This is a genomic window from Sorangium sp. So ce119 (assembly GCF_051524405.1).
GTDB classification, from domain to species: Bacteria; Myxococcota_A; Polyangia; order Polyangiales; family Polyangiaceae; genus Sorangium; species Sorangium cellulosum_G.
Genome location: NZ_CP150310.1, coordinates 4,155,488 through 4,270,189, shown reverse-complemented (window position 1 = coordinate 4,270,189; position 114,702 = coordinate 4,155,488). Strand labels below are relative to the sequence as shown.

Annotated in this window: 95 protein-coding genes and 2 tRNA genes (1 of these 97 running past the window's edge); 44 read left to right on the top strand and 53 right to left on the bottom strand. The window is 71.9% G+C overall.

Features of this window, described 5'->3' with window-relative positions:
* Nucleotides 1-29: 29 nt before the first annotated feature.
* The 4 genes from acpP to ribD all read left to right on the top strand — a co-directional run bounded on the left by acpP (nt 30) and on the right by ribD (nt 3,300).
* A complete protein-coding gene (gene acpP, locus WME76_RS16040; RefSeq protein WP_061612542.1) occupies nt 30-278 on the top strand; it encodes an acyl carrier protein in 249 nt (82 codons plus the stop codon).
* Nucleotides 279-407: 129 nt separating this feature from the next.
* On the top strand, nt 408-1,652 hold the full coding sequence (fabF, locus tag WME76_RS16035) for a beta-ketoacyl-ACP synthase II (protein ID WP_437960973.1): 1,245 nt from the start codon (nt 408-410) through the stop codon (nt 1,650-1,652).
* Nucleotides 1,653-1,676: 24 nt separating this feature from the next.
* Complete coding sequence (gene nrdR / locus WME76_RS16030) at nt 1,677-2,138, top strand: transcriptional regulator NrdR (protein ID WP_061615006.1); 462 nt, start codon at nt 1,677-1,679, stop codon at nt 2,136-2,138.
* 16 nt (nt 2,139-2,154) lie between these two features.
* Nucleotides 2,155-3,300, top strand: coding sequence for a bifunctional diaminohydroxyphosphoribosylaminopyrimidine deaminase/5-amino-6-(5-phosphoribosylamino)uracil reductase RibD (ribD, locus tag WME76_RS16025; protein ID WP_437960972.1), 1,146 nt, complete (start codon nt 2,155-2,157; stop codon nt 3,298-3,300).
* 110 nt (nt 3,301-3,410) lie between these two features.
* On the opposite strand, the gene def is transcribed toward ribD, so the two are convergent.
* Both def and WME76_RS16015 read right to left on the bottom strand, forming a co-directional pair.
* Nucleotides 3,411-3,923 (bottom strand): peptide deformylase, encoded by a 513-nt coding sequence (gene def / locus WME76_RS16020; RefSeq protein WP_061615004.1) that lies wholly within the window; start codon nt 3,921-3,923, stop codon nt 3,411-3,413.
* 51 nt (nt 3,924-3,974) lie between these two features.
* On the bottom strand, nt 3,975-6,104 hold the full coding sequence (locus WME76_RS16015; protein ID WP_437960971.1) for an ATPase, T2SS/T4P/T4SS family: 2,130 nt from the start codon (nt 6,102-6,104) through the stop codon (nt 3,975-3,977).
* 750 nt (nt 6,105-6,854) lie between these two features.
* Here WME76_RS16015 and WME76_RS16010 point away from each other — a divergent pair.
* Nucleotides 6,855-7,061 carry a cold-shock protein gene (locus tag WME76_RS16010; protein ID WP_061613859.1) on the top strand — a complete coding sequence of 69 codons (207 nt, stop codon included), beginning with the start codon at nt 6,855-6,857 and terminating at the stop codon, nt 7,059-7,061.
* Nucleotides 7,062-7,231: 170 nt separating this feature from the next.
* On the opposite strand, the gene WME76_RS16005 is transcribed toward WME76_RS16010, so the two are convergent.
* Both WME76_RS16005 and WME76_RS16000 read right to left on the bottom strand, forming a co-directional pair.
* Entirely contained in the window at nt 7,232-8,176 is a 945-nt protein-coding gene (locus tag WME76_RS16005) for a metallophosphoesterase family protein (RefSeq protein WP_437960970.1), read from the bottom strand.
* Between the two features lie 122 nt (nt 8,177-8,298).
* The gene (locus tag WME76_RS16000; protein WP_437960969.1) at nt 8,299-9,264 is read right to left on the bottom strand and encodes a formylglycine-generating enzyme family protein; all 966 of its coding nucleotides are present in this window, start codon (nt 9,262-9,264) and stop codon (nt 8,299-8,301) included.
* A 211-nt stretch (nt 9,265-9,475) separates the two neighbouring features.
* On the opposite strand from WME76_RS16000, the gene WME76_RS15995 reads away from it, so the two are divergent.
* From WME76_RS15995 to fxsT, 3 genes are all read left to right on the top strand, one after another.
* A complete protein-coding gene (locus WME76_RS15995; RefSeq protein ID WP_437960968.1) occupies nt 9,476-10,987 on the top strand; it encodes an SIR2 family protein in 1,512 nt (503 codons plus the stop codon).
* A gap of 26 nt (nt 10,988-11,013) precedes the next feature.
* A complete protein-coding gene (locus tag WME76_RS15990; RefSeq protein ID WP_437960967.1) occupies nt 11,014-12,090 on the top strand; it encodes an ATP/GTP-binding protein in 1,077 nt (358 codons plus the stop codon).
* A gap of 146 nt (nt 12,091-12,236) precedes the next feature.
* The gene (gene fxsT / locus WME76_RS15985) at nt 12,237-15,107 is read left to right on the top strand and encodes an FxSxx-COOH system tetratricopeptide repeat protein (protein ID WP_437960966.1); all 2,871 of its coding nucleotides are present in this window, start codon (nt 12,237-12,239) and stop codon (nt 15,105-15,107) included.
* A gap of 132 nt (nt 15,108-15,239) precedes the next feature.
* On the opposite strand, the gene WME76_RS15980 is transcribed toward fxsT, so the two are convergent.
* The 4 genes from WME76_RS15980 to WME76_RS15965 form a co-directional block, all read right to left on the bottom strand.
* Nucleotides 15,240-16,565, bottom strand: a complete 1,326-nt coding sequence (locus WME76_RS15980; RefSeq protein WP_437960965.1) for a pyruvate dehydrogenase complex dihydrolipoamide acetyltransferase — start codon at nt 16,563-16,565, stop codon at nt 15,240-15,242.
* Nucleotides 16,566-16,604: 39 nt separating this feature from the next.
* Complete coding sequence (locus tag WME76_RS15975) at nt 16,605-17,588, bottom strand: pyruvate dehydrogenase complex E1 component subunit beta (protein WP_437960964.1); 984 nt, start codon at nt 17,586-17,588, stop codon at nt 16,605-16,607.
* Complete coding sequence (pdhA, locus tag WME76_RS15970) at nt 17,585-18,562, bottom strand: pyruvate dehydrogenase (acetyl-transferring) E1 component subunit alpha (RefSeq protein ID WP_061613850.1); 978 nt, start codon at nt 18,560-18,562, stop codon at nt 17,585-17,587. Before pdhA ends, WME76_RS15975 begins: the two co-directional genes overlap by 4 nt.
* A gap of 197 nt (nt 18,563-18,759) precedes the next feature.
* Nucleotides 18,760-20,199 carry a protein kinase domain-containing protein gene (locus WME76_RS15965; RefSeq protein ID WP_437960963.1) on the bottom strand — a complete coding sequence of 480 codons (1,440 nt, stop codon included), beginning with the start codon at nt 20,197-20,199 and terminating at the stop codon, nt 18,760-18,762.
* A gap of 175 nt (nt 20,200-20,374) precedes the next feature.
* On the opposite strand from WME76_RS15965, the gene WME76_RS15960 reads away from it, so the two are divergent.
* The gene (locus WME76_RS15960; RefSeq protein WP_437960962.1) at nt 20,375-21,430 is read left to right on the top strand and encodes a hypothetical protein; all 1,056 of its coding nucleotides are present in this window, start codon (nt 20,375-20,377) and stop codon (nt 21,428-21,430) included.
* A 31-nt stretch (nt 21,431-21,461) separates the two neighbouring features.
* On the opposite strand, the gene WME76_RS15955 is transcribed toward WME76_RS15960, so the two are convergent.
* Nucleotides 21,462-22,040, bottom strand: a complete 579-nt coding sequence (locus tag WME76_RS15955) for a hypothetical protein (protein WP_437960961.1) — start codon at nt 22,038-22,040, stop codon at nt 21,462-21,464.
* 128 nt (nt 22,041-22,168) lie between these two features.
* On the opposite strand from WME76_RS15955, the gene WME76_RS15950 reads away from it, so the two are divergent.
* On the top strand, nt 22,169-23,311 hold the full coding sequence (locus WME76_RS15950; RefSeq protein WP_437960960.1) for a M48 family metalloprotease: 1,143 nt from the start codon (nt 22,169-22,171) through the stop codon (nt 23,309-23,311).
* A 115-nt stretch (nt 23,312-23,426) separates the two neighbouring features.
* A complete protein-coding gene (locus tag WME76_RS15945; RefSeq protein ID WP_437960959.1) occupies nt 23,427-23,756 on the top strand; it encodes an FKBP-type peptidyl-prolyl cis-trans isomerase in 330 nt (109 codons plus the stop codon).
* Nucleotides 23,757-23,856: 100 nt separating this feature from the next.
* On the opposite strand, the gene WME76_RS15940 is transcribed toward WME76_RS15945, so the two are convergent.
* Together WME76_RS15940 and WME76_RS15935 are read right to left on the bottom strand one after the other, a co-directional pair.
* The gene (locus tag WME76_RS15940; RefSeq protein WP_437960958.1) at nt 23,857-25,128 is read right to left on the bottom strand and encodes a Stp1/IreP family PP2C-type Ser/Thr phosphatase; all 1,272 of its coding nucleotides are present in this window, start codon (nt 25,126-25,128) and stop codon (nt 23,857-23,859) included.
* A gap of 53 nt (nt 25,129-25,181) precedes the next feature.
* The gene (locus WME76_RS15935; protein WP_437960957.1) at nt 25,182-25,994 is read right to left on the bottom strand and encodes a hypothetical protein; all 813 of its coding nucleotides are present in this window, start codon (nt 25,992-25,994) and stop codon (nt 25,182-25,184) included.
* A 355-nt stretch (nt 25,995-26,349) separates the two neighbouring features.
* On the opposite strand from WME76_RS15935, the gene WME76_RS15930 reads away from it, so the two are divergent.
* Nucleotides 26,350-27,558 carry a sigma 54-interacting transcriptional regulator gene (locus tag WME76_RS15930; RefSeq protein ID WP_437960956.1) on the top strand — a complete coding sequence of 403 codons (1,209 nt, stop codon included), beginning with the start codon at nt 26,350-26,352 and terminating at the stop codon, nt 27,556-27,558.
* A gap of 42 nt (nt 27,559-27,600) precedes the next feature.
* Here the strand turns inward: WME76_RS15930 and WME76_RS15925 are convergent, their stop codons facing one another.
* The 3 genes from WME76_RS15925 to WME76_RS15915 form a co-directional block, all read right to left on the bottom strand.
* Complete coding sequence (locus tag WME76_RS15925) at nt 27,601-28,995, bottom strand: tetratricopeptide repeat protein (RefSeq protein WP_437960955.1); 1,395 nt, start codon at nt 28,993-28,995, stop codon at nt 27,601-27,603.
* A 90-nt stretch (nt 28,996-29,085) separates the two neighbouring features.
* Nucleotides 29,086-29,637 (bottom strand): hypothetical protein, encoded by a 552-nt coding sequence (locus WME76_RS15920; RefSeq protein ID WP_437960954.1) that lies wholly within the window; start codon nt 29,635-29,637, stop codon nt 29,086-29,088.
* A 952-nt stretch (nt 29,638-30,589) separates the two neighbouring features.
* Entirely contained in the window at nt 30,590-31,006 is a 417-nt protein-coding gene (locus WME76_RS15915) for a YbjN domain-containing protein (protein ID WP_437960953.1), read from the bottom strand.
* A gap of 102 nt (nt 31,007-31,108) precedes the next feature.
* On the opposite strand from WME76_RS15915, the gene WME76_RS15910 reads away from it, so the two are divergent.
* Nucleotides 31,109-33,043 carry an N-acetylmuramoyl-L-alanine amidase gene (locus WME76_RS15910; protein ID WP_437960952.1) on the top strand — a complete coding sequence of 645 codons (1,935 nt, stop codon included), beginning with the start codon at nt 31,109-31,111 and terminating at the stop codon, nt 33,041-33,043.
* A gap of 25 nt (nt 33,044-33,068) precedes the next feature.
* On the opposite strand, the gene WME76_RS15905 is transcribed toward WME76_RS15910, so the two are convergent.
* Nucleotides 33,069-33,656 carry a response regulator gene (locus WME76_RS15905; protein WP_061609761.1) on the bottom strand — a complete coding sequence of 196 codons (588 nt, stop codon included), beginning with the start codon at nt 33,654-33,656 and terminating at the stop codon, nt 33,069-33,071.
* Nucleotides 33,657-33,672: 16 nt separating this feature from the next.
* Nucleotides 33,673-34,653: an NUDIX hydrolase gene (locus tag WME76_RS15900; protein ID WP_433937003.1), complete on the bottom strand. Its 981-nt coding sequence runs from the start codon at nt 34,651-34,653 to the stop codon at nt 33,673-33,675.
* Nucleotides 34,654-35,087: 434 nt separating this feature from the next.
* Between WME76_RS15900 and WME76_RS15895 the strand changes: the two genes are divergently transcribed.
* Entirely contained in the window at nt 35,088-35,450 is a 363-nt protein-coding gene (locus WME76_RS15895; protein ID WP_061618333.1) for a TraR/DksA family transcriptional regulator, read from the top strand.
* Nucleotides 35,451-35,579: 129 nt separating this feature from the next.
* Here the strand turns inward: WME76_RS15895 and uvrA are convergent, their stop codons facing one another.
* A complete protein-coding gene (gene uvrA, locus WME76_RS15890; RefSeq protein ID WP_437960951.1) occupies nt 35,580-38,534 on the bottom strand; it encodes an excinuclease ABC subunit UvrA in 2,955 nt (984 codons plus the stop codon).
* A gap of 234 nt (nt 38,535-38,768) precedes the next feature.
* On the opposite strand from uvrA, the gene WME76_RS15885 reads away from it, so the two are divergent.
* The 10 genes from WME76_RS15885 to WME76_RS15840 all read left to right on the top strand — a co-directional run bounded on the left by WME76_RS15885 (nt 38,769) and on the right by WME76_RS15840 (nt 48,766).
* Entirely contained in the window at nt 38,769-39,821 is a 1,053-nt protein-coding gene (locus tag WME76_RS15885; RefSeq protein ID WP_437960950.1) for a formylglycine-generating enzyme family protein, read from the top strand.
* A 1-nt stretch (nt 39,822) separates the two neighbouring features.
* A complete protein-coding gene (locus WME76_RS15880) occupies nt 39,823-40,803 on the top strand; it encodes a formylglycine-generating enzyme family protein (RefSeq protein ID WP_437960949.1) in 981 nt (326 codons plus the stop codon).
* A 253-nt stretch (nt 40,804-41,056) separates the two neighbouring features.
* A tRNA-Ile gene (locus WME76_RS15875) sits at nt 41,057-41,130 on the top strand.
* A gap of 34 nt (nt 41,131-41,164) precedes the next feature.
* Nucleotides 41,165-41,920 (top strand): zinc ribbon domain-containing protein, encoded by a 756-nt coding sequence (locus WME76_RS15870; RefSeq protein WP_437960948.1) that lies wholly within the window; start codon nt 41,165-41,167, stop codon nt 41,918-41,920.
* 12 nt (nt 41,921-41,932) lie between these two features.
* Nucleotides 41,933-43,207 carry a serine/threonine-protein kinase gene (locus tag WME76_RS15865; RefSeq protein ID WP_437960947.1) on the top strand — a complete coding sequence of 425 codons (1,275 nt, stop codon included), beginning with the start codon at nt 41,933-41,935 and terminating at the stop codon, nt 43,205-43,207.
* Between the two features lie 347 nt (nt 43,208-43,554).
* A complete protein-coding gene (locus tag WME76_RS15860) occupies nt 43,555-43,881 on the top strand; it encodes a hypothetical protein (protein ID WP_437291598.1) in 327 nt (108 codons plus the stop codon).
* Nucleotides 43,882-43,905: 24 nt separating this feature from the next.
* A complete protein-coding gene (locus WME76_RS15855; RefSeq protein ID WP_437960946.1) occupies nt 43,906-46,308 on the top strand; it encodes a PrkA family serine protein kinase in 2,403 nt (800 codons plus the stop codon).
* 8 nt (nt 46,309-46,316) lie between these two features.
* Nucleotides 46,317-47,138: a TatD family hydrolase gene (locus WME76_RS15850; RefSeq protein ID WP_437960945.1), complete on the top strand. Its 822-nt coding sequence runs from the start codon at nt 46,317-46,319 to the stop codon at nt 47,136-47,138.
* A 67-nt stretch (nt 47,139-47,205) separates the two neighbouring features.
* The gene (locus WME76_RS15845; protein ID WP_437960944.1) at nt 47,206-48,597 is read left to right on the top strand and encodes an energy transducer TonB; all 1,392 of its coding nucleotides are present in this window, start codon (nt 47,206-47,208) and stop codon (nt 48,595-48,597) included.
* Between the two features lie 92 nt (nt 48,598-48,689).
* Nucleotides 48,690-48,766 (top strand) — tRNA-Met (locus WME76_RS15840).
* A 66-nt stretch (nt 48,767-48,832) separates the two neighbouring features.
* On the opposite strand, the gene WME76_RS15835 is transcribed toward WME76_RS15840, so the two are convergent.
* Nucleotides 48,833-50,347, bottom strand: a complete 1,515-nt coding sequence (locus WME76_RS15835) for a L,D-transpeptidase (protein ID WP_437960943.1) — start codon at nt 50,345-50,347, stop codon at nt 48,833-48,835.
* Nucleotides 50,348-50,685: 338 nt separating this feature from the next.
* On the opposite strand from WME76_RS15835, the gene WME76_RS15830 reads away from it, so the two are divergent.
* Complete coding sequence (locus WME76_RS15830; protein ID WP_437960942.1) at nt 50,686-51,300, top strand: protein-tyrosine phosphatase family protein; 615 nt, start codon at nt 50,686-50,688, stop codon at nt 51,298-51,300.
* On the opposite strand, the gene murJ is transcribed toward WME76_RS15830, so the two are convergent.
* Together murJ and WME76_RS15820 are read right to left on the bottom strand one after the other, a co-directional pair.
* A complete protein-coding gene (gene murJ, locus WME76_RS15825; RefSeq protein ID WP_437960941.1) occupies nt 51,269-52,924 on the bottom strand; it encodes a murein biosynthesis integral membrane protein MurJ in 1,656 nt (551 codons plus the stop codon). The two genes, WME76_RS15830 and murJ, sit on opposite strands and share 32 nt — an antisense overlap.
* Before the next feature lie 67 nt (nt 52,925-52,991).
* The gene (locus tag WME76_RS15820) at nt 52,992-54,563 is read right to left on the bottom strand and encodes an alkaline phosphatase family protein (RefSeq protein WP_437960940.1); all 1,572 of its coding nucleotides are present in this window, start codon (nt 54,561-54,563) and stop codon (nt 52,992-52,994) included.
* A gap of 243 nt (nt 54,564-54,806) precedes the next feature.
* On the opposite strand from WME76_RS15820, the gene WME76_RS15815 reads away from it, so the two are divergent.
* A complete protein-coding gene (locus WME76_RS15815) occupies nt 54,807-55,799 on the top strand; it encodes a hypothetical protein (protein ID WP_437960939.1) in 993 nt (330 codons plus the stop codon).
* A gap of 265 nt (nt 55,800-56,064) precedes the next feature.
* Nucleotides 56,065-57,765: a sigma 54-interacting transcriptional regulator gene (locus WME76_RS15810; RefSeq protein WP_437960938.1), complete on the top strand. Its 1,701-nt coding sequence runs from the start codon at nt 56,065-56,067 to the stop codon at nt 57,763-57,765.
* Between the two features lie 56 nt (nt 57,766-57,821).
* On the opposite strand, the gene WME76_RS15805 is transcribed toward WME76_RS15810, so the two are convergent.
* The gene (locus tag WME76_RS15805; protein ID WP_437960937.1) at nt 57,822-59,336 is read right to left on the bottom strand and encodes a phytoene desaturase family protein; all 1,515 of its coding nucleotides are present in this window, start codon (nt 59,334-59,336) and stop codon (nt 57,822-57,824) included.
* Nucleotides 59,337-59,352: 16 nt separating this feature from the next.
* Nucleotides 59,353-60,249, bottom strand: coding sequence for an isoaspartyl peptidase/L-asparaginase (locus WME76_RS15800; RefSeq protein ID WP_437960936.1), 897 nt, complete (start codon nt 60,247-60,249; stop codon nt 59,353-59,355).
* A gap of 311 nt (nt 60,250-60,560) precedes the next feature.
* Between WME76_RS15800 and proS the strand changes: the two genes are divergently transcribed.
* On the top strand, nt 60,561-62,117 hold the full coding sequence (gene proS / locus WME76_RS15795) for a proline--tRNA ligase (protein WP_437960935.1): 1,557 nt from the start codon (nt 60,561-60,563) through the stop codon (nt 62,115-62,117).
* Between the two features lie 17 nt (nt 62,118-62,134).
* On the opposite strand, the gene WME76_RS15790 is transcribed toward proS, so the two are convergent.
* The 10 genes from WME76_RS15790 to WME76_RS15745 all read right to left on the bottom strand — a co-directional run bounded on the left by WME76_RS15790 (nt 62,135) and on the right by WME76_RS15745 (nt 71,323).
* Nucleotides 62,135-63,163, bottom strand: coding sequence for a hypothetical protein (locus WME76_RS15790; protein WP_437960934.1), 1,029 nt, complete (start codon nt 63,161-63,163; stop codon nt 62,135-62,137).
* Nucleotides 63,160-64,806: a serine/threonine protein kinase gene (locus tag WME76_RS15785; RefSeq protein ID WP_437960933.1), complete on the bottom strand. Its 1,647-nt coding sequence runs from the start codon at nt 64,804-64,806 to the stop codon at nt 63,160-63,162. The genes WME76_RS15790 and WME76_RS15785 overlap by 4 nt, the downstream gene beginning before the upstream one ends.
* Nucleotides 64,807-64,946: 140 nt before the next feature.
* Nucleotides 64,947-65,612, bottom strand: a complete 666-nt coding sequence (locus WME76_RS15780) for a hypothetical protein (RefSeq protein WP_437960932.1) — start codon at nt 65,610-65,612, stop codon at nt 64,947-64,949.
* A gap of 82 nt (nt 65,613-65,694) precedes the next feature.
* A complete protein-coding gene (locus WME76_RS15775; protein ID WP_437960931.1) occupies nt 65,695-66,621 on the bottom strand; it encodes a PfkB family carbohydrate kinase in 927 nt (308 codons plus the stop codon).
* Between the two features lie 165 nt (nt 66,622-66,786).
* Complete coding sequence (mtnP, locus tag WME76_RS15770) at nt 66,787-67,674, bottom strand: S-methyl-5'-thioadenosine phosphorylase (RefSeq protein ID WP_437960930.1); 888 nt, start codon at nt 67,672-67,674, stop codon at nt 66,787-66,789.
* The gene (gene gmk, locus WME76_RS15765; protein ID WP_061619274.1) at nt 67,671-68,309 is read right to left on the bottom strand and encodes a guanylate kinase; all 639 of its coding nucleotides are present in this window, start codon (nt 68,307-68,309) and stop codon (nt 67,671-67,673) included. Before gmk ends, mtnP begins: the two co-directional genes overlap by 4 nt.
* A 9-nt stretch (nt 68,310-68,318) precedes the next feature.
* Nucleotides 68,319-69,188, bottom strand: a complete 870-nt coding sequence (locus WME76_RS15760) for a YicC/YloC family endoribonuclease (protein ID WP_437960929.1) — start codon at nt 69,186-69,188, stop codon at nt 68,319-68,321.
* Nucleotides 69,189-69,213: 25 nt separating this feature from the next.
* Nucleotides 69,214-70,260, bottom strand: a complete 1,047-nt coding sequence (locus WME76_RS15755; protein ID WP_437960928.1) for an SDR family oxidoreductase — start codon at nt 70,258-70,260, stop codon at nt 69,214-69,216.
* Between the two features lie 22 nt (nt 70,261-70,282).
* Nucleotides 70,283-70,528, bottom strand: coding sequence for a hypothetical protein (locus WME76_RS15750; protein ID WP_437737963.1), 246 nt, complete (start codon nt 70,526-70,528; stop codon nt 70,283-70,285).
* Between the two features lie 282 nt (nt 70,529-70,810).
* On the bottom strand, nt 70,811-71,323 hold the full coding sequence (locus WME76_RS15745) for a DUF507 family protein (protein ID WP_061619830.1): 513 nt from the start codon (nt 71,321-71,323) through the stop codon (nt 70,811-70,813).
* A gap of 41 nt (nt 71,324-71,364) precedes the next feature.
* Between WME76_RS15745 and WME76_RS15740 the strand changes: the two genes are divergently transcribed.
* Nucleotides 71,365-72,297 (top strand): Crp/Fnr family transcriptional regulator, encoded by a 933-nt coding sequence (locus WME76_RS15740; protein WP_437960927.1) that lies wholly within the window; start codon nt 71,365-71,367, stop codon nt 72,295-72,297.
* A gap of 211 nt (nt 72,298-72,508) precedes the next feature.
* Here WME76_RS15740 and WME76_RS15735 read toward each other — a convergent pair whose 3' ends face one another.
* The 6 genes from WME76_RS15735 to WME76_RS15710 all read right to left on the bottom strand — a co-directional run bounded on the left by WME76_RS15735 (nt 72,509) and on the right by WME76_RS15710 (nt 77,866).
* A complete protein-coding gene (locus WME76_RS15735) occupies nt 72,509-73,600 on the bottom strand; it encodes a TIGR04552 family protein (RefSeq protein ID WP_437960926.1) in 1,092 nt (363 codons plus the stop codon).
* A 93-nt stretch (nt 73,601-73,693) separates the two neighbouring features.
* The gene (locus tag WME76_RS15730) at nt 73,694-73,873 is read right to left on the bottom strand and encodes a hypothetical protein (protein ID WP_061607000.1); all 180 of its coding nucleotides are present in this window, start codon (nt 73,871-73,873) and stop codon (nt 73,694-73,696) included.
* Between the two features lie 441 nt (nt 73,874-74,314).
* Entirely contained in the window at nt 74,315-74,794 is a 480-nt protein-coding gene (locus WME76_RS15725) for a hypothetical protein (protein WP_437960925.1), read from the bottom strand.
* Between the two features lie 5 nt (nt 74,795-74,799).
* Nucleotides 74,800-75,228 carry a c-type cytochrome gene (locus WME76_RS15720; RefSeq protein ID WP_437960924.1) on the bottom strand — a complete coding sequence of 143 codons (429 nt, stop codon included), beginning with the start codon at nt 75,226-75,228 and terminating at the stop codon, nt 74,800-74,802.
* A 258-nt stretch (nt 75,229-75,486) separates the two neighbouring features.
* Nucleotides 75,487-76,074: an OmpA family protein gene (locus WME76_RS15715; protein ID WP_437960923.1), complete on the bottom strand. Its 588-nt coding sequence runs from the start codon at nt 76,072-76,074 to the stop codon at nt 75,487-75,489.
* A gap of 571 nt (nt 76,075-76,645) precedes the next feature.
* Nucleotides 76,646-77,866, bottom strand: coding sequence for a hypothetical protein (locus WME76_RS15710; RefSeq protein ID WP_437960922.1), 1,221 nt, complete (start codon nt 77,864-77,866; stop codon nt 76,646-76,648).
* Between the two features lie 240 nt (nt 77,867-78,106).
* Between WME76_RS15710 and dnaE the strand changes: the two genes are divergently transcribed.
* Nucleotides 78,107-81,745 (top strand): DNA polymerase III subunit alpha, encoded by a 3,639-nt coding sequence (gene dnaE / locus WME76_RS15705; protein ID WP_437960921.1) that lies wholly within the window; start codon nt 78,107-78,109, stop codon nt 81,743-81,745.
* Here dnaE and WME76_RS15700 read toward each other — a convergent pair.
* Entirely contained in the window at nt 81,738-82,739 is a 1,002-nt protein-coding gene (locus WME76_RS15700) for an AAA family ATPase (RefSeq protein ID WP_437960920.1), read from the bottom strand. The two genes, dnaE and WME76_RS15700, sit on opposite strands and share 8 nt — an antisense overlap.
* Nucleotides 82,740-82,837: 98 nt before the next feature.
* Between WME76_RS15700 and WME76_RS15695 the strand changes: the two genes are divergently transcribed.
* Entirely contained in the window at nt 82,838-84,139 is a 1,302-nt protein-coding gene (locus tag WME76_RS15695) for a DUF4388 domain-containing protein (protein ID WP_437960919.1), read from the top strand.
* Here the strand turns inward: WME76_RS15695 and WME76_RS15690 are convergent, their stop codons facing one another.
* The 4 genes from WME76_RS15690 to WME76_RS15675 all read right to left on the bottom strand — a co-directional run bounded on the left by WME76_RS15690 (nt 84,140) and on the right by WME76_RS15675 (nt 87,173).
* Nucleotides 84,140-84,733 carry an HAD-IIIA family hydrolase gene (locus WME76_RS15690; protein WP_437960918.1) on the bottom strand — a complete coding sequence of 198 codons (594 nt, stop codon included), beginning with the start codon at nt 84,731-84,733 and terminating at the stop codon, nt 84,140-84,142.
* 25 nt (nt 84,734-84,758) lie between these two features.
* Nucleotides 84,759-85,379 (bottom strand): D-sedoheptulose-7-phosphate isomerase, encoded by a 621-nt coding sequence (locus tag WME76_RS15685; RefSeq protein WP_433936968.1) that lies wholly within the window; start codon nt 85,377-85,379, stop codon nt 84,759-84,761.
* 61 nt (nt 85,380-85,440) lie between these two features.
* The gene (locus WME76_RS15680) at nt 85,441-86,436 is read right to left on the bottom strand and encodes a GHMP family kinase ATP-binding protein (protein ID WP_437960917.1); all 996 of its coding nucleotides are present in this window, start codon (nt 86,434-86,436) and stop codon (nt 85,441-85,443) included.
* Complete coding sequence (locus WME76_RS15675) at nt 86,433-87,173, bottom strand: nucleotidyltransferase family protein (RefSeq protein ID WP_437960916.1); 741 nt, start codon at nt 87,171-87,173, stop codon at nt 86,433-86,435. The genes WME76_RS15680 and WME76_RS15675 overlap by 4 nt, the downstream gene beginning before the upstream one ends.
* A gap of 121 nt (nt 87,174-87,294) precedes the next feature.
* On the opposite strand from WME76_RS15675, the gene WME76_RS15670 reads away from it, so the two are divergent.
* The 6 genes from WME76_RS15670 to WME76_RS15645 all read left to right on the top strand — a co-directional run bounded on the left by WME76_RS15670 (nt 87,295) and on the right by WME76_RS15645 (nt 92,458).
* Entirely contained in the window at nt 87,295-87,567 is a 273-nt protein-coding gene (locus tag WME76_RS15670; RefSeq protein WP_437960915.1) for a hypothetical protein, read from the top strand.
* A gap of 305 nt (nt 87,568-87,872) precedes the next feature.
* Nucleotides 87,873-88,544 (top strand): hypothetical protein, encoded by a 672-nt coding sequence (locus tag WME76_RS15665; protein ID WP_437960914.1) that lies wholly within the window; start codon nt 87,873-87,875, stop codon nt 88,542-88,544.
* Nucleotides 88,545-89,005: 461 nt separating this feature from the next.
* On the top strand, nt 89,006-89,635 hold the full coding sequence (locus WME76_RS15660) for an ATP-binding protein (RefSeq protein WP_061619595.1): 630 nt from the start codon (nt 89,006-89,008) through the stop codon (nt 89,633-89,635).
* Nucleotides 89,632-90,198 carry a SpoIIE family protein phosphatase gene (locus WME76_RS15655; RefSeq protein WP_437960913.1) on the top strand — a complete coding sequence of 189 codons (567 nt, stop codon included), beginning with the start codon at nt 89,632-89,634 and terminating at the stop codon, nt 90,196-90,198. Before WME76_RS15660 ends, WME76_RS15655 begins: the two co-directional genes overlap by 4 nt.
* 7 nt (nt 90,199-90,205) lie before the next feature.
* Nucleotides 90,206-90,769: an STAS domain-containing protein gene (locus tag WME76_RS15650; protein ID WP_437960912.1), complete on the top strand. Its 564-nt coding sequence runs from the start codon at nt 90,206-90,208 to the stop codon at nt 90,767-90,769.
* 183 nt (nt 90,770-90,952) lie between these two features.
* Nucleotides 90,953-92,458 (top strand): HAD-IG family 5'-nucleotidase, encoded by a 1,506-nt coding sequence (locus WME76_RS15645; RefSeq protein WP_437962117.1) that lies wholly within the window; start codon nt 90,953-90,955, stop codon nt 92,456-92,458.
* Nucleotides 92,459-92,464: 6 nt separating this feature from the next.
* On the opposite strand, the gene dusB is transcribed toward WME76_RS15645, so the two are convergent.
* Entirely contained in the window at nt 92,465-93,451 is a 987-nt protein-coding gene (gene dusB, locus WME76_RS15640) for a tRNA dihydrouridine synthase DusB (protein WP_437291562.1), read from the bottom strand.
* 275 nt (nt 93,452-93,726) lie between these two features.
* Between dusB and WME76_RS15635 the strand changes: the two genes are divergently transcribed.
* Together WME76_RS15635 and WME76_RS15630 are read left to right on the top strand one after the other, a co-directional pair.
* A complete protein-coding gene (locus WME76_RS15635) occupies nt 93,727-95,382 on the top strand; it encodes a serine/threonine-protein kinase (RefSeq protein WP_437960911.1) in 1,656 nt (551 codons plus the stop codon).
* Between the two features lie 232 nt (nt 95,383-95,614).
* Entirely contained in the window at nt 95,615-96,991 is a 1,377-nt protein-coding gene (locus tag WME76_RS15630; RefSeq protein ID WP_437960910.1) for an MFS transporter, read from the top strand.
* A gap of 131 nt (nt 96,992-97,122) precedes the next feature.
* Here WME76_RS15630 and WME76_RS15625 read toward each other — a convergent pair whose 3' ends face one another.
* Nucleotides 97,123-97,647 carry a hypothetical protein gene (locus WME76_RS15625; protein WP_437960909.1) on the bottom strand — a complete coding sequence of 175 codons (525 nt, stop codon included), beginning with the start codon at nt 97,645-97,647 and terminating at the stop codon, nt 97,123-97,125.
* 552 nt (nt 97,648-98,199) lie between these two features.
* On the opposite strand from WME76_RS15625, the gene WME76_RS15620 reads away from it, so the two are divergent.
* Nucleotides 98,200-98,550: a DUF7793 family protein gene (locus WME76_RS15620; protein ID WP_437960908.1), complete on the top strand. Its 351-nt coding sequence runs from the start codon at nt 98,200-98,202 to the stop codon at nt 98,548-98,550.
* Between the two features lie 69 nt (nt 98,551-98,619).
* Here the strand turns inward: WME76_RS15620 and WME76_RS15615 are convergent, their stop codons facing one another.
* The 8 genes from WME76_RS15615 to WME76_RS15580 all read right to left on the bottom strand — a co-directional run bounded on the left by WME76_RS15615 (nt 98,620) and on the right by WME76_RS15580 (nt 107,523).
* Nucleotides 98,620-98,907, bottom strand: a complete 288-nt coding sequence (locus tag WME76_RS15615; RefSeq protein ID WP_433936953.1) for an antibiotic biosynthesis monooxygenase family protein — start codon at nt 98,905-98,907, stop codon at nt 98,620-98,622.
* Nucleotides 98,908-98,992: 85 nt separating this feature from the next.
* On the bottom strand, nt 98,993-100,057 hold the full coding sequence (gene leuB / locus WME76_RS15610; protein ID WP_437960907.1) for a 3-isopropylmalate dehydrogenase: 1,065 nt from the start codon (nt 100,055-100,057) through the stop codon (nt 98,993-98,995).
* The gene (gene cimA / locus WME76_RS15605) at nt 100,054-101,700 is read right to left on the bottom strand and encodes a citramalate synthase (protein ID WP_437960906.1); all 1,647 of its coding nucleotides are present in this window, start codon (nt 101,698-101,700) and stop codon (nt 100,054-100,056) included. The genes leuB and cimA overlap by 4 nt, the downstream gene beginning before the upstream one ends.
* 84 nt (nt 101,701-101,784) lie before the next feature.
* A complete protein-coding gene (locus WME76_RS15600; RefSeq protein ID WP_063815735.1) occupies nt 101,785-103,479 on the bottom strand; it encodes a 2-isopropylmalate synthase in 1,695 nt (564 codons plus the stop codon).
* Between the two features lie 34 nt (nt 103,480-103,513).
* Nucleotides 103,514-104,527 carry a ketol-acid reductoisomerase gene (gene ilvC / locus WME76_RS15595; protein ID WP_061617959.1) on the bottom strand — a complete coding sequence of 338 codons (1,014 nt, stop codon included), beginning with the start codon at nt 104,525-104,527 and terminating at the stop codon, nt 103,514-103,516.
* Between the two features lie 60 nt (nt 104,528-104,587).
* A complete protein-coding gene (gene ilvN / locus WME76_RS15590; protein WP_061607027.1) occupies nt 104,588-105,139 on the bottom strand; it encodes an acetolactate synthase small subunit in 552 nt (183 codons plus the stop codon).
* 137 nt (nt 105,140-105,276) lie between these two features.
* On the bottom strand, nt 105,277-106,986 hold the full coding sequence (gene ilvB, locus WME76_RS15585) for a biosynthetic-type acetolactate synthase large subunit (protein WP_433936950.1): 1,710 nt from the start codon (nt 106,984-106,986) through the stop codon (nt 105,277-105,279).
* A 102-nt stretch (nt 106,987-107,088) separates the two neighbouring features.
* Entirely contained in the window at nt 107,089-107,523 is a 435-nt protein-coding gene (locus WME76_RS15580; protein WP_437960905.1) for a hypothetical protein, read from the bottom strand.
* Nucleotides 107,524-108,358: 835 nt separating this feature from the next.
* Between WME76_RS15580 and WME76_RS15575 the strand changes: the two genes are divergently transcribed.
* From WME76_RS15575 to WME76_RS15560, 4 genes are all read left to right on the top strand, one after another.
* Entirely contained in the window at nt 108,359-109,372 is a 1,014-nt protein-coding gene (locus tag WME76_RS15575) for a hypothetical protein (RefSeq protein WP_437960904.1), read from the top strand.
* A 169-nt stretch (nt 109,373-109,541) separates the two neighbouring features.
* Complete coding sequence (locus WME76_RS15570) at nt 109,542-111,014, top strand: amidase (RefSeq protein ID WP_437960903.1); 1,473 nt, start codon at nt 109,542-109,544, stop codon at nt 111,012-111,014.
* Nucleotides 111,015-111,051: 37 nt separating this feature from the next.
* Complete coding sequence (locus WME76_RS15565; protein ID WP_437960902.1) at nt 111,052-112,251, top strand: saccharopine dehydrogenase family protein; 1,200 nt, start codon at nt 111,052-111,054, stop codon at nt 112,249-112,251.
* A 252-nt stretch (nt 112,252-112,503) separates the two neighbouring features.
* A protein-coding gene (locus tag WME76_RS15560; RefSeq protein ID WP_437960901.1) for an nSTAND1 domain-containing NTPase crosses the window boundary here: on the top strand, nt 112,504-114,702 show its 5' portion. 432 nt of this gene lie beyond the right edge of the window; 2,199 of the gene's 2,631 nt are visible here — the first part of the coding sequence; its start codon is at nt 112,504-112,506; its stop codon lies beyond the right edge, outside the window.

Sequence of the window (114,702 nt, the reverse complement as noted above, 5' to 3'; positions counted from 1 at the left end):
AGGGGGTCCGTTTTCCCGGGAGGAATACCATGGCTGAAGGTCGCGACATCACGGCCGAAGTAAAGCGGATCATCAAGGAGCAGCTCGACGTCGAGGAGTCTCACATCAAGCCTGAAGCGTCGTTCATCGACGATCTGGGCGCCGATTCGCTGGGCCTGGTGGAGCTTGTCCTGGCGTTCGAGGAGGCGTTCGAGATCGACATTCCGGACGAGGACACGGAGAAGATCCGGACTGTCCAGGATGCGATCAACTACATCGAAGGGCACACCAAGAAGTAGCGTCCTCACCGCCCTACCGGACGCGGCGTCACCATGGAGGGTTGACGGCCACGTGGGCCAGCGAAGAGCCTGCCTCTTCGTCGAAGCACGTGTTCGCACCTCCGTGGTGGCGCTAGGGCAAAAAAAGCCATGGAACGCGTTGTCATCACCGGCATCGGGCTCGTCACGCCCAACGGCATCGGGACGCAGGCCACCTGGCAATCTTTGCTGGCTGGTCAGTCCGGTATCGGACCCATCACGCTCTTCGACGCGAGCACCTTTCCGACCCGCTTCGCCGGCGAGGTGAAGGGCTTCGTCCCGGAGGAGTACATCCCCAAGAAGAAGGTGAAGGAGATGGGGCGCTTCGCCCAGCTCTCCATCGCCGCCTCGCAGATGTGCATGCAGGACGCGGGGATCGAGCTCACCGAAGAGGACCGCGATCAGTGCGGCACGTTCATCGGCGTAGGCCTGGGTGGCCTCGAGTACCTGTACCAGCACTCGATCACCCTGAACGAGAAGGGCCCCCAGAAGGTCAGCCCCTACTTCATCCCGACGGTCATCGCCAACCTCGCCGCCGGGCAGGTGGCGATGGCGCTCAACCTGCGCGGCGCGAGCTACTGCAACACGAGCGCGTGCTCGTCGAGCGCGCACTCGCTCGGCGAGGCGTTCGAGTGGATCCGCCGGGGCCGCTCCCACATCATGCTCACGGGCGGCGCGGAGGCGACGATCACCGGCCTCGGCATCGGCGGCTTCTGCGCGATGTTCGCCCTCTCGCGGCGCAACGAGGAGCCGCAGCGGGCGAGCCGTCCCTGGGACAAGGGGCGCGACGGCTTCGTCTGCGCCGAGGGAGCCGGGTCGCTGCTGCTCGAGTCGCTCTCGCACGCGAAGAAGCGCGGCGCGAAGATCTACGCGGAGGTCGTCGGGTACGGCGCCTCGTGCGACGCGTACCACATCACGAAGCCGGCGCCTGACGGCGCCGGGGCGCAGCGCGCGATGAAGATGGCGCTCGATGACGCGCGGCTCGCGCCGGACGCGATCGACTACATCAACGCGCACGGCACCTCGACGCCGCAGGGCGACATCGAGGAGACCCGGGCGATCCTCAAGACCTTCGGCGACCACGCGGCGTCGAAGCGCCTCTGGGTGAGCTCCACCAAGTCGGCGATGGGCCACCTGCTCGGCGGCGCCGGCGGGGTCGAGGCGGCGGTCTGCGCGCTCGCGCTGCGCGACGGCAAGGTGCCGCCGACGCTCAACCTGGACGATCCCGATCCCGAGTGCACGCTGGACTACGTGCCGTTCACCTCGCGCGAGCGCCGCCTGAAGCACGTGATGTCGAACTCCTTCGGCTTCGGCGGGACGAACGTCTCGCTCGTGCTCTCCCAGTTCGAAGGCTGACCGCGCGCCGCGCTGGATGGCTCGATGAAGTGCCCATTTTGCGGCCACCTCGAGGACCGGGTCATCGACTCCCGCGCCGGCGGCGCGGGCGAGGTGATCCGCAGGCGGCGCGAGTGCGCCTCGTGCGAGCGGAGGTTCACGACGTACGAGCGCGTCGAGGACATCCTGCCGACCGTCGTCAAGAAGGACGGCCGGCGCGAGCCGTTCGATCGCCAGAAGCTCGTGCGTGGGCTCCGGATCGCCTGCAACAAGCGGCCCGTTTCCACCGACCAGATCGAGACGATCGCCGACGCGATCGAGCGCGAGGCGCAGGAGTCCGAGCGGCGGGAGATCTCGTCGACCGAGCTCGGCGAGCGCGTGATGAACCACCTGCGCACCCTGGATGAGGTCGCCTATGTCCGGTTCGCAAGCGTCTATCGCTCCTTTCGAGACATCGACCAGTTCATGGTCGAGCTTGGCAAGCTTGTGAAGGCCAAGGCGCCCTAGTAGATCCGGCACTTCGATGCCAGCGAAGCTCCCCAGCCCCGATCCCGACTTCGACGCCGCGATGATGCGCCTCGCCATCGAGGAGGCGCACAAGGCGATGCCGTCGCCGAATCCCCCGGTCGGCGCGGTGGTGGTGAACACGGCGGGGGAGGTCGTCGCCGTCGCGCACCACGCGCGCGCCGGCGAGGAGCACGCGGAGGGGCTGGCCCTGGCGACCGCCGGAGACGCGGCGCGCGGCGGGACGCTCTACGTGACGCTCGAGCCCTGCAACCACGAAGGGCGCACGCCGCCGTGCGTGGACGCGGTGCTGAGCGCCGGCATCAAGCGGGTCGTCGTCGGCGCGCCCGACCCGAACCCGGCGGTGGTCGGCGGCGGGGCGCAGCGGCTCAGCGACGCCGGGCTCGCCGTCGAGATCGGCGTCGCCGGCGCCGAGGCCCGCGCGCTGATCGCGCCCTGGACCAAGTTCATCACGACGGGGATCCCCCACATCGCGCTCAAGCTCGCCCTGTCGCTCGACGGCCGTATCGCGACCCGCACCGGGGCGTCGAAGTGGGTCACCGGCCCCGAGGCGCGCGCGAAGGTGCAGGAGCTGCGCTCGCGGCACGACGCGGTGGCGATCGGCATCGGGACCGCGCTCGCCGACGACCCCCGGCTCACGCTGCGCGAGCCGGGGCTCGCGCCGGGGGGGAAGAGCCCCATCCGGCTCGTCTTCGACACGCGGCTCCGGCTGCCGCTCCACACGCGGCTGGCGCAGACGGCGCGGGAGGTGCCGACCTGGGTGCTCACGGGCGCCGACGCGCCCGAGGCGGCCGAGCAGGTGCTCGTCGACGCCGGCTGCGTCGTCCTGCGCGCGCCGACCTCCGCCGAGGGCCGGGTCGACGTGACCGCCGCGATGCGCCTCTGCGCCTCGCAGGGGATCGTCTCCATCCTCGTGGAGGGCGGCGCCGAGCTCGCCGGCAGCCTGCTCGCGTCGCGCCTGCCGGACGAGCTGCACGCCTTCGTCGCCCCGATCCTGCTCGGCCCGCGCGGTCGGCCGGGCGCGGTCGACTGGGCCGGCCCGGACACGCCGGGCGACGCGCCCCGGATCGTCGATCCGCGCTGGGAGCTCTGCGGCCGCGACGCGTACGTCAGCGGCCCGCTCGCTTTCCCCGCGCGGAGCTGACCGGCCCGCCCCGCGGAGCTGACCGGCTCGCCCCGCGGAGCTGACCGGCCCGCCCCGCGCGAAGCGGCTCGGCCCGCCCCGCGCGGAGCGGCTCGGAACGCCCGCGCGGCTCAGCTCGCCGCTTCGGCGCCGCGCTTCTGCATCTTCCGCTGGACGATGCGCTTCTTGAGCGTGCCCATCCGGTCGATCATCAGCACGCCGTCGAGGTGATCGAGCTCGTGCTGGATGGCGACGGCGAGCAGGCCGTCGGCCGCGATCTCGAACGTCGCCCCGTCTCGCCCGCGGGCGCGGACGCGGACGCGCTCGGCGCGCTTGATGTCCTCGCTGATGCCGGGGAACGACAGGCACCCTTCGGGGCCGGTCTGCTGCCCCTCCTGGCGCACGATCTCCGGGTTGATGAACACGAGGAGGTTGCTCGGCTCGTTGTCGGCGGCGACGTCAACGAGGAAGATGCGGTGTGGCTCCCCGATCTGCGTGGCCGCCAGGCCGACGCCGGGCGCGGCGTACATGGTCTCGGCCATGTCGTCGATAAGCTTCACGATCTCGGGGGTGACGTCCCCGACCGGCTGCGCCTTCTGTCGCAGGCGCGGATCGGGATAGTGGAGGATGGTGCGGATGGCCATGGCTGCTCAACAGCATAACCTCCGTTTCAAGCGTGCGCCCGTCAAGACGATCTAGCGGTTCCTCCGGAACGAGGTCGACGTGTCGACGGTGACCCCGCGCGACTGAAGATCTTCCACGATGTCCGGCACCAGCCCGGAAGGGTGGAACGTCCCCTCGAGCGCGCCACCCGCGGCCGTCCGCTCGACCACGAACGTGAAGACGTCGCGAATCGCGATCTGCCCGTTCTCGATGGCGAGCTCCGCGATGCGGAGCACCCGGTGGCGGCCGTCGCGGAGCAGCGCGATCTCGATCGCGAGGTCGAACGACGACGCCAGCCACTCGCGCGCCGTCTCCGGCGCGATCCCGGGGCGGGTCGCGGCGATGTCGGCGGGGAGGCGCGTCACCGCCTGCCGCAGCGTCGGAGCGCGCGCCGCGGCGAGCACGCCGTCCATGCCGCAGCCGATGGCGTCCACGAGCTCGGCCGCGACGTGGCCCGAGAACGAGCTCACGACGAGCCGCTCCGGCCGGATGCGCGCGGCCGACTGCACCGCCCGCGTCCGCTCGGCCGCCGTGCTGCCGAGCGCGATCGACAGCGTGTTGGGCTGGTCGAGCACGAGCTCGTCCTCGTCCTGGAGCACGACGAACCGGTCGTCGGGCTGCGCCGCGGCCGCGAGCGCGCCGAGCAGCCAGCTCGTCCCCGCGTCGCGCGTCCCCGTGACGAGGAGGTTGCCGCGCCCGAGCACGCACTGGGAGAGCAGCCCGGCCATGGCGCGCGAGATCGTCCCGTTGCGCACCAGGTCTTCCAGCGTGACGTCGGGGCGCTGCGGCTTCCGGATCACCAGCGTGGCGGCCGCGGCCGGCGGGAGCACGGCGAAGAGCCGCCGCCCCTTCGGCAGGATCCGCTCGACGAAGCGCGCGCCCTCCTCGAGCGGCTGCCCGGCCATCCTGCACAGCCGGCGGATGACCCGCTCGACCGCGCGCTCGCTGCTGAACCCGACCTCTGCGATGACGCGCCGGCGCCCGTGCATCGCGATCACGAGGTCGTGGCGGAACACCTGGATCTCGCTCACCTCGGCGTCCTCGAGCAGGCGATCGAGCGGGCCCAGCGAGAGCAGCTCCCGCTGCGCGTCGGCGAGGAGCGCCTCGGCGTCGACCTCGGGCGGGAGCTCGCCCGCCGCGCGCGTCGCCTCCGCGCTCTCGGCGACGGCGCGCTCGAACCGCTGGGCGAGCGCGGCGTCCGGCGGCGCCCCGCCGTCGAGCGGCGCGAGGTCGACCGCGTCGGCGAGTCGATCCATGAGGCGCCCGAGCGCCCTGCGGTGCGCCACCGCCTGCGCCGAGTCGCCCTGGCCGCGGTCGACCCGGTCCGAGACGGGCGGGATGGCGCGCCGGCTGGGGATGGGGACCACGCTCGGGTGGACGGCGACGTTCGCGGCGCCTTGCGGCGGCACCGCGACGGTGTTCGCGGCGCCCTGTCCCGGCAGCGGCGTCGCGGTCGGCGACGGGCGCGCCATCTGCGCGGTCGGGTTGCCGGGGTAGACGCCGCGGGCGTCGCGCGCCGCCGGTACGTTGGGCGTCGCCGGCGGGACCGGCAGCGGCGGAACGGACGCGCCGCCCGGCGATCCGGGCCCCATGGGCGGGCGGGGCGAGGGGATGCGCGGCGGACCGGGGACGGGCGCGGCCGCATCGACGGACTCGTCCGGATCGTTCTCGAGCGGGAAGTGGCTGATCACGCCCTGTCCGGTGCGCGACGGCTCGCCCTTCTCGTTGATCAGCGGCAGCGGCGCCGACCGGTGCAGCCCCTTCTCGGCCGACGGCGGCGCGCGGTCGGCCAGGTGCGCCGGATCGCCCGGGCCCATCTCCTCCGGCACGCGCGCCGGAGGCGCCGTGCTGTCCGGAGGCGCCGTGCCGGCGGCGGCCGTCTCGATCCTCAGCACGAAGTCGCCGATGTAGATCTTGTCGCCCTCGCGGACGATCGTCGCCTGGGCGATCTTCCGGCCGTTGACGTACGTGCCGTTCGTGCTCTTGAGATCGGTGACGATGAAGCGCCCGTCGCGGAACAGGAGCCGGGCGTGCCGCTTCGACACGTTGCCCTTCGGCAGCATCAGGTCGTTGCCCTGCACGCGACCGACGTTGATCTCTGTCCGGTCGAAGGTTTCGCGGCGCTCCGCGCCCCCTTTCTCGCTGATGATCACCGAGAACATCTCGTCGCCTCGCGGGGCCAGGGCGGAGGTGAGACCCGATGCCCTCGCCACGCCATACGAGCAAGCTCGAACAGACATGTCAACGAGATGCCTGCGATTCCTGCCGCCGGGCGCCGAGCGGGCGGAGCCGAGGCCCGCGTCGACCGCGCGCGAGGGGGCGGCGCGGTCGAGCGCGCGGTCGACGCGCGCCGGTCGGCCGTGGCATCGGGGCGGGCGCGACGGCATCGCGCGTCCGGAGCGCGATGACCGTTGCGTGACGTCGCAAGACCACGATGGAGAGGGCGACGCCACGCACGGCCGACGTACAAGGCTCTTCGATAAGAGCGCAAATCTTGACGGCCGCGCGAATTGCGCTTCGCAGCGAGCGCGTCATCGATGGTGCTCGCGTGCTCGCTGTCAGGAGTTGCTGTACGGCGGAGCATTCTCGTCCGGATCTGCTGCAAGGCGAGACTGCCGGTGAGCCGGCCACTGCCTCGCGCGCGCGCGGATCGAGCCATCATCGCTTGACCTTGGCGCGTCGAGCCGTTTACGTTGGCGCCCGCTCGGACCGGGGAGAATCGTCGAAGTTACCGCGCACGCACAGAAACCAGCGTCTGGGCAGCCGCCCTGCGCAAGTTAATTCGTCCTCAGAGGGGGGTTTGCTGGAACCAGCCAAGCCCGCATCGGGAAACAGGGACCGCAGCCCGCGGTCTACTCCCGACTCCCAGCCTGCGCGCCTCGGGTAGCGACGAGCTCTGAAGTGGAGGAAATATGGCAGTTGGCAAGGTAAAGTGGTTCAACGATGAGAAGGGTTGGGGCTTCATCAAGCAGGAGACTGGCCCCGATGTCTTCGTTCACTATTCGCAGATCAACGGGGAGGGTCGCCGCCGTCTGTTCGAGGACGAGACCGTTGAATTTGAGATCAAAGAAGGTCCCAAAGGTCTCCAGGCGGTCAACGTGATGCGCGCCACCGCCTGATTCGCCTCCTGACCAGCGCCCCACCGGACTGCCCGCGCAGCGCTCCGCTGCGCTCGATCCACCTTACCTCCGAGCCCGAACATCGCGCGCCCGCAAGGCGGGTTTCTGCGCGTGGCGGATGATCTGCGCGCCGCTCCGGTGGGGCGCTCGGCAGAGCGCCCCAGGCACGCTCATCGCTGGGGGACCGCGACCTCGCGAAACGTCTCTTGACCGGGGACGAAGCGGTGGGAGCTGATGCCCTTGATCGCCCCTGCATCGTCGACCTCGTAGACGTTGAACCCGGCCATCCGCTCGTCGCTGTCGTGGAGGAGCGAGGCGCTGGCGGCGCCCACGGCGTCGATGTGACCGCGCTCGGTGTGCAGCTTGCGGTGGATGCGCCGGTGCAGGTGCCCGTGCAGCAACAGGCCTCGGCTGACATGCCGGAGCAGCCGCCCCTCCGCCGCGGCGTCCCCCAGGCCTTCCAGCAGCGTCTTCGCCCGGCTCGTCGGGTTGTGGAACGGGTGGTGCTGAAGCACGATCGGCGTTCGCCGCCGCACCTCCGGGTGCGCGAGCACGCGCTCCAGCGCGCGTAGCTGGACGGCGCCGAGCCGCCCCGAGGCCACCAGCGGAGGACGGGGCCACGCGGTCGAGAGGCCGATGAACGCCACGGGGCCGCGCAGGTGCACGAAGGGGAACACCGAGCCTCCGTCATCGCGGGCGGCCCCGCCTCCGTCGTTCTTCCCCGGCGCGTCGAGGGGGAGATCCGAGCGCAGGTACGGCGCGAAGTACTGCGAGAACCGCTGCGAGCGGTGCGCGCCCTTCGTGTACGCGTCGTGGTTCCCCGGGACGATGCTCACCCGCTCGGGAGGAAGCCCGAGCTCGCCCTGCAAGAAGTCACGGACGAGGACGAACTCCCGCTCGAGCGCGAGGTTCGAGACGTCGCCCGTGATGACGACGTGGTCCACGCCGAGCCGCCGGATCTCCTTCGCCGCCGCGTGCACCGCGTGCGGCTTGTGGATGGCGCGGCGCCGGAAGCGGAGGTTGATGTAGCCCGTGAGCCGCTTGTTCAGGAGCCGGAACGGGATGGCCCCCTCGAGGGACAGGAGGTGCAGGTCAGAGAGGTGCGCGATCCTCACGGGCGCCAGTATGGGCCCTTCCCGCGCCGCGGCCAACCGCCGTGCGGGCTCATCGCGCGCTGCCCACATCACCCGCGCGACCCGCGCGCCCGTCGCCCGCCGCGCATCGCCCACGCGGCGGCTCAGGCGTCGCGCGCGCAGCGGAAGCCGCGCCACGCGCGGCGGCTGGTCGGCAGATCGTGTCCCCGCGCCGCGCCGCGCAGCCAGGGTCGACCCTGGATGTAGCTGCCGCCCCGCAGCACGCGCTCCTCCCCCATGTCGGGACCTCGCGGGTCCTTCGCGCTGCCGGCTGGATACTCGGGATGGTAGTAATCCGCGACCCACTCCTCGACGTTGCCGGAGAGATCGTCGATGCCGTCGGGGGTCCGCCCGGCGACGAGCGCGCCCACGGGAGCGAGCTCGAGGAAGCCGTCGCCGTCGTCGAGCTCGTCGAACGACAGCCGGCCGTGGTTCGCATGGAAGGGGTTGTAGACGTGGCCCCAGGGATAGCGACGACCGGCGACGCCGCGCGCCGCCCGCTCCCATTCGGCCTCGGTCGGAAGGCGACCGCCGGCCCAGGCGCAGTAGCGCTGCGCGTCGCTCCACGAGACGAGCACCACCGGGTACTCCGGTCGATCGAAGCGCCGCCCGCCGGAGGCATAGGGCGGCTCGGTGCAGAGTCCGGCCGAGACGCACCGGCGGTAGCTGGCGACGGTCACCTCGGTGCGGTCGATCCAGAAGTCCGACAGGTACACCTCGTGCGGCACGAGCTCGTTCGCGAAGCTCGCCTCGGTCTCCTCGACGCACAGCTCTCCGGCCGGCTCGAGCTTGCAGAGCGTCACCGCGTGCGCGATCTCGACCTCGCTCGAGCCCATCGTGAAGCTGCCCGCGCGCACGAGGACGGCAGGCGGGCCGGGCGCGCGCAGCGCGACGACGCTCGCGGGCGAGCGCGCGCGCTGGCCGCCGGCGCCCGCCGAGAGCGCGGCCTCCGAGGCCGCCGGGAGGCGCGGGGCGCGCCGCGCGCGGGGAGGAGGCGCAGCCACGCCGACCATGGAGACCGCGAAAAGCGAGGCCAGCGTGGCCAGCGTGAGGAGAGCCGCCGGACGCATGTCGGAGGCGTAGCATGGTCCAGGCTCGCAGACTGTTTCCGCCTCTCCCGAGCTCGTCGAGGCGCCGGAGGGCAGTCGTCTGGGACGTCGTGAGCGCGGGGGGCCGGCCGCCGGACGCTCGATCCGGCGTCGCGCGCCGCGCGTGGAGGCGGCGCGCGACGCGCCGCAAAAGTGCGCCGGGCGCCGAGGAGCGATAGACTCGAGGGGCTCGATGTCAACCCTGATGGACAACGCGAACACGACGAGCGCGGAGGTCGACGCCGCGGTGATCGAAGAGCTCCACGAGGCGTTCGAGAGCGGAGAGCTCGTGCTCTTCGTGGGGGGAGGCATCTCGGCCGCGGCCGGGCTGCCGACGTGGCGCCAGCTCGTCGACCTGCTCGTCGAGCGGGTGCGCGAGCAGGTCGGCGACGACGTCGTGACCGCCGAGGTCGCGGCGCTCGCGCGATCGCAGCGCTACAGCGAGGCGCTCGGCGCGGCGGAGCACGCGCTCGGCGCGGCGGAGTTCAACGCCTTCGTCGAGGATGCGCTGGACGACGAGGGGCTCGATCCGCCGCGCATCGCGCTCGCGATCGCGGCGCTGCGCGGCAAGCTGCGCGCGGTGCTCACGACGAACCTCAACCACCTGCTCGAGCGCGCCTTCGGCCACGAGTGGGAGACCATGTGGCGCGTCACCGACGACGTCGCGTGGCGCCGGCGCTTCATCCTCAAGCTGCACGGCACGCTGAAGGAGCCGGGGAGCTGGGTGTTCGCGCGAGAGCGCTTCCTCGCGTCGATCGCGGCCCCCGACGTGCGCAGGTCGCTCACGGCCGTGCTCTCGAACTGCCCCGTGCTCTTCATCGGCTTCGGGCGCGCCGACGGCAACTTCGACGAGATGCTGTCGGACATCCACGCGCTCTCGGGCAGCTCGCCGCCGCCCCGCTTCGTCATCGTCCCGAGCGCGAGCCTGACGCCCTACCGCCGCACGATGCTCGCGGACATGGGGTTCCTGCTCCTGTCTTACGAGACGCCGGACGGTAGCCACGACAGGGCCCTCGAGATCCTCGAGCGCATGAGCGAGCCCCGCGCGCGCGCGGCGACGACGACATCGCGCCCGTCGCGCTCGATCCTGCCGCCCCCGATCCCCGACCTGGAGCTGCCGCCGTCGTCGTCGCCGCTCGGCTTCCCGGCCTACGAGCTCCCGCCCGACTCGGCCGGCTACGACGACACGGTCACGATGCCGGGGGCGCTCGGCGCGCCGCGGCGCGATCGCGCGTCCGAGCCGCCGGCGAGCCCGATCGAGGTGTTCTTCTCGTACTCGGAGAGCAACCGCGAGCTGCGCGACAAGCTCGAGACGCACCTCGCCATCCTCAAGCGCAAGGGCGTCATCCGCGGCTGGCACGACGGCGAGATCGGCGCCGGCGAGGAGCGCGACAGGGCGCTCGCCGAGCACCTCGAGACCGCGCGGGTCATCCTCCTGCTCATCAGCGCGGATTTTCTCGCGTCGGACTTCTGTTACGACGTCGAGATGCAGAAGGCGATCGAGCGCCACGAGCGGGGTGAGGCGCGCGTCATCCCCGTCATCCTCGACGCCTGCGACTGGGAGGGCGCGCCGTTCGGCAGGCTGGCGAGCCTGCCGCGTGGCGGGCGCCCCGTGACGAGCTGGGTCAACCAGAGCGAGGCCTTCACCGACATCGCCAAGGGCATCCGAAAGCAGGTCGAGCAGCTCACCCAAAACCCCCCGTAGGCTCACCGACGCCCGGCGCCCAGCCGGTGAGCCAATCCGAGGTGCCACCGCCGCCCGGGATCTTCAGCGTCCCGGCGTGGAGCAGCCGAAACCTGGCTGCGCGCGAGGATCTGCTTGCCGAGATCGGCGCCACGCTCGCGAAGCGCGGCGTCGCGCCGCTCTGCGGGCTCGGCGGCACCGGCAAGACCAAGCTGGCGATCGAGCATGCGTACCGCAACGCCGGCGCCTACGACATCGTCTTCATGATCGACGGCCAGAGCCCCGCGACGATGGACGCCGCGTTCATCGCGCTCGCCGCCGAGATGCGGCTGCCCGATCACGAGCTCCTGGATGCGGCCCGCGCCGTCGCCGCGGTGCGCAGCAGGCTCGGCCGCCGTGGGCGCTGGCTCCTCCTGTTCGACGGCGTGCGCGATCCGATCGAGGTCGAGCCCTACCTCCCGAGCGTCTCGCACGGCGGCCACGTGATCGCGACGTCGCAGAACCCGATCTGGCGCGGGCTCACGACGGTGAACGTCCGCGGCATCGAGCGCGCCGAGTCGGTGAGCTTCCTGCTCCGGCGCACGGGCGAGACCGACGCAGAGGCGGCCGACGCGCTCGCGGAAGAGCTCGGCGATCTGCCGCTCGCGCTGGCGCAGGCCGGCGCGTACATCGAGGAGACGGGGCGCCCGCTCTCGGAGTACCTCGCGCTGTTCCGCCAGCGCCCGGCCGCGCTCCTGGAGCGGCCGGTCAGCTTCCCGGTGACGGTGGCGACCGCGTGGGAGAGCGCGCTCGCCGCCGTGTTCAGCCACCAGGCCGCGGCGGAGCTCCTCAGCCTGTGCTCGTTCCTGCCGATGGACGCGATCCCGCGACGGGCCCTGAGCGAGTACGACCCGCTCGCGCTCGACGACGCGATCGCGGTGCTGCGGCTGCACTCGCTGATCGAGGTGCGGCTGCAGACGCTCAGCGTCCACCGCCTCGTGAAGATCGTGGTCCGCAACCAGCTACGACGGGACGACCGTCGGCAATGGATGGAGGCGGCGCGCCGCATCGTCCAGGCTTCCGGCAGGTTCTTCCCCAGCACGGAAGAGGAACGCGAAGGTAGGACGGAGCCGGATTCGGGGTAGGGCACACCCCCGGAAGAAGATGGAGGTTCGACCCACATGTATCCGCCGAGAGCGTCATATACCGTCTCTTCCTGGGTCTTTCCCGACCGCGTATTCTCGTTGCGCTTCAGGTCCGTCGTGAGACCTTAAGGCCCGCGAGAGGAACTATGGTTGCCTTGGCGACGAGCCCCGCCGACGTGTTCTTCTCCTACTCCCCGAGGGACGAGGACCTGCGGCCCAAGCTCGAGACCCACCTCGACGCGCTCAAGCGGCAAGGGGTCATCCGGACGTATCAAGGCTTCGCGCTCGGCGGAGGGAAGGAGCGGCGCGAGGTGATCGCCGCGCGGCTGCGCGAGGCCCGGGTGGTGCTGCTGCTCGTGAGCGCGGACTTCCTCTCCGCCGATGGGTGGCTCACGCCGGAGATCCGGGACGCGCTCGCCCGGCACGACGCGGGCGAGTGCCGGGTCATCCCCGTCGTCCTGCGCCCCTGCGCCTGGGAGAAGACGCTGCTCGGCAGGCTGCAGCCGCTCCCGAACCGCGCGCGGCCGGTGACGAGCTACCCCAACCAGAGCGAGGCGTTCACCGAGATCGCGAAGGGGATCCGGAGCGCCGTCCGCGAGACGGAGCCGCCGACGCTGAGGCCGGTCACCCGGCGGCCGTCGAGCTCGCCCGACGCGGAGCCGCACATCAAGAAGCTGCCGCCGCGCAACCCGGGCTTCACCGGGCGCGACCGGCTCCTCGACGAGCTGCGGAGCGCGCTCACCACGGGGGGACCGGCGGCGCTCACGCAGGCGATCAGCGGCCTCGGCGGGATCGGCAAGACGCAGGTCGCCGCGGAGTACGCGCACCGGTACGCGAGCCAGTACAACGTCGTCTGGTGGGTCCGCGCCGAGGAACCGGCGACGGCGGCCGAGGACTTCGCCCGCCTCGCCGCGGCGCTCGACCTGCCGGAGCAGAACGAGGCCGACCAGCGGATCGCGATCGAGGCGGTCCGCTCCTGGCTGTCGCGCAACGACAGGTGGCTGCTCGTCTTCGACAACGTCAACGACCCGAAGGACGTGGCGCCGTACCTCCCGCACCCGCGCACCGGCCACATCCTGATCACCTCGCGGAACCCGAGCTTCCGCGGCATCGCCACGCCGCTCACCGTGCCGGCGCTCGATCGCGCCGACTCGGTGAAGTTCCTGCTCGGCCGGACCGGGCAAAGCGACGAGCGGGCCGCGGAGAAGCTCGCCGAGACGCTCGGCGATCTGCCGCTCGCGCTGGTGCAGGCGGCCGCGACCATCAAGGAGACGAGGTCGTCGATCGCGACGTACCACGCCGTCTTCGGCGACCACCAGCGCGAGCTGTTGCTCCGCGGCGTGCCGATGGATTATCCGACGCCGGTCGCCACCACCTGGGGCCTCGCGTTCCAGGAGGCGCATCGCTTCTCCCCCGTCGCCGTCGATCTCCTCAGCCTGTGCGCGTTCCTCGCGCCCGACGACATCCCGCGCGAGGGCCTCGCCGACGCCGCGCCGCACCTGCCGCCCGCGCTCGCGGAGGCGCTGAGCGATCCGCTGATGCTCGACGAGGCGGTCGCCGCGCTCCGCCGCTATTCGTTCATCGACGTCCACGAGGGCGCGCTCTCGGTGCACCGGCTCGTCCAGGCGGTGGTCCGCGATCGCCTCGCGCCCGAGGACCGGCGGATGTGGGCCGAGGCGGCGGTGCGCCTCGTGGACCACGCGTTCCCCGAGAGCAGCGACGACGTGGAGACGTGGCCGTTCTGCGCCCGCTGGCTGCCGCACGCGCTCGCCGCGGCGAGCCAGGCCGAGGCCCACGACGTCGCGAAGGAGGTGCGCGGGCGGCTGCTCGCCAGGTTCGCGGTCTACCTGCAGGGGCGAGCGGCGTTCGCGGAGGCGAAGGGATACCTGGAGCGGGCCCTCGCGCTCCACGAGGCGGTGTTCGGCCCCGACGATCCGAAGGTCGCGGCCGTGCTGCGCAGCCTCGGCAGCGTCCTCCACGACCTCGGTGATCTCGGCGGCGCGCGCGCCCACCTGGAGCGCGCGCTGGCGATCGACATCGCGAGCGTCGGCCCCGATCACCCGGACGTCGCGCGCGACGTGAACGACCTCGGCAGCGTGCTCATGGATCAGGGCGACCTGCCCGGCGCCCGCAAGCACCTGGAGCGCGCCCTCGCCATCGACGAGGCGACGTACGGCCCCGACGACCCGAGCGTCGCGATACGGCTGAACAACCTCGGCGCGCTGTTCCGCGATCTCGGCGATTTCGCGGGCGCGCGCGTGCACCTCGAGCGCGCGCTCGCGATCGACATCCGCGCCTACGGACCGGACCACCCGACGGTCGCGATCGGCCGCACGAACCTCGGACGGCTGCTCCACGACCTCGGCGACCTGAAGGGCGCGCGCGAGCAGTTCGAGGAGGCGCTCAAGATCGATGAGCACAGCTACGGCTGCTACCACCCGCGCTTCGCGCTGGCGCTGAACAACCGCGGGCGCGTGCTGCGCGATCTCGGCGACCTGGCCGGGGCGCGCGCCGACTTCGAGCGCGCGCTCGCGATCGTCGAGGACACGTACGGCCCGGATCACCCGGACGTCGCGCGGGACATCAACAACCTCGGCAGCGTGCTGCGCGATCTCGGCGACCTCGAGGGCGCGCGGGCGAACTTCGCGCGCGTGCTGAAGATCGCCGAGGCGACCTACGGCCCGGATCACCCCGCGGTGGCGATCGGCTGCAACAACCTCGGCAGCGTGCTGCAGGCGCTCGGCGAGCTGCCCGGCGCGCGCGAGCAGCTCGAGCGGGCGCTCGGCATCGCGCAGGCCACCTACGGCCCGGATCACCCGGTCGTGGCGAGCATCGTGAACAACCTCGGCCGCGTGCTGCAGGCGCTCGGTGACTTATCAGGCGCATGGCAGCAGATAGAGCGCGCCGTGGCGATCGCGACGAAGGCGCTCGGGCCGACGCACCCGTCCGTGCAGATCTTCTCGCGGAACCTGGCGCGCCTCGGCGACGCGCTCGGCGGCGGCGCCGAGGCGACCTGAGCGCCCGCTGGGCGAGCGCGCGCCGCTCGCGCTCCAGGCGGTTCCGCGACGCGCGGCGCGCGAGGGAGAGGACGCCGGGGGAGGGGGCCCGGCGTCCTCTGCGTGCTGGCTGTCCTTGCGCGGAGTGAAGAGCTAGCCGACCAGGATCTGCGTCGGGTGCTCGAGGAGCTGGCGCAGGACCTTGAGGAAGGTCGCGCCGACCGCGCCGTCGACGACGCGGTGATCGCACGAGAGCGTCATGCTCAGGCGGCGGCCCGGCACGATCTGCTCGCCGCGCACGACGGGCTCGCGGCGGACCTGGCCCACGGCGAGGATCGCGCCCTCGGGGGGGTTGATGACCGCCCCGAAGTTGTCGATCCCGTACATGCCGAGGTTCGAGATCGAGAACGTGCCGTTCGCCATCTCCTCGGGCCGCAGCTTCTTCGCCTTGGCCCGCCCCGCGAGCTCGCGCACCTCGGCGGCGATCTCGAGCACCTGCTTACGGTCCACGTTGCGCACCACCGGCGTGACGAGACCCTCGGGGACGGCGACCGCCACCGAGATGTCGACGCGCCGGTGAACGAGGATCGCGTCCGAGGTGAACTGCGCGTTGCACTCCGGCACGCGCACGAGCGCGATGGCGCACGCCTTGACGAGCAGGTCGTTGAAGCTGACCTTCGCCGGCTTCTCGCCCTCGGCGGCCGTCGCCGCGAGGTCCGCGTTGATCTGCTCGCGCAGCCCGTTCAGCGGATCGGCGTCGACGTCGATCGAGAGGTAGAAGTGCGGGACCGTCTGCTTGGACTCGGTGAGGCGCCGGGCGATCGCCTTACGCATCATGCTGAGCGGTCGCACCTCCGGCGCGGCGAGCTCGCCCGGCGCGGCCGCCGCGGGCGCCGCCGCGGCCGGCGCCGGCTTCAGCCCCTCGAGGTCGCGGGCGACGATGCGCCCGCCGGGCCCCGTGCCCGCGACGTTGCTCAGGTCGAGCCCGCGCTCGCGGCCGAGCTTGCGCACGTAGGGCGACGCCTTCACGCGTCCGTCGGAGGACGGCTGCGGCGCTGCCGGCTGCGTGGGCGGCGAGACCGCCTCGCCGCGCGCCGCGGGCGGCGGGGCCGTCACGGGCACGTCGCCGCTCGACGCCGCGGCCGCCGGTTCCGGGGCGCGCTCCCCCTTCGGTTGAGGCTCCGGCGCGCTCTGCTTCTGCGCCGGAGCACCGCCGCCGGCGAGGCCGCTTATGTCCTCGCCCGGGGCGCCGAGGATCGCGACAGGCTGGCCGAGCTGAACCACGCTGCCCGCAGGCACGAGGATCTTGAGCAACGTCCCTCGATCGAAGGACTTGTACTCCATGGTCGCCTTGTCGGTCTCGACCTCTGCGAGCAGATCGTCGATGTCGATCGCGTCGCCTTCCTTCTTGTGCCAGGCACTGATCTGCCCCTCCTCCATGGTCGGGGACAGCTTCGGCAGTTCCAGAACCTTCGCCATGGGTCTATCAACCTTGATCGGGGATGTGCGTCCGCTCAGTCAGCTTTTGTAGAGAACGCGGTGAACGTTTTCGATGATCCGCGCCGCCTGCGGGATCACGTACTGCTCCAGCCGTGCGTTGTAGGGCATCGGGACGTCGAGCGTCGTCGCGCGCAGCACGGGCGCGTCGAGCTCGTCGAACGCGAGCCGCTGGATGCGATCGGCGACCTCCGCGCCGACGCCGCCGTACGGCCAGCCTTCGTGCGCCACGACCGCGCGGTGGGTCTTGGTGACGCTCCGCACGATGGTCTCCTCGTCGAGCGGGCGCAGCGATCGCAGGTCCACGATCTCGGCGCTGATCCCCTCTTTCTCGAGCTCGGCGGCCGCCTCGAGCGCCACGTGCACCATGCGGCTCCACGCGATGATCGAGACGTCCGTCCCCTCGCGCACGATCGAGGCGACCCCGAGCGGCACGATGAAGTCGGGGTCGTCCGGCACCTCGCCCTTCACGCCGTAGAGCGTCTCGCTCTCCATGAAGAGCACCGGGTTATCGTCCCGGATCGCCGACTTGAGGAGCCCCTTCGCGTCGGCCGGCGTCGCCGGCGCGAGCACCTTGAGGCCGGGGATGTGCGCGTAGAAGTGCTCCATCGAGTGCGAGTGCTGCGAGCCGACCTGGCGCGCCGAGCCGTTCGGCGCCCGCAGCACGAGCGGGATGGTGAGCTGCCCGCCGGACATCTGCCGGAGCTTCGCCGCGTTGTTGAGGATCTGATCGAACGCCACGGCGGAGAAGTTCCACGTCATGTACTCGACGATCGGCCGGAGCCCGACCATCGCGGCGCCGATCGAGATGCCGGTGAACCCGCTCTCGGTGATCGGCGCGTCGATGACGCGCTTCGGGCCGAACTTGTCGAGCATCCCCTCGGTCACCTTGTAGGCGCCCTGGTAGTGCCCGACCTCCTCGCCGACGAGGTACACCCGCTCGTCGCGCTCCATCTCCTCGATCATGGCGGCGCGAACCGCCTCACGGAATCTTAGGACGGTCATCGCGCAAAAGGTCCTGCATAGGTTGTGGGCTCGAGCACCTCGGGCCCGGGTTCGGGGCTCTCCTCGGCGAAGCGGACCGCATCGGCGATCTCGTCTTCCACCTCTCTCTCGATCGCCTCGAGGGCCGCCTTGTGCCCCTTCTCCTCGAGCTCGACGCGCGAGCGCAGGAGCACGTCCTTCTTCTTTCGCTCCTCGAGCTCCTCCTTCGTCCGGTACTTGCCGGGATCGCTCATCGAGTGGCCGCGGAAGCGGTACGTCCTGATCTCGACCAGCGTCGGCTCCGAGTGCGTGCGCGCCCGCGCGATCGCCTCGCCGAGGCGGTCGCGCACCTGGAGCACGTGCTCCGAGTTGAAGCGGTCGCGCTCCATCCCGTAGGCGAGCGCCTTCTGCGAGACGTCCTCGACCGAGAGCGTCCGCGAGAGCGGCGTCCCCATCGCGTACTCGTTGTTCTCGCAGACGAAGACGATCGGCAGCTTCCAGAGCGCCGCGAGCGACATCCCTTCGTGGAAGTCGCCGATGCTCACCGCGCCCTCGCCGAAGAACACCATCGAGACCCGGTCCTCGCCGCGGTACTTCGACGCGAACGCCGTCCCGACGGCGATCGGGATGTGGCCGCCGACGATGCCGTAGCCGCCGAGCATGTTGTGCTCTTTGTCGAAGAAGTGCATCGAGCCGCCGAGCCCCTTCGAGCACCCGGTGACCTTGCCGTAGAGCTCGGCCATCGCGGCGCGCGCGCTCATGCCGCGGGCGAGCGCGAGGCCGTGATCGCGGTAGGTCGTCATCACGTAGTCATCGGGGCGGAGCGCCGCGGTCGCGCCGACGGCGATGGGCTCCTGACCGATGTAGAGATGAAGGAACCCACCGATCTTGCTCTGCGCGTAAGCGCGGGCCGCTTCTTCCTCGAAGCGGCGTATCTGGAACATCTTTCGGTAGAGCGACAGATGGAGATCGTCGCCGTTTGTCTGGGTAGTCATCGCGGAGATCTCAGGGGGCAAGGCAGCAATTCAGACAGTCGCCAGCGCGGCGATCGGCGTGATGGGGGTGCGCCGTCGGGCCCGCGAGGGGCCCGGCGAGGCGATTGACATCGGCCGTTCCGGGCAGCGACGCCGCTTACCCGGGGTCCTTTAGGGGAGTTTTTCCCGCGTGACAACGCATCTGCGCTCTCAGCCGTTCAACGCGCGGCAGCATCGGCCGCCCCGGCGTCCGGTGCGCCCGGCTCGTTGGTCTCCGGCGCGCCGATGTCGTCGGTCTCCGGCGTCCCCGCGTCCGCGGCCTCCTCGTGCTCCTCGTCCTCGGGGATCGCGACCGACGCGGGCCGGCTCGGGGCGCTGCCCGTCGCGCTCGCGCTCGGCTCCGCGCTGCCCGACGCGCGCGGCGCGTGCGCGGAGGTGTCCCCCGGCTCGTGCTTCGGCCGCGCGGGCCGCGCCGACGGCGCGACGCGCGGCCGCGGCGCCTCGGGCTCCGCCGTGGCCGAGGACGACGCGGTCGGCGCCGGCTCCGCGGGGGGCGCTTCGACCGGCGTGTCCGTCGAGCGCATCGCCGTGCGGACGAGCAGCATCGCCGTCGCCACGACAACGGCCGCGCCGAGCACGATCTGCCCCGTCTTCCGCTCGCGGGGCGGGAAGTCGTTGTCGAGCGGATCCGCGCGCAGCGCGCCCGGATCCGTGGCGAGCGCCGCGCTCGCGGCGACGGGCGGCTCCAGCGTGCGCCTCGGCATCTGGCTGGAGGCGGCCCACTCGAGGCTGTCGGCGAACGCGGCGCCGAACGCGTCGCAGCTCGGGTATCTCTCCTCGGGTCGCTTCGACAGGCCGCGCGCGAGCACCTGATCGAGCGACGGCGGTACGCCGATCTCCCGCGCGATCGGCGACGGCTCGTCGCTCGCGATCTTCGACGCGACCGAGACCGCGTCGTCGCCCGGGAACGCGCGCTTTCCGGAGATCGCCTCGTACATGACGGCGGCGAGCGAGAACTGATCGCTCTCGGGCGAGAACTTCCCGGCGCGGAACGTCTCCGGCGCGCTGTACGCGGGCGTCCCCATGAGCCCTCCCTGGTGCGTCAGCGTCGAGTCCGGGATGCGGGCGATGCCGAAGTCGGCGATCTTGCCGCCCTTCGCGGAGAGGATGATGTTCTCGGGCTTGATGTCGCGGTGAACGATCCCGGCCCGGTGCGCGATCGTGAGCGCCTCGCCGAGCTCGCGCGCGAGGCGCGCCGCCTGCGCCGCCGAGAGCGGGCGATCGAGGAGCTGCTGCTTCAGCGTCGGCCCCTCGACGTACTCGAAGACGAGGTAGAGCCCGAAGTCCGGATCCTCGCCGACGTCGTGGAGCGTGACGAGGTTCGGGTGCGTCACGCGGGCGGCGGCGCGCGCCTCGTGGCGCATCCTCACGACGAGCTGCTCGCGGACGTCGCGCGGGATGCGGAGATCGTCGCGCAGGTGCTTCAGCGCGACGTCGCGATCGAGCACCGGATCGTGCGCGAGCAGCACGCGCCCCATCGCCCCTTCGCCGAGCAGGCGCTGCACATGGTAGCGGCCGAGGGCGGCGGGCAGCGCGGCGCAGTCGCTCGGCGGTCCGAGCGCGCCGCGGCCGTCATCGGGGGACGAGGATCCAGGCACGTCGCGTCGTTTCTATCCGTCCGGCGGCCCCGGCGGAAGGCCTGGCCGGCGTCCAGCTTCCGGTTATGCTCTGCCGCGGCGCGCTCCGGGTCGACGAGCGGCGCTCGGGGTCTGCGGAGGCGGTTTCGCGGACCCGGGCGGCACGCGGTACCCCAGGGAGGCGCAGCGAGCAGAGATGAGCACCGAGAGCGCGTCCAAGCCGGCCCGGACTGCCGGACCTACCAAGAAGCGAGGCAAGGCCAAGTACATCGTGCTCCTCGGCCTCGTGTTCTCCATCGTCCTCGCCCAGCAGACCGGGCTCCTCGGCTTCGGCCTGGCGCACCTCCGCGCCGCCACGTTCCCGAAGGACGAATCCCTCCTCGAGTATGTCCACGGCAGCGCGCCCGGCGTGGTGATCGTCGACCCGCACCAGATCGATCTCAAGGCGCTCGGCGCGGAGGGCAGCCCGGTGCGGCAGCACGTCGAGCGCACCCGCGACGACATCAAGAAGGCGACGGGCATCGACCTCGGGTTCGACGTCGACAAGCTGATCCTCTCCCCGTCGCTCGTTGTCGCGCGCGGGCGGTTCGACGAGCAGAAGCTCGCGCAGCGCCTGGCGGAGCACAGCTACGTGCCGGCGGAGTACAAGGGCGTGAAGTACCTGCTCCGCGCCGGCGAGGATGCGATCGCGGTGCGCGACGGATCGATCCTGCTGTACGGCGCCGAGGCCGACCTCCGGGCGAGCATCGACGCCGAGGAGGCCGGCACGTCGCTGGCGAGCCGCGAGGAGGCCACGTCGCGCCTCGCGCACATCGGCTGGGATCGCCCCGTCCTCGGCGTCGCCCTGCTCTCCGACAGCAAGCCGAGCCTCCGCGCGATCCTCACGGGCTCGACGGGCCCGCGCGCCGTCACCTTCGGCGTCTCGACGAAGGGGGGGCTCTCCGCGACCGTCGCGATCGACGCCGCGTCGGGCGACGCGGCCGAGGAGCTCCGGAAGCTCTTCGAGGAGAAGCGCGCGAACGTCGATGCGCTGAAGGCGCTCGCCGGTCCGGAGGCCGGCGCAGGGCTCGCGGAGATCGCGAAGCGCGCGACGCTCGCCGTGGATCAGGGAGCGGGCCGGCTCACGGTCCAGGTGGACGTTCGCCCGGAGGAGCTCGACGTGCTGGCCAAGGCCGGCCAGAAGGCGGCCGGGTCGTTCGGGGAGGTGTACAAGAACGTGCGCCTGCTCCAGCTCCTCGCGCCGGGCCCGTGACGTCGTCGGTCCCGGCGCGGCGCGCGTCCGGCTAGCGCTCGGCGCAGCGCGGGCACTGCGCCTCGACCCGGTCGGTCGCGCTCTTCACCCGGGTGCGCGCGGCGTCGCACCGCTGGTCCGCGTCGCCGGCGAGCCCGCAGAGGTGCTGCGTGGCGCGGTCCATCGAGGCGAGCGCGCGGCACGCGGTCTCGCACGGCGTCGTGGTCACCTGCTCGGGCTCGGCCTTCTTGCTCGGGCGCGCTGCGTCGGCGGCCGTCGCCCGCGGCGCGCTCTCGGACGCCGTCGGCGGCGCCGGCGCGGACGAGGTCGCCGGCGCGGGCGGCGCCGCCGCCGGCGACGCGGACTCCTCGGCCCGGCCCTCGCCCTTGGCGGTGTCCGACAGCGCGCCGAGGACCCGGTCGAGCTCGCCTTCCGCGCGCTGCAGCGCCGCGAGCGCATCCTCGGCCGTCTCGGGGGGACCGTCCTCCTGCAACGGCGTGAAGTTTGCGCCGGCGGGCTCCGGCGCCATGGGCGCGGGCGCCTGCGCGGCGGCGCCGCCGCAGCCGGAGAGCGCGACGGCGCCGATCCACAGGGGGGCGGCTGCGACAGACCAAGCTCGGTGTCGGTTCATCGGTCCTCCAGCGCCTGACGCCCGGCGCGCGGCTTTCGGCTCATCGCCGCGCCGCGCAGCCCGCGCGTGACACACCTGCTCGCGGCGGGCGCAGGTTGACGTCCGCTCTGTGCGCTATGCTCGCGGCGATGAATCTGCTTCGACCGATCGGCGCACTCGTTCTGGCTCTCGGACTGATCGCAGGCTGTCAGCGGAGCAGCTCGCGCCGCCCTCCGTCACAGCCGTCGTACGGCCAGGGCTACCCGCCGTACGGCGCGCCTCCGCAGGGATATCCGCAGCAACCCGGCTACCCGCAGCAGCAGCCCGGCTACCCGCAGCAGCAGCCCGGCTACCCGCAGCAGCAGCCCGGCTACCCGCAGCAGCAGCCCGGGTATCCTCCCGCGCAGACCGGGCCCGCGCCGGCGCCCACCTTCAACCTGCCGACGGTGCCCGGGCTGCCGGTGCTGGGTGACCCCATCAACGACATCAACGTCGCCTGGCTGCAGTCCGAGGCCGGCGTCGTGATGGGCGCGCTGATCGGCGCGCTGCCGTCGGGCGCGCAGCAGAAGGTGAGGGGCATCCCGTTCATCGCCGATCCCACCGTGGGGGAGGTGAACGCGTTCGCCGGCTGCGACGACCAGCGGATGCCGTTCATGGCCATCACCGACGGGCTGCTCGAGATCCAGGCGCAGATCGCTCAGTTCAAGGCGACCGACGAGATCTTCGGGACGAGGAAGCTCGACGAGTTCCTGCGGATGCTCGCGCAGCGGCAGCGGCCCGGGCAGCCGATCCTCCGACCGCCGGCGGGCTTCATCGATCCGGCGCAGCACACCGACCCGCGCAAGGTCGACCGGCAGCGCCAGCTCTACCACGAGCAGCTCGCGTTCGTGCTCGGCCACGAGCTCGGCCACCACCACCTCGGGCACACCGGGTGCGCGAACGGGCAGGGAGGGAGCCGCGGCGTCACCCCCGCGGATCTCGGGCGCATGCTGTCGCGCGCGCTCCCCGTCTTCAACCAGCCGAACGAGATCGCGGCGGACGTCGCCGGCGTGAACAACCTGCTCAGCGCCGGCGTGCGGCGGCAGGGCTACCGGTGGACGGAGGGCGGCGCGATGCTCACGCTCGGCTTCTTCGCGTCGCTCGACCAGCTCACGCCCGCCGCGATCCTGTTCGCCTTCGAGCAGACGCACCCGCACCCGCTGCTGCGCCAGCCCGTCGTCCAGCAGACCGCCAACACCTGGCGGCTGACGGGCGGCGCGACGGGATTTCCGTTCCCCGGCCTCGGCGGCTGAGCCGCGGCTTTTCCGCGCCCACGCGCGCTCGCGTGCGCTCGCTTCGGGGGCGCGCGCTGCTTCGGCTTGACGCGACCGCGCGGCGCTCCTCCCATCGCGCCGAAAGGAGTCAACCATGCAAGAAGGGCTCGGGATCGAGGACGTCAAGGAAGGCACGGGCGCGGAGGCCAAGCACGGCCAGCTCGTGACGGTGCACTACGTCGGCACGCTGACCGACGGCAGCAAGTTCGACAGCTCGCGCGACCGCGGCCAGGGCTTCTCGTTCAAGCTCGGGGCCGGGCAGGTGATCAAGGGATGGGATCAGGGCGTCGCCGGGATGAAGATCGGCGGCGTCCGCAAGCTGACGATCCCGCCGGACCTCGGCTACGGCGCGCGCGGGTTCCCGCCCGTGATTCCGCCCAACTCGACCCTCCTCTTCGAGGTCGAGCTGCTCTCGGTCAAGTGATCGCGGCGTCGTCCCCGCGCGTTTGAGGATCGCTCGCGTCGCCGCGGAGGGCGGCGCGAGCGCGCGCAACGCCGGCCGCGGGCGCCGCGCGCGCCGCCGCTCACGGCTTGATGGGGGCGCCGCACTCCACGCAGAAGCGGTTGCCGATGAAGAGCTCGTGCTTGCAGTGCGCGCACCGCGCGACGCGCACCTCGGTCGGGCGCTTCGCCGGCTTCGCCGGCGGCGGGGCCTCCTTCACCGGGGCCCTCGACGCGGCCGCGACCGCGGCGTAGCGGCCCGACCCGGCGGCCGCCCGGGAGCGCCGGTCCGCGACCGGCACGGCGGCCATGCGCTGCGCCCTGCCCGCGGCGCCCTGGGCCTGGCTCCGCAGGCCGCTGTCCGCGATGGAGTGGACCTGCTGCGCCGCGATGCGCTCGCTGTCCGAAGATGCGGCCGCTTCGAGCTCGACCTCCTCGACAGCCAGTTGCCGCTCGCGGACGGACACCGCCGCCGGCGGGAGCGTCGCGCCGAGCTCGTCGATGCGATGGGGCCGGGTGTCCTCGAGCTCCGCGCCGTCGAGCTGCACGTCGTCGAGCGCCTCGAGCTGGATGCGGACGATCAGCGCCGAGATGTTGTCGGTCCCGCCGGCCTCGTTGGCCATCGCGATGAGCAGCTCGCAGGCCTCGTGCGGGTCCTGCGTGATGTCGAACACATCGAGGATCTGCTGCTCCGAGACCATCCCGCTCAGCCCGTCGGAGCAGAGCAGGAAAACGTCGCCGGGCTGGATGCGCTCGGAGCGGATGTCGACCTTCACGGCGTCCTTCATGCCGAGCGCGCGCGTGATGATGTTCTTGGGGAGCCTCGCCAGCTCGTCCTGGCTCAGGTCGGGCTTGAGGGCGAGGGCGTCGTTGATGAGCGAGTGGTCCTTCGTGAGCTGCTCGATCTCGCCCTGCCGGATCCGGTAGCAGCGGCTGTCGCCGACGTGGCCGACGTGGATCTGCTCCGTTTCGCACGACACGTAGGCGGCGACCACCGTCGAGCCCATGCCCTGGTGCTGGGTATAGGTGTTCGAGATGACGAACACATCGTGGTTCGCCTTGCGGATCGCGGCGACGACGCGCCGCGCTCCCGGGTCGAGCTCCTGCTCGTCGGCGGGGACGGGGCCGGGGAGGACGCCGGTCCGGGTCGCCTCGAAGAAGTTGTCGAGCGATCGGGTCGCGAGCGCGCTGGCGACGTTGCCCGCGTTGTGCCCGCCCATGCCGTCGGCCACGACGAAGAGGCCGAGCTCGGACTTCACGAGGACGTTGTCCTCGTTGTGCTTTCGCTGGCGTCCAACGTCGGTCACGGCAGCCGCGACGGGTCGGGTGCGGCTGCTCGTCCTGAACTCGCCCATTCGCGGCTGATTATACCTGCCCAGCCCTCCGGACCGCCCAGATTCCGGCTGCTCTACCGGTGGGCAGCCCCCCCGGGGCCCGCGGGTTGGCCGGCGATCCTCCGAGACGTACCGGCCGAGGCGGAGGGCGTACGCGTGCCCCTGGGCACGGGATCCAGCGCGAGACGCAGGCCGACCTGGAAGAATCCGTAGGCCGCGGCCCCGGAGCGCTCGCCCGGACGCGAGAGGTAGGTGCCGGCGTCGAGCTCGGTGAACACCCCGACGCCGAGGGGCGACACGGGGTAGAAATCGACGCCCAGGGCGATGCGGGCGACATCGAGCCCGTGGAACACATGGTCGGACGCTACCGGACCGGCTGCCGAATCCTCCGACCAGGTGAAGACACCCCTGCGGTAGCCCACGCCGTAGCTGATCCAGGGGTCGATCGCGAGGCCCTGGGCGACGTGGTAGACGAACCCGAGGCCCAGGTCGAGGCTCTGGCCGGAGCAGTCGTTGCACCCGCCGGGCGCGGAGAGCATGGCGAAGGAGCCGCTCGCTTCCAGGACGGTGACGCGGCTCAAGCCGAAGCCGACGTTGGCGCCGAACGCGAGCCCGCCCGAGACCTTCTCGCTGACCGGCTGGCCGGCGGCCATGCTGCCGAACGGTTGGCTGTAGCCGGCCCGCCCCTGGAGGAGGATGTGCCCGGTTCGTTCGTCCGGTCCGGCGGGGCGCTTCGCGCCGGCTTCCGGTCCGAGCTCCTCGTCTTCCTCGGCGGTCGTCGTCCCTGGATCTGCCGGCTGGGCCAGGGCCTGGTTGGCCGAGAGCACCCAGCCCACCGCCGCCACGCCGAGCGCCGGCGCGGTCCACCTTGTTGAGCGCGATCTCACGAACGGCCTCTAGAACAGCGCGGTCGCGAGCGCAAAGGGGGCGGCGGGTCCGCGACAAGGAATGTCGAAATGTCGGCCAGTCGAGGCGAGCGACGCAACTGCGCCCGGCGCCGCGACGACAGAGCTCGTGGATATGGACAACGCACCCCTCCTCCGCGAAGACGACAGCTCCCTGGCGGCATTTACGTCTGCTCACGGCGCCTCTGCGCCCTCCGCGCCGATCGCGGCGCTGCCCGAGCCGGATCTCGGCGGCATCCCAGGCGATTGGCCGGGCCCTGCTGCCCCTCTCGGCGAGGTCCCGCCGTTCCGGGACATCACGCACGAGCTCCTGGACGATCGCGAGGAGCTCGCCACGGTGTGGCTTCGCTGCGAGCACAGCACCGGCGGCGCCCGGGCGCACATCGCCGTCGCGCCGGGCGCCGAGCTCACCCTGGGGAGCGGTCCGGACGCGGACGTGAGGATCGGCGACGTCACGGTGAGCGCTCGCCACTGCCGGGTCGCGCACCGCGGCACGTCGATCGAGGTGACGGATCTCGGCTCGCGCAACGGCGTTCGCGTCGGCGGCGTGCGGGTGCGGCAGGCGGTGCTCGTCCCCGGCGGCTGCTTCGAGATCGGCCGCACGGCGATGTGGATCGAGGCGGCGCGGAAGGTGCCCGAGCTCGAGGAGGGGCCGCCGCTGCCGTCGCTCGTCGGCCGCTCGCGGCCCATGCGCCAGCTCGCTGCGGCAGTGCGGCGGGTGGCGCCGCTCCAGCTCCCCGTGCTCCTGCGCGGCGAGTCGGGCACGGGCAAGGACCTGGTCGCCCGGGCGATCCACGCGGAGAGCCCGCGGGCCAATCGGCCGTTCGTGGTCCTGAACGCCGCCACCATCCTGCGCGAGCTCGCCGAGTCCGAGCTGTTCGGTCACCGGCGGGGCGCGTTCACCGGCGCATCACGCGATCGGCGGGGCGCGTTCGTCGAGGCCAACGAGGGCACGCTCTTCCTCGACGAGATCGCGTCGCTCTCGCTGGAGGTCCAGGCGAAGCTGCTGCGCGTCGTGGAGGAGGGGGTGGTGCGCCCGCTCGGATCGGAGGGGCCGACGCCGGTGAACGTGCGCCTCATCGTCGCGACCTGCGAGCCGCTGGAGACCCTCGTCGCCGAGCGCCGCTTCCGCGTGGATCTCTACGAGCGGCTCGCGGTGTGCCGCATCCAGCTCCCCGCGCTGCGCGAGCGGCCCGACGACATCCCGCTCCTGGCCGAGCACCTGCTGGCGAGCTCCGAGGTCGGTCTGCGCCCGCTCTCGCCCGGGGCGCTCGTCGCGCTGAGGGCGCACCGCTGGCAAGGCAACGTCCGGGAGCTACGAAACGTGCTCATTCAGGCCGCGCTCCGCGCGAAGGGCCGTGTGTTGCCCGAGCACGTCACCGCCGTCATCGCCGAGCGCGAGCCCCCGCCGCGCCGGAAGGTCTCGCCGGCCGACGCGCTCCGCGCGTTCGAGGAGGTGGGCCGCAACATCAGCGCCGCCGCGCGCCTCGCGGAGATCCCGCGCTCGACGATGCGGGATCTGCTCCGCGCTGCGAAGGAGCGGTGAGCTCGGCGCCGCGGCGGCGCGCGTCGCCGGCGCTCCGCGGAGCTAGAACGTCCCGGCGACGCTGAGGGAGGCCTGGCCGGGCGCCACGAGCGGCGCGATCCGGGTGACGCGAGGGCCAGCGGCCGCGGTCTTCTGCTCGCTCGGGTACCAATCGATCATCGCGTACGTCGCGGTGCCGACGACCCCGACGCCGAGGAGGACCCAGCCCGTGATGGCCCAGGGGAGCGCGCCATCGTAGCTGTCGAGCTCCTCTCGGAGGCTCCCGCATGCGTTCTCGAAGCCCGGGAGGTCGCCCGAGGGATCCTCGCGCCGGCCGCAGGGCTGGGCCCGGCGATTGGCGGGGATCGTGCTCTCGTTCCTCGCGACGAACGCCTTGATCTCGTTCCCGACGTCCTCGGCGTTGCCGCTCGCGTTGGTCGTGATGGCCGTGCCGACGATCCCCATCACCAGGCCGACGCCCGCGACGCCGGTCCCCACCCAGGCGAGCGGCTTGCGCTTGTACCAGTGGAAGAACGGCTCGCGACCGCCGGAGGCCTGATCCGGGCCCATCGAGCCCATCGTGTTGCTCGTCGAGAGCGTGAACCCGCCGGACGTCGTCGGGGCCACGGGCGTTGCGCTCGGCGCCGTCGCGCCGGCGGGCGTCGTGCCTGGCGCCGTCGTGCCGGGCGCGGCCGCGCCGGGCGCCGCCGTGCCGGGGGCCGGCTGCGCGCTGCCCGCCGCCGGTGGCTGCGCGGGGGTCGGCGTCGCCGTACCCGGCAAGGTCGACGTCGGCGCACCGGGCGGCGCAGCCGGGCCGGGCGTCGGCGCGCCGGCGACCGGCGCGGGGGCGGCGCCGGTGGTTCCCAGGGTGAGCGTCGCCGGTGTGGCCGCGCCGATCTTCGCGTCCACCTGGGTGGTCGCCGACCGATCCTGGTACGTCGCGAACAGGGTGTGCTTGCCCGGGGTCACGAACACCGGATCGGGCAGCGGCGCCTTGCCGATGAGGACGCCGTCGATGCTGATATCCGCGCCGTTCGCGTCGGCGACCACGACGATGAACCCGGTTCTCCTCTTCACGTCGGCGATCGCCTTCTCCGCGGCGGCGCGTTGCTCCGGGGTCGCGGCGGTGTGCTCGCGCAGGAACTGCTGGAGGTGGTTGCCGGCGTCCTCCAGGTGATTCGAGCGAAGCTCACTCTGCCCGAGGTTCAGCAGCACCGCCGGGTGTCGCTTGAGCGTGTAGACCTGACGAAACGCGGTGCGCGCGTCCTCGAAGCGACCCGCGTCATACGCCTGGACGCCGTCCTCGTAGCGCTGGCGCGCGACCTCCGTGACGGCATCGGACGACTGCGCGAAGCTCGACGGCTCGCTGAGAAGGGAGGAGGTGAGCCCGGCCTCGGTGAGCAGCGCAGGCGCGATGAACGAGAGCAGGAGGACAGGGGCGCAGGCGCGTGTTTTCATGGCTCCTCAGGTCGGGCTTCGCCTCGTTGGCGCCCGCGGAAGGTGACGACTGCAGCAAGCCTCGCTGCCGAGGCGGTGAACCGGAGCGCTTCAGAACGGCGCATCGCGGATGATGCCGCCGCTCTTGGTGCCGCCGGTCGAGCTCGTTCCACGCTGGGTCGGCGCCTCGGGCGCAGGCTTCTTCGCAGAGGTCGTCGCCTTCGGCGCAGGCGTCGGCGTCGCGGGCGTCGTGGGCGTCGCGCCGGCCCTGGACGGCGGGGCGGCGGAGGAGGCCGGCGTCGCCGCGGGAGCCGGAGGGCTCGCCGGCGCCGAGGCGCTCGGCGCCGGCGTGGTCGCGGCGCCGTCGCCCGCGGCGGCGGGCGAGCTGACGGCGGTGGCCTGCGAGGTGGCGACCGGGGCGGCGGCGGGCGTCGCGGGCGGCGCCTCCACGGCAGGCGGCGTCTCCGCCGCAGGCGACGCCGGCGTCGGGCTGCGATCGGCGCCCGCGTCGTCGCGGCCTGGGGCGAGGACGGCGCGGCCAACGAAGAACAGGAAGGCCGCGCCCACGACCGCGATACCGAGCCGCAGCGCCGTCTTGTTCGGCCCGGACACGGGGAGCTCGATCGGATCGTGGTCCTCCGTGCGGACAGCGGACGTGGCCACGGCGTCGGCGCTCCCCGCCGCCGGCTGCCCGGCGCGCGAGCGCGTGCGCGTCGCCCGCGTCGACCGCGGTTCCTCCACGGGAGGCGGGGAAGGGGCAGGCGTTGGGGCCACCCGCGGCTCGGCGGCCGTCGCGACGGCCACGGCATCCGGCTCGGCGACCCGTCCGCCGGCTAACGCGTCTGACGCCGCGGGCCGCGCGTCGGCCAAGGCATCCGGCTCACCGACTCCCACGCGCGTTTTTCCGGCGGGAGCGGGATATTCGCCCCGCTTCCCCGCGCCGGCCTCGGGCGCACCCGCAGCGACAGCGCTCGCTGCGCTGCCCGCGTCCTCGGGGCGCGCGAGCGGCTGAGGTGAACGCTCGCCGGGCTGCTCATCGCCGCTGCCCGATCCTCCGGCGCCTCGGGATCCGGCCTCCGGTGCGGGAGATGCCTGCGGGTCCTCTCCGACGGCGATGGTCGGAACGCCGTCGATCACGGTGTCCGACACAGCGGACGCGCCCGCCGGGGGTGCTTCGCGCACGGCCGCAGCAGGTGCCACCGCGGTCGCCGCCGATGCCGCGGCAGCCGCCGCCGGTGCAGCCGGGGAAGGCGCCGTCGCGGCCTCACGCCTCGGCTCGGCGGCTTCTGCGGGGACTGCCGCCGCCGGGGCCGCCGGCTGCGCCGCTGCGGGGGTGCCGGCCTCCGTTCCGGGGGCGCTGCCGCGCGCCTCTCCCCGGCCGAACGGCAGCTCGTCGAACGCCTCCCAGGATGGCCGGATCGACGACGCGATCCGCTCGGCTTCCTCCGCAGAGAGGGAGCGTTCTTCAGGTTCCGCGGTCGTCGGTCGCTCCCCCGCAGTCATCGCGCCAAGAACTTACCACCCGCGTCAGCCGCACCGCAATCTCGCGACCGATCCGCCCACCGCCAGCCCCCCACGTGAGGGGCCCGGGCGCTCCAGGCACGCGTCGAGCGGCTCATCCGCCGCGGATCTCCCGCAGCAGCGCGTCATCCCAGGTGTCGGCGACCTGGCTCACCGTCGTGATGATATCCTCGAACTCTTCGTACTCGAGCGCGCTGAGCCTCCGCAGGCAGCGCACCACGACCTCGTTGCGCGACCTGTCGATCGCGAAGGCCGCGTCCGAGGTGGCGATGAAGCTGAGCTCCAGGAGCCGACGGTAGAAGGCCTCGCGCCCGGTCAGGGGCACGGCCATGATGGGAGAGAACACCATCAGGACGCCCTGCGCCTCCAGCACGTTGACGCCGATCGTCGCGCTCCCGTGCTGGAGCTGCGCGTACCCCGTCTCGTCGAGCGCGTTCGCGCCCGCGCCGCCCGGCGACCCGGCACCGCCCCGAGAGCTCGCGGCGTACCGGGCGAGATACGCGTTGACCATGCTCGTCGCGTCGGCAAACCTCTCCCCCGACGCGCGGTCCGCGTAGAGGGGTGCTGTGGATGAAGTGGGCGTGAGGTCGGGCACGTGAAACCTCCGGGACGTATGGCCGTTCTCTCGTCGCGCAGGGCTGACAGCGCCGACCCGGCGAGTCGGCGGCACACCAGCCCAGCGCAGCCCCATCGTAACGCCCTGGCGTTCGCGAGGATCACGCTTTTTGCGGCGATCGCGCGCGCGCTCGGGTGCAGCGCCGAGGGCGGCGCGCCCGCCGCGCCCGCCGCGCCTTCCGACGAGCAACGCGCCGTCGCGCTGCTCGATCCAGGCGCGCGGCTCCCACCCCGCGCCGAGACGATCGCCCTCGCCGATGCGGTCGCCATCGCGTCGTCGCGCGCCGGGGCGTCGGCGCAGGCGGCCTCGCTGGCGGAGCTCGCCGGCGATCTTCGCGTGCGCCTCTTCCGCCTCGATCAGGCGGCCACCGACGCGCGCGAGGCGATGGAGCTCTACGCCGCGGCGGCGACCGCCTTCCGCGCCTCGGCCGAGCCGGCCCACGTCGAGCGCGCGTGCCAGGCCGAGCGCCGCCGCGCGTTGCTCGCCGGCGAGCTCGCCCGCGACGCGGCCGCCGCGTACCGCGAGCTCTACCTGGTCTCGCGGCGCTACGCGGCCCTCGCCCCGCCCGCGCCGTCCGGCGGCGCGCCGCCCTCGCGCTCGCCGTGCCTCGGCGCGATCGCGGTCGCGCTCGCGCAGGCGGCCGCGTACCGGCCCAGCGGCGAGGCGCTGCGCGCGCTGGAGCAGGAGGGACACCGCGTCGAGGGCATCGCGCTCGCGCTCGCGCAGGGGTCCGCGACCGCCTCCTCCGTCGCGCCGGCGAGCGCCGCGAGCGCGCCGCCCGTGCAGGTGACGACCGCCGACGCCGGCGGCGGCGATCTGGTCGTCGCCCCCCGGGCGTCCGCGCCCTCCGGTCCGGTGAAGATCACCGGGATCGAGCGGCACGGCTCGGACAAGGGCGCGCGCGTCGTGGTCGAGCTCTCCGGGCCGACGACGTTCGACGTGGGCACGCTCCCCGCGGACGAGAGCGCCGGCAAGGACGCCCGCGTCTTCGTCGACATCGCGGGGGCGACGTCGCGCGGCGTCGCGCGGGAGATCGAGGTGGGCGGCGTCCTGCGGCGGGTGCGCGTCGGCGTGCAGCCGAAGGGCACGCGCGTCGTCCTCGATCTCGCCCCCGACCTGTACCGCCGGGTCTTCTACCTGCCCGAGCCGTTCCGCATCGTCATCGACGTGAGCACCCGCCCGCCCGTGCGCGACGACGAGCGCAAGGCCGGCGGCGCGCGCGAGGTCCGGCGCGTCGCGATCGATCCGGGGCACGGCGGCAACGACACCGGCGCGGTCGGTCCCACCGGCCTGAAGGAGAAGGATGTCACGCTCGACGTCGCCCACCGCGTCGCCCCGCTCCTCGCGCGCGAGCTCAAGATCGAGACGCTCCTCACCCGCGACAGCGACGTCTACGTCCCGCTAGAGCTCCGCACCGCGCGCGCCAACGCGTTCCACGCGGACCTGTTCGTCTCGATCCACTGCAACGCGAGCGACAACGGCCGCGCGCGCGGCGTCCAGACCTTCTCGCTCGCGCCGTCGCGCGACGCCGAGGCGCCGTCGGCGAAGCTCGCGGCGCGCGAGAACGCCCCCCGCGCCGCCAGGGCAGGGCAGGGCGTCGACCCCGTCGATCCCGACGCCCGCCTCGAGGTGGAGGCGATCCTGTCGAACCTCAACGTCGGCGACATGGCGGCCCGCTCGCGCCACTTCGCCGAGCTCCTCCAGCGGTCGTCGCTCGCCTCGCTCGCGCCCCGCTACCCCGACACGAAGGATCAGGGCGTGAAGGGCGCGGGCTTCTTCGTCCTCGCGGGCGCCGACATGCCTGCCGCCCTGTTCGAGACCGCGTTCATCTCGAACCCCGAGGACGAGGCCCGCCTCGCCACCGCTGATTTCCGGCAGAAGATGGCGGACGCCATCGTGAACGCGATCCGCGCCTACCGCGAGGGCAAGTGAGGGGCGCCGCCGCCCCCCGCGCGGCTCAGCCTCGCTCGAGGCCCATGAGCCGCTCGAGCGAGTCGCGCAGCTCGCCGGCCTCGCCCTTCTTGATGAAGTCGTAGGCGCCGGCCTCGGTCGCGTTCTTCTTCATCTCTTCGTGGTTCGAGTACACGATACAGCGGATGTGCGAGGTCGCGTCGATCGACCGGAGGCGCTCCAGGCAGCGCACCCCGTCGAGGCCCGGCATCATGACGTCCAGGATGAGCGCGTCGGGCTGCAGGTTGCCCACCGCGACGAGCGCGTCGAACGGATCCTGGAAGGTCGTCAGGTCGAACCTCCGCGAGAGGGTCTTGCGGAGCGCGGCGAGGACGGCGGGGTCGTCGTCGACCACGACGACCTTCGGCTTGCCCATCCGGAGGATCTCCGGGATCGGGTAGCCGTACTTTCGGAGGAAATCGAGCACGTCCAGCCGCCGGAAGCGGAGGTGCCGTCCGGGCGTGCGGAAGTGGCGGATCTCCCCCTTGTCCGCCCAGTTGTGGATGGTCTTGAGGTCCACCTGGCAAAAGCGCGCGACGTCGCTCGCGGTGAACAGCTCGGGCTGCGTCGTGTTCTCTTTCGGGTTCGTTTCCATGGCTCACTCCTCGAGATCAGGCGTCGCCGGTACGGAGGGGGCATTCGTCCGGGGGGCTTCGAGACTGGTCGGCACGGGTGGATCCGGGCTCTCGTTCCTGTTTGATGTGGATCGGGGATCCACGCGCGCAGGGCTCTTCGGCGACGAAGCGGCCGTTGCGCAGGACATAACGGGTCGGGCCCTCGGCGCGCCGCTCGCGCGCCTCGTGCGAGGGGTCTCCCGGCAGCGCCAGGTACGGCGGCTCGACCCCATCGCCCGGGACGAAGCGCGGGCAGATCGGCAGGAGCGACTGGCGCTCCGCCAGCGCCACGGCGCTGCGCACGTCCGCGGCCGCGGACAGCAGCTCGAGCGTGCGTGAAGTCGGCGGGGCGAGAAATATCTCGCCACGCTCGGCGCGCTCCAGGACCGCGGGCGGCGCGGCCCAGAAGCTCATCGTCGTCTCGTACCCGTCGTGTCGCCCGACCTGGCCGCGCGGCAGCGGCAGCAGGAAGAAGCGCGCGTCGAAGCGGCGCGGCTCGGCGAGGGGCGTGATCCAGCGTGCCCATGGGACGAGCGCCTCGAGAGCGAGCTTCAGGCCACGCCGATCGAGGGCCGCGTCGAGCGACGTCCCGGCGGCAAGCTCCCGCCCGACCGCGTCGATCTCGTCGCCGGACAGCGGCAGGTCGGTCGGCAGGATCGCCCCTTCCTCCAGCGTCTCGCGGCACGCCGCCACGCACAGCGCCCGCGCCGGCGCCTCCTCCGTCGCGAACGCCGCGGCGCGCGCCGGCGGCTCGGTCGCCCGATCCCTCCAGACTTCCGCGCCGTCCTGCGCGTCCACCTTCCCACCTGGGAACACCACGGCGCCCCCCATGAAGCTCGAGCTCGCGTGGCGGCGCACGCAGAACACCTCGAGCCCAGCGCGACCGTCACGGAGGACGATCACCGTGGCGGCGTCGCGAGGTCGTACCGGGTTTCGGTTCTGATCAAAATCCAGCAATCTAGGATAAATTTGTTCCACGTGAGCTGTCTTTCGTCAAACCGTCCTCTGCGTCTCTTTTCCGGCGTGCTCTGCGGTGAGCATGCCTGTTTGAGGCCAAAGCGGCCGCCCTTTCCGGCTGCTCGGGGGCTTCCCGTAGACGCTTTCCAATCTCTCCCGACGCCGATGCCGCGGCGCGCGATCGGTCTCGGCCGTGCGCTTGTGATGACGAGTCGTGTGGTGTTCGCCGCGTATCACGGGCGAACTCTGCCTTTGACGGAGGCGTCGTTGACGGGCTCGGCGCTCACGCCTAGAATTCCGCGCCTCGCATTTTCGGGAGGCTGTCTGGCCTCTCCGGACATGTCGCGGAGCCGAAAGCCCCGTTCCAGCAGCCGGGGGTCAGCGCCCCGCGGCTTGCATGCGCCAGGGAGCTTAAGACGGCAGCGCCGCACGGCGCATTCGACGCGAGAGGACCTATGAACAAGGCCCAGCTGAAAAAGTTCAAGACCCTGCTTGAGACGAAGCGCGACGAGATCATCAAGAAGGCCAAGCAGACGCTGACCGAAGACATGATGCTCGACGCGAACGATCTCCCGGACGAGATGGATCTCGCCTCGAGCGAGTACCTGCAGTCGTTCACGTTCCGCCTCCGGGGCCGCGAGAAATCGTTCCTCGACAAGATCCAGAGGGCGCTCGTGAAGATCGAGGACGGCTCGTTCGGCAAGTGCGAGGAGTGCGAGGAGGAGATCTCGGCGAAGCGCCTCGAGGCGCGCCCCGAGACGAGCCTCTGCATCCGCTGCAAAGAGGATCAGGAGAGGGTCGAGAAGGATTACGGCTGACGCCGCGCCGCGCGGGGAGGCCGCCGGAGCGGCGGCCGCCAGCGCGCGAGAGGGTCTCCGCGTCGTACGGGCGTGCGCTCCCGCCTCCGGTCCATGTCGTGCGGACCGGGCGGGGCCACGCCCGTCGTGTTATTTGCGAGCCGCTGTGCGGCCGCGCGGCGGCTGCGGGCTGCGGCGCTTGGCCGCCGCGAGCACCTCGCGCAGGTACGCGCCGGTGAACGACGCCTCCTCCTGCGCCACCTCCTCCGGGGTGCCCGCGGCCACGACGGTGCCGCCGCGCTCGCCGCCCTCGGGTCCGAGGTCGATCACCCAGTCGCTGCAGGCGATCACGTCGAGGTTGTGCTCGATCACGAGGACGGTGTTCCCGGCGTCGCGCAGGCTCATGAGGCTCGCGGTGAGCACCTCGATGTCCGAGAAGTGCAGGCCCGTCGTCGGCTCGTCGAGCACGTAGAGCGTGCGGCCGGTGGCCTTGCGCGCGAGCTCGCGCGCGAGCTTCACGCGCTGCGCCTCGCCGCCCGAGAGCGTCGTCGCGGGCTGGCCCAGCGTGATGTAGCCGAGGCCCACCCGCGCGAGCGCGGCGAGCCGCTCCCGCACGCGGGGGAGCGCCTCGAACTGCTCGATCGCCTGCTCGACCGTGAGGTCGAGCGCGTCGGCGATCGACATCCCGCGGTAGAGCACCTCGAGCGTCTCGCGGTTGTACCTGCGGCCGCCGCACGTCTCGCAGGTGACGAAGATGTCGGGCAGGAAGTGCATCTCGATCCGGAGCACCCCGTCGCCCTGGCAGGCCTCGCAGCGGCCGCCCTTCACGTTGAACGAGAAGCGGCCCGCCTTGTACCCGCGCGTCCTCGCCTCCGGGAGGCCCGCGTAGAGCTCGCGCAGCAGCCCGAAGACCCCCGTGTACGTCGCCGGGTTCGACCGCGGGGTGCGGCCGATCGGGGCCTGATCGATCGAGATCACCTTGTCGATGTGCGAGAGGCCCTCGATCCCGTCGCACGCGCCGATCGGGGCGGAGCTCCGGTAGAGCTCGTTCTTCGCGGCCGGCAGCAGCGTGTCGACGATGAGGCTCGACTTGCCCGAGCCGGACACGCCGGTGACCGTGCAGAACAGGCCGACGGGGATGTCCGCCGTCACGTTGCGGAGGTTGTGCGCCCGCGCGCCGGCCACGCGGATGAAGCGCTCGTCGGGGCGCCGGCGCTTCGTCGGGATCGCGAGCTGCTTCTTCCCGCTGAGGTACGGGCCGGTGATCGACGCGGGATCGGCGCTCAGCTCCTCGGGCGTACCCTGCGCCACCACGTTGCCGCCGTGCACGCCCGCGCCCGGGCCCATGTCCACGACGTGGTCGGCCGCGAGGATCGCGTCGCGGTCGTGCTCGACGACGACCACGGTGTTCCCGAGGTCCACGAGCCGGCGGAGCGCCTCGAGCAGGCGCGTGTTGTCGCGCGCGTGCAGGCCGACCGAGGGCTCGTCGAGCACGTAGAGCACGCCGACGAGCGCCGCTCCGATCTGCGTCGCGAGGCGGATGCGCTGCCCCTCGCCGCCGGACAGGGTCTGCGCGGAGCGGTCCAGCGTGAGGTAGTCGAGCCCGACGTCGATGAGGAAGCCGAGGCGAGCGATCACCGCCCGGAGCAGCGGCTCGGCGATCGCGCGCTCGCGCGGCGCGAGGCCGCCGTCGACCGACGCCTCGCCCGCCGCGCCGCCGGCCCGCGGCGCCCCGTCCCTCGGCGGCATGAGCTCCTCGAGGAAGACGCGCAGCGTGCGCAGCGGCAGGGTGCCGACGTCTGCGATGTTGCGGTCGCCGAGCCGCACGGCGAGCGCCTCCGGGCGCAGGCGCTTGCCGTCGCAGGCGTCGCAGACCCGCGTGATGACGAAGCGGCCGATCTCGTCGGAGAGCGCGGCGCTGTCCTCGTCGGGATCGGCCTCCTCCTCGTCGTCGAGGGCGGGCTCGCCCGCGCTGAGCAGGCGCTCGAGCCGCGGGATGATCCCTTCGTACGCGGCCTTCTTCTTCCCCCGGCCGCCCCCTGGCTCGCTCCCCTCGAGGATCGCCTGCCGCACGGCCGCCGGCAGCTTTGCCCACGGGACGTCGGGATCGCAGCCGAGCGCGGTCACGGCCCGGTCGGTCTCCGCGGCGAGCGAGAGCGATCCGCGGCGGCCCCAGGCCACCACGGCGCCCTCGCGGAGCGTGCGCCGCGGGTCGGGGACGACGCGGTCCGGGTCGATGCGGGTCCGCGCGCCGATGCCGTCGCAGGCCGGGCAGGCGCCGTGGGGGCCGTTGAAGGAGAACATCCGCGGCTCGATCGGCGGCAGCGAGATGCCGCAGTCGATGCAGGCGAAGCGCTCGCTCATCCAGAGCGGCTCGATCTTCATGCCCTCGCTCGAGATGTCGACGAGCAGCCGGCCCTCGCCCAGCTTGAGGGCGAGCTCGACCGAGTCGGTGAGCCGGCCCTTGATGCCCTCCTTGACCACGATCCGGTCCACGACCACGTCGAGGTCGTGGGCGCGCGTCCGGTCGAGGACGATCTCGTCGCCGAGGTCGACGATCTCGCCGTCGATGCGCGCGCGCACGAAGCCCTCGCGGCGCAGCCGCTCGATGTCGAGCTTCAGCTCGCCGCGGCGACCCCGCGCGATGGGCGCCATGATCGTGACCCGGGTCTTGTCCCCGAAGTCGAGGATACGGTCGACGATCTGCTGTACGGTCTGCGCCTCGATCCGCTTGCCGCAGGCGGGGCAGTGCGGGGTGCCGACCCGCGCGAAGAGCAGCCGGAGGTAATCCGAGATCTCCGTCACGGTGCCGACGGTCGAGCGCGGGCTCTTCGCCAGCGCGCGCTGCTCGATGGCAATCGCGGGCGAGAGGCCCTCGATCGACTCCACGTCGGGCTTGGAGAGCTGCTCGAGGAACTGCCGCGCGTAGGCGGAGAGCGACTCGACGTAGCGGCGCTGCCCCTCCGCGTAGATGGTGTCGAACGCCAGGGACGATTTGCCCGAGCCGCTCGGGCCGGTGATCACCACCAGGCGGTCGCGCGGAAGCGACACGCTGACGTTCTTGAGGTTGTGCTGCCGAGCGCCTCGAACGACCAGTCGATCCATAGGGGGAACCGGAGAGCTATCACACACGGAAGCGGGCGTGGCGGCGCTCCTGCTCGCCGCGCGACGCTCCCCGGCGCTCCTTGCTCGGGGCACGCCACACCCGGCGCGCCGTGGCGCGCCGCGGCGGGCAAGGTCTTCCTGAGGTCTTGCGATTCTTCTCACGTCGCTGCGCTGCAAGCTGGACTATGAGGGGGCGCGCGGGGTGACGTGGAAGCGCGCTTGAGGAGTGTCCTGATGGCGGTCGGCGCCGGCGTTGCGCTCGGCGCGGTCGCGCTCCTGGCGCGGTACGCGCCCGAGCTCGACGCGCTGCTGCTCATGCCGTCCTCTCCGCCCGGGCGCCTTGCCGCGGCGCGTTCCACCGCGCCTGCGGCGCTGCCCGCCCCCTCGCCGTCCGCCGCCCCGCCGCCCGCGCCGGCCGCCCGCCCGCGGGAGACCGCCCCATCGGCGCCGGGCGCGCTCGCCGAGGCGCCGGCCCCGCGCGCAGGGCGTCGGCGGGCATCCGCGGCCCCGCTGGTCGACCCGTTCGCGGACGACCCTGCGGCGCGCGCCGCGTGCCCGGCCGACATGACCCTCGTGGAGGGCGATTTCTGCCCGTCGCTTCCGTACATCTGCGCGCGCGCAGGCGACGGGGTCGGCCACGGTTGCCCCGAGTACGCGCGCGGCGCCCGGTGCCAGGCGGCCGTGGATCCCCGGCGCTTCTGCGTCGACCGCCACGAGTGGCCGAACCGGGTCGGCGAGCTCCCGCGCGTGTACGTCGACTGGCACGAGGCGAGGTCGCTCTGCGCCTCGGTGGGCAAGCGGCTCTGCCGGCGCTCCGAGTGGATCCTGGCTTGCGAAGGGCCGAAGCGCCTGCCGTATCCTTGGGGCTTCGTGCGCACGCCCAGCCCCTGCAACATCGACCGCGCCGCGATCGCGTTCGACATCGGCGCGATCCAGGGCGAGGCGACGCGCGAGGGCGAGATCGCCCGGCTATGGCAGGCCGATCCGATCGGGTCGCACCCGAACTGCATCAGCGCTTACGGCGCGTACGACCTCTCCGGCAACGTCGACGAGTGGACCGACAACCTCGCGGACGACCCGGACACGGCGCGCCCGGCCACGCTCAACGGCGGCTACTGGGGGCCGGTCCGGAACACCTGTCGCCTCACGACCGGGGGGCACGGGCCGACCTTCAAGTTCTACCAGGCCGGCTTCCGCTGCTGCGCCGACACGGTCGACGGCATCGTCACGCCTCCGCCGCGGCCGTTCATCGATCGCGACGGCGAGAAGGACGACGTGTACGACTGACATGCGCGAGCGCATCGCCTTCATCGCCGCCCTCGCCGTCGCCGCCCTGGTGAGCGCGCTCCTCTTCGCTCCCCGCTTCCAGAGGCCGCGGGAGCCGCTCGACGCCGCGAGCGCGGCGCCGCCGGTGAGCTTCGCCCCGCCGGAGCCGGCGCCGCCCATGTCCGCGCTGGCGCCGCCTGCGCCCCCACCGCTGCCCGCGTACGTGCGCGTCAACCCGGCGAGCGCCACGGCGTGCCTGGCGGGCATGGTGCTCGTCGACGGCATCTACTGCCCCTACGTCGGGCACCACTGCGCCGCCTACATCGACGAAGAGAAGGACATCTGCGCGCGGTTCGAGCCCGAGGTCCTCTGCGAGGGGCGCCTCCAGCACCGGCGCTTCTGCATCGACGTCTTCGAGTACCCCAACATCGAGGGCGTCCGCCCGGCGGTGATGGTGAGCTGGCTCGACGCCGAGCGCGCGTGCGCGGCCGAGGGCAAGCGGCTCTGCTCCGTCGAGGAGTGGGAGTTCGCGTGCGAGGGCCCGCAGATGTGGCCCTATCCTTACGGAATCGCGCGCGATCCCGAGGCTTGCAACATCGACCGGAAGATCGCGATGCCCGTGCTCGAGGTGTTCTCCGACCCGTGGAAGATCTCCGCGGAGGTCGAGCGGCTCGACCGCCGCGTCGCGTCCGGGGAGATGCACCGGTGCGTGAGCCCGTTCGGCGTGCGCGACATGACCGGCAACGTCGACGAGTGGGTCAACAACTCGCTCGGCAAGCTGGACGACAAGCCGTTCCGGTCGACGCTGAAGGGGGGCTACTGGGGGCCGATCCGGTCGAGGTGCCGTCCGGTCACCTCGACGCACAACCGGTGGTTTCGCTTCTACCAGGTCGGGTTCCGGTGCTGCGCCGACACGCTCGACGGGGGCAAGGCCATGGCGCCGGCGGACAAGACAGCACGGATCCCGCGCCGCAGCCCGATGGCCGATCCGGGCGGGCGGTAGGGTCGGTGAGGGGGCCGTCTGGGTGTGGCGTGGGCGGCTCTGCGCCGGCGATGGGCCCGGCGCGCGGCCCGCGCGCCGTCTGGCGGCTGGCCCCCTGGCGGCCGGGCCAGCGCGGACCGCGCTGGAACCACGGCCGCGGTGCGGCCAACCCGGTCCGGCCAAACCGCTCCCCTTCCAACGGCGCGCCGCTTGGACTACGTTGTCCGCCGGTGCTTCAACGGGCGGGCTCGAACAGGGGCTCGCCTTCGCACCAGGGCCTATAGCTCAATCGGTCAGAGCCCCCGGCTCATAACCGGGCTGTTCCTGGTTCGAGTCCAGGTGGGCCCACGAAAGCCACGAACAGAAGGAGACAAGGAATCACGTGAGCATCCGCGAGCAGATCGCATTCCTCGAAGAGCTGTCGGCCATCGACAGCGACATCCGCCGCATCGATGAGCAGCTCGACAAGCAGCGCGGCAGCCTGGAAGGGATGCGGTCCGAGCTGAAGCGGCTAGAGGAGCGGCTGAAGGGCGATCGCGAGACCCTGGCGACGATGGAGAAGACGCGATCCGAGCTCGTCGTCGAGTTCCGCCAGATGACGAACCAGATCGAGCGCTCGCGGGAGAAGCTGCAGCGCTCCCGCAACGAGCGCGAGTCGAACGCGGCGCAGCGCGAGATCGAGGAGCTGCGCAAGCTGCACCGCGATCGCGAGGAAGAGATCGAGCGGCTGAACTCGGCCGCCGAGGGCGCGCGTGGGGCGATCGATCAGGCGGAGGCGAAGCGCGTCGAGCTCGTGGGGGCGATCGACGGCAGCGCGCCGGGGACGCAGGCGTCGCTGGCCGCGCTCGAGGCCGAGCGTGCCCAGCGCGCCGAGGCGCGCCAGCAGGTGGTCAGCAAGCTGCCGGTCGTCCTGTACCGCCGCTACGAGTCGATCCGCACGCGCAGGCCCGTCGCGATCGCCCGCACGTATGACGGCACCTGCCTCGGCTGCCACCTGTCCGTGCCGCCGATGATGTTCCAGAAGATGCGCCGCCAGGAGGAGTTCGAGCGGTGCCCGAACTGCAACCGGATCCTCTACTACATGCCGCCAGAGCCCGCGCCGGGCAGCGCGCCGCCCGCGGACCCCTCCCGCGCCTGAACCGGGGGCGGCTTGAAGACCTGCTCGGCCTGCTTCAGGCTCTTTTCGCACGACAGCGGCTTCTGCCCGGTCGACGGCCAGCGCCTCGTTCCGGTCGCCGAGGCGTCGCCGCCCAGGCACCCTGAGGACCGGCGCGTCGGCGCGACCCTCTGCGGCGGGCGCTACCAGATCTGGCGGATCGTCGCGGACGGGGGCATGGGGCGCGTCTACCAGGCGCTCGATCTCCGGGCCGGCCGCAGCGTGGCCCTGAAGATCCTCCACCCCGAGGTCGCGCTCGACGAGGTGAGCGTCGAGCGGTTTCACCGCGAGTTCGAGGTCAGCGCGTCGCTGCCGCACGAGCACATCGTCGAGGTGCTCGGCTTCGAGAGGACCGAGGACCAGAGCTTCGCGCTCGTCATGGAGTACCTCGAGGGCGAGGAGCTTCGGACGGTCCTCAAGCGCGACAAGGTGCTGCCACCCGAGCGCCTCGTGCGCATGCTGTCGCAGCTCGCGCTCGGCCTCGCGGAGGCGCACGAGCGCAAGGTCGTCCACCGCGATCTCAAGCCGGACAACATCTTCCTCGTCGGTACGCGCGACGGTGACCGGGTGAAGATCCTCGACTTCGGCAGCGTGCGCGACAACAGCGAGGGCGCGAAGAAGCTGACCGTCGTCGGGACGACGATCGGCTCCCCGTTCTACATGTCGCCCGAGCAGGCGCAGGGGCTGCTCGCGCTCGATCATCGCGCCGACGTCTGGTCGGTCGCGGCGATCGTCTTCGAGTGCGTCACGGGGCGCGTCCCGTTCCACGCGTCGACCGGCCCGATGATCCTCGTGACCATCATGGGCAGCAACCCGCTGCCCCCGAGCGAGGCGGGCAAGGCGTACGGGGTGCCCGCGTCGCTCGACGCGGTGATGGAGAGGGCGTTCATGAAGATGCCCGAGGCGCGCCTCGAGTCCGTCGGCCTGCTGGCCGACGGCGTCGGTCACGCGTACGGCCTCGCGGGGTCTCACCGCGACTGGGCGTACATGCCGCAGGGCGAGCTCGCGGCGAGGATCCGCGCGGCGCCGCCGACCCTCATGGGCCGCCCGCCGAAGGCCCCCGAGGGCGCGGTCCACGCGAGCACGGGCGCGGTCCACGCGGGCGTGGACGGCCGCCAGGTCGCCGCGCCGTCGCCGGGCGCTACCGAAGCGTTCGCCGAGGATCTCGTGATGGGGGTGCCCCAGCGCTTGCCGCGGTGGGTCGTGCCTGCTGTGGCCGGCGCGGCCGTGCTGCTCTGCGCGCTCATCACCCTGCTGATCTCGCGCTGAAGACGCGCTGCGCCGTCGCTCTTCCGGCGCGCTCGACGCACCGGACGTCGAAAGCGCGCGTTCGGCGCTGGAAGCGCCCTGCGCCCGTCCTCCCCGGACGCCGGGGGCCCCAGGTTCGCGCGGACGCCGGCGCTGTGTTATTTGTGTTGACCATGAGCACTCATCCTTCAACTCGGACCCGCAAGCCCCTCTCCGCCGCGCTGGGCCTGATCGCACTCTCCGGGCTCGCCTCTCTCGGCTCCGGCTGTAACCAGAGCGAAGCGGCGACCTCTCGCGCAGCCGAGGCGCCCGCCCCTGCACCTCAGGGCGGAAAGTCGAAGGTCGAGGATGCGGTCTACACCCTCGAGATGAAGCCGACAGGAACGTACAAGGCCGGCCAGGAGGGGCTCGTGGAGGTCTCGCTCCTGTCGAAGGGCGACTACCACATCAACGACAAGTACCCGATCAAGTTCAAGGTCGCGGAGGCGGCCGCCGAGGGCGTTTCGTACCCGAAGCCGCTGCTCAAGCGCGAGGACGGCACGTTCGAGGAGAACAAGGGCGTCCTGAAGGTTCCGTTCGTCGCGTCCAAGAAGGGCAAGACCAAGGTGGCGGGCGTGCTCTCCTTCAGCATCTGTAGCGCCGCGAACTGCTTGATGCAGAAGCAGGAGCTCGAGGCGGTCATCGACGTGCAGTAAGCACAACGGTAAACTCGGCCCCACGTGAACAACGACACCTCCGGTCGCCGGGAGGGCCAGCCCGACGCGGTTGGCCCCAGCCAGACAGTTCAAGGCAGTGCAGCCGAGAGGGCCCGGAAGGCCCTCTCGGAGCTCGACGCCATTGCGTCGTCGATGGCCCGGCGCTTCAACGAGGAGCAGCGGGTCCTCTCTTTCCAGCAGTTCCTGGAGCTCTTCGCCTCCAATCCGGTCCGGTTCGGGCGTGACGCGGCCCGCTACGTCCGCGACATGTTCGATCACTTCGGCACGCGGACGATCAAGAAGCCCTGGGGAGAGCTGACCCGCTTCCAGCTCTTCGATTTGCCGTGGGAGCTGCCGGTGAACGAGCCGGCGCAGCAGCGCGCGACCGCTGCGGCCTCCTACCACGGCCGCGACTTCGCGCTGATCGGCCACGAGGAGCTTCAGGCGGAGGTCTACCGGGTGCTCTGCAACTTCGTGCGCGAGGGCAGGGCCAACCGGCTCGTCCTCATGCACGGGCCGAACGGCTCGGCGAAGAGCACGCTGGCCGGCTGCATCCTGCGCGCCCTGGAGCACTACTCGACGCTCGACGAGGGCGCCGTGTACCGCTTCCACTGGGTGTTCCCGAGCCGCAAGACGATGCGCGGCTCGATCGGCTTCGGCGGCGACGTGAAGGCGAGCGCCGCGGACGGGACGAGCTACGCGCACCTCGGCGACGATCAGATCGACGCCCGGCTCGTGATCGAGCTCAGGGACCATCCGCTGTTCCTGCTCCCGGTGCGCGAGCGCCGGGCGCTCATCCTCAAGCTCTACGAGGACGCCGGCGCGACGGAGCCGCCGCCCGAGTGGCTGATGAGCGGCAAGCTGTCGCACAAGAACCAGCAGGTCTTCGAGGCCCTGCTCGTGGCGAGCGGCGGTTCGCTGGTCGAGACGCTGCGGCACGTCCAGGTCGAGCGGTACTTCATCTCGCGGCGCTACCGCGTCGGCGCCGTCACGATCGGGCCGGAGCTCTCGGTGGACGCCGGCGAGCGGCAGATCACGGCGGATCGCTCGCTCGCGTCGCTCCCGACGTCGCTCCAGGCGACGACGCTGTTCGAGGCGCACGGCGAGCTCATCGAGGCCGCCGGCGGCGTGCTCGAGTTCAGCGATCTCCTGAAGCGTCCGCTCGACGCGTTCCGTTACCTGCAGCTCACGCTGGAGACGGGCGAGGTCAGCCTGCCGCAGCAGACGTTGCAGACGAACGTCGTCATGATCGGCAGCGCCAACGACGTGCACCTCAACGCCTTCCGCGAGCACCCGGAGTTCCCGAGCTTCCGCGGGCGCTTCGAGCTCCTGCGCGCGCCGTACCTCCGGAGCTACGTCGACGAGCAGACGATCTACGACACCCAGATCGTCCCGTTCGTGACCCGCCACGTCGCCCCGCACGCGACGCGCGTCGCCGCGCAGTTCGCCGTGCTCACGCGCATGCGGCAGCCGGAGGCGAAGCGGTACCCCGACGCGCTCGCGCCGCTCGTCTCGAGCCTCACCGCCGTCGAGAAGATGGAGCTGTTCGCGACGGGCACGGCGCCGGAGCGGTTCGACGCCGAGGCGCAGAAGGTCCTGCGCGCGGGCATCGAGGCCATCTACCATGAGAGCGACGCGTCGGTGGACTTCGAGGGGCGGCTCGGCGTCTCGCCGCGCGAGGTGCGGACGCTCCTGCTCGACGCGGCGCAGAGCGCCGATCACCCATGCCTCTCGCCGTTCGCCGTCCTGTCGGAGCTCGACGCGCTCTGCAAGCGGCAGGCGGAGTACGACTGGCTCAAGGAGAAGCAGCTCGCGGGCGGTTACCACGATCACCGGCTCTTCCGCGAGGTCGTGCGCACGCGCCTGCTCGACACGATCGAGGAGGAGATGCGGACGGCCAGCGGCCTCGTCGACGAGACGCGCTACGCCGAGCTGTTCGATCGGTACATCTCCCACGTCGGCGTCTGGGTGAAGGGGGAGAAGATCAGGAACCCGCACACCGGCGACTTCGAGAACCCGGACGAGCGCATGATGCGCGAGGTGGAGGCGCTGCTCGGGGTCCGCACGAAGCACGACGACCACCGCCGCGGTCTGATCTCGGCGATCGCGGCGTGGGCCATCGACCACCCCGGCCAGAAGATCGTGAACGCGGTCGTGTTCCCGCAGCAGATCCGCAAGCTGCGGGAGGCGGTGTTCACCGAGCGGCGTAAGGGCGTGGCGCTGCTCGTCCGCGACCTCGTCGCGCTCCTCCGCGACGCGCAGGGCGACGGCAAGCCCGAGAAGGGCTGGGGCGAGCTGCGCGAGGAGGAGCGCCGGAACGCGACGCGCGCCCTGGAGCGGCTGCGCGGCATGGGCTACTGCGACCGCTGCGCGCTCGACGCCGCGAGCGCGCTGCTCCGCGCCCGGTTCGCGGAGCTCGTCACCTGAAGCGAAGCATGATCATCGACTCGCACTGCCACGTCGACCCGCGCCACTTCCGCGAGGGGGCGGACGCCGTCCTCGATCGCGCGCGGGCCGCCGGCGTCGACGCGTTCGTTGTGGTCGGCGTCGACGCCGACCTCTCTGCGGCGCGCTTCGCCGCGGACCTCGCGGCGCGGCGCGCCGACGTCCACGCCGCGGTCGGCGTCCACCCGCACGACGCCTCCGCCGTCGACGACACGATGCTCGCCGATCTCGAGGTGCTCGCGCGCCGCCCCGAGGTCGTGGCCGTCGGCGAGATCGGCCTCGACTATCACTACATGCACTCGCCGAAGGACACACAGCAGCGTGTCTTCGCCGACCTCGTCGCCCTCGCGCGGCAGGTGAAGAAGCCGATCGTCATCCACACGCGCGAGGCGCCCGAGGACACGCTCGAGATCCTGGAGCGCGCAGGGGCGAGCGACGTGGGGGGCATCATCCACTGCTTCTCCGAGGATCGCGCGTTCGCCGAGCGCGCGCTCGCGCTCGACTTCGACCTCTCGTTCTCGGGCATCGTGACCTTCAAGACCGCGCGCGCGATCCAGGAGGTCGCCGCGTGGGCCCCCGGGGACCGGATCCTGGTCGAGACCGACAGCCCCTACCTGGCGCCCGTGCCGTTCCGGGGGAAGCGCTGCGAGCCGGGGCACGTGCTGCACACGGCGCGCTTCGTCGCGGAGCTTCGCGGCGAGCCGTTCGAGGCGCTCGCCGCGCGCACCGCGGAGAACACCCGCCGGCGGCTGCGGCTCCCGGAGGCCGCTGCGCCTGCTGCGTCCGACGCGCACGACGCGACTGCCCGCTGAGACCGGTCCGCGCGGCCCGCGGCTCTGGGCTCGCGTCACGCACGTCTCGAGGCATAGTGACAGGACGATGGCGCAGAGGTCTCGCGACGACGGCCGCCGGATCGCCTCCGCGTGGGCGCTCTCCGTCGCGGCCCACGCAGGGCTCCTCGGCGCCGGCGCGCTGATCGTCGCGGGCTCGCTCTCGGCGCGAGAGGTGGCCGTCGCGCGAACGGCCCTGACGCCGGCCGCGGTGAGCGCGCCGATCGAGATCGATCTGCCGGTGGTCTCCGATGGCACGCTCGACAGCGCAGCCGCAGCGGCGCTCGAGCGGCCCGCGAGCCTCGCCCGGGGAGGCGGGGAGGGCGCGGCGCGGCCGGACACGGGCGCGCGCGGCCGCGGCGGAACGGACGCGGCCGCGCTTCCCGCGCTGAACCTCGCCGACAGGGACGACGCGACCTTCCTGTCGCCCGAGGTTCTTTCGCGCCTCGACAGGAGCCAGATCCAGCGCGTCCGCTCGTCGTCCCGGCGCGCTTCGCGTGAGGACTGGCGAGCGAGCCGAGAGCCCATGGAGCTCACGTTCCTCGCGGGCGGTCGTGCCGGCAGCCGGGCCGAGCGGCGCGCGCCTGCCGAGCGCGATCCCTCGGTCGGGGCGCGCGATCGCGGCGCGCCCGAGCGCCTGGGCAGCGCGCTCGGCGCTGCTGCGAGGCCGGCGGGCGTCGAGAGCGCGGCCGATGCGCCCGGCGCCACCGCGCCCGTGGGAGCGAGGCCGCGCGTCGCGGGCGGCGCCACGGAAGGGGGCGAGCGCGCCTCCACGGGCCTCGGGGTGCGCGACGGGCGGCCCGGCGGCGATCACCGGGACAGCGCGGCGATCCCGCTGGCGCGGCCGATGGTCGCGGTGGGCACGCCCTCCGTCCCCGCCGACGCCGCCGGGCGCCCCAACGACACGCTGGACAGCGAGCAGGAGGTGGCGTCCGCGATCCAGTCGCTCGTCCACGCGAGCACGGCCGGAGGCGCGCGCGGGCTCGGCCCCGGAGGCGAGGCAGGGCCGGGGGCGACGGGCTCGGGGGGCGTCACGGGCCCCGGGTCGCGCTCCAGCGCGCTCGGCTCGGGGCGCGGCCGGCTGCTCGACAACGACCCGCTCGACCGGCGGCGCAGCCTCTACATGCGGCAGGTCATGGCCAAGCTGCACCCGCTCTGGGCCGACGCTTTCCCCAAGTGGGCCGCAGGCGAGGGGCTTCAGGGGACGGTGATCGTGACGTTCGTGATCCGCGCGGACGGGACCGTGGGGAGCGCGTCGGTGACGCGGCCGAGCGGCATCCCCGAGTTCGACGAGAACTGCCGGCGCGCGGTGCTGCGGGGCGCGCCGTACCCACCGGTGCCCCCCGAGCTCGGCGAGATCTTCCGTTGGTCGATGCCGTTCGAGGCGAGGAACCCCGCGGTCCTGCCGAAGCGCCCCGCGCGCGGGATCGATGATCGATGAGCCCTTCCCATGCGCGTCGTCTGCTCGTCGCGGCGCGCGAAACGCCGCTTGACAGTGTAGGAACAGAGCGGTACTAGTCCGCCCTCGCTTCTGCCGAAGTAGCTCAGCTGGCTAGAGCAGGCGTTTCATACGCGCCGGGTCGGGGGTTCGATTCCCTCCTTCGGCACCAGAAATGGTGAAATGGTGACCGTCGACCGCTGGCTCCCGCAAGGGACCAGCGATCGCGATGGGCTCATCAAGGCCGGACGTGGACGAGGGTTCCTTCGTCGTCGCCGCCGTACACGGCGTGCCAGCCCTCGGGGACCTGCGGCTCGGTCCACAGGAAGAGGCGCCGCGCGTCGATCGGCGTCAGGGCGATGTCGTGGAAGCCCTGCGCTTCACCGACGCCGGCGCTCCAGTACATGCCGGTCATCGCGTGCCCCGGCGCGAAGTCGATCACCCACGGGGCGTCGGCGACGTCGAAGCTGTCGGCGACCTCGCGCGGATCGATGTTGCGCGTCACGTGCTTGCTCCGCACCCGGAACGTGCCGCGCGCCGTGGACGCGCTCGATCCGGGGTCGCGGAGCTGATCGCGCCCGGACGAGATCAGGGTCGCGTAGATCGGCTTCTGCCCCTCGTAGGCCGTCAGCGTCTGGTTCGCCAGGCTGACGTCGATCCAGCGCTGCGATCCCTTGGCGAAGTCGGGGAACCGGGTGCGGCGCACGATGACGACGAGGTCCTGAGCGCGCAGCCAGAAGCCGTCGCGCGCCTCCTCGAAGCGCACGCCGCCCACCGTCCTGAACTTCCCCGTGAGCGGCACGCCCGTGCGCCGCTCGAGCTCTTCCTCGTTGGGGCTCGCCTTGCCGCGGCCGAGCGACCACGTGTTGACGTCGTGCCGATGGATGAACGCCACGGGCAGCCCGAGCTTCTCGACGTCGAGGCCGTGCCACGTTGAACCGAGCGCCGCCTGCAGCCGGTCGACCGGGATGAGCCGGCCGTCCGGCGTCGCGCCGAGCCTGCGGCCGTCGGTCGCGCCCGTCGTGAAGGTGCGGGTGATCGCGACGCCGCTGCCCTTGCGCAGCGCCGTCGCCTTGAGCGCGGAGCGCAGATCGACGCGCGCGCTGTCCTTCGCGCCGAGCTCGATGCCGAGCGCCGCGAGGGGAGGCAGCGGCGCGATCCGGTCGGCGGTCGGCGAGAGGAAGTACCCGGCCTCGGTCCTCCGCCCGTCCTCGCCGATGCCGTCGCCTCCCGGCAGCAGCACCGGCGGCCCGGAGGCGACGCCGCGCGCGTCCAGAGGGACGTCGTTGGCTGACGCGCCGAGCTGCGTTTCGCTGCGCTGCACGCGCTCGAGGTGGCGATCGAGATCCGGCTCGGCATGGCGCAGCTCCTCGCGGCTCGGCACCCCGACGTACGCCGGAGCGCCCTGGGTCCGCGCGCGCCCGTAGCGATAGGGGAGGGGTCGCGACATGTCGGGCGGCGCCGGCAAGACCGAGAGCACCTCGGTGCGCAGCGTCGCGTCGTGGCCTGCGCAGACGAAGCCGCGGGGGCGGATCGCGTACCAGCCTCCGCTGCACCCTTCGCGTCCATACGGCTCCAAGGACCGCACGACGGCGGCGCCTGGATAGAGCTCGCCCAGCTTGCGCGCGCCTGCCTGCGGACGTGCGAGCACGGGCGTCCCGGCCCGCAACGCGACGAGCCTGGGGCCATCCGCTGGAAGCTCGGGGACCTGAAGCGCGCCGTCGTCGCTGCCTGCCTCTTTCGACAGCTCCACCGCCGCGTCTGCCGCCTTGCACCCGCAGATGATCAGCGCGGCCGCCAGGCCAGCGAGCCGCCCGGGGCACGCTATGCGTGAGCCGGTGCGGTCGTCGGCGCGTCGCGGCGCGCTGGGCAGCGGCGCACGGAGGTCCCGAGCTGAGGCGGGCCGACCGAGATCCGTCGGCGTGGAGGCGAGCGGCATCGGTCCACGCATGCCCGACTTGCGCGGCACGGGCCAAGTTCGCAGGCGCCGTCCGCGTGGTGCGCGAGGCGCCTCGCGCGCGGCGCCAGCGGCCGCGCGCAAGCACCGCCCGGCCGCTGGCGCCGCGCGCGCGTCGACTCCATGAGAGGTGCGTGCGCCTCCGCCCCGCGCTGGTGTTGCTCGTGCTCGTGCCGTATGCCGTGATTTTCTATGGTTTCCTGGCGCTGCGTCGCGCTACGGCGTCGTTCCGACCGCGGCATGCGTGGCGCACCTGGGTGAACCCGAACCTCCTCGTGGGCGGGTTCCTGCTGCCCGGCGACGTCGCCGAGCTGCGCCGCCTCGGCGTCCGCGCGGTGATCAACGTGTCCCGCGAGCTCTACGATCCCGTGCTCGCGCTGCGCGCCGCGGGCGTCGAGTACCTGCGCGTCCCGTGCTGGGACATGTGCGCCCCCACGATCGAGGAGGCCGCGCGCGGCGTGGCGTTCATCGAGCGCCACATCGGCGCGGGCCATCGCGTCCACGTCCACTGCGCGAGCGGCGTGGGCAGGAGCGTCACGCTCGCGCTGTGCTACCTCGCGACCCACGGCGACCTCGAGATCGGCGAGGCGATCGCCCTGCTCAAGCGGCAGCGCCCGCGCGTCGCGCTGCGCGCGGCGCAGCGCGAGTTCGTGGAGCGCTACGTCGCCTGGCACCGCGCGCACCCGGGAGTCCACGCGCGCACGGCGCCGCCCGCGATCACCTCCTGCGCAGGAGAGACCTCAGGCTGAACAGCCCCAGCGCGGGCGCCGCGGCGGCGAAGGCGCCGCCGCACGTCGCGAGGATGAGCGCGGCGCCCCACGGCGTGGCGGCGAGCGCGTCCGGCAGCGCGGCCCGGAGCGCCACGCCGCTGCCCACCGACACCGCCGTGAGCGCGGCGACGCGGCCGATCCGGATCTGGTCCAGCCCGAGCCCGCCGATCTCGCGCCGCACGCGGCGCGCGAGGGCGATCGCCTCCACCCACCCGGCGACCACGGCGCCGAGCACCACGCCGAGCACGTCGAGCCGCTGCATCAGGAGCAGCGCGAGGCCGGTGCTGACCAGCACCCGGTAGAGCGCGTAGCGAGCCGGCGTCCTCGTGTCCCCCAGCGCGAAGCAGGCGGTGATCAGCACGCGCCCCGCCGCGTTGCCGAGCAGCGCGAGCCCGTAGGCGCACACGAGCGGCTCGACCCGCGCCGTCGACGCCCGGTCGAACGTCCCGGTTTGCAGCAGCAGCGTGATGAGCTCCCGCCCGAGCAGCATGAACACGGCCGTCGTCGGCACGGTCAACACCGTGATCCGCGCGAGCGACGCCCCGAGGCGGCGCGCCATCGCCTCGTTGCGCCGCGCGACGTCCGCCTCGGCCGTGTCGCGCGCCATCTCGGGCAGCGCCACCGCAGCTTCGCCGGTGCCGAGGATGCTCATCGGCAGGAGGTAGACCGTCTGCGCGTAGTTGAAGGCCGCGTTCGCGCCGGTGCCGAGGAAGCTCACGAGCAGCGTGTCGACGAGCCCGGAGACCTGGATGATCCCGCGTCCGAGCAGCGCCGCGGGCAGCTTCCCTCCGGCCTCGCGGACGCTCGGGTCGCGCGCGTCGAGGCGCGGCGTCAGCCCCCCGAGGAGCGAGCGCGCCGACGGGAGCAGCAGCGCGAGCTGCAGCGCGGCGCCGGCGAACGCGCTCCACGCGAGCGCCTCGGCGAGCGGCTCCCCGCGCATCCCGAGCCACGCCCCGCACACGAGCAGCCCCGCGATCTGGGCGGCGCTCCACGCGACCGGCGCGGCGTACGGGAGGAAGAACCGCCGGTGCGCGTTCAGCACGCCGAGCCCCCACGCCGACAGCACGAGCAGGCCGGTCATCGGGAAGACGATCCGGACGATCCGGGTCGTGCTGGCGAGCTTCTCCTCGTTGAACCCCGCGGCGACCAGGAACGACAGCCACGGCGCCGCCAGCACGCCGAGGGCCGACGCCGCCGCGGCGGCGACGAGCAGCAGCCCGAGCGCAGACAGCGCGAAATGCGCGGCGCGGCGCGCGTCGCCGGCCGCCCTGAGGCGGGCGTAGACGGGGATGAAGGTCGCGGAGAGCGTCCCCTCGCCGAGGAGGTTCTGGGTGATGTTCCCCGCGCGGAACGCCGCAGCGAGCACATCGGCGAGCTCGGAGGTCCCGAAGAAGTGCGCCGTCACCCGCTGGCGGAGGAGCCCGACGAGCCGCGAGAGGATGATCCCGGCGGTGACCATCGCCGACGACCGCGCCGCGCTGGGCGCGGCCTCCTGCCGGGCGGCGGGCGGGCTCGCGCCGGCCGCCCCGGGGGCGCCCGAGGCTGCGGTCGCCGGTGTGGTGCCTGCCTTCACGGCGGCGGGCGGAGCGAGATCAGGCGGCACGGCGGCGCTTCTATCAGACCTCCCGCCCCCGGGCGACCTCGGCGCCCGCAGCGCGGCGGCGGGCCGATCAGTCCCTGATCCTCGCCGCGCCGAGCCGCTCCGCGTTCGCCAGCACCCGACGCGCGATGTCCGGCCCCTCGCGCCGGCGATCCAGGTGCCGCGGGATGATCCCGCGCTCGGCCGCCTCCCACAGCTCCGGCTGGGAGATCCCGGTCTCGGTCCGCGCCCGGAGCTGCGACAGGGAGATCTCGACCTCGGGCAGGAGGATCGGCGGCTGGGGGTCACGGAGGAGCGCCGGGTCGATGCAGCACGAGAGATCGTTCGCCCCGGCGGAGCGCGCGTTCAGCGAGGGGATGCCGAAGCGCGCCTCGAGCGTGCGGATGACGGACGCGTGGTCGAGCATCGTGCTCACCGCGCAGCCCCTCCGGACGAACGGCCCCGCGACGATCGACGGGACCCGGAAGCCGAGCTGAGAGAACAGCGGATCGTCGTCCATCGTCGTGGGCGGCGCGACGTGATCGAAGAAGCCCCCGTGCTCGTCGTAGGTGACCACGAACAGGCACTGGCCCCACTGCGGGCTCCTCGCGAGCGCGTTGTAGATGCTGGCCATGAGCACCTGCCCGAGCTGCACGTCGTGATCGGGGTGATCGTCGTTCGCGGCGGCGCCGAAGAACTGGGGGTCGATGATGGAGAACGCTGGGAGGAGCCCCGCGGCCGCGTCCTCGAAGAAACGCTCGATCCCGGAGACGCCCTTGAACCTGAAGTACGCGCCCGAGCACCAAGGCACGTCATGGTAGTAGTTCCTGCTCGAGAACCCTGCGTCGCTCAGCAGCTCGAACACGCTCGTGAACCCCGAGACCGGCACGTTCCTCGAGACGCCCCGCGACGTGGCGCCGTGCAGGAAGAACCGGTTTGGCCAGGTCGGTCCGAGCACCGAGCAGAACCAGCGATCGCAGACCGCCGACGCGTCCGCGAGCGCGTAGAGGATCGGCAGATGCTCCCGCACGTGATACCCCATCACGTCGCGCTGGTGAGGCCCTGCGTGAGCGGCGACGAACCCGTCGTTGCTCCCTTGATTCCACTGCGCGTGGGCCGCGTCCCAGCTATGCGGCGGATCGGCGGGCGTGAAGGTGTCGAGCTCGAAGGGCGAGACCGGCGCTCCGTCGAGCGCGAGGTTCGACTCCCTCCCTGTCAGGCCGTCAATCTGCCGGCCTTCCTTGAGCAGCAGCGAGCCGAGGTAGTGATCGAAGGAGCGGTTCTCCATGCAGAGGACGACGATCGTGCTGATGGGGGCCAGCAGCTCTGCCGGGCTCAGGCCCAGCGTCTCCGCGCACCGATCCGCGGGAGCGCCGCCCGCCCCGCCGTCTCCCGCCTGTCCCGATCCGCCCGCTCCTCCAGCGCCGCCCGAGCCCCCTGAACCGCCCGCTCCTCCAGCGCCGCCCGAGCCCCCTGAACCGCCCGCTCCTCCAGCGCCGCCGTTCCCTCCCGAGTGGCCCGCGCCAGACGCGGCGTTCTCGCGCATCGTCGCGTTTTCCGTGGCGCTGCACCCGAACGTGGCGGCGCCGAGCGCCGCGCCGAGCCCCGTCAGCACGTGGCGGCGAGTCAGAGGGTCACGCGGCGACACGTTCCGTTTTTTCATCACACACAGGATCCTCAGGAACGCGGGGCCGCGGAAGGACTTTTGGTGCCATTTCGGCTCAACGGTACCTGGCGATACCTTGGCGACACATGAGCACGCCCGGCACGTGCCCTGTACGTTACCGGGAAAACCTTTCTTTTCGCGGGGTCGACCGGGTGGTATGAGTAGAAATCGCGGGGGTCTACATCTGAACTCTGTCACCTTCCGATGAGCTCAAACACGCTCCCACCTACGCCCGCCGGGATGAACGCCGTCGCGAACGGCCGGCCGCTGCGGCCGCTGCGGCTGTGCATCGTGGACATGAACAATGGCCACGTGAACCAGGCAATGCGCTGCCTGCGCGGGCTCGCCGCGGCGTTCTTCGAACGTGTCCAGACGCACAATCCGGGTGTGGCCTGCGAGGTCGTCGAGGTATCGCCCCGCGACACCAACGCTCCCATCCCCGCGGACTGCGATCTCTACCTGTCCTCGGGGGGCCCCGGCTCGCCGTTCGACGGGGAGGGCGAGCCCTGGATGGTCGACTTCGGGCGCCTGGTGGACGGCGTGGTCGAGTCGTCGATCCGCGGGGGCGCGGACCGGCGAGCGCTCTTCGCGATCTGCTACTCGTTCGAGCTCGTCGTCCATCTCTACCGGCTGGCCGACGTCGTGCCGCGCGCCGATCGCAAGTTCGGCGTCATGCCCATCTACACGACCCCCTGTGGCCAGCAACATCCGCTGCTGTCTCCGTTCGGCGATCGACTCTTCGCCTTCGAGCACCGCAACTGGGAGGCGGTGAACCTCGACGAGCGCCGGCTGGGGTCCCTCGGAGGCCAGCTCCTCGCTCGCGAGAGCCGGGACGGCGTCTCCAAGGGCCGGGCGATCCTCGGCCTGCACGTGGCGCCGGGCGTCGAGGCGGTCCAGTTCCATCCGGAGGCGGATCGCGCAGGCGTCATGAGCTGGGTCGCCCGTCCCGAGCAGGCGGCCGCCTTCAAGGCAGCCTACGGTGAGGTCACCTACCAGGCGATGCTGCGCACGCTGGACGATCCCAGGCGGCTCGCGCGCACCTACGCGCTCGTGATCCCGGGCTGGCTCGGGCGCTGCTTCAACGAGATCGCCGGCCCCCGCGGCTACGCGGCGCTCCCGCCCCTCGAGGATGTCCCGTGCTCGCGCTTCGACGCGCACTGCCGCGCCGAGGCGCCGGCCGCGGCCTCCGGTCGAGCACCCGGCTCCGGTCAGCAGGTCTCACGCGGCGCCTGAGCAGCGCGCCGCGCGGCGCGCTGCAGGGAGAGCTCCACGCTGGCACCACACTTCTGAAACGGAAGAGAAAGAGCCGCGACCGACGCGATCAACACGGGCGACGCGCTCGACGTGGACGAAGCGGGCGCGCGACGGCCGGCTGCTCGCGCCTTGCGCGATGGCCCACCTACGGCATATGGTCATGAGATAAAGGATGAGCGCGAGCAGGGCTCGCGACCCAGCATCCGGCGCCGGGGACCCCTCGGGCACGCATGAGAGAGAACGTATGAATCACTCGCGTCCGGCCGCTCCGTGGAGTCTTCCGTCGCCGGACGTCCGCGGGCCGGGCGCGCCCGATGAGGGGCATGCGGAGGTCGACTCGCCGCAGGAAACTCCGGTCCCGCCGCCATTCGCGTCGACCGACGACACCGCCGCGCAGGAGGTCCAGCTCGAGTCGCAGCTCTCCGAGACGGACCCGGTCGCCATGTCGCAGGTCCGCGACGCGCTGAAGCAGCTCAGCCGCGATCGCGGGACGCAGCCGCACGTTCTGCTCATCATCTACCACCGGCGCGGCGCCGAGACAGTGCGGCTCAACGAGGGCGTGGGGGTCGTCATCGGGCGCGATCCGACCGCCGACGTTGCGATCCCCGAGCGCAGCCTGTCGCGGCGCCACGCGCGCTTCACGTTCCAGCGCGGCGATGTGCTCATCGAGGATCTCGGCTCCACGAACGGCACTTTCCTGAGCGGGCAGCGCGTCGAGCAAGGCGTCCTGAAGCCCGGTGACGAGGTGGTGCTCGGGGAAATCACGGCGTCGCTGCGCGTGATCGCGAGCGCCGAGCTGCCGGTGCTCGACATCGACGCGCTGGACGCGCGCCGCGTCGGCTCGGAGCGGAGGAAGCTGCCGAACGTCGACGACCTGATGGGCGGGCCGACGCCGGCGGGCGGGCTGCGCGGGGTCAACGACGAGGGGCTCGTGATGCGAAGCCCGGCGATGCGGCCGGTGCTCGAGACCGCCATGCGCCTGGCGCGCTCGTCGGCGCCCGTGCTGGTCCAGGGCGAGACCGGGACGGGCAAGGACGTGCTCGCGCGGCTGATCCACGAGGCAGGCCCGCGCCACAAGAAGCAGATGATCCGCGTCGGGTGCAGCGGCGTTCCCGCGCAGCTCCTGGAGAGCACGCTCTTCGGCCATGAGCCCGACGCCATCCCCGGCGGCAACCGGGCCCAGGAGGGCGTCTTCGAGACGTGCTCGGGCGGCACCGTGGTGCTCGACGAGGTGGGCGACCTCCCCCCCTCGTTGCAGGCCGCGCTGCTGCGCTTCCTCGACACCGGTCGCGTGGTCCGCGTCGGGTCGGCCAGGGAGCTCGAGGTGGACGTGCGGATCGTCGCGACCACGTACCGGGACCTCGAGGCGATGTGCGAGGCGGGCGCGTTCCGCTCCGACCTGCTCTACCGGCTCAACGCGGTGCCGCTGCGCATCCCGCCGCTCTGCGAGCGGCGCGAGGACATCGCGCCGCTGGCGCAGCGCTTCCTCCGGCAGGCGAACGAGGTCCACCGCCGGAACGTGCGGTCGCTCGACCCGGAGACGCTCGGGCTGCTGGAGCAGTACCCCTGGCCCGGCAACGTGCGCGAGCTGCGCAGCGCCATCGAGCGCGCCGTCGTCATCGCCAGGGGGAACGTCATCACGCCGCTCGACCTGCCGGAGAGCATCCAGGCCGTCCCGGCGCGCAAGCGCTCCACGCCGCCGCCGCCTGACCGCCCGCTCGTGGAGATCGCGACGCCCGGCTCCGGGCCGATGATCGGGCTCAAAGCGCAGATGGACCGCCTGGAGGCCGAGATCATCCTCGACGCCCTGCGCGCCACCAACGGCAACCTGGCGATGGCGGCGCGGCGGCTCAGGATGCCGCTGCGCACGCTGCAGGAGAAGATCGCCACCCACGGTCTGAAGCGCTCGGACTACCGGGACGGCCCGCCGTCACGCTCGAAGTAAAACCCAGGAGCGGGGAGGCGGACGAGCGTCGCGGTGGCCGGGGGCCTCGACCCTCGTCAGCCTTCGTCCTGCAGCACCGCCAGGGCGGCGTTGCGCCCGCACGCGCCGTGGACCCCGGCGCCGGGGTGCGCATACGACGAGCCCAGGTACAGGCCGCGGACGGGCGTTCGGTAGCGGAAGTAGGGGAACACCGGCCGGAAGAAGAGCTGATGCCGGATGTCGGCGGAGCCCCCGCCGAGATCGCCGCCGATCAGGTTCGCGTCCATCGCCTCCAGATCGTCCGGCGCCCAGATCGCCCGGGCGAGGATCCGCTGCCGGAAGCCGGGGGCGAGCTCCTCGATCCGCGCCTCGATGCGATCGGCGAAGCGCTCGCGCGATGCCGCCCAGCCGCCCTCGATGGAGGAGGGGACGCGCGAGTAGGCATAGAGCGTGTGGCGCCCGGCCGGCGCGCGGGTCGGATCGGCGAGCGACTGCTGCCCGACCACGAGGTAGGGGTGCTCGGGGAGCACGCCGGCGCGCACCTGCCGCGTGAACTCGGCGAGATCGTCGAGGCTGTCGCCCGCGTGCACGACGGCCGAGCGCGCGGCGTCCTCGTGCGACCACGGCGCCGGGCCGTCGAGCGCCCAGTCCATCTTGAACGTGCCGAACCCCTGGCGGAACCGGCGCATGGCGCGCTGGACCCGGGCGGGAACGAGCTCCGCGTCGAGCAGGCGCAGGTAGAGCGTCGGCGCGGCGACGTCGGCGACGATCGCGTGGCGGGCGGTGATCTCCTCGCCGTCCGCGAGCCGGACCGCGGCCGCCCGTCCTTCCCTGGCGATGATCTTCTCGACCCGGGCACCGCAGCGGAGGGCGCCTCCGCGCTCCTCGACGCGCCGGAGAAGGGCGCGCGTGAACGCGCCGGCGCCGCCCTCGGGCACGGCGAAGCCGCCGCTCGAGGCGAGCAGCGTGAGCATGAAGCCGACGATCGCCCCGCAGGGATCTTCCGGGCCCACGTCGGTGTGGAGCGCCAGGGCGGGGATCACGCGCCGGGCCGCCTCGGTCCGGAAGGTGCGCGTCGAGAAGCCACGGCCGCTCGAGAGCGCCACCTGCGCGAGGCGGAGCAGGTTGATCGGCCCGAAGCGGAGCATCGATCCGAGGGCGGGCGGCGTGGACAGGAGCGCGTCCAGCAATCGCTCCCGCGTGGCCGCGTGCCAGCCGGCGATCCGGCGCCACGTGGGGCCGTCCTCGCCGAGCGATCGCACGGTCGCCTCGACGTCGCGCGCGATCGAGGCGCAGGTCCCGTCGGGCGCCGGGTGGGCGCTGTCGACCGGCGCGTGACGCCAGACGAGGCCGGCCTCCGGCAGATCGAGCGGCAGCAGCGCGGGGCTCGTCTGACCGAACGGGAAGAACGCCGCGCCGAGATCGTGGTGGAACCCCGGGAGCGTCACCTCGCGCGTGCGCACCGCGCCGCCCGGCTCCTGCTCGGCCTCGAGCACGAGCACCGAGAAGCCGGCGCGGGCGAGGTACGCCGCCGTCGTGAGGCCGTTCGGCCCCGCACCCACCACGATCGCGTCAGGATCTCGGCTCTGCATCGTCGTCTGCGGTCCCTCAGCCCACGAGCTGCGCGCTCGGCATGTTGCGGTTCGAGGCGATCGCCTGGCCGCTCCTCCCCACCACCAGCACGCCGATCGCGATCACGTCGGGGAACATCGCGACGCCGCGCTGCGCGGCGCGGGCGGGCGCGACGCCGTCGGCGAGCCAGTCGTAGACCGTCCGCGCGAGCAGCCGCCGCGCGATCTCCTCGCCGATCCCGGTCGCCGCCACGGCCCCATGCGGGCCGGCGTAGATCCCTGCGCCCATCAGCGGCACGTCCCCCACGCGGCCGCGGAGCGCGTAGGTCGACCCGCCCGTCGACGCCGCAGCGGCGAAGCGGCCGTGCGCGTCGCGCACGACGGCCCCGACCGTGTCGCACTCGATCGGCTCGGCGTCGAAGTTCCAGAACCGCCTCGCGGTGAGCGCGTGGAACCGCGCCGCGTCGTCCGTGTGCTCGCCGTCGCCGCCCTCTCCGCGCAGCGCCGCGAGGGCGCGGGCGTGCCGCTCGCGCGCCTCCTCCGTGACCGGATCGTGGTCGGCGAACCCGAGCCGGCGCGCGAACGCGGTCGCCCCGGCGCCGGCGAGGAGCAGGTGCGGCGTCTCCAGCACCTTCGCGGCGACGAGGACGGGGTTCTTCACCCGCTCGACGCACGCGACGGCGCCGAACCGTCCATCGCTGGCCATCACGGCCGCATCCATCTCGATCGTGCGCCCGTCGAGGCGGAGGTTCGAGCCCGTCCCTGCGTTGAAGCGCGGATCGTCCTCCAGGCGCGCGGTCGCCGCGATCGCCGCGGCGAGCGCCTCTCCGCCCGCGTCGAGCGCGCCGAGCGCGTCGTCTGCGGCCCTGGCGCAGCTCTCCGGCCCGGTCTGGGGCGCGGTCACCCCGCCGTGCGTGAGGATGACGTACTTCACTCGTGTCCCTGCGCGTACCATGGCCGCGCGCCGCCGCGAAGCCGGCCGGGCGCGCCGCTTCAGCGCCGGGGACGCGAGGGGCGCGATGGCCGCGACGGATGCGGAGGGCGCGGCCCGATTAGCGCGGAGGCCCGCGGAGGCCCCCAGAGGCCGGGCTGGGCCGCTGCGCTCGACACCCTGCCACGCTCCTGATACGTCGCGCGCTCAGCCCCGGAGCGGGGCCGGCGCCAGCCGCCCGACCGCTCCAACGACGAGCGCGGCCGGATCGAAGGCCGCCCCTGCGAAGCCGCCCAGCGAGGAGAGCAGAGACCGTGGCCAAGAACGAAGCGCCCAAGACCGCCATCACGCCCACGCGCAACGAGGACTACCCGGAGTGGTACCAGCAGGTCGTGCGCGCGGCCGACCTCGCGGAGAGCTCCCCGGTCCGCGGCTGCATGGTCATCAAGCCGTGGGGCTACGCGATCTGGGAGAACATCCAGCGCGAGCTCGACAGCATGTTCAAGGCGACCGGGCACAAGAACGCGTACTTCCCGCTGTTCATCCCGAAGTCGTTCCTCGAGAAGGAGGCCGAGCACGTCGAGGGGTTCGCGAAGGAGTGCGCCGTGGTCACCCACCACCGGCTCGTGCCCGGTCCCGGCGGCGGGCTCATCCCCGATCCCCAGGCCCGGCTGGAGGAGCCGCTCATCGTGCGCCCCACGTCAGAGACGATCATCGGCGCGGCGTTCGCGAGCTGGGTCCAGAGCTACCGGGACCTGCCCTTGCTGATCAACCAGTGGGCGAACGTCGTGCGCTGGGAGCTGCGCACGCGCCTGTTCCTGCGGACGGCGGAGTTCCTCTGGCAGGAGGGGCACACCGCGCACGCGAGCGAGGCCGAGGCGCGCGAGGAGACGCTGCGCATGCTCGGCGTCTACGCGACGTTCGCGCGCGACTTCATGGCGATGCCCGTCCTGGAGGGGCCGAAGACCGCGAGCGAGCGCTTCCCCGGCGCGGTCGACACCTACGCGATCGAGGCGATGATGCAGGACCGGAAGGCCCTGCAGGCTGGAACGAGCCACTTCCTCGGGCAGAACTTCGCGCGGGCGAGCGGCATCAAGTTCCAGACCAAGGAGGAGACCGAGGAGTACGCCTGGACGACGTCCTGGGGCGTGTCGACGCGCCTCGTCGGCGGGCTCATCATGACCCACAGCGACGACGACGGACTGGTGCTCCCGCCGCGCCTCGCGCCCGCGCACGTCGTCATCCTGCCCGTGTACCGGGGCGACGACACGCGCGCCAAGGTGGACGAGTACATCGACGGACTCGCGAAGGAGCTCCGCGCGCAACGCTTCGGCGAGCGGCGCGTCGAGGTCGAGATCGATCGGCGCGACATCCGCGGCGGCGACAAGCAGTGGGAGTGGGTGAAGAAGGGCGTCCCCCTCCGGATCGAGGTCGGCCCGCGCGACGTTGACGGCGGCGTGGCCATGGTGGCGCGCAGGGACCGCTCGCCGAAGGACAAGTCGAGCATGGCGCGCGCGGAGCTCACGGGGCGCATCACGGAGATCCTCGGCGACATCCAGGCGGCGCTCTACGGCCGCGCGCTCGCGATGCGTGACGCGAACACGCACGTGATCAACAGCCGGGCCGATTTCGACGCGTTCTTCGCGTCGAAGGGGGACAAGGAGTCGCAAGGGGGGTTCGCGCTGGCGCACTGGTCCGGCGATCCCGAGATCGAGGCGGCGGTGAAGGACGCGCACAAGGTGACCATCCGCTGCATCCCGACCGGCGGGTTCGAAGGGGCGCCGTGGGCCGACGCGTTGACCGGCGAGGGGCAGTGCATCTTCACCGGCAAGCCGAGCCCGCGGCGGGTGGTGTTCGCGAAGTCCTACTGAGCAGCGACGAGCGCGGCTCAGCGGCCGAACGCAGGCAGCACGCGCTCGGCGAGGATCGCGGGGAGCAGCCGCAGCTGCGCGCAGTGCCCGCCGGGGCCCGCCCCGGCGTAGCCGCGCACGTAGAGGCTGCCGCCGTCGTACATCCGGGTGAGCCGCAGCGCGTCGCCTGCCTCGCCGGGGCCGGGGGCGCCCGAGGGGGGGCCCTCTCCGCTGGCGGTGACCGCGATCGGGCTCGCCCCGAGCTCGCTCAGCAGGAACGTGGCCGCCTCCCTCGTCGACGCGTAGCCGCTGGTAGGGGTCTCGCTGTGCGTCAGGTAGAAGAGCGGCGCGCCGCGCGCGGCGGCGCCGGCCACGGCGACGTACGGGGCGAGCTGCCCCTGCACGAGCGACGTCTGCCCGGGCATGTACGAGCCGTAGAGCGAGTCGAGCAGGATCAACGCGTCGATCGGGTCGCTCCCGCGCTCGATGATCCTGCCGATCGCGCCGGAGCCAGCGCTCCAGGACGACACCGCCAGGCGGCGCGCGCGCGCGCCTGCGACCCCGGCGGCGCTCGCGACCTCGCGGTCGATCGCCTGGAGGAGCGCGCCCCAGCCGCCGCCATCGAGGGCGCGCGCGTACTCGCTCGATCGGGTCCCCAGGTCGACGCCCGCGATGACCAGCCCGAGGTCCCTGGGGGCGAGCTGCTTGCGTACGGGCTCCGCGCCGTGGAAGTGCACGAGGAGGTCGTAGCCGCCGTCCGCCCGGATCGCGCGCGCTGGCGGGACGAGGAGCCTGCCCAGCGGGAGCGGACGCCAGCGCTCGTACGCGCCGAAGCCGTGGTCGGCGAAGTCGCATCCCGCCTGCGCTTCCTGCTCGTCGAGCGCCACGCGCTCGGGCTCGCCGCCCCTCGGCAGCGGCGACGGCTCCACGGGCGCGCTCGCCGCTGGCGGGGCAGGCGACGCGCCGGGCGCGTTGCTCCGGCGTAGCAACAGCACACCGCCGACGACGCCGACGCTCGCCGCCAGCAGGAGCGCGTCGCGGAGCTGCCGCGCGCTGCGGCCGCTCAAAATCCGGGGTTGGTCACGGTCGGGACCCACTTCGTCGAGGGAGGTTTGCGCGGGGCTGCCCTGCGCGCGCCCGCCGCGCTCGATCCGGCGGCCGTCGCGCTCGGCGCGGCGGCGCTCGCGGCCGCAGGCGCGCGCCCGGCCGCTTGTGGCGGCGCGTTCGTCCCGGGCTCCTCGGGAGCGGCGACGTCGCTTGTCTCGGGAGACGGCGCGGCGCCCGCGGCGACGCTGCTCGCGATGGCCGGGGCGGTGCCGGCCGAGCTCGCCGAGGCGCCGGTCGTCGCGGCCGCAGCCACCGCGCCCGCGCTGCCGGCGAGCATGATGATCTGCTCGGACGAGACATCCTGCGGCGACGGTCGCCAGATCCACATCATGACCGCGCCGACCACCGCGACGAGCGCGAGCGCCACCGCGGCGACCAGCGTCCCTGAGCGCCGTCGTGACGCCGGCACCTCGATCGGACCGAGCGGCGTCTCCTGGCCCGGCGAGCTCTGCGGCAGCGAGGGCAGCACTTGCCGCCCGAGCGAGGGAGCGCTCGCGCGGAGCGTGGGGGCGTCGGCGTTCGGGTGGCCCGGGGGGGGTTGCGTGAAGAAGAACTCGCTGATGCTGTCGCGAACGAGCATCACCTCGGGCGGGCGGGAAGCGCGCTCGTCCAGCGCGCGCACCGTGTCGCGGAGCGCGGCGCGCCGGCGCTGGTTGCGCTCCCCGAGCAGCCCGCGCACGAAGACCCCGACGTCGTGGTCCGTCACCGGCGGCTCCTTCGCCAGCACGGACTCCAGCGCGCTCTCCAGCTCGAGCATCGTCTGGTAACGGCGGTCCGGATCCTTCTGCAGGCACGTCATCAGCACGTGCTCCAGCTCGGCCGGGAAGTCCGGGTTCTTCAGGCGAGGCGCCAGCGCTGGTCGAGAGATGATCTGCTTCAGCGTGAGGAGATCGTTCTCCGCAGCGAAGGGGTGCTCCCCCGTCGTCAGCTTGTAGAGCACGATTCCCATCGCGAAGATGTCGGTGCGCCGGTCGACCCGCTCGCCCCGCGCCTGCTCCGGGGACATGTACGGCACCTTGCCCTTGATCTGTCCCGCTGTCGTGTCGTTGTGCGCTCGGTTCGTCGCCTTCGCGACGCCGAAGTCCACGAGCTTCACGTGGCCGTCGTACGTCACGAGGATGTTCTGGGGCGACACGTCGCGGTGCACGAGCCCGAGCAGCAGGTCGTCGTTCTGCGGGTCCCGGAGCTCGTGCGCGGCGTGCAGGCCGAGGCACGCGCGGCTGAGGATGCGGAGCGCGACGCGCAGCGGGATGGCGACGCCGCTCTTGTTCGCTGCCCGCGCGATGACCGACAGCGCCTCGCCGTCGACCCACTCCATCACGATGTAGAGGACGTCGTTCTGCTCCCCGAGGTCGAGGATCTCGGCGACGTTCGGGTGGTGGATCCCCGAGGCGAGCCGCGCCTCCTCGAGGAACATCGTCTCGAACTGGGGGTCGTCCGAGAGCGACGGCAGCATCGTCTTGATGGCGACCGTCTTCTGGAAGCCGCGAAGACCCTTGCGGCGCGCGGCCCAGACCGTGGCCATTCCCCCCTGGGCGATGGGCAGGAGGAGCTCGTAGTGCCCGAGCTCCTTTCCCGGCAACAGCTCAGGTTGGGGGATCATGGCTTCGTGCGGCGCCCTCCTGACCGAACCGCGGGATCTCGGACAGCTCGAGCAAGTCTAGCATCCGGATCCCGCGGTAAGGCTATGTGATAAAGCTCACAAGAGCGCCGTCCACGAGGCGCTCCGGCGGCGCCGGGCGATCAGGCGCCGGGCGGGACCGGCTGTCCCCAGAGCTGCTGGTAGATCTCGCTGAGCTTCTGGTGGGTCTCGGGCGAGAAGCCGTTGACCGGGTGAGGCCAGCGGAAGCCGTCTCCCATGGCCTGGTTGCACGAGAAGGAGACGAGCAGATCGACCGGCGTGGGGTTGTTCGGCCTCACCATGGAGATGCCGAGGCCAGGGTAGAAGCAGTTGCCGCGATCCGCCGTGAAGCTGTCCTCGTCGCCGAAGACGTCCAGGATCTGGTCCTTGAGCTCCTCGTCCATGTCGCTGGTCGTGAGCTGGCGCTGCTGGAGGATGACGAAGTTCTTGAAGCGGGGCTGCGCCGGCAGCACCGGCGCCGCCGCCGTCTGCCCCGGGATCAGGTTGGGCGGGATGAGGCCGGGGAGCGCCTGCTGCAGCCCCTGGAGAGCGGCCTGCCCCATCTGCTGGAGCTCGGGCGGGATCCCGGGGATGAGGGTGGGTGCGCCGGTCGTCGCGACGGGCGTCGGGGCCAGCTCCTGCCCCTGGAGGCGGAGCACCGTGATCTGCGCCTTGTCCATCTCGTCGAACGGCGCCGTGCGGGCGGCGCAACCGACGACGAGGGGGGCCAGCAAGGCGATGCCTGCGAGTGTACGGGTGGTGAGGTTCATGTTCACTTTGACGTTCATCTAGCACGGCTATGCGCTGGAAGGTGAACAGCGACCGCACGCCGCAGGCCGTCGCGCGCGGCCGCCCACCCCCCGGCGGGCTTCACATCGTGCTCGCGCCGAACTCGTAGAGCGCCCGGATCTCGCTCAGGCGCGCCGTGATGTCGGCCCGGGTCACCGTGGCGATCCGCTGCGTTCCCACCGCCTCGACGCAGAAGGAGGCGGTCGCCGTCGCGTGGAGCATGCCGCGCCGGAGCGCGAGGGGCGTGATCTCCGGCTGGCACGCGAGGTAACCGATGAGCCCGCCGGCGAAGGCGTCGCCGGCGCCCGTGGGATCGATGACGTCCTCGAGCGGGAAGCCCGGCGCCGCGAACACGCCGTCCTCATCGAAGAGCAGCGCGCCGTGCTCGCCTCGCTTGATGATCAGCCGGCGCGGGCCGCGGGACAGGATCTCCTTCGCGGCGCGGCGGATGTTGTACTTGCCCGAGAGCAAGCGCGCTTCCTCGTCGTTCACCACGAGCGTGTCGATGCGGCGCAGCATCGCCGCGACCGCCTTCGGCTCACCGTCGATCCAGAAGTTCATGGTGTCGGCGAGGACGAAGCGCGGCGAGCGGACCTGCTCGAGGACGTCGAGCTGGAGCGCGGGGTGGATGTTGCCGAGCAGGACGAAGGGCGAGTCGCGGTACGCCTCCGGCAGCTTCGGCGCGAACGACGCGAACACGTTGAGCTGCGTGTCCAGCGTCGTGCGGTGGATGAGATCCACGTCGTAGCGCCCGGCCCAGCGGAAGGTCTTGCCCGGGACGCGCTCGACGCCCTCGACGGCGATGCCTCGGCCGCGCATCGCCCCGAGCGTCTCCTCGGGGAAGTCGTCGCCGACCACGGCGACCGTGCGCACCGGCGCAAAGCAGGAGGCGGCGAACGACGCGTAGGTGGCTGAGCCACCCACGACGTTCCTGGCGTTGCCGGAGGGGAGCTCGAGGTCATCGAACGCCATCGAGCCGATGATGAGAATCGCGGAGGGGGTCGTCACAGGGGGCCTCTTAACCAGATTTGCGCGCAGCCGCTAGCCGCTCGTTTCGGGGACGCCGCCCGCGCTGCAGCGACGCCGCCCGCGCTGCGGCCCCCCGACGACCGAGTCCGCCCGCCGCGCCGCCCGCCGGCGCGAGCGCGACCTCGACGCAGCCGCCGGCCGCGCTCAGTCGGCCTTCTGTCGGGGCCCGATGAGCCACTCGAGCCGCGCCTGGGCGTCGGGAGACGTCGCGCCGGCCGAGGTCATGATGGATTTCTGCAGCGCGTGGCGGGCGGGGCTCTGCGACACGTCGGGGAGGTCGTGGGCGAGCGCCTTCGCGACGTTCCGCGCGTGCACGATGTTGCGGTTGAGCACGGTGATGACCGCCTCGACGCTCACCGCCTCCTCCGATACGTGCCAGCAGTCGAAGTCGGTCGTGAGCGCGAGCGTGGCATAGGGGAGCTCGGCCTCGCGCGCGAGCTTCGCCTCGGGCAGGTTGGTCATTCCGATGACGTGCGCGCCGAAGGACCGGAACATGTGGCTCTCGGCCCGCGTCGAGAACTGTGGGCCCTCGATGCACACGTAGGTGCCGCCGCGGTGGACGCGCGCCTCGGTGGCGCGCGCCGCATCGTGGACGGCGGCCGCCATGATCGGGCACACCGGATCGGCGAACGGCACGTGGGCGACCAGGCCGTCGTCGAAGAACGTCGAGGTCCGGCGCTTCGTGAAATCGATGAACTGGTCGACCACGACGAGGTCGCCCGGCTCGATCTCCTCGCGCAGCGAGCCCACGGCGCTCACGCTGAGCACGTGCGTGGCGCCGAGCATCTTGAGCGCGCAGATGTTCGCGCGGTAGTTGATGTTCGACGGCGAGAATCGGTGCCCGCGTCCGTGGCGCGGCAGGAACAGCACGGTCGCGTCGCCGCCCTTGACCTGGCCGCGGAGCACCACGTCGCTCGGCAGCCCGAAGGGCGTGGACACCGAGACCTCCTCGACGTCCTCCAGCCACCCCATCTCATAGAGCCCGCTGCCGCCGATGATGGCGAGCACGTCGTGCCTCGCGCTGACGCTCATCGCTCGAACCTCCGCTCCGCGAGCAGCCGTTCGCAGAGCATTGCGCGCCGCTGCCGGCGGCACCGCTCGGCGAAGACGAGCGACCGGAGCTGCTCGTAGGCCCGGTTGATCTCGTCGTTCACGATCACGTAGTCGAAGAAGCCGTAGTGCTCGATCTCCCCCTTCGCGTTGCGGAGGCGCCTGAGCGTCGTGGGCTCGTCCTCGGTGCCGCGCCCGCGCAGGCGACGCTCGAGCTCGGCGAGCGACGGGGGCAGGATGAACACGGCGATCGCCTCGGGGAGGCTCGCCTTGATCTGCCGCGCGCCCTGGTGGTCGATGTCGAAAAGGACGCCGCGCGCGGTGGCGCGCGCGATCTCGATCTCCTTCAGGCTCGTGCCGTAGAGGTGATCGTGCACCCGGGCCCACTCGGCGAACGCCCCGATGCGGATCATCTGCTCGAACGTGCTCGGGTCGACGAAGTGGTACTCGCGGCCGTCGACCTCGTTCGGGCGCGGGCGCCGCGTCGTGTGGGAGACCGAGAAGCGCAGGTCGGGGAACTCGCTGCGCAGCCTCCCGCAGAGCGTCGTCTTCCCCGCGCCGGACGGGGACGACACGATGAGGAGGAGGAAGTCGTCACTGGGTGCTTCGGTCGACATGCTCTCCTGTCACTCGATGTTCTGGACCTGCTCCCGCAGGCGTTCGAGCTCCACCTTCATCGCCACGACGTGATGGGAGATGGCGGCGTCCTGCGCCTTGGAGCCCAGTGTGTTCGCCTCGCGTACCATCTCCTGAAGCAGGAAGTCGAGCCTCCTTCCGCAGGGGTCGCCGCCCGGCGCCGCGAGCGCGCCGCCGAACTGGTCGAGGTGGCTCCGCAGGCGGGTGATCTCCTCGGTGATGTCGCTGCGCTCCGCGAGCAGCATCACCTCGGCCTCGATGCGCGGCGCCTCGAAGCCGGCGTCGACGCCGTGGAGCAGGCGCTCGACGCGCTCGCGCAGCCGCCGCCGGAGCGCCTCGCGCGCCTCGTCCGCGCGCGCCACGACCTCGGCGGCGAGCGCGCGCAGCGTCTCCACGCGCCCGCGCATGTCGCACGCGAGCGCCTCGCCCTCGCGGTGGCACATGCCCTCCATCGCGTCGATCGCCCGCTCGATCGCGAGCTTGAGCGCGCCGCGGACGGTCGCGATCTCGTGGCCCCCGGCGGGCGCGAAGAGGTCCGGCACGGCGCAGAGCAGCGACAGCGGCACGTCCGCGCCCGGCGCGAGCTCGTCGCGCAGCTCGGCGAGCGCGCGGAACGCCGCGCGCGCCTTCGATTTGTCGAGCGTGCTCGGGGCCAGCACCGCGCCCTCGGTGCGCACGATGATCTCGATGCGCCCCCGGCGCAGGCGCTCCCGCGCCACCTGCTCGGCGAACATCGTCAGGTCGACGAGCTCGCGCGGGAGCCGCGCGCGCACGTCGAGGAAGCGCTGGTTCACCGAGCGGATCTCGGCGACGACGCGTCCTTCGGTGAGCGAAGCGTCACCGAGCCCAAAGCCGGTCATGCTCCGCACGAGCCGCTCCGTCTACCTAGCTCGCCTGGTGCCCGGTGTCCGCGGCCGCCTGGGCCTTGGGCAGCGGAACGTTGCCGCACGTGACCGTCGCCGACGCGGCGGCGGGGCCCTTCTCGCGCAGCGTCCTCAGGTACGTGACGGTCGGCGCGATGCCGTCCTCCCAGCGCACGCGCGGCGCGTACCCGATGAGCTCGCCCGCGCGCGAGATGTCGGCGAGCGAGTGGCGGATGTCGCCCGCGCGCGGCGGGAGGTGCTCGACCGCCACGTTCCGCCCGAGCACCCGCGAGATCTCCTTGCAGAGCTCGTTCAGCCCGATCCTGCGCCCGCCGGCGATGTTGATGATCTCGCCCTTGAACTTCTTCGGAGACGTCGCGGCGAGCAGGTTCGCGGAGACCGTGTTCTCGATGAAGCAGAAGTCGCGCGTCTGCTCGCCGTCGCCGTAGATCGGGATCGGCCGGTTCTGGAGGGCGGCGTCGACGAACCGCGGGATCGCGGCGGCGTAGGCGCCGTCCGGCGTCTGGTTCGGCCCGAAGACGTTGAAGTAACGCAGGCTCAGCGTCTCGATGCCGTAGATGCCGGCGAAGACCTTCATGTAATGCTCGCAGGCGAGCTTCGTGACCGCGTACGGCGACAGCGGCATCGGCTCCATCGCCTCGTGCTTCGGGAGCACCGGCGTCTCGCCGTACGCGCTCGACGACGCGGCGAAGATCACGCGGCGCACGCCCTGCCGCCGCGCCACGTCGAGCACCGTGACCGTGCCGCCCACGTTGACGGCGTTCGACTCGACCGGCGTCTCGACGCTGCGCGGGACCGAGCCGAGCGCGGCCTGGTGGAGAACGACCTCGACGCCCTTCGCCGCGTCCGCGACCGCCGCGGCGTCCCGGATGTCCCCGGTGATCCGCTCGATCAGCGACTGGTGCGGGAGCCCGTCGAGGTTCTCCCATCGGCCCGTCGCCAGGTTATCGAGGACGCGGACCCGCTCCCCTGCGGCGGTCAGCGCCGCGACGAGGTTGCTTCCGATGAAACCGGCACCGCCGGTGACCAAGTAGCGAGGCGTGGACATGTGCGTGCTCCCCAGCGGGCGCCTACTTCTTCTTGAAAAGGTTGTCGAGCTTGCTGCGCGAGTCGGCGATGCGCTTCGAGTTATCCTCCGGTACGCCGTTCTTGAACGTGAAGAAAGTACAATAGTTCGCCCTTTCCCGGTCAGGGATGTACTCGGCGATGTGCTCCTTGCACTGGTTGTGCGCGGCCGGGTCCCAGTTCTCGCAGTTCTTGCAGCAGTGGAGGTCGACGCCGCAGTGCGGGCAGGTGTCCGCGCGCTGGAGCTTCACCTCGAAGATGAGCTCGTTCTTGCATTTATGACAGAAGTGCCGCTTCGCCTCGACCTTCGGAATCCAGCTCATGATGTCCTCCGGTACCACGACGAGGCCCGATCCGGCAGGCAGAACGTTCCATGGGGGGGCCGGTCGGGAGCAGTGCGTTCTTATCCTACTGGCGCTCCCCAGGAACGATCTGCCTCGACGCGAGCCGTTCGGGGGGCTGATCGAGGGGTGAGGGCCGCGATCGCTCGCTAGTTCGCGTCGCGGGAGCTCGTCCGCCCGGCGCGGAGGGGTCTACACGAGCCCCTTGCGCCGCTGGATCTCGCCCATGACCCGCTGGTACTCGATCTCCCAGGTGCGGGAGCCTTCCTGTACATGGCGGAGCTTGCCGCGCACCTCGGTGTCGAGCGCCTCGTCCATCTCGAGGTACTTCCGGAGGACAGGCCGTATCCGGCGCCGCAGGTCGTGGTCCTCGACGAAGACCTCCTCGACGTTGTTCGAGTGCATGAGCATCTCGAGCAGCTGGTCGAGGAGATAATCCATCGTTTCCTCGCCTGTCTTGATCCCCTTCTGCTCCGCGGCCAGGCGCTTGACCCGGTTGAACTCGCCCTGGGGGAGCCCGCGCGCCTGGAGGATCTCTTTGGCCCGCTCGGTCGCTTCACGGTCGGCGTTCAGGTAGCTCGTGAACACCGACTCGATGTCGAGCGCGACCTCTTTCTTCGACGTGCACTCGATATCGCGGTTGTCCACGAGCGCGCGGACGATTTCTTCTGTGAGAGGAGTAATTTTGCCGCTAAAGAGGCGCATCCAACGTCCGTAGCTGGAGGAGCGGTCGAACTGGCTCCCCCGTGCAGGGGTTCATTCACGGGGCGTGCCCGGCTCAAACCGAAAGGTACGGGCCGCGTCTCGGGGATGTCAACGCAAGTAGGAGGGTTCCGGTGAAAGTCGGAGCCGCCCGGCCGGTGGGGCCTCCCGGAAACAGCAGGACCGCGACACCGCAAACCGCAGGAGCAGCCGCGATGATGATGGGTAAGGATGCGATGGCACGGAGCGTCAGGGTTCAGCCTGGCGCGCTCGGAAACGACGGTGGACTCGACCTGGATTCGCGCAAACGTCGGGTTGTCCGGCGTGGCGCGATCGGCAACGCGGCATCCCCGGCCACGCAGGCGGCGCTGGCCGACGGGGGGACCATCCAGCGCGTCGCGAAGGGGCGTCACCTGGTGACGCAGGGCGACGCCGCGACCGCCCTCGCGATGCTCAGCCTCGGCCGCGTCCGGCTGGTGCGAGGGATGAGCGACGGGCGCAGCCTGTCGCTCGGGTACAGAGGGGCCGGCGACGTGCTTGGCGAGGCGGCGCTCGGCGGCGTCACCGCGCACCGGGAGAGCGCGATCGCCACGGAGGACGTCGAGGCGCTCATCGTCCCGCTGGCGACGGTGCGGAGCCTGATGGCGAGCGACGCCAACTTCGCCGCCGCGATCGTGACCACGCTGGTCGAGCGCCATACGGACACCGAGGAGCGCCTTGCCTCGATGCTCTTCCGCAACGTGGAGGCCCGCCTCTGTGAGTTCCTGCTCAAGGCAGCGACGCGCTGGGGCATCCCCGATCCGCGCGGGGTCCTCATCTCCGCGCCGTTCACCCATCAGGAGATGGCGAGCATGATCGGCTCCACGCGCGAGACCGTCACGCTCACTCTCGGCGACCTCCGTCGCAAGGGGGTGATCGAGATCGACCGCCGTCGGATCGTCGTCCTCGATCGCGACGCGCTGAAGGCCCGCATCTGAGCTCGCTCGCCGGCGGCGTCGTTGAGGGGACACGCCCCGTCGACGCGCCGCCCGCCGCCGCCCAGGCGGCTCGCTCCGCGGCTCCGCTCCGACCGCTCGACTGCTCCCGGCGTCGCAGCGGCTCCGCCTCCCTGCTCCAAGCGCTGCTTCGACCACGGACCCGCCCCAGAGCTCCTGCGGGAGCTCTGGGAGCTTCCGTCGCGCCCCGCGCCTAGCGATCGCGCTTCGGTCCGCCGCTCGCCGGGTCGCGCGTGGAGCGCACGCCGAGCTTGAGCCGGCGCATCACGGCGTGCTTCTGCCGCTCCTTGTAGCGGGCGTGGCTCGCGTCGCCGACCTCGTTCGCCGCCTCGGTCTCGCGGTCGATGAGCTGAAACTCGCAGAGCACGAAGATGATCGGCCCGAGCGCCCAGGCCGCGGGCGGCGCCATGTCGAGGATCTCGGCGGGGAGGCGCACCGGCAGATCCACGACGAAGTGGATCACGCGGTAGCTCCGATCGCTGAAGCTGTTGTCGCCGGCCGTCAGCCCGTCGTCGACGTCGGTCTGCAGCGCCTCGAGCATCGGCAGGAGGAAGGGGCGCGCCTCGCAGTAGCTCCGGAACCGCAGGATCGTGTTGGTGCTCTCGCCGGGCACGACGTAGTTGAACGGGAACAGGCGCTCCGAGAGGTACAGGAGCACGGGGAGCAGATCGTCCACGGTGCGGCAGACGATGCGGAAACGGAGCTTGTCGTAGATGGCCGCCGCGGTCGTGTCGGTCTTCGAGAGCAGCTTCGTGTAGAGCGAGTCCTTGTTCTTCCGCCCGCCGATGAACTCGGTGATCGGGAAGCCCGCCGCGAGCATGCCGCCGATCACCCGGTAGACCTTCTCCTCGACGAGGTGGAAGACGTCCTGGTCCGACATCGGGATCGAGAAGAGGAGCTCGCGCCCGGCCAGGTGATGGATGATGTGCATCGCCTTGAGGATCGTGCAGGCGCAGAGCTGACGGTGGCCCTTGCCCGAGGCGAGCATCAGGATCTCCTCGACCGACGCGCGCGCGACCGGGCTCGGGATCGGGAACTCGAAGTGGCGGCGCAGGTACGCGACCGCCTCGTTCTTGACGCTCTCGAGGTGGGCGCGATCCCCCGGCTCGTCCGGCCGGAACTCCTGCGCGAGGAGGAGCTCGCGCGCGGCCTGCTCGCTCTCGAGGTTGAGCCTCCGCCAGTCGATGACGGACTCGCCGCGCAGGATGAGGTGCACGGACTCGAGATCCATGAGCGTGAACTCTTCGAGCCGCTTGAGTCGGCCGACGGAGGCGTCGTGCGTCATGACCTCACGCTCCCCGAGCGGTAGCGCCAGGGCCGCGGGCCGCCCGGGGGACCGTCGCGTCGACGCGCAGCAGGCGACCGCTGGGAGAGAAAGTCAGGAGACAGGGGCGTTCGGCGGGGCAGGGCGAGAGCTCGGGGTGCGACCGAGCGACAGGGTGCCGAGGAAGATGCCGATCGTCAACGCGACGACGGTAGCGTGGCCGAGATAGGCGCCACTGCAACCAATGGCAGCAAACGGGGCGAGCGCAGCCAGATACCACGGGGTGATCCTCATCGGTTCTCCTTCTCCGCCTCCAGCGGCACTGATCGAGCCGCATGGTCGCTCCCTCCGGGGGGGCACCACGATGCATCACGGTCGTCCCGGACAGAGCGTGTAAGTCGTTGTAGGATAAGGTGCCACGCCCTGCTTTTGCGGGCCAAGAAGTAGCGGCTTCGGGGGGAACGCATCAAGGGAATTCGTTCTCACTTTCCATTCCCACTCGAACTGCCGGCGGTGGATGCAAGAAAAGATCAATCAAAACAACGTCTTGCTACGGAAGTCGGAGCTGTTTCTTCAGGGGTGGAGCGCGGCCCGTCGGACGCGAGGTGGTGCCTGAGGGACACGCCTCCAACTCACGGCCCTGCCTGGCTTGTCAGTTTCCGGGAGTCAACGGTCTCGTGCGCGGGCCGACCACGGTTGTGCAGTGGCATCCGTCCAGCCCGGGCAGAGAGCCGTTCAGCGTACGGGGAAGGTGATCCGGTCCGCGTCGCCGAGCGTCACCGCCCGGCTCGTGACGTCGCGCCCGCGCGTCCTGCCCACCGCGATTTCCAGCTGATAGACGCCGTCCGGGAGCCGTACCTTCGTGAGGACGGCCCGGGGCGCCGTCCCCTCGGCGAAGCGCCACGAGCTGCCATGGACCGGCGCGACGTCGATCGCGCCGTCCGCAGAAGACCGGTCCGTCCAGGTCACGTCGAGCTGCACGACGGTCGACGCGTCGTCGAGGCGCAGCTCGATCTCCCGCTCCTCGGGGAGCCCCCTGAAGAGGACGCTTCCCGCGAGCAGCGCGCCCGCGACGAGGATCGCGGGCGCGAGGCGCTTCATCCAGGCGGGCCGCGGGGCCGGCTCGACCGGGGCTTCGTCCGGGACCGGGGCTTCGTCCGGGACCGGCGCTTCGTCCGGATCAGGGTCGAGTCGTGCCCGGGGAGGCGAGCTCATGAGCTTCAGCGGGCGGCGCGGTTCGTGCGGATCCGCTTCACCAGGCCGTCGATGACCTGCTGCGGCAGATCGAAGGCGGGCATCTTGTTCTTGCCCTTCCTGATCGTCTCCGCCAACTGCGCGTCGGTCACCCGCTCCTGCCACGCCGCGTCGGTCAGGTCGGGGGCGCGGACCATCGGACCCTGCGGTCCGTCGCCGCGGCCGGCCCTACCGTGACAGCTCGAGCAGTTCCGCTGCCAGGCGAGCTCGATGAGACCCGGATCGGTCTCGTTCGAGGCGACGGGCCGAGCGGCGACCTTGCCGCCCTGGTTCTCGTTGGGGCTCGGCGGGTCGTGATCGGCCGGCGTCCATTCGCGGACGTCGCCCGGCCCGGGATCGCAACCGAGGAGGCCGACGAAGAGGACGGCGGCGCCAAGGAGGCGACCGAGGGGCATGTCGTGGCGTCTCCGCATGTCGTGGAGGACTACGGATAGTGAAGATGGTGGGGGAGGCAAGAAAGAAGGACGAGGGGACGGAACCGGCCGCCGGCGCGCCAGGAAATGGCGCTGCGCGCCGGCGGAGTCTATCCGCTGTGAGCGCGCCGAGCGCGTGTCAGCGCGCCGAGCGCGTGTCAGCGCGCCGAGCGCGCGGCTCGGGCGGCGTGCGCGCGCCGAGCGCACGCGCGCCGTCCGATGCGCGCTCGGCGGAGCGCGTCACTTGCAGGGATCGCCGGCGACCTTGCCGCCGCCGTCCACCGGCTGCTTGTCGACCGCCTTGCCCTCGACGGCCGCGATGAAGAACCCGGTGCGGCGGTTCTGGGCCTTGCCGTCGGGCGTGTTGTTGTCGGCGACCGGCTTGGACTCGCCGAAGCCGACGGCGATGAAGCGCTTGCAGTCGTGGCCCTTCGCGACGAGCCAGCGGGCGACCGACATCGCGCGCTTCTCCGACAGGGTCTGGTTCAACGCGTCGTCGCCGTCCGAGTCGGTGTGGCCCTCGATGCGGAGCAGGCTGACGTCCTTCCGCTGCTTCAGGAAGTCGTCGACGATGCCGAGGACCTCGTCGCTCTCGGGCAGGAGCTTGTCGCTGTTCGTCTCGAAGACGACCGGCCCGGGCAGCTCGACCTGGTTGCCCTTCAGCTTGAAGGTCATCTTGAAGCGCGGGCGGGGCTTCTTCTCCTCCTTCGGCGGCTCGGGCTTCGGCTCCTCGGGGGGAGGCGGAGGCGGGGCCGGCTCCTTGCTGCCGGAGTTGAACGAGGCGCTGGCCGTGCAACCCGCCGTCACGGCGGCAGTGCCAACCATCATCACGGCGCACAGAACGGAAGCGACGTATCTACGCATGGACGTTGTTCTCCTCTGAGGGCACGAGCCAGGGCTCGCGTCGGCAACCCGCCGGGCTGACGCGCTTGGACGGCAGCTCGCCATGAATCTTCACCGCCGTCGGGCATTTGCGTGGTGGACGCATCGAAGCGACGCCGCCTTCTAGCGAAAAGTCAGGACGAACGAAACCGGGAAGAGGTCGCCGCCGTGGACCCGCGCAAGCGGACGGATCGACAACAGACGCTGCCGAGGCCGCTCTCGCTGCGCGCGTACCCTGGACGGGCGGGGTCGTTCCTAGAGACGCTCGCAGGGCGCGCGATGGCTCATCGACGAGCACGATCTTCGCGAATCGCGTGAACGAACGTGAAGGTCGCAAACGGCGCGAGCGCCGCGAAGGATGCAAGCGGACCGAGCAGCGTGAGCTGCTCGCGCGCAACAGGCGGGTTGGTAGGACGGGGGAGGGCACCCGAGGGGTGCCCCGGGGATGGGCCCGCGGAGCCCTGGGCGAGGGCTCCGGATCATCTAGCCGCAGAGAGAGGTCGAGAGCGCGCCGTGTTCAGCCTGCGCTTCCGCCCGCGCCGCCCGCGCCGCCCGCGCCGCCCGCGCCGCCCGCGCCGCCGCCGCCTGCGGCCTCGCCGCCCGCGCCGCCGCCGCCTGCGGCCTCGCCGCCGCCGCCCGCGCCGCCACCGCCCGCGTCGCCGCTCCCGCCGTCGCCGCCTTCCCCACACGGCACGCCCGTCGTCGTGGCAGGGGGCGCGATCTCGCCGAGCTGGACCTGCTTTGCCGTGAACCCGATGCCGATGGAGATGGCATCGCACTCCCGGCTCGGATCCTGGCTGCCATCCTTCATGATGTCCGACGCGCGGCGGACCTGGTCGAGGATCGTCTCGATCCCCGAGCCCTCGCAGACGCCCGGCTGGACGGCGCCGATCACGCTGCGCAACTCCTCGGCGAGGACGGCCGTCTCGAGCACGCCCGCGATCGTGCCTTTGACCACCGACTTGTGATCGGGCGCGAGATCCATCGCGACCCGCACGTTGCGGATGGTGAGGCCGATCGTGGTGCCCGAGAAGGTCAGGTTCAGCTTGAAGCTGACCTGGGACTCCGGGCCCGACACCCACGTGTTGTCGACGACGTAGCTGGCCGGGAACACGACCTTGGCGCTCTCGATGTCCTGCGCGTCCTCGAGCAGCTCCGGGACGACGGGCCACTTGTCGCTCCCGTTCCACACGGGCGCCGCGCCGAGCGTGGCGCCACCATAGAGCTTCGCGGTGAGCGGGTTGTACGACGGCTGGTCGCCGAGGCCGTCGAGCTTGAAGATCACCGTGAAATCGCCGTTGGCGATCGCGTCGGTGACCCGGGTCGACGGGTCGGTCAGGAAGTTGGCGATGAGGCTGACGAGCTTGTTTCCGAAGGAGTTGTCGATGCCGTTGGCGCCGTCCGGATACACGTCGGAGGGGGAGGCGCCGTCGACCGGCTTGCACAGGTCCTGCGATACGGTGCTGGACACCTTGCCGTCGAGGTTGAAGCCGTACTGCTTCCAGCTCCCGGCCATCTTCTTCCCGTCGCGATCGGTGTCACCGAGGAAGAGCCGGTCGATGCCGAACGCGACGCCCTCGCCGTCGCCGGGCTGCGCCGGTCCAGGCGGAGGAGGCTGACCGGGGGGGGCGACGACGGGGTCTTCCGCAGGATCCGCAGGATCGGAGCCGCACCCGGCAACAGACAGGAGCGCCGTCGCGAGATAAACCGCGACGGCGATACGGGAATGACGCATCATCGACCTCACTTTCTGGAAACCCCACCCCGGATCAGGCAAGTGCTCTCAAGCGCGCGCACATGCTAGCGCCGGCCTGCGCGCCTCATCAAGGGCGATCCCCGCTGCGCAATGCGCTATATGTGAGCGCGAAAGCAAGCGCTGACCGGTCGTCCAGATGCCTGTCAATTCCGTCTTCCGTGCTCCCTGATTACCGGTCTTTCCCGATTCACCCCGCCATGAGAAGCCACCTGGAAGCCTGCTGTGACCGCTGAGTTCATCCACCTCCACGTGCATTCGCAGTACTCGCTCCTCGACGGCGCGCTGCGCATCAAGGACCTGGCCGCGCGCGCCAAGTCGCTGGGAATGCGGGCGGTCGCCCTGACCGACCATGGCAACATGTTCGGGGCGATTCAGCACTACAAGGCCTGCAAGGACCAGGGCATCGGCGCGATCATCGGCTGCGAGGTGAACGTCGCGCGGAGCTGGGGCGCGTCCGCGGGGCAGGTGTCGCGCTCGGGCGTGGACGAGACGCCGGTCGATCACCTCGTGCTGCTCGCGACGTCCGAGGAGGGCTACAAGAACCTCGTCCGCATCGTCTCGAAGGGGCACGTCGATCCCGCGAGCGGGCTCGCGCCGAGCGTGCGGCTCGATATGGTCGCGCAGCACAGCGCGGGGCTCATCGGCCTGACCGGGTGCATGGGCGGCGTGGTCGCCCAGCGGATCCTCGAGCAGGGCGAGGACGAGGGGCGCGAGGCGCTCAGCCGGCTCAGGGACTGCTTCGCGCCGGGCAGCCTGTACGTCGAGCTGCAGGACCACGGGCTGGTCGAGCAGTCGGTGCTCAACGGGATCCTGGCGCGCGCGGCGGGGGACCTGGGCTTGCCGCTGGTCGCGACGAACGACGCGCACTTCGGGGCGCGCGAGGACGGCGAGGGGCAGCTCTACCTGTCCTGCATCGCGGCCAACCGGACGTTCGCGGAGGCGAGCGAGGCGCACCACGGCAGCTTCGAGATGTTCCTCAAGCCCGCCGACGAGATGACGCACCTCTTCCGCGACTTTCCGGAGGCGGTCCGGTCGACGCTCGAGATCGCCGAGCGATGCTCGGCGCTCAAGCTGAAGCTCGGCAAGCCGATGCTGCCGACGTTCCCGCTGCCGAGCGGGTTCGCCGACACCGGATCGTACTTCCGGCACGTGGCGCACGAGGGGCTCACGAAGCGGCTCGCCCAGATCGCGCGGACCGGCCGGAAGGTGGATGAGGTGGTCTACCGGGCGCGGCTCGACGTCGAGCTGAACGTCATCGTGCAGATGGACTTCCCAGGCTACTTCCTCATCGTCTGGGACTTCATCAAATATGCCAAGGACCACGGCATCCCGGTCGGGCCGGGCCGCGGATCGGGCGCGGGCTCGCTCGTGGCCTACGCGATGGAGATCACCGATCTCGATCCGCTCCCGTACAACCTGCTGTTCGAGCGCTTCCTGAACCCGGAGCGCGTCAGCATGCCCGACTTCGACGTCGACTTCTGCATGGACCGGCGCGACGAGGTCATCTCGTACGTCACGAAGAAGTACAGCAAGGAGGCGGACAAGCCGTCCGTCGGGCAGATCGCGACGTTCCACGAGCTCAAGGCGCGGAGCGTGATCAAGGACGTCGCCCGGGCGATGGCGTTCCCCGCGAACGAGGCGCAGAAGATCGCGAGCCTCATCCCGCAGAAGAGCCCGGGGATCATGTACACGATCCCGGAGGCGCTCGAGATCGAGCCGAAGCTCAAGGCGCTCAAGGAGAGCGACCCCACGGTCGCGGAGCTCCTGAAGCAGGCGCAGAAGCTCGAGGGCCTGACGCGGCACGCCGGCATGCACGCCGCCGGCGTCGTGATCAGCGAGGGGCCGCTCTGGGATCACGTCCCGTGCTTCAAGAACGGCGAGCAGCTCGTCACGCAGTACTACAAGGACGACGCCGAGCTGGCCGGCCTCGTCAAGTTCGACTTCCTCGGGCTGAAGACGCTCACCGTCATCGACATCGCGGTGCGGCTCGTGAACGCGCGGCCGGACCGCGCCGGGAAGGAGGGAGCGCTGTTCGACGTGAACACGGTGCCGCTCGACGACACCGCCACGTACGCGCTCCTCCAGTCGGGCGAGACCACCGGCGTGTTCCAGCTCGAGTCGAGCGGCATGCAGCAGCTCTTCAAGGACCTCAAGCCGGACGCCTTCGAGGACATCGTCGCCGCCGTGGCGCTCTACCGGCCCGGGCCGCTCGGCACCGGCATGGTGAAGGACTTCGTCGACTGCAAGCACGGCCGCAAGCCGATCGAGAAGATGCACCCGCTCGTCGACGAGCTCCTCAGGCCGACGTACGGCGTCATCGTCTACCAGGAGCAGGTCATGCAGATCGCGCAGAAGCTCGCGGGCTACACGCTCGGCGGCGCCGACCTGCTCCGGCGCGCCATGGGCAAGAAGAAGCCCGAGGAGATGGCGAAGCAGAAGGCGACGTTCGTCGACGGCTCGCTGAAGAACGGCGTGAAGGCGGAGGACGCCGAGCGCATCTTCGGGCTCCTCGAGTACTTCGCGGGGTACGGCTTCAACAAGAGCCACTCGGCCGCGTACGCGCTGCTCACGTACCAGACGGCCTACCTGAAGGCGCACTACCCGGTCGAGTTCCTGTGCGCGCTCATGACGGCCGACCGCGACAAGATCGAGAAGGTCGTGCGGATCATCGCGGAGGGGCGCGCGTGGGGGGTCGAGATCCTGCCGCCCGAGATCAACGAGTCCAAGACGGACTTCACCGTCGTCTACAGCGCGAAGCCGGGGACGAACGGCAAGCGCGTGACCGGCACGCGGCGCGGCGGCTCGCGGATGAGGGACCCGTACGATCCGAAGATCCGCTTCGGGATGGGGGCGATCCGCGGCGTCGGCGAGTCGGCGCTCGAGGCGATCCTCGAGGCGCGGGAGGCGGGCGGCGCGTTCGCGGATCTGTTCGACTTCGCCGAGCGCGTCGATCCGCGGCGGGTCAACAAGGGGGTGTTCGAGGCGCTCGTGCAGTGCGGCGCGTTCGACGCGAGCCTGCAGGCGCGGGGCATCTCGCGGGCGCGCGCGTTCGCCGGGATCGACCGGGCGCTCGAGCGCTCGCGCAGCGCGAGCAAGGAGCGGAACAGCGCGCAGATCGGCCTGTTCGCCGCGGTCGCGTCCAAGAACGAGGTGCGGCTCGACGACTACCCGATGGCGGAGGACTGGGACCTGCGCGAGACGCTCTCGCGCGAGAAGCAGTCGCTCGGGTTCTACGTCTCGGGGCACCCGCTCGATCGGTACGGCGTGGACATGAACCGCTTCGACGTGACCGCGGTGAGCGCGCTGGCCAGCATGGACCCGTGGTCCAGGGTGCGCGTCGGCGGGATGGTCGAGGGCTACCGCGAGCGCATCTTCAAGGGAGGCGGCGGCAAGATCGCGTTCTTCGTGCTCGAGGACACGGCGGGCCGGGTCGAGGTCAAGGTGCGCGAGAAGCAGATCGAGGCCTTCGGCGAGCTCCTGAACCGGGGCGAGCCGGTCCTGATCTCGGGGAAGGTCAGCTTCCCGATGGTGGAGGAGGGGGCCGAGGAGGCCGAGTCCGCGCCGCGCGAGCCGACCCTCCTGCTCGACGAGGTGCAGCCGCTGTCCGACGCGATCCTCGCGCAGACCCGCAGCGTGGCGATCACGCTGAAGTCGCGCATCGCCAGGCGCGAGCACATCGATCGGCTCGGGGCGCTCCTGCGGGCGAGCCCGGGCGTGTGCCCGGTGCAGCTCGTGATCCAGCTCGACGACGGGGCGGAGGCGGTGCTGTCGCTGGGGCGCGATCTCCGCGTCGAGCCGAACGACGCCATGCTCGGGCGGCTCGAGAAGCTGTTCGGCGAGAAGGTGGCCGAGCTCAGGTAGCCGGCTCGCCCGCGCCCGCCTGCTCGGCGGCCCGCGCCAGGGCGCCGAGCCTGGCCTCCGCGTCGCCGCGATCGCCCTGGTGCTTGAGCAGGACGCCGAGCGTATCGCGGGCGACCTCCGGGGTGATCGCGCGCTTCCCGAGCAGGAGCAGCGCGCGGGCCCAGTCGATCGTCTCGCTGATGGCGGGGGATTTCCGCAGGTCCATGGCCCGCAGGGCGCCGACGAACGCGACGATCTGCGCGGCGAGGCGGGGCTCGATGCCGGGGAGCGCGATCTTCAGGATCGCCACCTCGCGCGACGGCGGCGGGTAGTCCAGGAACGCGTGCAGGCAGCGGCGGCGCAGCGCCTCGGTCATCTCGCGGGTCGCGTTCGTCGTGAGCAGGACGAGCGGCGGGTGCGCGGCGCGGACCGTGCCGAGCTCGGGGATCGTGACCTGCATCTCGGAGAGCACCTCGAGCAGGAACGCCTCGAACTCCGGATCGGCGCGGTCGACCTCGTCGATGAGGAGGACGACCGGCGCGGCGCTGCGGAGCGCCGCGAGGAGCGGGCGCGCGATCAGGAAGTGCTCGCTGAAGAACGACGCCTCGCTCCCCGCGATGGCGCGCGCGGCCTCGGAGAGGCTCGCCGCGCCGGCGATCTCCTTCGCGACGGCGTCGCGCAGGAGCTGCGTGTAGAGCATCTGCTTCGCGTAGTCCCACTCGTACAGCGCCTTCGCCTCGTCGAGCCCCTCGTAGCACTGGAGCCGGATGAGCCCGCGGCCGAGCGCCTCGGCCGCGGCGCGGGCGAGGTCGGTCTTGCCGACGCCCGCCGGCCCCTCGAGCAGGAGCGGCCGGTGCATCCGCAGGGCGAGCCAGAGCGCGAGCGACGTCGCGGGATCGGAGATGTAGCGGGCCGCCGCGAGGCGCGCGTCGAGCTCGTCCGCGGAGGCCGGGGTGTCGTCGTGGGCGCCGCGCGCGGCGGGCGCGCCGCCGTCGTGATCCGGAGGGGGCGTCACGGCGGGACGGTAGCACGCCGCGCGCGTCAGCCCGATGACGTGGCGCGCCAGCGGCCCACCGTGGCCGCCCTCGGTGCGCTGGGTTAGAAATCGCGACGATGACGGAAGAGCACCATTCTCTCGTGCGCGTCGACGCGACCGGCACGGTTCACCCCGTCGACCTGGACGCGAGCAAGCGCCTGCGCGCGCGGCAGGGGGTGTTCCAGCTCCTGCCGTCGCCGGACCACCTCGTCGTGATGCGCCACGTGGGCGACGAGGCGCCGCGCGATGAGGCGCCGCCCGACGCGGCGGCCGGCGCGGCCCTCCGGCTCGCCGGGCAGATCACGGGGCCGGGCGCGCTGTGCGACGTCGTGTCCCTCATCGGGCAGGCGGGGTGGCGCGGCGAGCTCGTCGTGATCGACGGCGCGGCGAGCCGGTCGCTGTTCTTCGAGCCCGGCAACGCGGTCGCCGCGCGCTCCAGCGTCGAGGGCGACCGCATCGGCGAGGTGCTCTACCGCTACGGCGCGCTCTCCCGGGAGCAGGTCGACGCGACGCTCGCCGCCGCGGCGCCGGACGCGCGCTTCGGCGAGGTGGCGGTGAAGCTCGGCTTCGTGTCGCGGGAGCGGCTGTACCAGCTCCTCAGCGCCCAGGCGGAGGAGATCGCCTACCGGGTGCTCCTCGCGGGCGAGGGGATGTTCTACTTCCTCGCCGGCTTCGACGAGGAGCAGCTCGCGAGCCGCCAGAACCTCCCCGTGCACGCGCTGCTCCTGGAGGCGGTGCGCCGCATGGACGAGATGCGCTACTTCCGCGAGCGGATCCCGTCGGACCAGCACGTGCCCGCGCGCGTACCGGATCGCGGCGCGCCGCCGCCAGAGCTCCGCGCTGTGTACGACGCGGTCGACGGCCAGCGCTCGGTCGCGGACGTGGCGCGCGCGCTCGGGCAGGGGGAGTTCGAGGCGACGCGGGCGCTCTTCCAGCTCGCGCAGTCCGGCCGGATCGCGGTGCGCGCGCCCGGGCCGACGGGCGCCGCGGCCAGCATCGCGCTCTTCAACGAGGCGATCGCGTCGATCCACGCCGCCGTCGACGCGGCCCAGCGGGGCGACGAGGTGCGGTGGCAGCTCGCCGCGTTCGTCGCGGGCGCAGGGATCTACGACGCGCTCTTCCGCGGGGCGGGGCCCGCCGCGGACGGGACGTTCGATCCCGTGCGGCTCGTCGAGAACGCGGCGCTCATCGCCGGGCCCGAGCCGGCGGAGGCGACGCTCTCGCAGTGGCTGTACGAGTACGTCTCGTTCGCGATGTTCGTCGCGGAGCCGTGCCTGCGCCTCTCGCCCGAGGGCGCTCCGCTCTCGAAGCGCAGCGACAACCAGCCGCCGCTGTCGAGGCGCGTCGCCGAGCTCGTGGGCCCGCTCGCGCCGAAGTAGCTAGCCGATCGGCGCGGCGAGGATCTCCGCGGCCAGGAGGTCGAGGCGCGGCGCGGCGCGATCGGGGCAGGGGAGCTCGGCCTCGCCACGGAGCGGGCACAGCTCGCAGCGGCGTCGATCGAGGAGCAGCCCCGCCCGCATGCCCGCGGCGCGCGCGGCCGCCACGTCGCTCGGCGCGTCGCCGATCATCCAGCTCGCCGCGACGTCGAGATCGAGATCGCGCGCGATCGACGTGAGCATGCCGGGCTCCGGCTTCCTGCACGCGCAGGGGCCGATCAGCGCGGGATCGCCGCCCGGGCCGCCCTCGGGGTGATGCGGGCACGCCGCGAGCGCCGCGATCGCGACGCCCGCCTCGCGCAGGCCGTCGACGAGCGCGCGGTTCGTGCGCTCGATCGCCGTCCAGGGGACCTGCCCCTTCGCCGCGCCCGGCTGGTTGGTCGCGATCGCGAGCAGGAACCCCGCGTCCGACAGGCGCCGCAGGCCCTCGATCACGCCGGGCAGGACGCGGATCTGGTCCGGGTGGAACGCCGTCACGACCACGCCGAGCTCGGGATCGCGCACCACGTCGATGAGGGTGCCGTCGCGGTCGAGCACGATCCCGCGCCTCGCCACGCGGCGCTCAGCTCTCGGCCACGAGCTGGAGGAGCCGCTCGCAGATCAGGTGGTGGTAGACCTCGTGGAAGCCCTCCACGTGCGGCGTCGACGTGTAGCCGGCCCGCGTCCTCGGCACGACAACGCTGGCGTCGGCCATCTGGCGCAGGGCGCCGCCGTCGTAGCCGACGAGCGCGACCACCTTGGCGCCGGACCGCTTCGCGAAATCCGCGGCGGCCACGAGGTTCTGCGACCAGGGGCCGGCGCGGTCGGCGCCCGAGCCGCCGTGAACGCTCAGGCACACGAGGACGTCGCCCGCGACGAGGCGGCCGTCGAGCTGCTCGAGGAAGATGCGGTTGAAGCCGACGTCGTTGGTGAGGGCGCTGAGGAGCGCGGCGTTGTCGCAGAGCGAGGTGCACTTGAAGCGCCGCTTGCCCTCGACCCACGTGAACTTGGCGATATCGCACGCGAGGTGGCTCGCGTTGGCGGCCGAGCCGCCGTTGCCGCACGTGTAGATGGTGCGATCGTTCCGGTACGCCTCGAAGAGGATCTCGATGACCCGAGCCATGTCCTCGGGGCTCGTCGCGAGGGCGATCTCGGCCGTCTCGCGAAGGTACTTTTCCACGAAGTCGTTCGTGCTCTGCGGCATGGTCGATCTATAGCCAGAGTCCCGCAAAAATGCCCAGCGCGCCGCGCACCGCCGCGCCCGCTCACGACCGGTGCAGGTTCGCGACGATGCGCGCGCCGTCGAGATCGAAGCGGAACCGCAGCACGCGCAGGCCCCGCGCGGCGAGCGCCTCCAGCACCCGGCGCTTCTCCGTCGGGCGCACGTAGAACATGAAGAAGCCGCCGCCCCCGGCGCCCATCAGCTTGCCGCCGAGCGCGCCAGCGCCCCGCGCGAGCTCGTAGATCTCGTCGAGGACATCGTCGGTCATCTTGGAGGCGAGCTTACGCTTCTGCGTCCAGTGGGCGTGCAGGAGCTCGCCGTAGTCGTCGAGCCGGCCCGTGACGAGGAGGCGGTGCACGTCGCGGCCGATCTCCTTGATGCGGTGCATCCGCTCGACCACGTCGGGCTCGAGGGCGTGCAGCCGCCGCCCCTGCTCCGAGAGCACGACCCTGGCCGGCCGCTCGATGCCGCTCCACACGATGAGCAGGTTGCTCTCGAGCTCGTCCAGCACCTCGTCGCGGACGGGGACGGGCTCGACGTGGACCGAGCCGTCCGGCGAGAAGGTGAACGCGGTGAGGTTGCCGTAGGCGGCGATGTACTGATCCTGCTTGCCGATCGGCTCGCCGAGGCGCTCGATCTCGATGGCGCACGCCTCGCGGGCGAGCTGCTCGGACGAGACGAAGTCGCGCCTGTACGTGTGGAGGGCGTTGAGGAGCGCGACCGTGAACGAGCTCGACGAGCCCAGGCCCGAGTTCGCGGGCAGATCCGCGACGCTCGTGAGCTCGATCGAGTGCTCGATTCCCGTCATCCGGAGCGCCTCCCGGAAGATGGGGTGCTCGATCCGGTCGACCGAGGGGACGATCTCGGTCTTGGAGTAGGCGAGGCGGATGTCGCGGTGGAAGCGCTTGTTGGCGGTGACGTAGATGTACTTGTCGATGGCGGCCGACACGAGGTAGCCGCCGAAGCGGTCGGAGTAGGCAGGCAGATCGGTCCCGCCGCCGCCGAGCGAGAAGCGGACCGGGGCGCGAGAGACGATCATCGCCGCTCCTCCCTGGCGCCCCCGAGGACGGCCTCGAGGTCGCGCAGGCCCTGGTCGGAGCCGATCTCGTAGAAGCGCTCCGCGGCGGCGAACGCTCGCAGCCGGCCGCGCGCGGCGAGGTCGCGCTGCACCGCATCGAAGCCGAGCGGCGCGCCCGCCGGCAGCGCCTCGATGACCTCGCGGCGGAGCGCGGTGGCGCCGTAGTCGATGTGGTCGAGGGCGGGGTCGGGCGGGGCGCCCGGTCGCCGCTTCTCGTAACGCACCACGAGATCGCCGGAGACAGCGGTGTTCGACGCGTCGAGCCGGCCCTCGTTCCGGTACACGGCCATCGTGCCGAGCGCGTCGGGGTGCGCGCAGAGGTCCCTGAGCGGCGCCAGGTAGTCGAAGGGGAGGTAGGAGTCGCCGTAGGTCATGAGGAACACAGGGGCCAGGTGGGGCAGCGCGCGGCGCAGCGCGCCGGCCGTGCCGAGGAGCGCGGGGCCGTCATCGGTATAACGGAGCGGCAGCCCCGCGAACCGGTCGCCCATGGCTGCCCGGACGGCATCGCCGAGGTGACCCACACAGAGGACCACCTCGCTGAACCCGGCGGCGGCGAGCCGCTCGAGGAGCCACGCCCCGAACGGCCTGCCGGCCACGGGAAGGAGGAACTTCGGCGTGCGCTCCGTCCGCGGGCGCATCCGGGTGCCGAGCCCGCCGGCGAGGATCACGGCTTGAGGAGGCGAGGCGTCGTCGCGCACGAGCGGGACGTACCACAGACGACGTCCGCTTTCGGTGCGCCCCGGGCGCCCTGGCGGCGGTCCGAAAAAATCATCGCCACAAACTGTACGGTAGTTCAGCTACTGAACTAAGGTCGGTGCCATGACGAACAAGGACATCGTTCCGCATCTTCTCCGGACGCTCGCTGCCCTCCAGAGCGAGGGCCAGACGGTGACCCTCGAAACATTGACCACCGCGCTCCAGGTGCGGCGGACCGACGTCCGCCGGGCGATCACCGCCCTGCACCGCGAGGGCTACCTCGACGCCCTCCGGATGCGGCTGACGCTCCGTGGGCTCGCCCTCGGCGCGGCGTTCGCGGCGGCGCCGCTCCGGCCGCTGCGCCGCGCGCCGCTCCGCGCGGTCAAGGCGGCTTGAGGACCACAGGGCCCCCCGGGACGGCCGGTACCAGCGGCAAGTCAACCTCTGCCAGGCGCGCGGACGCCAGACGCACCCGCCGCGCGGGCGTCCCGAGATGATTTGTCGATGAGTTTCAGATCTTGCCAGCATTTCATTTGGTAGAGCGGCAATTTCACACCGGACGCGCGTCGCTCCGCGAGGCCTCGCGCGCGGGGGTCGCGGGCGTCGACCGGCGCGTGAAATGTCCGGGTTTCTCCGGGCAATGCGCGCCTCTGCGCGTCGAAGACGTTGACATTCCGGGGGATTCATGAGACGGCGGCTGCGTGATATCCGATGTCGAGATCGAGAATGAGATTCGCGCTTTGGTGGCCGCGTTCCTGGAGGGCATGAGAGCGCTGGCCCGCAAGGCCGTCATCCAGAACGCTGCGCAGTACCTGGAAGTCGACATCAAGGCCGCAGGGATATCGACCGGGCCCGCCGCGACTCCCCCCAAGCCGGGCCGCAAGGCCGAGCGCGCGCCCGCGCCGGCGCCGGCGAAGGTCCGCCCGGCAGCGCCGGCCCGCAGCGCGCCGTCGCGCAAGGCCCCGGCGCGCGCAGCCGCAGCCCCCTCGCGCAAGAAGGCGGCCCCGGCGCGGAAGGCGAAAGGCGCCGCCCGCCCGGCGGTCGCGCCGGCGAAGGGGCGTCGCGCCGCGGGCGCCGCGGGCGCCGCGAGCACCCGGACGCCCGCCGTACCGGCCGGCGAGAAGGGGGCCGAGCAAACTGGCCCGGTGAACCCGACCAGCCCGGAGAACGCGCCGTCCGGGATCCCCGAGAACGAGATCGCCGAGGCGCTGCTCGCCCATGTGGAGATCGAGCCGGGGCAGGGGATCGACGACCTTGCGCTGGCGATGGGCACCCCCGCAGCGGATCTCCAGGAGCCGATCAAGAAGCTCCTCGAGGAGAACAAGATCACCGAGGAGCTGCGCCAGGGTCAGGCCTCGTACTACCCGACCTGAGCGACAGCGACGTGCCCGCCATCCGGGCATGAGCGTTGCCTGGTGCTGCGTCCGACGGAGGCTGCGGCCGGACGGCCCGTGTCCGACGCTGGAACGACCGAAGCGCGCAGCGTCGGAAGCGCGCCGGGCCGGGGCAGCGTCCGGGGCGAAGCTCGGGGCGAACTGGGCGAGCGCGGCGAGCACGCCGTCGCGGCGCGGTGACCAGAACGCCGGCGGCGGGCCGGGCACGAGAGGCTGAAGCTGACGACCAACGGTCCCGGAGCGCAGGCGCGCAGGCGTCGTTTTGGGGCGATGATCCGGCGCCGGGGCGCGTGCCGCAGGCGGCGAGCGGGTCGCGCGACCCGCACCCGAGCGGACACAGGCATGTCCAGCGGGTCGGCTGCCGTGCCCGGCGTCGCCGTCGCCGCGTACTCGACGCGGGGGCGGGGCCCCGGTAACCTGCCCTTCCAGGCTCTTCCCGGATGACTCCCGCGCACGAACAGATTCTGAACGTCCTGCTCGGCTATCTCTCGGCGATGAATGCAGAGGGAGTCCTGCTCCGGGCCATGCGCGAGGCGGAGATCCAGCCGGAGAAGTTCTCGCTCGAGGATCTCCCCGACATCATTCCGAGCATCGAGCGCCGGGCCCGCCTCTATGTCGATCCGGGTCGGCTCGGGCGGCTCAAGTCGGAGATCGCGGCGATGGGCGGCGATCGGCCGTCGCGGCGCTCGAAGATCATGGCCATCCACGTGGAGGCCGACATCAGCGAGGCGCGCCTCAACGCCAAGGCGGTTTGCGACGCCGCCGGCGCAAAGAGCTTCACCTCGCACAAGGTCGCCACCATCGTGAGCGAGCTCGCCCGGAACATCGTCCACTATACCCCTGGCGGGACGATCGAGATCGCCGTCCAGCGCGACAGCCCGGTCCGCTTCGTCATCGTCGCTGTGGACGAGGGCAGCGGCATCCAGAACCTGCAGGAGATCCTCGCCGGGCGCTACAAGAGCAAGACCGGGATGGGCCGCGGCCTCATCGGCGTCAAGCGGCTGGCCGATCGCTTCCAGATCGACTCGGGACCCAAGGGCACGCGGGTGGAAATCGAGGTCCACCTGTGAAGGTCGCCGTGGAGTACGCCATCGTGCCGAAGGACGGAGAGCGGGTCAGCGGCGACGCCGCCTTCGTACGGGCCGGGGAGGACGGGTGTCTCTTCGCGGTGATCGACGCCCTGGGCCACGGCGAGCACGCGGCGGCCGCGGCGCGCGTCGCGCTCGAGGCGCTCGCCGAGTCGCCGCAGGGCGACGACGTCCGCGCCGTCATCGACCGACTCCACACCCGGCTCCGCGGCACCCGCGGCGCCGCCGGGATGATCTGCCGCTTCCGGGACGGGCGGCTCCAGGGCTGCGGTGTCGGCAACGTCGAGCTCCTGTCCCACGGCACGCGCGTGCAGTGGCTCCAGAGCCCGGGCATCCTCGGCGGGTCGCTCGGAAAGGTCCGGATCTTCGACGCGCAGCTCGCGCCGGGCGACCGGCTCGCCCTCGTCTCCGATGGCGTCTCGCCCCGCTTCGATCTCTCGCTGTTTCGTGGAATGAAGGCCGCGGAGGTCTGCCGCACCCTCATGAACCGACACCGGCGCTCGCACGACGATTCAACGGTCTTGATCGCCGACATCGAACCTTAGGATGACCATGGAGCTCAAGCGCCTTCCGATCATCAACCTGTGGGACCGGATCCTGGTGCCCATCCAGGGGGACGTGACCGACGACCTCGCGGAGCAGCTCAACACCGAGGTCCTGCGGGCGATCCACGAGAGCGGGGCGAAGGGGCTGGTCATCGATCTCACGGCCGTCTGGATCATGGACAGCCACCTGTGCGCCGTGCTCTCGAACCTCGCCTCCGCCGCGCGGCTCATGGGCACGCCGACGATCCTGTCCGGGCTGAGCCCCGAGATCGCGATGACGCTCCAGGCCATGGGGGTCGAGCTCGAGGCGGTGAGGACGGCGCTGACGCTGGAGCAGGCGCTCACGATGCTCGGGCTCGAGGTGCGCAGGGCCGAGGCGCGCGACGAGGACGACGAGGACGACGACGACGACCTCTTCGATGACGAGGACGACGAGGACGACGACGAGGACGGATGGGAGGCGGACGACCGCAGCGACGCGCGGCGCGCGCCGTCGGCGGCGAGGACGTCGCGATCCGCCGCGAGCGCCGATCGCCGGCAGGGCTCGACGAGCCGCCTCAGGCGCCGCTGACAGCGACGCGAGCGCGACGGGCGCTCCCTGCCGGGCGATCGGGGACATCGACGAGCACTCGCGCTCACCCGCCCGACACTCGCTTGCTGGCGATCCGGAGACGGGCCGGTGACGGCGATGGTCTCGGTGGGCAACGCCGTGGGTCCCTGGTATGCCTCACGACCGCTCTCCGGGCGCATCACCATGGACAAGCTGGATTGCCTCTCCGTTCCGCCGCCCAAGCAGCGGGGGATCTTCTGTAACCGGACGCTGAATCTCCGCTCGATCAAGGCGATCGGGTACGACATGGATTACACGCTGATCCACTACCGGGTGGAGGCGTGGGAGCGCCGGGCCTACGAGCACCTCCGGCATCTCCTGGAGAGCGAGGGCTGGCCGGTCGGCGAACTGACGTTCGAGCCGGATCTGGTGATACGGGGGCTCATCCTGGACACCGAGCTCGGCAACCTGCTCAAGGTGAACCGGTTTGGCTACGTGAAGCGGGCCTATCACGGCACGAAGCCGATCGACTTCGAGACCCAGCGCGCGACCTACGCGCGGACGATCGTCGACCTCTCGGACGGGCGCTACGTGTTCCTGAACACGCTGTTCTCGCTGTCGGAAGGGTGCATGTACGCGAAGCTCGTCGACCTGCTCGACCAGCGCCGCCTGCCCGAGGTGCTCGGGTACAGCGACCTCTATGGCCGCGTGAAGGACCGGCTCGACGCGACGCACATGGAGGGGCAGCTCAAGGCCGAGATCATCGCGGATCCGGACCGGTTCGTGCTGCTCGATCCGGAGACCCCGCTCACGCTGCTCGACCAGAAGGAGGCGGGCAAGAAGCTCGTCCTCATCACGAACTCGGAGTGGGTCTACACGCGCGCGATGATGAGCTACGCGTTCGATCGCTTCCTGCCGGACGGCATGACGTGGCGCGACCTGTTCGACGTGGTGATCGTCTCGGCGCGGAAGCCGGAGTTCTTCTCGAGCCGCAGCCCGCTCTTCGAGGTGGTCACGGAGGACGGCCTGCTGCGCCCGGCCGGCAGGCTGCGCGAGGGCGGACACTACCTCGGCGGCAACGCGGGGCTCGTCGAGCACCACCTGCGGCTGTCCGGCGACGAGATCCTTTATATCGGCGATCACATCTATGGAGATGTGCACGTGTCGAAAAGCGTGCTGCGGTGGCGCACGGCGCTGATCATCCGGGAGCTCGAGGACGAGATCCTCGCGATCGAGGAGGCGCGCGGGGCCGAGGCGCGCCTGGATCTCTGGATGCGCGAGAAGGAGGACATGGAGCGCGTCTACGCCCGGCTGCGCCTCGAACTCCAGCGGATGCGCGCCGGCTACGGGCCGGTGGTCGGGGCGACGGAGGTCGAGGTCCAGGCGAAGATGAACGAGCTCAAGGCGAGCCTCGCGGCGCTCGACGCGCGGATCGCCCCGCTGGCGAAGGCGTCGGCCGAGACGCTGAACCCGCGCTGGGGGCTGCTCCTGCGCACGGGCAACGACAAGAGCCACCTGGCACGGCAGATCGAGCGCTCGGCGGACATCTACACGTCCCGCGTGTCCAACTTCCTCCTGGCGTCGCCCCACGTGCTGCTCCGCTCCCACCGCGGGAGCCTGCCGCACGATCCCATGGGCGCGCCGCCGGGCGCCGAGCGGCAGAACGGCGAGCCCGCCCCGGTCGACGACGCGACGCCCGTGGGGATGTAGGCGGCGTCAGGCCGCGAGCTTCTGCGCGGCGCTGTCGAGGATGTCGAGGCACCCCGCCAGGCTGTCGCAGAAGAGCAGCTCGCGCCGGAGGGCGGACGCGCCGGGGAGGCCGCGCAGGTAGCCGGTCAGGTGGCGGCGGGTCACGCGCACGCCGTGCGGCTCGCCGCGCGCCTCGGTGTTCGCGATGAGGTGCGCGCGGCAGAGGGCGAGGCGCTCCTCGGCCGTCGGCCCCGGGAGCCGCGCGCCGTGGTCGAGCAGGGCCCGGGCCTCGCGGAAGATCCAGGGGTGGTCGATCGCGGCGCGGCCGACCATCACGCCGGCGCAGCCCGTCGCGTCGAGGGCGCGGGCGGCGTCGTCGGCGGTCTTGATATCGCCGTTCACGACGACAGGGATGGACACGACCTCGCGCGCGCGGGCGGCCCAGGTCCAGTCCGCCGCGCCGCTGTGCCCCATCTGGGCCGTGCGGCAGTGGATCGTGAGCGCGGCGACGCCGGCGTCCTCGAGGCGGCGCGCGAGGTCGACGATCGGCATGTGGGACTCGGGTCCCCAGCCGATGCGCGTCTTCACCGTGACCGGGAGCGCGACCGTGCGCACCACGAGGCGTGCCATCGCCACCATCGCCTCGGGATCGCGCAGCCAGCCCGCGCCCGCGCCGCGGCCGGCGATCTTCGGCACCCAGCAGCCGCAGTTGATGTCGAGGAACGCCGGCCCCGCCTGCTCGGCGACGCGCGCCGCCTCGGCGAGGCGCTCCGGGTTGGCGCCGTAGATCTGGATCGCCGTCGGCTGATCGCCCTCGGCCAGGGCGAGCTTGCGCCGCGCGGTCTTGCACCCGCGCAGCAGGCCCTCGACGTTGACGAACTCCGTCACGCAGAGCTCGGCGCCGAGCTCGCGGCAGACGCGGCGGAAGACGGCGTCCGTCACGTCCTCCATCGGCGCGAGGACGACGGGGCGGCTTGCGAACAGCCGGCGGAAGCTTTCGGGCGAGAGGGGCACGGTGGCGAGCTTTCAAGCATGGATCCGGCCCGCTGGCCAGGGTGACCGTCGCGCCGCGCCGCGCCGCGGCGAGGACTCGTGATCTCGCGGAGGTGGTTGCGCGGCGTACGAACACGGCAGGTGGGGCGGCGAGGGGCCGTGTCGGTAGACCCGCCTGGGGGGTGGGAGCCGGCCGCCGGCGCGGCCCGGCGTCGTGACCGAGGAAACCGGCCGGCGCGAAAGGCCTCAACGCTCGCTTGACGTTCGTCACGGCTCTGGCGACCCTCGAGATTGCCATGAAGCGCGCGCTGGTCAGAGATGCTCTCCGCGCCGAGCGCTCGGCGTCGGCGCGCATGCTCAGAGAGCGCGAGAGCCGCCCGATCGGCGGGCGGCGCAGCGTGCTGACGGCCCACGACACGGAGAGCGTCCGCCGCGCCGTCCGCCGCGCTTTCCGGGTCGCGCTCTGGATCTGGCCGGCGTTCACGCTCGTCGACGTCTTCATGGCGACCGTGCTGTACCCCGCGGCGCCGGTGTGGCGCTGCATCGTCCTGCGCGTGGTGGAGCAGGCGCTCGCGTTCACGGTGTACCGGCTCGCGGGGCGCCCGACGGTCTCAGGGCGCGTCGTGCTCCTCGGGTACGACGCTGCGTTCCTCACCGCCGCGATCTTCATCTCGCTGATGGCGCTCGACTTCGGCGGCCTCACGAGCGCGTACATGCACGGGCTCTCCATCGTCGTGCTGCTGCGCACGGCGCTCGTGCCGGCGCCGTTCGGCAAGGCGCTCGTCGCCTCGGCGCCCATGTTCCTCGCGTTCCCGGCGACGATGGGCATCGCCGCGCTCTTCTCGCCGTCGATCCTCGCGTCGTGGCTCGACCCGACGACGCTGCTCACGGCCGCGAGCCACTACATCTTCGTGCCGGCCTCCGGGGTGATCGGGGCCCTGTCGAGCCACGTCGTGTGGGCCGCGCAGCAGCAGGTCTATCAGGCGCGCAAGCTGGGCAGGTACCGGCTCGAGGCGCCGATCGGCAAAGGGGGGATGAGCGAGGTCTGGCTCGCCTGGGACGAGACGCTCCAGCGCGACGTCGCCCTCAAGCTCCTGCGGACGCGCGACGCGCCCGACGCGGCGGTGCTGAGGCGCTTCGAGCAGGAGGCGCACGCGGCGAGCAAGCTGAGCGATCCGCACACGATCCGGATCTTCGACTTCGGCGCGAGCGACGACGGCATTTACTACATCGCGATGGAGCACCTGCGCGGGGCCGATCTCGCGGCGATCGTGCGCAGCTACGGCCCCATGCCCGTGGCGCGCGCCCTGCGCTTCGCCTTGCAAGCGTGCCGCTCGCTCATCGAGGCGCACGAGGCCGGGATCATCCACCGCGACATCAAGCCGCAGAACCTGTTCGTCACCCGCGTGGGGGACGACCACGATTTCCTGAAGCTGCTCGATTTCGGCGTCGCGCGGATGGTCGAGGGCGGCCGGGACGCCGAGCTGACGAACAGCGGCATGCTCTGCGGCACGCCCGCGTACATGGCGCCCGAGGTGTGCCGCGGCGATCGCGCGGACGCGCGCAGCGACATCTACTCGCTCGGGGGCACGCTCTATTTCCTGCTCACGGGGGAGCTGCCGTTCGAGGGCTCGTCGTCGGGGCAGCTCTTCGCCGCGCACATGACGAAGGCGCCCGTCGCGCCGTCGGTGCGCCGCGGCCCCGCCGTCCCGCGCGCGGTCGACCGCCTCGTCCTGCGGTGCCTCGCGAAGGACCCCCGCCACCGCTTCCAGAGCGCGCGCACGCTGTTCGACGCGCTCCTCCCGCTCCTCGACGAGTCCGCCTGGAGCGCGGCGGACGCGGAGCGCTTCTGGGCGGCGAGCCGCGCGGAGAAGCTCGGCCACCCCGAGGTGCCGCCCGAGCGCGTCGCCCCGACGCGGGGCGGCTCGACGCGCTCGGCCACGGCGCGATAAAGCCACGACACCACAGCGCCGCGCGCGCTCCGCCCTGCCGGCGTCCATTCATGACGTCGTCGTGGAACCGGAAAAGTGCATCGAAACGGTTCGGAAACACACGAGAAACTCCGATGTTGGCTCCTCGCCTGTACTACCTGGAGGCCAGTGCAGGACATGCATTGATCTGGCATGGCTGCTTGAATCACCGACGATTCATCGCGGTCCGCGCCCGATCTGACGAGGAGGACAGATGTCGACGTTGATCACCGAGTGGAACCCCGACGATGACGCGTTCTGGGAGAAGACAGGGAAACGGATCGCCCGTCGGAACCTCATCTGGTCGATCATCGCCGAGAACATCGGCTTTTCCGTCTGGCTGCTCTGGAGCGTGACGGCCACCCGGCTCCCCAAGGTCGGCTTCAACTACACGACGGACCAGCTCTTCCTGCTGGTCGCGATCCCGGGCCTCGTCGGCGCGCTGATCCGGTTCCCGTACACGTTCGCCGTCCCGAGGTTCGGCGGGCGCAACTGGACGATCGTCAGCGCGCTCTTGCTGCTCATTCCCACGATCTCGCTCTCGGTGCTCGTGACCAGGCCGGACACGCCGTTCTGGCTGATGGCGGTCGCGGCCGCGACGGCCGGGCTCGGCGGCGGCAACTTCGCCTCCAGCATGGCGAACATCTCCTTCTTCTACCCGGACAAGAAGAAGGGCCTGGCGCTCGGGCTCAACGCGGCCGGCGGCAACATCGGCGTCAGCAACGTGCAGCTCCTCGTGCCCATCCTCATCGGGCCCGGCGCGGTCGCGACGGCGATCGGCGGGTATCACACCGAGTCGGGCATCTACCTGCAGAACGCCGGGCTGATGTGGATTCCCCTCATCCTCCTCTCGGCGGCCGGCGCTTACTTCTTCATGAACAACCTGGCGTCCGCGAAGTCGAACTTCAAGGACCAGATGGCCGCCACCAGGAACAAGCACACCTGGATCATCGCGTGGCTGTACATCGGGACGTTCGGCTCGTTCATCGGCTACTCGGCGGCGCTGCCCCTCCTGCTCAAGATGCAGTTCCCGGCTGTGACCCTCGAGCTCACGTTCCTGGGCGCGCTCATCGGCTCGGTGGCGCGGCCGTTCGGCGGCTACCTCGCGGACAAGATCGGCGGGGCGCGCATCACGTTCTGTAACTTCGTGGTGATGGGCCTCGCGTCGCTCGGGATCATCCACTTCCTGAACGAGAAGAGCTACGCCGGGGTCGTCACGCTGTTCATGGTCATGTTCATCTCGACCGGTATCGGGAACGGCTCGACCTTCCGGATGGTCCCGGTCCTCTTCCGGCGCGATCACCTGCGCGCGGCGCAGGGCAGGGGCGAGGCGGCGCGCGTCGAGGCGCTCAACACGGCGCGCCGCCAGAGCGCCGCGGTCCTCGGCCTCACCTCGGCGATCGGGGCGCTCGGGGGCTTCTTCATCCCGCGCAGCTTCGGCGCCTCGATCAAGGCGACGGGCGGGGCCACGACGGCGCTCTCGTATTTCTTCGTCTTCTATCTCACGTGCATGGCGGTGACGTGGTGGTGCTACATGAGGACGCGCTTCCTCGTGAACCGCATCCCGAGCCTCGCCGAGGCCGACGCTTGATCCACGCGGGCCGCGATGCCCTGACAGCGTGAAGCGCCGCGGCGAGGACCGAGCCGCGGCGCTACCGCCTTTCTCGCTCCAACCGAGCGCCGCGCGTCCACGTCACCGTGCCGCGCGGCCCGGAGCGCTCACTACCAGCCGCAGCCGCTCCACCCGCCGCAGCCGCCGCCGAAGCCCCAGGGTCGGTAGCCGAAGCCGCCGAAGCCCCAGGGCCGGTAGCCGAAGCCGCCGCCCCAGCCCCAGGGCCGGAAGCCGAAGCCGCCGCCGAAGCCCCAGGGTCGGAAGCCGAAGCCGCCGAAGCCCCAGGGCCGGAAGAAGTGGTGGTGATGGCCCCAGCCCCCCCAGCCGCCGCCCCAGCCCCAGAAGCGCGACGCCTCGGGGTTCGCGCCGGCGTTCTCCTCCTCACCGGAGCCCGTCGACCCGGGGTTCGCCGAGCCGGGGTCTGCTGCGCCCGCGTTCTCCGAGCTCACGTCCATCGCGGGCTCCGCGCTCAACGCCTGATCCGCGGAGTCCACCTCCTCGGTCTGAGACGCCTGCTGCGTCTCGTCGACCGGGGTCCTCATGTCGTCCGACGCCGTCGGCTCGGCCATGCAACCGGCAGCGGACAGCGCCGTCGACAGGGCGACGAGCGATGCGAACTTCGTCAATTGGCTCATGTTCCCATTCTCCTGTGCACATCAATCCATGTGGGATGAAGTCATCGCCCGTCGCGGCGACGGGCGATGACACGCGGGGATCTGAGCTTCCCCGTCGCGGGATCATGTGTGGTGTCGTGGGAGTGATGTCGATTGCCGCAGAAAGGACACCTGAGACACCATGGATGCTTTCAGCGACGAACCGCGCGCGGCGGCGCTGGCGCCGCGAGCGCGGATCGCGACGCGCTCTCCGCGAGCGCGGGGCCCACGCTGCCGCGCGGCGCTCGCCGGCTCACGGTCTCACGCCGCGCGGCGCGCGCTCTCCCAGGTCTCGCGCGCTGTGGGCCAGGCGCGCCAGGCAACAGGGTCCCGGACCCGCCAGCGTCGAGGAGCGCGCCGGACTGCGACGCCATGGACAATCGGGCCTGAAGAGGCCTATCCCTGTAAGGCTGCCGCGATGATCACCCGGGGTACAAGCGGCTTGAACAACGGAGATGGCGCGGCGCGCCAACGGGCACCGACCTCTGAGCGATCGCCGCGTGGCTGGCGGCGATGCGCGGCAAAGGCTGCATCATGAAGGCTCGCGAGATCGTGACGTCTGCCCAGATTCTCCGGCTCGAAGACGATGGGATCATCCGGGCGACTGCGTTCCCTGTGCACATGAGCCTGACCTTCGCGCAGGAGGTGGTCAGACCCACTATCGAGCTCGCCGACGGCACGCCGCGCCCCGTCCTGGTCGATATAAGAGCGCAGAAGTCGGTGGATCGGGTAGCGCGGGAGCACTTCGCAGGAGCGGAGGCCGCGAAGGGGCACTGCGCGCTCGCGCTGCTCGTGGACTCGCGCGTGAGCAAGGCAACGCTCAAGGACGGGATCGCCTACGCGGAGGGCAGGCACGGCCGCCGCGCCGCGCCCCGGGCCCGCTAGGCGCCCCAGAGGCGCCGGCGGGGCCCGGTCCGCGCTGACCCTGCTCCGGGCGCCCGAGCGCGGCCCGGCTCACGCCATGATCTCGCCCTCGTAGAACGTGATGTGCGCGGCCCGGAGCGCCTGCTCGCCGCCCATGCCGCGGTGGTGGCGCCGGAATACCTCGGATCTGGGGTACTCCTGGAAAGCCTCCCGGCTCTCCCACCTCGAGACCGCCTTGAGGCTGCCGTCGTCCAGCCAGATCTCGAGGCCGAGAAAGCCGGAGAACTGCCGCATCTCCGGCGCTGCCCGCCGGAAGCTCTCCACCATGGCCTGAAGCGCCGGCGCGGCGGCGGTGATGGTGTTGACGACGATGAACATGGTGGATTTCTAGCGACGCGCTGGACGGCGGCAACGCGGAGCGCGAACGCCGGAGACGGCTAGCCGGGACGCCTGGGGCGCCCGCTCAGGCCGCGAGCTTCGCCCGCACGGCCTCGCCCATGCCTCGGGTCGACAGCTTGCCGCCGAGGTCCGCCGTCCGGGCGCCACCCGCGATCGCCTGGGCGACGGCGCGCTCGAGCGCGGCCGCCTCCTTGTCGAGCCGCAGCGAGTGCCGGAGCAGCATGGCGGCGCTCAGGATCGTGCCCACCGGGTTGGCGATCCCCTTGCCGGCGATGTCCGGCGCCGAGCCGTGGATCGGCTCGTACACCCCGCGCGTGCCGTCGCCCAGCGACGCGCTCGGCAGCACGCCCAGCGAGCCGGCGAGCACGGCGGCCTCGTCGGTCAGGATGTCGCCGAACATGTTCTCGGTGACGATGACGTCGAACGCCGACGCGGACGTGATGAGCCGCATCGCGCACGAGTCGACGAGCTGGTGCTCGATGCGGATGTCGGGGTGGCGGCCCGCGACCTCGGTCGCGACCGTGCGCCAGAGCCGCGACGACTCGAGGACGTTCGCCTTGTCGACGGACGTGACGAGCCGCCGGCGCGACGCGGCGAGGCGGAAGGCGAGCTCGACGACGCGCTGGATCTCCTCGTCCGTGTACTCGAGCGTGTCGACCGCGCGCCGGCGCCCGTTCACCTCCTCGCGGAGGCGCGGCTTGCCGAAGTAGAGCCCGCCCGTGAGCTCCCGGACGACCATGATGTCGACGTCCGCGAGCCGCTCCGGCTTGAGCGGGGACGCCTGGATGAGCTCGGGGAACAGCCGGATCGGCCGCAGGTTCGCGTACAGGCCGAGGCCCTGGCGCAGCGCGAGCAGCCCCTGCTCGGGGCGGACGCTCGCGTTCGGGTTGTCCCACTTGGGGCCGCCGACGGCGCCGAGCAGGACGGCGTCCGCCGCGCGGCACGCGTCGAGCGTCTCCGGCGGGAGCGCGCTGCCGGTCGCGTCGATCGCGCAACCGCCGATCAGGTGCTCCGTGTACGTGAAGCTGTGGCCGAACTGGGCGGCGACGGCGTCGAGGGTGACGCGGGTTTCCGCGACGATCTCGACGCCGATGCCGTCGCCGGGCAAAAGAACGATATTGGCCTTCATGCGACCTCGCTGGCAGGCAACGTGGATGTGAACTGCGCAGGCTCTCTCGCTGCGAGGGTGAGCCCATACTCGATCCCGTCCGCGAGCGCATGCCAGGACGCGTCGATGATGTTCGTGGAGGCGCCGACGGTGCTCCACTGGCGGTGCGCGTCGCGGCTGTCGATGAGCACGCGCGTCGTCGCCGAGGTGCCGTCGCGGCCGTCGAGGATGCGGACCTTGTAGTCGACGAGCTGGATGTCGCGAACGGCCGGGTACACGGGCGCGAGCGCCTTGCGGAGCGCGCCGTCGAGCGCGTTGACGGGGCCGGACCCCTCGGCCGCCGTGATCACCACCTCGCCGTGGATGTCGATCTTGATCATCGCCTCGGCGAAGGTGCCGACGCCCTCGCGCTGGCCCGCGATGACCTTGAAGTCGAGCAGGCGGAAGGGCGGCTTGTAGCCGGCCGCGCTCCGGCGGAGCAGCAGCGCGACGGACGCCTCGGCCGCCTCGAACGAGGAGCCGCGCGCCTCGCGCTCCTTGATCTGCTCGAGCACCTCGACCTCGGCGCCGGTCGGCACCTCGAGCCCGAACTCCTCGGCCTTGCTGAGCAGGTTGCCGCGCCCCGACAGCTCGCTGACCACGGTCCGCATCGCGTTGCCCACGAGCGCGGGGTCGACGTGCTGGTAGGCCGCGGGCTCGCGCCGCATCGCCGCGACGTGCACGCCGCCCTTGTGCGCGAAGGCGCTCCGCCCGACGTAGGCCATGTGGTCGTCGGGGGCGAGGTTCGCCACCTCGGCGACGTAGTGCGAGAGCTCCGAGATCCCGCGGAGCGCCCCCTCGGGCAGCGCCCGGAGGCCGAGCTTCAGCTCGATGTTCGGGATGATCGCGCAGAGGTTCGCGTTCCCGCAGCGCTCGCCGTAGCCGTTGATCGTGCCCTGCACGTGGCGGGCGCCCGCGCGCACGGCGGCGAGCGAGTTGGCGGCCGCGCACTCGCCGTCGTTGTGGGCGTGGATGCCGAGCGGGTGGCCGATCAGCGCCTTCATCTCGGCGACCACAGCCTCGATCTGCCACGGCATCGAGCCGCCGTTCGTGTCGCAGAGCGTGAGCACCTCGGCCCCGCCGCGCACCGCGGCGCGCAGCGTCTCGACCGCGTACCCGCGGTCGAGCGCGTACCCGTCGAAGAAGTGCTCGGCGTCGTAGACGACGCGGCGGCCGTGCGCGCGCAGGAAGGCGACGGTCTCCTCGATCATCCGGAGGTTCTCGTCGAGCGTCGTGCGCAGCACCGCCGTCACGTGCAGGGTCGAGCTCTTGCCGAAGATCGTGCAGACCTCCGTTCCGGCGGCGAGCAGCGCGCGCAGCCCGGGGTCGTCCTCGGGCGCGAGCGAGGCGCGGCGCGTCGAGCCGAACGCGGCGATCTTCGCGTGCTTCCACTCGATGTCCCGGGCCCGCTCGAAGAACTGCGCGTCCTTCGGGTTCGAGCCGGGCCAGCCGCCCTCGATGAAGGTCAGGCCGAACGCGTCGAGGTGGCGCGCGATCTGGAGCTTGTCCTCGCACGCGAGCGAGATGCCCTCGCGCTGGGTGCCGTCGCGGAGGGTGGTGTCGTAGATGTCGACGCGGTCCGCGGGGCGGGCGCCCTGCTCCGCGCCGTTGAGAGGCGGATTCATAAGGTTCGACTTCCTTGTGCGGCGAGGGCACGCCGCCGGGCTCGTCCGCCCCGCGCGGGGGCCTCCTGCGCCCGGCGCACCGGCCTATCTCGCGGTCTCGACGGCGGCGCCGTGGCCGCTCTGGTTGCTCTCTGACGCCGCCGCGTCTTCCTTCGGCTCGACGCCGTACGTCGCGAGGAGCCTGTTCAGGGCGGCGAGGTACGCCTTCGCGCTGGCGACGAGGATGTCGGTGTCAGCGCCGTGGCCGTGGAAGACGCGCGCGGAGGCGTCGTGCTGCGGGTGCCGCTTGCTCGACGTCACGTCCGCCCGCACGCGGACGCTCACCTCGCCGAGCGCGTCGATGCCCTCGGTCACCGCGTGCACCGAGAACTCGAGGAGGCTGCTCGGCACGCGGACGATCTCGTCGATCGCCCGGTAGGCGGCGTCCACCGGCCCGGTGCCGATCGCGGCGCGCACGTGCAGCGCCCCGTCCGGCCCGCGGAGCCGGACCGTGGCCGTGGGCATCCCCGTCGTCCCGCAGGCGACCTGGAGGGCGTCGAGCGTGTAGAGCTCGGCGACCTGCGCCCGCGTGGTCGAGACGATCGCCTCGATGTCCGGATCGGTGACGTGCTTCTTCTTGTCCGCGAGCGCCTTGAAGCTGGCGAACGCCGCCGCGAGCTGGGCCTCGTCGAGGTGGTAGCCGAGCTCCTCGAGCCGGTTGCGGAGCGCGTGCCGGCCCGAGTGCTTGCCGAGGACGAGCCGCGTCTGCGTGACGCCGACCATCTCGGGCCGCATGATCTCGTACGTCTCCTGGTGCTTCAGCATCCCGTCCTGGTGGATGCCCGACTCGTGCGCGAAGGCGTTGGCGCCGACGATCGCCTTGTTGGGCTGGACGTTGAAGCCCGTGGCCGCGCTCACCATGCGGCTCACGGTGGCGATCTGGGTCGTGTCGATCCCGGTGCGCAGCCCGAAGATCGCCCGGCGCGTCGCGAGCGCCATGACGACCTCCTCGAGCGCGGTGTTGCCCGCGCGCTCGCCGATGCCGTTGATGGTCACCTCGGCCTGGCGCGCGCCCGCGCGGATGCCCTCCAGCGCGTTGGCCGTCGCGAGCCCGAGGTCGTTGTGGCAGTGGACCGAGATGATCGCGCGGTCGATCCCCGCGACGTTCTTGCGGATCCCGGCGATGAGCGCGCCGAACTCGCTCGGGATGGTGTACCCGACCGTGTCCGGGATGTTGAGCGTGGTGGCCCCGGCGGCGATCGCCGCCTCGAGCACCTGGTAGAGGAACTCCGGCTCGCTCCGGCCGGCGTCCTCGGGGCTGAACTCCACGTCCGCGCACAGGTCGCGCGCGTAGGCGACCATGGCCCGGACCCGATCGAGCACCTCGGCGCGCGTCATCCGGAGCTTGTGCTTGAGGTGGATGTCGCTCGTCGCGAGGAAGGTGTGGATCCGCGGGTGCGCGGCCCGCGAGACGCCCTCCCACGCCTTGTCGATGTCGACCTTCGTGGCGCGGGCGAGGGCGCAGATGATCGGCGGGGTCGCGGCGGGGCGGCCGGGGATGGCGGCCGCGCCGACGCGCTCGGCGATCGTCTGGACGGCGAGCAGGTCGTCGGGGGAAGCGGCGGGGAAGCCCGTCTCGATGACGTCGACGCCGAGCTTCGCCAGCGCGAGCGCGATCTCGAGCTTCTCCGAGGACGTCATCGTCGCGCCGGGCGACTGCTCGCCGTCGCGCAGCGTGGTGTCGAAGATACGGACGTAATCGGACGGGGGCATCGCTTGATTCGCAATCATCTCAGGCATGGTGTTCTCCGCCGCCTCCCACGAGTGGAGAGGCTCAGTCGCCGGGCTTGATGGTGACCGGATCGATGAACGGCATCATCTTGCGCAGGTTGGCGCCCACGACCTCGAGCTTCTGCTCGCGCTCCTTGGCCCGCGTCGCCTCGAACTTCGGCCGGCCCTCCTCGTTCTCCGCGATCCACTTGCGGGCGAACTCGCCGCTCTGGATGTCGGCGAGGATGCGCTTCATCTCCTCGCGCGTCTTGTCGGTGATGACGCGCGGGCCCGAGACGTAGTCGCCGTACTCGGCGGTGTCGCTGATCGAGTACCGCATGTAGTTGAGGCCGCCGCGGTACATGAGGTCGACGATGAGCTTGAGCTCGTGCAGACACTCGAAGTACGCGATCTCCGGCTGGTAGCCGGCGTTCACGAGCGTCTCGAACCCGGCCTTCACGAGCTCGCTGGCGCCGCCGCAGAGCACCGCCTGCTCGCCGAAGAGGTCGGTCTCGGTCTCCTCCGCGAACGTCGTGCAGAGCACGCCGGCGCGCGTCGCGCCGATGCCCTTCGCGTACGCGAGCGCCTGCGCCTCGGCCTTGCCGCTCGCGTCCTGGTGGACGGCGAGGAGCGCCGGGACGCCGCCGCCGGCCTCGTACGTCTCGCGCACCCGGTGCCCGGGGCCCTTCGGCGCGATCATCGAGACGTCGACCGACGCGGGCGGCGTGATCGTGTTGAAGCGGATGTTGAACCCGTGCGCGAACATCAGCGTCTTGCCCGGGCCGAGGTGCGGCGCGATGTGCTCGTTGTAGATGCGCGCCTGCGACGTGTCGGGGGCGAGGATCATGATGACGTCCGCGGCCTTCGCGGCCTCGGACACGGTGGCCACCTGGAGGCCCGCCGCCTGCGCCTTGGGCCGGCTCTTGCTGCCCTCGGGCAGGGCGACGATCACGGTGGCGCCGCTGTCGCGCAGGTTGAGCGCGTGGGCGTGCCCCTGCGAGCCATAGCCTACGATCGCGATCTTCTTGCTCTGGATGAGCGACAGATCCGCGTCGTTATCATAGAAAATTTTCGCCATCTCAGTCTCCTTCAACAGGGCTCCGCACCTCGCGGCTCCCTTCCTTCACGTCATCAGTCATCAGGGCGCGCCGCTGTCGGCCGCGCGCGCAGGCAGCATCGTGTCGAGCCTGGCCTCGGCCTCCTCGGCGCCGCGGGTCATCACGATCATCCCCGTCCGCACCATCTCGATGATCCCGAACGGGCGGAGCACGTCGAGCAGGCCCTCGATCTTGTCGCCGGTCCCGGTGATCTCGATGGTGAGCGCCTCGGGGGCGACGTCGACGGTGCGCGCGCGGAACACCTCGCAGAGCTGGAGCACCTGGGCCCGGGTCGTCGCGTCGGCCCTCACCTTGATCAGCGCGAGGTCGCGCGCGACCGAGGCGGTGTGGGTGACGTCCTGGACCCAGAGGGTGTTGACCAGCTTGTACAGGTTCGCCTCGAGGCGCCGCGCCCCGTCCTCGTCGGCCTCGAGGACCAGGGTGAGGCGCGAGATCCCGGTGATGTGGGTGCGCCCGACGCTCAGCGACTCGATGTTGTACGCGCGACGCCGGAAGAGGGACGCGACGCGGTTGAGCACGCCGGGGCGGTCTTCGACGTAGGCGATGAAGGTGCGCAGGATGGGTCGATCCATGGATGCCTCTTGAAAGTCCCTCTTGTCGGTGGTGCGCCCGGCGCCGGCCGTGACGCGTTCGGACGCGCCCCGCTCGTCCGACGAGCGCGCGCTCGCGCTGGAACGAGCGCTCGGGGCGCGCGCCGCTACGGGTGCGTTCACGGATCCTCCCCGGTCTCCACGATGGGGCTCGGGCGGCGGATCATGTCCTTCAGGTCGGCGCCCGCGGGGACCATCGGATAGACGCTGTCCTCTTGCTCGACGCGGAAGTCGACGACGACGGTGCCCGGCGTCGCGCGGGCGCGCGCCACCGCGTCCGCGATCTCCTCGCGCTTCGTGACGCGGATGCCGGTCAGGCCGTGGGCCTCGGCGAGCTTCACGAAGTCCGGGCTGCGCATCGGGGTCGCCGAGTAGCGCCGGTTGTAGAAGAACTCCTGCCACTGGCGCACCATGCCGAGGTAGCCGTTGTTGATGATGGCCACGTGGACCTTGATGCCCTCCTGCGCGCAGGTCGACAGCTCGCACGCGGTCATCTGGAAGCCGCCGTCGCCGACGACCACCCAGACCTCCTCGTCGGGCTTCGCGAAGCGCGCGCCGATCGCCGCCGGCAGGGCGAAGCCCATCGTGCCGAGCCCGCCGGAGGTGATGAGCTTCCGCGGGTGATCGTGCTTGTAGTACTGCGCTTCCCACATCTGGTGCTGGCCGACGTCGGTTACCACAAGCGCCTTGCCGTCGGTGAGCCGCCAGAGGTCGTGCATCACGTGCGCGGCGTACAATTTCTCGTTGTACGGCAATTGTTGAATGTCACGGACCGCCGAGTCGCCCTTCAGCGCGCCGATGCGCTCGAGCCAGCCGCCCCGGTGGCGCTGCTTGACCCCGGGGATGAGCGACAGGAGCGTGTCCCGGACGTCCCCGACGAGCCCGACGTCGACCTTGACGTTCTTGTTGATCTCGGAGCGGTCGATCTCGACGTGGATCTTCTTCGCCTTGACCGCGTAGGTCTTGAGGTTGCCGGTCACGCGGTCGTCGAAGCGCATGCCGAGCGCGATGAGGAGGTCGGCCTCCTGGATGGCGTGGTTCACCCACGCCTCGCCGTGCATGCCCATCATGCCGAGGCTGAGCGGGTGGGTCGCCGGGAAGCCGCCGAGGCCGAGGAGCGTCGACGCCACGGGGATGCCCGTCTTCTCCACGAAGGCGAGGAGCTCGCGCGTCGCCTCCGCCCGGACGATGCCCTGACCGGCGAGGATGAGCGGCCGCTCGGCCTCGTCGATGAGCTCGATCGCCTTCTCGATGTCCGTCTGGACGGCGTGGTGGGACGGGCGGTAGCCGGGCAGGCGGACCTCGCCCTTCGGGGGCTCGAAGTCGATCGACGCCTGCTGGGCGTCCTTCGTGATGTCGACCAGGACGGGACCCGGGCGGCCGGAGCGCGCGATGTAGAACGCCTCGCGGATGGCGGGGGCGATGTCCTCGACCTCGGTGACGAGGTAGTTGTGCTTGGTGATGGGCAGGGTGACGCCCGTGATGTCGGTCTCCTGGAAGGCGTCGGTGCCGAGCAGCTTGGAGGAGACCTGGCCGGTGATACAGACGATCGGCGACGAGTCGAGCATCGCCGTCGCGATCCCGGTGACGAGGTTCGTCGCGCCCGGGCCCGAGGTGGCCACGCACACGCCGACCTTGCCGGAGGCGCGGGCGTAGCCGTCCGCCATGTGCGCCGCGCCCTGCTCGTGCCGGACGAGGACGTGGCGGATCGGGTAGCCGAGGATCGTATCGTACGCGGGCATGATCGCGCCGCCCGGATAGCCGAAGACCACGTCCACGCCTTCGCGGACGAGGACTTCCCAGATGATCTGTGCGCCTGTTCGTTTCATAGTCCTGACTCCATCGAGTCGCGCTGGTGAAGCTGCGGGTGGTGGTGGCGCCCTCGGGCGCCCTGGCCGGTGGGTTCCGCCGTGTCTCCGAGGATCAGGGAGCTAGGCGATCGCGCGCTGCAGGTCCTCCCGCGGTCCGTCGCCGCTGGTCTCCTCGCGGCGGATCGCCTCGAGCACCCGCCGCGCGTCGTCGAGCGAGACGACGCGCGAGAAGGCCGGGGCGCTCGCCTGCGCGTTCGAGCCGGCGCGCGCGGAGGGCGGGTCGGAGTGGAACTCGAAGGAGGCCTCGGCCGCGGCGCCGCCCGGGCGCGCGCCCTTCAGGTGCGTCGAGGAGCGCTGGGGCGCGCGAACGCCGCCCCCGCTGGCGCGCGCGCGGATCTCGTGGACGAGCGCCTCGAACTCCTCGCGCACGGCGCTCGACGCGACGGGCACGCCACAGCCCGCGGCGACGAGCTCCGCGAGCTCCGCGATGCGCTGGTCGACGGCCTCACTGGAGGCGTCCTCGCGATTCTTCCTCGAATGTTGTTCCTTGCTCACCTGATCCTCCTTGACGACGGCTGCTCTTCGTGAACCCACAGGCCGAAAAAAACGAAAGCCCCCGGACCTTCTCGGTGCGGGGGCCTATCTCCATGCTGCCTTGCTCAGAGTGGCGGCCCGCAACCGTTCCCAACGCGAATCAGCCCGACGACGGCTAGGCTGACGAGCGCAGGAATGGCTAGGCCGGCTAGGAGCCCGACGGACACGCCGATCGCGACGACGTGCGAACGCGTCGCCGAGAGCACGGACGAAGCGCGATGCACCAGCTTCACAGCGGGGGTCCCTTCGCCGTAGGCGCGGGCGCTGGAGGTGCTCATCGACTTCTGCATAGCGTGCGTGCCGTTACCCTACAGAGCTGCTGCGTCGCGTCAAGCTGTTTCTTTACAGATCGCTTGTTTCTGCGGTGTTTCGTGCGGTTTTTTCATACGAGCCAACGCCGCAAACAGGCGTGACGTCCTGCACGAAGCGACGCCGATCGAGCCGATCGCATGCACGTGTGTCGCGTGTGCCCGGCTGCGCGGCGGCGCGATCGACGTGCACGGAAGACGTCGAACGACGCGCACGGAAGACGTCGAACGACGTGCACGGAAGACGTCGAACGACGTGCACGGAAGACGTCGAACGACGCGCACGGAAGACGTCGAACGAGCTCGAGCCGGGCGGAGCGCGCAACGAGCGCCGCGCGAAGAGCGCGGACGCAATCGGCCGCGGCGCAGATCCGGAGCGCCGGGGGAGATGTGCGCAAGCGCCGGATGTCGGCTCATGCGCGCCCGACGTGCAGAGTGCTGCCCTGGACCGACTGCGACGGGCCGAGCAGCACCACCATGGACCTGCCATGCAAGCGCATCGCGTGGCGCAGGCGCGGCCTGCTGTTCATCGGATCTCCTCGCTCGGCTGTCGACGGCGCCGCCGCGCGGCCGCGCTCGCGCTGCTCGCGCTGGGCGGCGCCTCGACCGGCGCCGCCGCCGCCGCGCCACCGCGCCTCGCTGCCCCCGCGGGCGCAGCGGCGATCGCGGCGCTCGCGCGCGCTCAGCCCGCGCGGCCGGCGCCGGTCGTGCGGCCGTCGACGCCGCCGCGCCGCGGGGGCGAGCGCCGCGACGCCGCGGCGCCCCGGACGCCAGCGCCCGCGGCCGCCAACCTCGGCACGTTCGTCGAGCTCCGGAACGATTACGTCTCGCGCGGCAGGAACGGCTTCTTCAACGCGGCGGTGATCCGGGGGGACTACGCCTTCGACAGGAGCTTCTCGCTGCGGGCAGACGTGCCGCTCGCCTACGCGGGCGGCCTCGAGGGCGAGCGCAACGTGGGGCTCGGCGACGTGCTGATCCGGCCGCTCGTGCGCGCGATCGGCACGCCGCGGTTCGCGCTGCTCGTCGGCTCGGACCTCGTCCTCGACTCGGCGACGAACCGCGCGCTGGGCTCGGGGAAGAACCAGGTCGCGCCGCTCGTCCAGGCGTACGTCCGCGTGGCGCGGCCGGCGCGGATCGGGCTGCAGCTCCAGCACGCGGTGTCGTTCGGCGGCGATCCGCGGCGGGACGACATCCAGGTGTCCGTGGTGCGGCCCTTCGCGATCGTCGAGCTGCCGCGCGGGTTCTGGGTGGGGCCGGACCAGAGCTTCCAGTTCAACCACCTCGGCGGGCCCCGCGTCGTGTCGACGAGCGTGCTGGAGGTCGGCGCGGAGCTCAGCGAGCGCGTGCAGGTGTACGTCGATCCAGGCATCCAGGTGAGCAGCCAGGGGGCGGTCGACTGGCTGGTGACCGGGGCCGTGCGCTGGGCGTTCCCGCAGCGAGCGCGCGGGCGCTCGGTCGCCGCGGCGCCGGCGCCCCGAGCGGAAGGGGCCGAGGGCGAGTAGGCCGCGGCGGCGCGCTCCGCGGACGCGCCGGCGTCCGGACGCGCTCGGCGGCGCAGCGCGCCCGCCGGCGGGACGGCCGCCAGGGATGTCAGAACAGCGGTCATCGGGCCTGAAAGCGGCGAATCCTTGACCCGGGTCGTCGTCCTGAGCCTGATCCCTGTTCGCATCCATGCTTTCACGAGATCCGTTGCTCCTGCTCTCCGCCACGCGGCTGGCCGCGCTGATCCGCGCCCGGGCCGTCACGTCGGCCGAGGTGGTGGAGACCCACATCCGACACATCGAGCGCGTGAACCCGACGCTCAACGCGGTGGTGGCGGACCGGTTCGACGCCGCCCGCGCCGAGGCGCGCGCGGCCGACGCGCTGCTCGACCGGGGCGAGTCCGCGGGCGAGCCCGCGGGCGCGCCGCCGTTCCTCGGCGTGCCGTGCTCCATCAAGGAGAGCTTCGCCGTCGCCGGCATGCCGAACTCCGCGGGGCTCGTCGCCCGCGCCGGCGTGCGCGCGGCGGAGGACGCGGTGACGGTCGCGCGCCTGCGCGCCGCCGGCTTCATCCCGCTCGGCGTCACCAACGTGTCGGAGCTCTGCATGTGGATGGAGACGAACAACCGGCTCTACGGCCGCACCAACAACCCCTACGATCCGGCGCGCACCGCGGGCGGCAGCTCGGGCGGAGAGGCCGCGGTGGTCGGCGCCGGCGGCGCGCCGATCGGGCTCGGCTCGGACATCGGCGGATCGATCCGGATGCCCGCGTTCTTCAACGGCGTCTTCGGCCACAAGCCGACCGGCGGGCTCGTGCCGACGTCGGGGCAGTTCCCGCTGCCGGGCGAGCGGGGGCTCCGCTTCATGACGTCGGGGCCGATCGCGCGGCGCGCCGAGGATCTCATGCCGGTGCTCCGCGTCCTCGCGGGCCCCGACGCGCGCGATCCGAGCTGCGCGCCGATGCCGCTCGGCGACCCGACCGCGGTCGACCTCGCCGGGCTGACGGTGCTCTCGATCGAGCACGACGGCGTCCGCGCGGTGAGCGACGATCTGCTGGCCGCGCAGCGGAGGGCCGCGGAGGCGCTCGCGGCGCGGGGGGCGACGGTCCGCGAGGGGCGCGTCGATCTGCTCGCGCGCGCGCTCGACATCTGGACCGCGATGCTGGCCGTGGCGGGCGGCGTCACGTTCCGGTCGCTCCTCGGGGACGGCCGTCCGGTCAGCCTGCCGCGCGAGCTCGCCCGCTGGTCGATGCGCCGCTCGGCGCACACGCTGCCCGCGCTCGGGCTGACGCTGCTGGAGGACCTCGGCAAGCGGCTCCCGGCGCGCATCGAGCGCGCCGTGGAGCTCGGCAAGGCGCTCCGGGCCGAGCTCGTGGCGCGCATCGGCGAGCGGGGCGTGATGCTCTACCCGACGTACCCGAGGCCCGCGCCCCGGCACTACGCGCCGCTCCTGCCGCCCTTCCAGTGGACGTACACCGCGGTGCTCAACGTCATGGAGATGCCGGCGACGCAGGTCCCGCTGGGGCTCAACGCCGAGGGGCTTCCGCTCGGCGTCCAGGTCGCGGCGATCCACGGCAACGACCACGTGACCATCGCGGTGGCGCAGCACCTGGAGCGCTCGTTCGGCGGCTGGGTCCCGCCGTCTCTGTCGTGGTGCCGACGGTGACGTTCCCGCCCGCGGTCGTGGTATCAAGGCTGCCCCCATGAGCAGCAGCGACCGCACGTACGATGTGATCGTCTTCGGCGCGACCGGCTTCACCGGTCGCCTCGTCGCCGAGTACCTCGCCACCAAGGGCAAGGACACCTCCGCCGGCGAGGCCGCGGCGCGGCCCGTTCGCTGGGCGATCGCCGGGCGGAACGCGGGGCGCCTCGCCGAGGTGAAGGCGGCGATGGAGGCGATCGATCCGGCCTGCTCCGCCGTGGGGGTCATCGAGGCGACCTCGGAGGACGCGGCGTCGCTCGAGCGCATGGCCAGCCAGGCGCGCGTCGTCCTCACCACGGTCGGCCCTTACTCGACGCGCGGCGAGCCGCTGGTCGAGGCGTGCATCCGCGCGGGCGCCGACTACGCGGACCTCACCGGCGAGCCCGAGTTCGTCGACCGCCTGCTCGACCGACACCACGAGGCCGCCCGCGCGCGGGGCGTGCGGATCGTCAACTGCTGCGGCTTCGACAGCATCCCGCACGACCTCGGCGTGCTCTTCACGGTGACGAAGCTCCCGGCGGGAGAGCCGATCGTTGTCGAGGGCGTCGTGCGCGCGCACGGGAGCTTCTCGGGCGGCACGTGGCAGTCGCTGATCGAGATCGTGGCGCAGGCGCGCCGCAGGAAGCGCGAGGCAGGCAAGGAGCAGGAGCACGGGGCGCGCAAGGCGCGCGGGCTCAAGGCGCGCATCCGCTACGAGAAGGGGCTGCGCGCCTGGGTCTGCCCGATGCCGAGCATCGACCCGCAGGTCGTGCTGCGGAGCGCGCGGGAGCTCGACGTCTACGGCCCCGACTTCCAGTACGGTCATTACATGCAGGTCAAATCCGGGCTGCAGCTGGCGATCGGGATCGCTGGCTTCGGCGCCGTCGCGGCGCTCGCCAAGGTCGGGCCGACGCGGGAGCTGCTCCGCAAGGTGCGCAGCCCGGGGGAGGGGCCGAGCGCCGAGGAGCGGGCGCGGAGCTGGTTCCAGGTGACGTTCGAGGGGAAGAGCGCGTCGCGCCGGGTGGTGACGCGGGTGAGCGGCGGGGATCCGGGCTACTCGGAGACGGCGAAGATGGTGGCGGAGTCGGCGCTCTGCATGGCGTTCGATCGCGAGCGGCTGCCGGCGCGCGCCGGGGTCCTCACGCCGGCCGTCGCGATGGGGGAGCGGCTCATCGAGCGGCTGCAGGCGGCGGGGATCCGGTTCGAGCTCCTGGAAGGGTGAGATGACCGGGCCGGTGGGGTACGCTGCCCCGGCGTGACCGGCGTGGACGAGAAACGGCTCGGCGGGGAGGCTGCGGGGGTCCCGTCGCCTGGTCGAGGGAACGTCGCGCCCGCCGTGAGCGACTGCGGCCTGACGAGCACGCTGTTGGCCGGGCAAGGGAGCGCGGGGTGGGCTACCCGCGATCCGCGCGCGCCGGAGCCCGCCCCGGACAGGACGGCGCCTTCGCGCCGGGGATCGACCGATGAGGCCTCCGTGCTGCCGCTCACCGCCGGCAGCACGATCGGGCATTACGAGCTCATCCGCGAGCTCGGCCGGGGCGGCATGGGCACCGTCTTCCTGGCCCGCGATGTCCGGCTGGGCCGCCTCGTCGGCATCAAGGTCGTCACCAGCCTGAGCGGCGTCCGGCTGCAGCGCTTCCTGGTCGAGGCCCGCGCGACCGCGCTCTGCAAGCACGAGAACATCGTGACCATCCACGATGTGAACGAGCACGACGGATACCCGTACATGGTGCTCGAGTACATCGAAGGGCAGAGCCTCCGCGCCTGGATGGAGCAGCGAAGACCCCCCGGCGCCGGTGAAGGCGTCGCGACGGCGCCGGTGTCCGCGAGCGCGGCCGTGGAGATGATGGTGCCCGTGGTGCGCGCGCTCTCGTGCGCTCACAAGCTCGGCATCGTGCACCGCGATCTCAAGCCCGAGAACATCATGCTGGAGGCGTCCGGCGCGATCAAAGTGCTCGATTTCGGCATCGCCAAGCTGCTCGACACGGACGCCGGCGGCGCGGTCGAGCGCCCTCCCGTCTCGCTGAGAACGACCCTGACGCGCGAGGGCGCGATGATGGGGACGATACCGTACATGTCCCCGGAGCAGTGGACCGGGGAGGGGATCGATCACGCCAGCGACATCTGGGCCGTGGGCATCATGCTCCACGAGCTCGTCACCGGCGCGCACCCGCTCGCGCCGGTGACGGTGCACAGCCTCATGCAGGTCGCCGCGCTCGATCAGCCCATGCCCGAGCTCGACGAGGCGCGCCCCGACCTGGGCCCGCTCGCCGGGATCGTCGATCGCTGCCTGCGCAAGCGGAAGGCCGAGCGCACCGCCTCCGCGCAGCAGCTGCTCTCGGAGCTCTTGCCGCTCTTGCCCGCGCGACACGAGATCGTCCTCGGGGCCGACGAGAGCCCCTTCGCCGGCCTGTCGGCGTTCCAGGAGGCCGACGCGGACCGCTTCTTCGGCCGCGCGGAGGACGTCGCGAGCATGGTGACGCGCCTCCGGAGCCAGCCGCTGCTCGCGATCGTCGGGGCGTCGGGGGTGGGGAAATCGTCGCTCGTGAGGGCGGGGATCGTCCCGGCGCTCAAGCGTTCGGGCGCAGGGTGGGAGTCGCTCATCCTCCGGCCAGGGCGCGAGCCGATGGCGGCGCTCGCCGATCTGCTCAGCCACCCCTCGTTGATGTCGAGGGGGGGCTCGGAGCGCCCCGCGCCCCTCGACGGCGAGGACGCGCGCGGGCGCCTGCTCGATCGGCTGCGCGCCGAGCCGGGCTACCTGGGGGCCGAGCTGCGCGCGTGGTCGGCCCGCAAGCAGCGTCGCGTCGCGCTCTTCGTCGATCAGTTCGAGGAGCTCTACACGCTCTCGTGCGACGCCGGCGAGCGCGCCGCGTTCCTCTCGTGCCTCGGCGGCGTCGCCGACGACGCCTCCTCGCCGCTGCGCGTGATCCTGTCCCTGCGGTCGGATTTCATCGAGCGGGTGGCCGAGGACAGGCACTTCATGGCCGCGGTGACCCGCGGGCTCGTGGTCCTGCCGCCTATCGGCCGCGCGGGGCTGCGCGAGGCGCTGACCCGGCCCGTCCAGGCGGCGCGGTACGAGATCGAGGATCCGGCGCTGGTCGAGGGCATCCTGGACGTGCTGGAGACGACCCGCGGCGCGCTGCCGCTCTTGCAGTTCATGGCGGCGCGCTGGTGGGACCTGCGCGACCGCGGGCGCCGGCTCCTGACGCGGGAGAGCTACGAGGCCATCGGCGGCGTGGCGGGCACGCTCGCGAGCCACGCCGACACCGTGCTGGCCGGGATGAGCGTCCGCCAGGCGAAGCTCTGCCGGGCCGTGTTCGAGCGCCTCGTCACGCCCGAGCGCACGAGGGCCATCGCGAGCCTGAGGGAGCTCCGCGAGCTGCCGGGCGACCCGGACGAGCTCGAGGGCGTCGTCCAGGTCCTCTCGGACGCGCGGCTCCTGGCCGTCGAGCGCGGGCGCGACGACGCCGGCAGCACGGTGGAGATCGTGCACGAGTCGCTCATCGAGCGCTGGCCGACCCTGCTGCGCTGGCTCGACGAGAACCAGAAGGACGCGGCGTTCCTCGACAGGCTGCGTGTGGCGGCGAGGCAATGGGAGTCGAGCGGCTCTGCCGACGACACCGTCTGGCGCGGCAAGCTCGCCGAGGAGGCGCGCCATTTCCGCGAGGGCTAC

Excerpts from the sequence above, each read along its gene's own strand:
- acpP (WP_061612542.1), top strand. The coding sequence starts at position 30 with ATGGCTGAAGGTCGCGACATCACGGCCGAAGTAAAGCGGATCATCAAG.
- fabF (WP_437960973.1), top strand. The coding sequence starts at position 408 with ATGGAACGCGTTGTCATCACCGGCATCGGGCTCGTCACGCCCAACGGC.
- nrdR (WP_061615006.1), top strand. The coding sequence starts at position 1,677 with ATGAAGTGCCCATTTTGCGGCCACCTCGAGGACCGGGTCATCGACTCC.
- ribD (WP_437960972.1), top strand. The coding sequence starts at position 2,155 with ATGCCAGCGAAGCTCCCCAGCCCCGATCCCGACTTCGACGCCGCGATG.
- def (WP_061615004.1), bottom strand. The coding sequence starts at position 3,923 with ATGGCCATCCGCACCATCCTCCACTATCCCGATCCGCGCCTGCGACAG.
- WME76_RS16015 (WP_437960971.1), bottom strand. The coding sequence starts at position 6,104 with ATGTTCTCGGTGATCATCAGCGAGAAAGGGGGCGCGGAGCGCCGCGAA.
- WME76_RS16010 (WP_061613859.1), top strand. The coding sequence starts at position 6,855 with ATGGCAGTTGGCAAGGTAAAGTGGTTCAACGATGAGAAGGGTTGGGGC.
- WME76_RS16000 (WP_437960969.1), bottom strand. The coding sequence starts at position 9,264 with ATGCGTCCGGCGGCTCTCCTCACGCTGGCCACGCTGGCCTCGCTTTTC.
- WME76_RS15995 (WP_437960968.1), top strand. The coding sequence starts at position 9,476 with ATGTCAACCCTGATGGACAACGCGAACACGACGAGCGCGGAGGTCGAC.
- fxsT (WP_437960966.1), top strand. The coding sequence starts at position 12,237 with ATGGTTGCCTTGGCGACGAGCCCCGCCGACGTGTTCTTCTCCTACTCC.
- WME76_RS15980 (WP_437960965.1), bottom strand. The coding sequence starts at position 16,565 with ATGGCGAAGGTTCTGGAACTGCCGAAGCTGTCCCCGACCATGGAGGAG.
- WME76_RS15975 (WP_437960964.1), bottom strand. The coding sequence starts at position 17,588 with ATGACCGTCCTAAGATTCCGTGAGGCGGTTCGCGCCGCCATGATCGAG.
- pdhA (WP_061613850.1), bottom strand. The coding sequence starts at position 18,562 with ATGACTACCCAGACAAACGGCGACGATCTCCATCTGTCGCTCTACCGA.
- WME76_RS15960 (WP_437960962.1), top strand. The coding sequence starts at position 20,375 with ATGAGCACCGAGAGCGCGTCCAAGCCGGCCCGGACTGCCGGACCTACC.
- WME76_RS15955 (WP_437960961.1), bottom strand. The coding sequence starts at position 22,040 with ATGAACCGACACCGAGCTTGGTCTGTCGCAGCCGCCCCCCTGTGGATC.
- WME76_RS15950 (WP_437960960.1), top strand. The coding sequence starts at position 22,169 with ATGAATCTGCTTCGACCGATCGGCGCACTCGTTCTGGCTCTCGGACTG.
- WME76_RS15945 (WP_437960959.1), top strand. The coding sequence starts at position 23,427 with ATGCAAGAAGGGCTCGGGATCGAGGACGTCAAGGAAGGCACGGGCGCG.
- WME76_RS15940 (WP_437960958.1), bottom strand. The coding sequence starts at position 25,128 with ATGGGCGAGTTCAGGACGAGCAGCCGCACCCGACCCGTCGCGGCTGCC.
- WME76_RS15925 (WP_437960955.1), bottom strand. The coding sequence starts at position 28,995 with ATGAAAACACGCGCCTGCGCCCCTGTCCTCCTGCTCTCGTTCATCGCG.
- WME76_RS15915 (WP_437960953.1), bottom strand. The coding sequence starts at position 31,006 with ATGGTCAACGCGTATCTCGCCCGGTACGCCGCGAGCTCTCGGGGCGGT.
- WME76_RS15910 (WP_437960952.1), top strand. The coding sequence starts at position 31,109 with ATGGCCGTTCTCTCGTCGCGCAGGGCTGACAGCGCCGACCCGGCGAGT.
- WME76_RS15905 (WP_061609761.1), bottom strand. The coding sequence starts at position 33,656 with ATGGAAACGAACCCGAAAGAGAACACGACGCAGCCCGAGCTGTTCACC.
- WME76_RS15895 (WP_061618333.1), top strand. The coding sequence starts at position 35,088 with ATGAACAAGGCCCAGCTGAAAAAGTTCAAGACCCTGCTTGAGACGAAG.
- uvrA (WP_437960951.1), bottom strand. The coding sequence starts at position 38,534 with ATGGATCGACTGGTCGTTCGAGGCGCTCGGCAGCACAACCTCAAGAAC.
- WME76_RS15885 (WP_437960950.1), top strand. The coding sequence starts at position 38,769 with ATGGCGGTCGGCGCCGGCGTTGCGCTCGGCGCGGTCGCGCTCCTGGCG.
- WME76_RS15880 (WP_437960949.1), top strand. The coding sequence starts at position 39,823 with ATGCGCGAGCGCATCGCCTTCATCGCCGCCCTCGCCGTCGCCGCCCTG.
- WME76_RS15860 (WP_437291598.1), top strand. The coding sequence starts at position 43,555 with ATGAAGCCGACAGGAACGTACAAGGCCGGCCAGGAGGGGCTCGTGGAG.
- WME76_RS15850 (WP_437960945.1), top strand. The coding sequence starts at position 46,317 with ATGATCATCGACTCGCACTGCCACGTCGACCCGCGCCACTTCCGCGAG.
- WME76_RS15845 (WP_437960944.1), top strand. The coding sequence starts at position 47,206 with ATGGCGCAGAGGTCTCGCGACGACGGCCGCCGGATCGCCTCCGCGTGG.
- WME76_RS15820 (WP_437960940.1), bottom strand. The coding sequence starts at position 54,563 with ATGAAAAAACGGAACGTGTCGCCGCGTGACCCTCTGACTCGCCGCCAC.
- WME76_RS15815 (WP_437960939.1), top strand. The coding sequence starts at position 54,807 with ATGAACGCCGTCGCGAACGGCCGGCCGCTGCGGCCGCTGCGGCTGTGC.
- WME76_RS15810 (WP_437960938.1), top strand. The coding sequence starts at position 56,065 with ATGAATCACTCGCGTCCGGCCGCTCCGTGGAGTCTTCCGTCGCCGGAC.
- WME76_RS15805 (WP_437960937.1), bottom strand. The coding sequence starts at position 59,336 with ATGCAGAGCCGAGATCCTGACGCGATCGTGGTGGGTGCGGGGCCGAAC.
- WME76_RS15785 (WP_437960933.1), bottom strand. The coding sequence starts at position 64,806 with ATGATCCCCCAACCTGAGCTGTTGCCGGGAAAGGAGCTCGGGCACTAC.
- WME76_RS15780 (WP_437960932.1), bottom strand. The coding sequence starts at position 65,612 with ATGAACGTCAAAGTGAACATGAACCTCACCACCCGTACACTCGCAGGC.
- mtnP (WP_437960930.1), bottom strand. The coding sequence starts at position 67,674 with ATGAGCGTCAGCGCGAGGCACGACGTGCTCGCCATCATCGGCGGCAGC.
- gmk (WP_061619274.1), bottom strand. The coding sequence starts at position 68,309 with ATGTCGACCGAAGCACCCAGTGACGACTTCCTCCTCCTCATCGTGTCG.
- WME76_RS15760 (WP_437960929.1), bottom strand. The coding sequence starts at position 69,188 with ATGACCGGCTTTGGGCTCGGTGACGCTTCGCTCACCGAAGGACGCGTC.
- WME76_RS15755 (WP_437960928.1), bottom strand. The coding sequence starts at position 70,260 with ATGTCCACGCCTCGCTACTTGGTCACCGGCGGTGCCGGTTTCATCGGA.
- WME76_RS15745 (WP_061619830.1), bottom strand. The coding sequence starts at position 71,323 with ATGCGCCTCTTTAGCGGCAAAATTACTCCTCTCACAGAAGAAATCGTC.
- WME76_RS15735 (WP_437960926.1), bottom strand. The coding sequence starts at position 73,600 with ATGACGCACGACGCCTCCGTCGGCCGACTCAAGCGGCTCGAAGAGTTC.
- WME76_RS15730 (WP_061607000.1), bottom strand. The coding sequence starts at position 73,873 with ATGAGGATCACCCCGTGGTATCTGGCTGCGCTCGCCCCGTTTGCTGCC.
- WME76_RS15725 (WP_437960925.1), bottom strand. The coding sequence starts at position 74,794 with ATGAGCTCGCCTCCCCGGGCACGACTCGACCCTGATCCGGACGAAGCG.
- WME76_RS15720 (WP_437960924.1), bottom strand. The coding sequence starts at position 75,228 with ATGCCCCTCGGTCGCCTCCTTGGCGCCGCCGTCCTCTTCGTCGGCCTC.
- WME76_RS15715 (WP_437960923.1), bottom strand. The coding sequence starts at position 76,074 with ATGATGGTTGGCACTGCCGCCGTGACGGCGGGTTGCACGGCCAGCGCC.
- WME76_RS15710 (WP_437960922.1), bottom strand. The coding sequence starts at position 77,866 with ATGATGCGTCATTCCCGTATCGCCGTCGCGGTTTATCTCGCGACGGCG.
- WME76_RS15695 (WP_437960919.1), top strand. The coding sequence starts at position 82,838 with ATGACGGAAGAGCACCATTCTCTCGTGCGCGTCGACGCGACCGGCACG.
- WME76_RS15685 (WP_433936968.1), bottom strand. The coding sequence starts at position 85,379 with ATGCCGCAGAGCACGAACGACTTCGTGGAAAAGTACCTTCGCGAGACG.
- WME76_RS15680 (WP_437960917.1), bottom strand. The coding sequence starts at position 86,436 with ATGATCGTCTCTCGCGCCCCGGTCCGCTTCTCGCTCGGCGGCGGCGGG.
- WME76_RS15670 (WP_437960915.1), top strand. The coding sequence starts at position 87,295 with ATGACGAACAAGGACATCGTTCCGCATCTTCTCCGGACGCTCGCTGCC.
- WME76_RS15660 (WP_061619595.1), top strand. The coding sequence starts at position 89,006 with ATGACTCCCGCGCACGAACAGATTCTGAACGTCCTGCTCGGCTATCTC.
- WME76_RS15650 (WP_437960912.1), top strand. The coding sequence starts at position 90,206 with ATGGAGCTCAAGCGCCTTCCGATCATCAACCTGTGGGACCGGATCCTG.
- WME76_RS15645 (WP_437962117.1), top strand. The coding sequence starts at position 90,953 with ATGGACAAGCTGGATTGCCTCTCCGTTCCGCCGCCCAAGCAGCGGGGG.
- WME76_RS15635 (WP_437960911.1), top strand. The coding sequence starts at position 93,727 with ATGAAGCGCGCGCTGGTCAGAGATGCTCTCCGCGCCGAGCGCTCGGCG.
- WME76_RS15630 (WP_437960910.1), top strand. The coding sequence starts at position 95,615 with ATGTCGACGTTGATCACCGAGTGGAACCCCGACGATGACGCGTTCTGG.
- WME76_RS15625 (WP_437960909.1), bottom strand. The coding sequence starts at position 97,647 with ATGAGCCAATTGACGAAGTTCGCATCGCTCGTCGCCCTGTCGACGGCG.
- WME76_RS15620 (WP_437960908.1), top strand. The coding sequence starts at position 98,200 with ATGAAGGCTCGCGAGATCGTGACGTCTGCCCAGATTCTCCGGCTCGAA.
- WME76_RS15615 (WP_433936953.1), bottom strand. The coding sequence starts at position 98,907 with ATGTTCATCGTCGTCAACACCATCACCGCCGCCGCGCCGGCGCTTCAG.
- leuB (WP_437960907.1), bottom strand. The coding sequence starts at position 100,057 with ATGAAGGCCAATATCGTTCTTTTGCCCGGCGACGGCATCGGCGTCGAG.
- cimA (WP_437960906.1), bottom strand. The coding sequence starts at position 101,700 with ATGAATCCGCCTCTCAACGGCGCGGAGCAGGGCGCCCGCCCCGCGGAC.
- WME76_RS15600 (WP_063815735.1), bottom strand. The coding sequence starts at position 103,479 with ATGCCTGAGATGATTGCGAATCAAGCGATGCCCCCGTCCGATTACGTC.
- ilvC (WP_061617959.1), bottom strand. The coding sequence starts at position 104,527 with ATGGCGAAAATTTTCTATGATAACGACGCGGATCTGTCGCTCATCCAG.
- ilvN (WP_061607027.1), bottom strand. The coding sequence starts at position 105,139 with ATGGATCGACCCATCCTGCGCACCTTCATCGCCTACGTCGAAGACCGC.
- ilvB (WP_433936950.1), bottom strand. The coding sequence starts at position 106,986 with ATGAAACGAACAGGCGCACAGATCATCTGGGAAGTCCTCGTCCGCGAA.
- WME76_RS15575 (WP_437960904.1), top strand. The coding sequence starts at position 108,359 with ATGCAAGCGCATCGCGTGGCGCAGGCGCGGCCTGCTGTTCATCGGATC.
- WME76_RS15570 (WP_437960903.1), top strand. The coding sequence starts at position 109,542 with ATGCTTTCACGAGATCCGTTGCTCCTGCTCTCCGCCACGCGGCTGGCC.
- WME76_RS15565 (WP_437960902.1), top strand. The coding sequence starts at position 111,052 with ATGAGCAGCAGCGACCGCACGTACGATGTGATCGTCTTCGGCGCGACC.